The sequence below is a fragment of the Micromonospora sp. RTBAU3-60 genome, from assembly GCF_054963695.1.
This window is the reverse complement of the sequence record NZ_JBUEGB010000002.1, coordinates 1-113,209: the sequence shown is the minus strand read 5'-3', so window position 1 is coordinate 113,209 and position 113,209 is coordinate 1. Positions and strand designations below refer to the sequence as shown.

The following is a 113,209-nucleotide window of genomic DNA, read 5'->3' as shown; positions in this document are numbered from 1 at the left end:
CGTGTAGATCGGCGGATCGGTGAGCCGGCGGCCCTGTTCGTAGCCGCGCCGGAAGCCGTCGATGACGTCCCTCGTGCTCTGGTTGTCCGGGCCGAAGACCGCGATCCGGCTGGACTTGTCCAGCTGTTCCCGCAGGTACCGGCCGAGCGCCTCGCCGGGCTCGTCGAGCACGTACGAGGTACGCCAGATGTAGACCACGCTCTGCAGGCTGGCCGGGGACGCGTTGGAGCCGATCAGCGGGACCCGGGCCTGCTCGACGGCGTCCCGGATGCCGGACATGACCGCGGAGCTGACCACGCCGGTGAGCGCGACCACACCCTCCTTGAGCAGGCGGTCGACGGCGGCCTGGCCGCTCTTGGCGTTCTCACCCTCCTCCGCCTGCACCACGGTGACCGGGTGTCCGCCGAGCTGCTGGTCGTTGAGGCTGAGGTAGAGCTGGAAGCCGTTGGCGATCTCGTCACCGATGGCCTTGTTCGGGCCGCTTCCCGGCACGATGAGCCCGATCTTGATGGGGCTGCCCGGACTGCTCGTACCTTCGGTGTCGGAGCCGCAGCCCGCCGCCAGCCCGGTGGTACCCAGCGCGGCCAGCAGTTGAAGGGCCCGCCTGCGGTTCATCTGCGACACCGATTTCCTTCCCGAAGGGCTGCCGGGGGCGCACTTCCCCCCGGGCGTTCTACCTGCTTGGCGACTCTGCGTCAATGGCCGGAAGATCATCGTGCAGGGACCGCAACCTGCCGATCACCTGCGGCCACGCCGCCGAGTCCGGGTCGATGAGCCCGTAGTGCTCGCAGTCGGCCAGCTCAACCAGAGTGGCGTCGGTGCCGGCGGCCCGCGCCGCGGTCACCCAGGAGCGGCTCATCCCGACCGGGACCTGGCGGTCCAGCGTGCCGTGCATCACTACGGTCCGTGCGCGGATCGGCACCAATGCTGACGGATCGGCGCTCGCGTACCGGTCGGGTACGTCGGCCGGGCCGCCGCCGAGCAGCGCGGCCACCGCGCCGCCGTCCAGGTCCAGCCGGTACGCCTCGGCGAGGTCCGCCACCGGCGCCAGCGCGAGCACGCCGGCGACCGTCTCCGGGGCGTGCGCCGCCACGTACAGCGCGAGGTGCCCGCCCGCCGAGTGGCCGACCAGGATCGGTGGGGCGGGCGCCACCAGCCCGGGCAGCGCGGTGGCGGCCAGCGCGGGCAGCGCGGCCACCCCGGCCCGCACGTCGGTGAGGGTGTGCGGCCAGCCGCCGTCCGGCTGGCCGGTGCGCCGGTACTCGACCTGGGCGACCGGGTGGCCGAGCGCGGCTAGCGCGGCCGCCATCGGGCCGGTGTGGGTGCGGTCGTACTCGGCCCGCCAGAAGCCGCCGTGCACCACGACGACCAGCCGCCGGGCCGGGCCGTCGCCGACCGGCCGGCGCAGGTCGGCGAGCTGATCCGGGTGGTCGCCGTAGGCGATCGTGACGTCCGGCGGCGGGGCCGGCCGGGTCAGCACGGCGCGGGGATCTGCGGGCATGACGGCGACGGTAGCGCGTTCCCGGCCGGGTGGCTCCGGCCCGGTAGCCGAGCCCGGCGCGCGCCGACGGGCGCGGCTGGGTAAAGATGGGTTCCATGACCGAAGCGCGTTCCGCCGGAGACAACGACGAACAGGGCAACGACGGCATCCCCGGCACCGTGGTGGTGGTCGGGCCGGACGGTAGGCCGGTCGGCACCGTGCAGACCGACGAGGGGCAGGGCGAGGACCCGACCCGCCTGGTCGAGCAGCCGGCCAAGGTGATGCGGATCGGCAGCATGATCAAGCAGCTGCTGGAGGAGGTCAAGGCGGCCCCCCTCGACGACGCCAGCCGGCACCGGATGCGTGAGATCCACGAGCGGTCGATCGTCGAGCTGAAGGAGGGCCTCGCCCCCGAGCTGCGCGAGGAACTCGAGCGGATCTCCCTGCCCTTCACCGAGGACAAGGCGCCCAGCGAGAGCGAGCTGCGGATCGCCCACGCCCAGCTGGTCGGCTGGCTGGAAGGGCTGTTCCACGGCATCCAGGCGGCCCTGGTCGCCCAGCAGATGGCCGCCCGGGTGCAGCTGGAGCAGATGCGCTCCGGCCGGGCCGCGCTGCCCAGCGGCCCCGGCGGGGTGGCGCCCGGGATGCCGGGCATGCCGCCGACCAACGAGGGACACGCTCCCGGCCAGTACCTCTGACAGCCGGGGCGCGTCGCTCCCCGCGCCGCTACGACGGCTTCAGTTCGCCGCGTCTGACGCCGCGATCTGAAGCCGTCGCGCTCAGCCCACTCCGAAAACCTGCTCCAGATACGCGGCCACGCCGTCCGCCGAGTTCGGGCCGGTCACCTCGTCGGCGATCTCCAGCACGGCGGGGTGCGCGTTGGCGACCGCCACGGCCCGGCCGGCCCAGGTCAGCATCGGTACGTCGTTCGGCATGTCCCCGAAGGCCAGCACGTCCCGCTCGTCGATGCCGAGCCGGCTGGCGTACCAGGCCAGGCCCGCCGCCTTGGTCACCCCGGCGGCGGAGATCTCGACCAGCCCGCTGTACGAGGAGTGGGTCGCCTCGGCCAGCCCCTCCAGGGCCGCGGCCACCACCCGTACGAACACGTCCGGGTCCTGCTCTCCGGCTCGGGCGAGCAGCTTCACCGCCGGGGCGGCCAGCAGCTCCTCCGGCGACTCGACCGCCCGGATCGCCTCGACGTCGGCGTCCCAGCGCAACGGATAGTGCGCCTCGTGCCGCATCTGCCGGCTGTTCACGATCTCCACCGCGAGGCTCACCTCGGGCACCGCGGCACGCAGCCGACGGGCCACCTCGGCGAGCAGCTCGGGGGCGAGCGGGTCGGCCCGGAGCACCTCGTCGGCGACCGGGTCGTAGACCACCGCGCCGTTCGCGCAGATCGCCGGCAGCGGTTCGGCGAGCTGGTCGTACACGAGTTGGAGCCAGCGGATCGGACGACCGGTGACCAGCACGACCGGCGTGCCCGCCGCGGCGATCCGGGCCAGCACGGCCGCGGTGCGCGCGCTGAGCGTCCGGTCGTCGCGGAGCAGTGTGCCGTCGATGTCCGACGCGACCAGCCGAGGTAGCTCTCCCATCACCGGGAGAGTAGCCGGTCCAGGTAGACCGCGACGCCGTCGTCGTTGTTGCGCAGGGTGATCTCGTCGGCCGCCGCGCGGACCTCCGGGTGGGCGTTGGCGACCGCCACCCGTCCCCAGCCGGCCCACGCGAACATCGGCAGGTCGTTCGGCTGGTCCCCGAAGACCAGCACCTCGGCCGGATCGACGCCGAGCCGCTCGGCGACCACGCTCAGCCCGGTCGACTTGTCCACCCCGGGCGGGCAGATCTCGATGAAGCCGAGGCCGGCCTGGGTGAGCGTGGCCAGCTCCGGCGGGACGATCCGGCGGGCCGCCGCCAGCAACTCGTCCACGTGGTGGTCGGCGGTCCGGGCGAACGCCTTGATCACGTCGCAGGAGAGGCACTCCTCGCGGCTGCGCGCCTCGAACCGGTCCGGGTAGGGCCAGCTCGGGTGGTAGTCGCCCCAGAGCGGCGCGTCGTGCTCGTCGGACGCCTCCACCATGACGGTCAGCGGTCCGACCGCGCCCTCCAGGTCGGCGAGGATCCGGGCGAGCATGGCGCCGGAGAGCCGCTCGTCCCGCAGCACCAGCGGCCCCTCCGGGTCGCTCTGGTCGACCACCCGGCCGCCGCCGGCCATCACCAGGAAGTCGGCGGCGCGGATGTCGTTGCGGGTCAGCTCGGTCAGCCGCGGTCCGCGGCCGGTGGCGCCGACCACTGGGATCCCCGCGGCCCGCACCCGGTCGAGCACCCCGTGGGTGTACGCCGAGACGGTGTCGTCGCTCCGGACGAGCGTGCCGTCGAGGTCGGTGGCGATCAGCTTGGGCAGTCCCGGGCGGGTCATCGTTCCTCCTTCGCCCGCCGCCGTCGCGCCGGCCGTCCTGGTCCTCGGTGCCGCGGCCGCTGGACGGCGGGCAGCAACCGTATCTCGCGGAACGGGGCCCAACCAGGGCTTTTCGGCGAATCGGGCACCAACCCGCGACGGACGTCAGGTGTCCGGGCCCGGGCGCGCCCGGCCCGCCGGTCCCGTCGATCCGGCGGGGCGGTTCGGGACGACCGTGCCGGTTCCGGACGGGATCAGCGCGGCGGTTCGGGGCGGGCGAACGGGGTGGTGGGCTGGACCGTCAGGTCGGCCGGCGCGGGCAGTTCGTCGTCGCCCGACCGGCGCCGGCCCCATCCCGGGCGGTCGTGGTCCGCCGGTGGCGACCCGGTACCGGGGTCGGCCTCCCGGTCCGGCGCCGCGCCGACCGCCCGGGCGGACAGATACAGGGCGCCGGCGAACAGCACGGTGGCGATGAAGGCGGTGACCAGGCCGCGCCCGTAGTCGACCCGGACCCCGTCCTCGGGCGAGTAGAAGAAGGTGCGTTGGCCCGAGTCGTCGAGAGTCACGGCGGCGGCGGTCAACAGGGCGAGCACGGCCGCCGCGAGGCCCAGACCGGCGACCCGGGCGTTCTGCCGCACCGCACCGGTGCCGCGCAGCGCGAGCGCCGCCGCGGCGGCCAGGCCGAGCAGGCCGACCAGGTAGCCCACCCCGAGGCCGCCCACGTCGCCCACCCCGCCCGCCACCCGGATCGTGGTGTTCCCCTCGGGTCCGCCGTTCGGGATGGTCATCACCAGCCACTCGCCGATCAGCGAGGCGACCGCGGCCACCGCGCCGAGCCCGGCGAGCACCGGCGGCAGGCGGTGGTCCCGCGCCAGTCCGCTCAGGGACCGGCCGACCCGGGTGGGCGACTCGCTCTCGTCGCCGCCCCACTCCACGATGGTCGTGCCGTCGGACCGGTGGTCCTGCCTGGGGATGGGGAGATCCTGGGACATCGGCCACCCTTCCGCGCGCGGGCCTGCGTCGAATCATGACACAGCCGACACGCGCCGACGGGGTCCGCGAGTCGGGGTCCGGCTCGCCACTGGTCGGTGCGGGGCCGCCCGGTTTCGGTTAGCGTCGGTGGCATGCCTATCCGTACCGCTTCCGCACGTTGGCAGGGCAACCTCACCGAGGGCGCCGGCACGGTCCGCACCGGCAAGGGCGGCCTGACCGGCAACTACTCCTTCAAGTCGCGTTTCGAGGAGGGCGAGGGGACCAACCCCGAGGAGTTGATCGGCGCCGCGCACGCCGGCTGCTTCTCGATGGCCCTCTCCAAGCAGCTCGCCGACGCGGGCGCGACCGACACCTCGGTGGAGACCACCGCCAAGGTGCACTTCGACAAGACCGACGCGGGGATGACCGTGACCCGGATCGACCTGGAGACCGTCGGCCAGGTCCCGGGCATGGACGAGGCCCAGTTCACCAAGCTGGCCGAGGCGGCCAAGGAGAACTGCCCGATCTCCCGGCTGCTCTCCCCGGGCGCGCAGATCACCCTGAACGCCCGTCTGGCCTGACCGGTCGCGCCACACCGTCACGGAAGGAGTGCTGGCTAGCCACTCCTTCCGTGACCTCGTGCCGATCTTGGTTGGTCGAGGGGGCACCGGGGCGGGAAGAATGGGCGCGTGGCCGTGGAGATGAGCCGTGAGCGGTTCGAGGAGCTGGTCGGCGAGGCCCTCGACGAGGTGCCCGAGGAACTGCTCGGGCTGATGAGCAACGTCGTCATCCTGGTGGAGGACGAGCCACCTCCCGGCGAGGACCTGCTCGGACTCTACGAGGGGCACGCGCTGACCGAACGCGGCTGGGACTACTCGGGCGTCCTGCCGGACCGCATCCTCATCTACCGGAACCCGATCCTGCGCATCTGCGACACCGAGGACGACGTGGTGGACGAGGTCGCGGTGACCGTGGTGCACGAGATCGCCCACCACTTCGGCATCGACGACGAGCGGCTGCACGCCCTCGGCTGGGCCTGACCGGGCGCGCCGTCCGCCCCGCTCGGCCGATCCCCGACGTTGCGCGGTTCCCCTAACCTGCGGGAGCAGGCACATCCCGATGCAGGAGGAAACCCATGCGCAGCGCGCTGTTCTCCGCGGAGAACCTTGAGAAGGAGTCCCAGCAGCCGGGCATGCGGCTGCAGAACTCCAAGATGCTGAAGATCGAGCTGAACGGCGAGGCGATGGCCCGGGTCGGGTCCATGGTCGCGTACCAGGGGCAGGTGCAGTTCCAGGCGCTCGGCTCCGGCGGGATCGGCAAGTTCATCAAGCAGCGGCTCACCGGTGAGGGTGTGCCGCTGATGAAGCTCACCGGCCGGGGCGACGTCTTCCTCGCCGACCTCGCCAAGGACGTGCACATCATCGACCTGGAGCCCGGCGACGCCCTGTCGATCAACGGCTCCAGCGTGCTCGCCTTCGACTCCACGCTCAACTACGACATCAAGATGGTCGGCGGCATGGGCTTCGCCGCCGGCGGGCTGTTCAACTGCGTCTTCACCGGCCACGGCCGGATCGCCGTCACCACCGAGGGCACCCCGGTGGTGCTCAACGTGGACGCCCCGACCTACGTCGACCCGCAGGCCGCGGTCTGCTGGTCGGCCAACCTGCAGACCGGCTACCACCGGGCCGAGCAGCTCGGCCTCGGCACGCTGATCGGCCGGCGCACCGGTGAGGCGTTCACCATGAGCTTCGCCGGTCAGGGCTTCGTCGTGGTCCAGCCGTCCGAGGAGCGGCCGGTGCCGGGCAGCGGTGCCCAGCAGGAGCAGGGCGGCCTGCTCGGCGGGCTGCTGCAGTGACCGTCGGGTGTGCGGGACGCCCGTCCGGGCGTCCCGCGCCCCGTCAGCTCAGCTCGCCCGCGCGCAGCCGCGACAGCCAGGCCGCCGCGTCGGCGTAGTCGGCGTCGGAGAGACCGGCGGGAGCGGGGACCGGCCGGTCGGTCGCCGCCGGGCTCCAGCGGTGCCGGGGGTACGACCCGAGGAAGCGTACGCCCGCGCAGACCCGGCGCAGCCCCTGCAACGCCTCACCGAGCCGGACGTCGGCGACGTGCCCGGTGCAGTCGAGGAAGAAGACGTACCGGCCGAGCGCCTCGCCCGTCGGGCGGGATTCGATCCGGGTCAGGTTCACCCCGCGGACGGCCAACTCCATGAGCACCGAGAGCAGCGCACCGACCCGGTCGTGGGCGATGTAGACCGCCAGTGACGTGACGTCGTCGCCGGTGGGCGGCGGGGGCGGGCCCGGGCGGGACACCAGCGCGAACCGGGTCACCGCGTCCGGGTGGTCGGCGATCTTGTCGGCGAGCACGGTGAGCCGGTGCCGGGCCGCGCCGATCGGCGCGCAGATGGCCGCGTCGTACTCGCCGGCGGCCGCGCCCGCGGCGGCGGCACCGTTGGAGAGCACGTCGACCACGGTCGCGTCGGGCAGGTGGTCGCGCAGCCAGCCCCGGCACTGGGTGGACGCCTGCGGATGGGCCGCCACGCCGCGTACCTCGGCCAGCGAGGCACCCGGTCGGGCCGCGAGCACGAACTCCACCGGCAGGATCACCTCGCGGGTGATCACCAGCGGCTCGCCCTCGGCCAACTCGTCCAGCGTCACCCCGACCGCGCCGCCGATCGAGTTCTCCAGCGGCACCAGCGCCGCGTCCGCCTCCCCGGCCCGTACGGCGTCCAGCGCCTCGCCGACGCTGCGGGCCGGCGTGCGGCTGCCGCGCTCGGCGGCGGGCAGGGTACGCAGCGCCTGTTCGGCGAAGGTGCCCTCGGGACCCAGGTAGACGAAGCGGGTCGGCGGTGTTCCCGGCATGCCGACCAGCCTACGCACCCGAGGTGCCGTCGCAGGCCAGGGTGCGGATGCCGGGTGGTGCGACGGTGCGTACCTCGACGCCGCAGACGTCCGTCCCCGCGGTCACCAGCTCGAGGTCGGTGGGTTTGCCCCGGGTCACCACCTGCAGCTCCTCGTGTCCGGTCACCCGCAGCACCGTGTACTGCCAGTCCTCGGCGCAGAGCGGCCCGGTCCGGACCGTGACCCGGACGTCCCGGGGCAGCACCCGGGCCGGACCGCGCAGCAGCGACACCACCTGGTCGGCGGAGGGGCCGGACCGGCAGGGCGCGGCGGCCTGCTCGGTGGGGGTGGGGGCGAGGGTGGCCGGGGCGCTCGGCGTCCCGGTCGGCGGGGTCGGGGTGGGTACGCCGGTGGCGGTCGGGACGGGGCTGGTCGGGGCGGTCGACTGCCGCAGCTCCGGCGGGGTGCCGCAGGCACCGAGCAGCAGCGCGACCAGGACGGCCGGGATCGCCGGCAGGGCGAGCCGCGCCGCCGGGGCGGTCGGTCGGCGGCGGGCGACGGGGCGGGGTGGCAGGGTGGGCACGGTCCGATCCTCGGCACGACGGACGTCATTGCGGCCGGCTGGCCGAGCCCATCGTAGGAGCATCCCCCGTTCGGGTGAAGGTCACTCGTGGATCCGGTGCCCCGCCCGCTCCAGCGCGCCGGTCGCCTCGGCCAGCCGCACCGCGGGCACCAGCACGTGGTCGGTGTCGTAGGTGGAGAAGGCCACGACGCTCACCCGGGCCCGGGCGAGCGGGTCGACCAGCGCGGCGAGGGTGCCGGTGACCGGCGGCTCCTGCGGGCAGACCAGGCGTAGGCAGCGCCAGTCCGTCTCGACGTCCGCGTGATCGGGCACCCGCCCCGTCGGGCAGATCAGCGAGATCCCGTCGGCCGTCCAGCTCACCGTCACCACGTCGCCGGCACCCAGCTCGCCCCAGACCTGCGGCGGCAGGGTGGTGCCGGCCGGCAGGCGGCACACGGCGTACTCGCCCGGCAGGAGAGCGACATCGAGCATGTTGGCACCTTACGGCCTCGGCGGGGCCGGTCCCAGCATCGCCCGGTGCGGCGAAGGCCACACGTTTTCGCAGGTCAGACCGGAGAGAAGAAGGTCAACGAGCCGGCGACGGTGCCCTCGGCGAGCACCGGCGTGGAGATGGCGTCCACCGTGGTGCCGGCGTCGGCACCGGGGCCCTGGACCCGGAGCAGTCCCCGGGCGAGCCGACCGGAGTGCAAGGCGAGCAGCGGTGGGATCTTGTCGGTCTCCTGCTCGGTCAGCTCGCTCGGCTGGGCGCTGAAGTCGACCAGGCGCACGCCCTCCAGCAGCGGCCGTCCGATCACGTCCTCGGGCGCGCCCAGGCAGAGCAGGTCGCAGCCGGCCGACGAGATCGCCACCACGGTGGTGTCGGCGTCGACCAGCAGACACGGCTCGGCGGCCCCGGAGACCGTGGCGGACCACTGGCCGAAGTTGTCGAACTCCTGCTCGTTCGGTGTCCCCGCCGCGGGTACGAGCACTTCCGAGAGCGAGAGTTCGACGTGGGCCACCGCGCCTCCTATGTACACCGACGGTCTGTCCACGCTAGCCGGTCGTCACGACGACCGCCCGACCGCGCTGGATCCTCCGGCCGCCGGGGCCGCTCGCCGCGGCGGAGCCGTGGGACAGGTGCCGGTGGGAGAGGGCCCGGTGTCGGGCGGCCGGCGACGGCGCGGGCCGACGGAACCACCGGGGCAGGTCCGTGGGCCGCGTGGCGTCGCCGGAGACGTTACCGGCGGGCGGCCCGCTTGTCAGCGGCCGTTTGGCCCTCGTCGTACCACCGGTAGTCGGCAGCTGGACGGTACGTGCCGTTGAGCCAGGTGGACGGGTGCTGGGCGACCTGGGACAGCTTCTCGGCGGTGGCCGGGCTGATCCGGTTGCCGGCCGCCACGAGCAGCCGGTCCAACTCCCGGTGGGTGGCCATGAGGCAGTCCTTGGGCAGGCCGTAGACGCTGATCACCCCGGAACCGACGAAGGTCAGCACCGGGGTGACCGGGATGGGCAGGCCGACCGCCTCGGAGAGGGCCTTGCTGGCCCGCTTGGCGTCCCGGCGCGTCTCGGCCACATAGGGCGGACGCTTGCCGTTGATCTGCACCACGTCGCCGGCGACGAGCACCCGCGCCCGGCCGTGGTCTGCGATGGTGACCGCGAAGAGGCCGCTCGGCCCGATGGCGAGGAACCCGGCCCGCTCGTCCTGACCGCGGTCGAGCAGGACGTCCGCGACGTCCGTCCGGGGCCACTCGATGACGTGCCAGGCCGGGCCGAGGTGGTTGAGCTGGCCGAGGGCGCGGGCCCCGGCCGCTTCCAGCCGGCGGGCCCCCCGCTCGGCCCGGCGCCGGCGCGCCCACTCGAGCGGTGTCGGGCGGGCCGGCTCGAGCACCGGGGTGGCCTCGACCCGGGGTGGCGGCACCGCCACGGGTGGCAATGCCCGGGTGGGTACGGCTCGTCGAGCGGGAAAGACAGTCATCGCGACCTCCGGCAAAAGGTCCCTCGAAGTTACGTGCCCACTACCCTACGTTGCGGACCCGGGTGGTCGGCAAGTTGGAGCACCGGAATGAGTGCGGATGAATGCCATATTCATTCACAGTTCTTTTCCCGGATGGTGCGCAAGACCTGCCCTACGCTGCGAAGGTGACCCACTACGTGGACAGCGAGGTCGGTCGGCTCGGCACCCTGCTGCTGCACCGCCCCGGGCCGGAACTCGCCCGGCTCACGCCGCGCAACAACGACTCGTTGCTCTTCGACGCTATCCCATGGGTCGGCCGGGCGCAGGAGGAGCACGACGCCTTCGCGGCCGCCCTGCGCGCCCGGGGTGTGGAGGTGCTCTACCTGGCGACGCTGCTGGCCGAGACGCTCGCCCTGCCGGACGCCCGGGCGGAACTCACCGAACTGGTGCTGCGCTCACCCCGGCTGGGGGACACCCTGCGCGCGCGGGTCGCCGAGCATCTCGCGTACCTCGACCCGGCCGCCCTGGCCGACGTGTTCATCGCCGGGCTCGCCCACGAGGAGCTGCGGATCGGCCGGGATCGGCCCGGCGGTCTGGTCTGGACACTGATGGACCGGCACGACTTCGTCATCGACCCGTTGCCCAACCTGCTCTTCACCCGGGACTCCTCGGTCTGGATCGGGGACCGGGTCGGGGTGACCAGTCTGGCCATGCCGGCGCGGCGGCGGGAGAGCGGGCTGACCGACGCCATCTACCGGCACCATCCGCGCTTCGCCGGTACGCAGTTCGTCTACCACTCCGATCTGGAGCACCTGGAGGGCGGCGACGTACTGCTCCTCGCGCCGGGCGTGCTCGCCGTGGGGGTGGGCGAGCGGACCACCCCGGCCGGGGCGGAACGCCTGGCCCGGCAGGTCTTCGCCGCTGGGCTGGCGCACACCATCCTGGTGGTCCCGATCGCCCAGGAGCGGGCCACCATGCACCTGGACACCGTCTGCACGATGGTCGACGTGGACGCCGTGCTGATGTACCCGAACATCGCCAACTCGCTGTCGGCGTACACGGTCATCGCCGGGGCGGACGGCGACGAGCCGCGGGTCGACGGCCCGGCACCGTTCCTGCGCGCCGCCGCCGACGCGATGGACCTCGACCAGCTCCGGGTTATCGACACCGGCCTCGACCCGGTCACCGCCGAGCGGGAACAGTGGGACGACGGCAACAACACCCTCGCCCTCGCGCCCCGGCTCTGCGTGGGCTACGAGCGGAACGTGGAGACCAACGCCCAACTGGAACGGGCCGGCATCGAGGTGATCGCCATCGCCGGCTCCGAGCTGGGCTCCGGCCGGGGTGGGCCGCGCTGCATGTCCTGCCCGCTGGTCCGCGAGCCGCTGCGCCGCTGACGACGCGGGCCCCGGTCGACACCGGGCCCGGCTCGAAGGGTCAGGTCAGCGCAGGGTGAGCTGGCGGCCGAGGAGGCCCTGCCGGGCCCGGCGCCCGGCGGCGTCCAGCGGCTCCCGCTCCTCCAGCGCCTCGGCGTACCGCTTGGCGAGCTCGGTCACCGGCTCCTCCCACTCGGCGGCCGGCACGTCCTCGGGCAGGTCCCAGACCGGCACCAGGCGGCCGTGCGCCCGGAACATGCCGGCGAACCGGGTGCGCTCGCCGAGGGCCAGCGTGCCGGCCACGCTGAGCCGGGACAGCGCGTCCAGCGCGGCGTCCTCGTCGTCCGGCAGGACCCAGCGCACGTGCGCCTTCTCCGGCACCTGGCACCAGTACGCGGCCCGCGCCGCCGCCAGCTTCACCGTCGGGTAGACCGCCGCGTTGGCCCGTTCCAGGGACGCCTGCACGTTCGGGTCGTCGGCCGCCCCCGGGTCGAGCCAGAACTCGAACCCGTCGTGCATGGTGATCTCCAGCGGGCCGTCGACCAGGATGTCCTGGAGGCGGGGGCCCGGGCCGGGCAGCGGCGGCACCGTCACCTGGCCGCCCGGTTCGGTACGCAGCGCGCAGAGCAACGCGTCCGCTAGGTCCCGGGAGACGTCGCCGGACTGCTGGTGCCGCTGGAGACCGATGAAGACCCGCCCGTCCGGCTTGGTCATCGCCGGGGCGGCCATCGGCAGCACGGTGGCCAGGGTGACCGGCCGCTCGCCGAACTCCTCGACCAGCTCGGGGGTCAGCCGCAGCGGCGCGGAGGCGGCCGGAACCAGCTCGCGCAGGGCGATCCACTCCGGCTCGTCGACCAGCCCCTCGAACGGTCGGGGCACGAAGACGTCGCGCACCTTCTCCCGCTTCGGACTGGCTTCGACTGCCCGCTGGCTCTTTCGACGCTTGCTCACGCTGCCGCCTCGCTGCGCTCGGCGGCCGCGTGAGCCTCCACAGCGCTGTGCCCGATGATTCGCTCGCTGCGCTCGCTCATGGCGACACAGCCTAGATGCCGGACCGGAGCGGTGGGGCAGGACCCGCCCTGCCGGCCGCTCAACCGGCGGCGACCAGGTCGGACCGGGCCGACCGGATGGGGTCGAATTCGGCCCAGACGCACTGCCCGAGGCCGTCCCGCTCGACGCCCCAGCGGCTCGCCAGGCCGGTGACGATCTGCAGGCCACGCCCGTCGATCGCGTCCGGGGTGGCCGCCCGCATCAGCGGGCCGGAGGCGGAGCCGCCGTCGGTGACCCGGAGCTGCACGCGGTGACCGTCGACTGCCGGGCTCAGCCGCCAGGCCACCCGGACCACGCCGCCGGGCAGCGGGTCGGCGTGTCGGACGGCGTTGCCGACCAGTTCGGCGAGGACCGCGACCAGGTCCGCGAGCAGGACCGGCGACACCACGTCCGTCAGCTCGTCGGCCAGCCGGTGCCGGGCCAGGCGCGCGCCGGTGGCGTGATGGGGCACCACCACGCACCACGATCGTTCGGCCGAACCCCTCGACACCGTCGTTCCTTCCGCCCCCCGGCTGCGCCCAGGTCACCCCCGGGGCAGCCGCACCTCTGCGACCGTACCCCCACCGGCTCTCGGTCGGAGGGATACCCATCCATTCTGCTGTTCAACGATCTGGCGGACGAGATACAGCCCCAGTCCGGCTCCCGGGTAGCGCCGGCGGTCGCCGGACTCCCCCTGCCAGAACCGGTCGAACGCCCGCTCCACGTGCTCCGGCCGGATGCCGATGCCCCGGTCGGCGACCCGGAAGGCGACCATCCGCCCGCTCGCCTCGGCGGAGACCTCGATCGGGGTGTTCGGCAGCGAGTACTTCCCGGCGTTGGTGCTCAGCTCGGTGAGCACGGTGGCCAGGCTGTGCCGGTCACCGAGCGCCTTGGGCAGGTCGACCGGCAGATCGAGGACGACCCGGTGCCGGACGTCCGCCGGCAGGTCGGGCACCGCGGCCCGGAGCGCGTCGGCGAGGTCGAACGGCGCGGCCGGCTCCCCGCCGGGCCGGTTCTCGGTGGCGGCCGTGAGCAGCCGGTCGACCAGCCGGGCCAGCTCGTTGGCCCGCTGCCCGATGATCCGCGCGGCATGCCGCCGGTCGTCGTCGCCGAGCGACTCCCAGTGGTCGGTGAGGGTGTCCGCGTACCCCTTGATCACGGTGACCGGGGTGCGCAGCTCGTGGCTGGTCACCGCGACGAAGAGGTCCCGGTCGTGGTCGCGGCGCTGCTGGTCGGTGATGTCGCGGAAGGTGACCACCCGCAGCGTGCCCGGGCCGGGCAGTTCCCCGGAGGTGATCCGCAGCCAGCGGCCGTCCGGCATTCGGTGGTCGAGCACCTGCCCGGGCGGGGGCAGCGGGAACGGGAGCGGGCGGTTCAGCGCCTCGGCGGGCGGGCGGCCCGTCACCTGGGCGGCGGCCGGGTTCCAGAGCCGTACGTGCTGTTCGCGATCCACCACCGCCAGGCCGTCCGCGAGCGCCGCCACCACCGGGCCGTCGCCGTGCACCGGCAGGCCGGTCTGGTCGCCGTACATATGGGCGATGCAGGCGGCGATGTAGCCCAGGACGGCGTGGTGGGAGTCGTCGAGCGCGGCCTCCGCCGGGTAGAGGGCGTGCAGGCTGCCCACGGTGAGGCCGCCGATCTCGACCCGCGCCACGATCATCCGGTGCAGTCCCCGCCCGGCCACCTCGTCGGCGAGCGCGCTCGGGATGCGGTTGACGCGGACCTCGCGTACCGGGGGGCCGGAGAGGAGGCACACGGTGGCCGGGTCGGCGGCCGGCAACGGGCGGCCGATGAGCGACTCGGCGCTGCCGGTCGCGGCGATCACCCGGCCGCCGGCGGGGGCGAACTCCACGAACGCCAGGCTGGCCGCGCCGACGGCGGGCTGGACCACCCCGAGCAGCCGGGTGAGCACCGGCAGCCCGGACTGTCCCGAGTTGATCATCTTGAGCACGCTGTCGTGGCCGGCGATGAGGGCGGCGTAGTCAATTCGCTCCGGCATGTCCCGAGTGTGCCGCGCCGACCGGTCCCGGGGACACCCCTCGCCCGGGCGGGCGGGTCCGGCGGTGGGACGGCTCGACCCGGCTCAACGGCCCAGCCGGGCCAGCGCCCGGGCGGGCCGGTCGGTGATCACCCCGTCCACCCCGGCGGCCAGCACCAGGTCCAGGTCCTCCGGCTGGTTCACCGTCCAGACGTAGACCTGGTTGCCTGCGGCCCGCAGCGCGGGGACGAGCTGCGGCCGGGCCCGGACCAGGGCGATCCCCGGCCCGGCGATCCGGGTGCCGAACGGCAGCCGACCCAGCCGCATCCAGCGTGGCAGCACCTCCAGCAGCAGCACCGTGGGCAGGCCGGGCACGAGGTCACGGATCCGGCGTACGGCGAGCGGGGAGAAGGACATCACGGTGACCCGGACGGGGTCGTCCGGTCCCGGTTCGGTGAGGCCGTACCGGCGCAGCAGGGCGACCAGCCGGCGTTCCACGTCCCCGCCGTACCGGGAGGGGTGCTTGGTCTCGATCAGCAGCCGGACCGGCCGGCCGGCGGCCAGCACGGCGTCGAGCAGCCGTTCCAGGGTGAGCAGCCGGGTGTGCGACTCGTCGAGCGGTTCGTCCCCTTCGGCCGCCGTCGCGCCCGGATGCCAGGAACCGAAGTCCAGCAGCTCCAGCTCGGCGAGCGTACGCGCGCTGACCAGCCCGTGACCGTTGCTGGTCCGGTCCAGCCGGCGATCGTGTACGCAGACCAGGTGCCCGTCCCGGGTCAGCCGGACGTCGCACTCCAGCCCGTCGGCGCCCTCGTCGAGGGCGCGTAGATACGCGGCGAGGGTGTGCTCGGGCAGGTCGTATGAGGAGCCGCGGTGCGCGAAGATCAGGGGCGAGGTCATGCCGCCCGGCTCCTCAGACGACCTGGCCCGGCTGCCCGTCGTCGGTGACCACGGGGCGGCCCGCGGCGGCCCAGTCACCCATCCCGCCCTCGACGTTGCGCACCTGGTCCCAGCCGTTGCGCAGGAGGTACGCGACGACCTGCGCGGACCGCCCGCCGGAGCGGCAGATCACGGCCACCTCGCGGTCGTCCGGGACCTCGGCCAGCCGGCCGGGCAGCTCGGTCATCGGCAGGTGGTGGGCGGCGGGCGCATGGCCGGCGGCCCACTCGTCGTCCTCCCGGACGTCGAGCAGGTAGGTGTCGTCGGGCACGGCCGACGCGGGCACGCTGGGAACCTGAGGTCCGAACACGGCTACCTAGCCTAGACGGCTGTCCGGCTCAGAGCCGGTTGACCCAGCGGGGATTCGCCCCGGCCCATTCCGGCATGCGGGTGGCCCGCACCGCGTCGAAGAGGCCGTTGCCGCCGTTGTCCAGCACCACGTAGGAGACCTCGCCGATGGTCTGCGGGTACGACGGCACCTGCACCCCGTGCAACGCGTCCGGGGGGAGCGAGCGGAGCGCGAAGAGCAGATCCTCCAGCGCCACGCCGTTCGTGTCCACGGTCAGCGCGCCGCCGACCGCCCGGAGCACCCGGTCGAGCTTCACCGGGTCGTTGCGCAGGTGCGTCTCGCCGGCCTTGTCCAGCACCGCGCGGAGCATCTGCTGCTGGTGCCGCTGCCGGTCGTAGTCGCCGTCGGGCAGGTCGTAGCGCTGGCGGATGTAGTCCAGGGTCCGGGCGCCGTCCATCTGCTGGCAGCCGGGGGTGAACAGGGTGTGGGTGTGGACCGACCGGACCTCGGTGTCGACGCACATCCGGATGCCGCCGAGCAGGTCGATGACCTGCTTGAAGCCGGAGAAGTCGATCAGCGCGGCACCGTCGAAGCGCAGGCCGGTGAGCTGGGTCAGGGTGGCGGAGAGCAGTCGGGCCCCCGCCTCGCCGCCGCCACCGTGCTCGTACGCCGCGTTGACCTTGTCCTGGCCGCCGCCGTAGCCGGGCGCCGCCGGAATGGCGACCAGCAGGTCGCGCGGGATCGAGATCAGGTACGCCTGCCGCATCCCGGCCGGGACGTGCACGATCAGGATGCTGTCCGAGCGCTGGTCCTCGGGCTTGGCGCCGGGCCGGTGGTCGGAGCCGACCAGCAGGTAGTTGAGCCCGCGGGACAGGTCGGTACGCGGTTGCCGGGCCGCCGGGGCGAGCAGTTGCTCCTTTTCCACCGTACGGTCGTACCGGTTGGTGAGCCAGTGCAGCCCGGCCACGCCGAGCGTGGCGAGCAGGACCAGGGCGAGGCCGGCGCCGAGGAAGAACCGGGGCCAGCGGGCGGGTCGACCCCGCCCGCGCCTGGTCCGTGCTGGCCTGAACGTGACAGCCCCTCCCCGCAGCCCTGACGTGAGACCTGCTCATGTCAGGCTACGGGGCCGGGCACCCGGCGGTGGCCGCTTTCGCCGCAGCTACCGCCGGGTCACCCTCACTTCCGGGTGGAGAGGACCTCCGGGTTCATCGCCACGAAGTCGGCGAGCTTGTCCTCCTTGACCGCGGTGAACATCTGCCTGCTCGTTTCGTTGAGCATCTCCCGGCCGCTGGCCGCGGTAGCGAAGTTTCCGCCGTTGGTCCGCAGCGTGACCAGGTCGTTACCGCTGAGGCCCTTGAGGGTGAAGATGAAGTCCTCGATCTTCACGCCGCCGGTGTCCAGCATGAGCGACTCGCCGGCCGCCTTGATCAGCTGGTTCAGCTTGATCGGGTTGGTCAGCATGCCGCTCTCGCTGGCCTTCTTCGCCATCGCCTTGATCAGCTGCTGCTGGTTCTGCTGGCGGTCGTAGTCCCCGCGGGGCAGGCCGTAGCGCTGCCGGGCGAAGTCGAGGGCCTCCCAGCCCTTCATCTCCCGGCAGCCCTTCTTGTGCACCACCGGCGTCATCGGCTTGCCCAGCTTCTCGGCGTCGGAGTTCCACATCGGCTTGCCGTTGACGTACGACATGTGCTTGGAGGTGACCTCGTGGCTGACGCAGATCTTGACGGTGCCGAGCGCGTCGATGACCTTCTTGAAGCCGCCGAAGTTGATGATCGCCGCGCCGTCGAAGCTGATCCCGGTCATCTTCTTGATGGTCTTGGCCATCATCTGTGCGCCGCCCTCCCAGCCGCCGCCCTTCTGCGCGCCGAACTGGAAAGCTGCGTTGATCTTGTCGGTGCCATGCCCGGGGATCTCCGCCTCGGTGTCTCGGGGGATGGAGATCAGGTACGCCTGGTCGTGGCTGGCCGGGATGTGCAGGATGATGATGCTGTCCGACCGGACGTCGTCGGCCGCCCAGCTCGCCCGGGCGTCGACGCCGAGCAGCAGCATGTCGATCGGGCCGTCCAGGTTCTTGCCGCCCTCGGCCTTGGACTTGCCCGCCTCGCCGAGCAGGCTGCCCTGCTGGATGCTGCTAGTGGCCTGGCCGATCACCGCCTTGCTGCCGACGATCGCGACACCGCTGGTCATCATCAGCACGGCACCGAAGATCAGCGTGAGTCGGGCCCAGAGCGGGTCCTTGCGCTTGGTCCGCTTCTTCGAGTTGCGGGGACCGCGACCGCCCGGGCCGGGCTGGGTGGGGATGGTCGGCGGCACCCGGCCGGGTGCGCCGGGAGCCAGTGACGGAGGGCGACGGCTGGTCTGGACCGGCATGCGTGCTCCAGCTCGATGATCGGGGGCGGGACCACTGTACGTATCCGTACCCGTTCTCGCGACCTCCTCGGCGATCTCCGCCGGCACATCTCGGCGCTTGTCCAGGCCAGATGCCCGAACGGCTAATTGAGTGCAGCCGATCGGCGGTTGGCCCGCAGTGGGCGATTCCTCAACCGCCGATCGGCGTGGTGTGCCCGAGCGGGATCAGTTGCCGTTGGCGCCTGGCTTGTTGGCCTTCACCCACTCGGCCATGGTGTCCGAGGCGATGGCTTGGTACATCGCCAGCGCCTTCTCCCGGTCGGAGACCACCACCGACTGGCCGTCGATGGTCTGCCCGCCGCGGTTGGGGCTGGTGATGAAGGTCAGGTTCTCGCCCCGCAGGTTGCGGAACTCCATCGCCATGTCGGTCAACGAGAAGTCCTGGTCGACGGTGACTGCGGCGGTCACCGCCTTGAGGAAGTCGTTCAGCTTCTTCGGGTTGGTCAGGGTGCCGGTACTGGCTGCCTTGTCCATCAGCGCCTTGAGGAACTCCTGCTGGTGGCGCATCCGGGCGAAGTCGCCCTCGGGGAACTGCTTGCGCTGCCGCACCCAGTCGAGAGCCTCGGCGCCGTTCATGTGGTTCACGCCCTTGGTGAACTTCCGGTGCGGCTTGTGGATCGAGGTGATGGTCCGGTCCACCGTGAGGTCGACCCCGCCCAGGGCGTCGGTGACGTCCTTGAACCCGGCGAAGTCGATCGCCATGACGTGGTCGATCCGGACGTCGGTGAAGCACTCGACGGTCTTCACCGCGAGCGGCAGCCCGCCGAACGCGAACGCCGCGTTCACCTTGTTGCGCTGGCCCGAGTCGCAGGACGCCCCCGCGTTCTGCGGGATCGGCACGTAAAGGTCGCGGGGGATGGAGACCAGGTAGGCCGATTTGTGGTCGGCCGGGATGTGCATGAGGATCATGGTGTCCGCGCGCCACTCGCCGGCCTTGTCCATCGGGGCGTCCGGGTCCCGGGAGTCGGTGCCGACCATCAGGATGTTGAGCGCGCCGTCGACCTTCTTGGCCGGCCGCTCGCCGGTGATCGCCGAGAACGGATCGGTCCGGGCCAGGTCCTTGTCGAGGTTTCGGGCGTAGAGCCAGGCACCGGCGCCGCCGAGCAGCGCGAGCACCAGCACCGCGACGCCGGCCACCAGGCCGATGCGTCCCCAGCGCGGGCGGGGACCGGGCCGGCGCGGAGCACCAGGACCGCCCGGGCCGCCCGGCCCGGTGGGTCCACCGGGGCTGCCGGGCCCGCCGGAGCGTGGCTCCTCGTCGTACGACGGGTACCAGCGGGCGTCGGTCGCGCGGGCGCGCCCGGTGGCGCTCCGGCCGGGGCCGGGCACCTGGGCGCGGCCCGCGCTCCGACTGACGTACGGGAACGGGGCGTCGGCAGACGTGGTCGCTGACATGCCACCGAGGGTAGGCCCGTGGGACCAGTGCCACCCTCAGGCGCAGCCGGGTGTCAGCGTCCTCCCAGCCGGGGTCAGTACCCTAGCCGACCGCGAAAGTAGTCGATGGTGCGTCGAAGGCCGTCTTCGGGCGCCACGGTCGGTTCGTATCCCAACAGCTCACGGGCGAGGGTGAGATCGGGGCGCCGCATCTCCGGGTCGTCGGCGGCCCGAGTGATGTAGCTCACTTCAGAGCTGCTTCCGGTCAGCGACACGATCGTCTCCGCCAGCTGCCGCATCGACATCTCGTGCTCGGTGCCGCAGTTGATCGGGCCGGTCTCGGTCGAGTCGAGCAGCAGCAGGATGCCGCGCACCAGATCGTCCACGTAGCAGATCGACCGGGTCTGGTTGCCAGTGCCGTGCACGGTGATCGGCTCGCCCCGCAGCGCCTGGGAGATGAAGGTGGGGATGGCCCGCCCGTCGTCCGGCCGCATCCGCGGCCCGTACGTGTTGAAGATCCGGACGATCGCGGTGTCGGTGCCCCGGCTCCGGTGGTATGCCATGGTGGCCGCCTCCGAGAAGCGCTTCGCCTCGTCGTAGACGCTCCGAATGCCGATCGGGTTGACATTGCCCCAGTACGTCTCGCGCTGCGGGTGTTCCTTCGGGTCCCCGTACGCCTCGGACGTGGAGGCCATCAGGAACCGGGCGCCGTCGGCGGTGGCCCGCTCCAGCAGCTCCAGGGTGGCGACCGAGCCGACCCGCAGGATCTCCACCGGCAGCTTCTCGAAGTCGGTGGGGCTCGCCGGGGAGGCCATGTGCAGGATCGCGTCGAACCGCTCCGCCATGGCCGGGTGGTGGGTCGGCAGCCCCTCGGAGACGTCCGCCTCGATCAGCGTGAAGGTCGGCTTCTCCAGCAGGTGGCCGATGTTGTCCTTCGAGCCGGTGACGAAGTTGTCCAGCACCACGACCGTGCAACCGCGCTCGATGAGCCGGTCGACCAGGTGCGACGGCACGAAGCCGGCGCCGCCGGTGACGAGGATGCGGTGTCCGGGGCCGAAACGGGGAGCAACCTTCATACCGGCCAGCCTACTCAAGCGGATGGGCCGGAGCCGCCGACGGCTCCGGCCCATCCCGATGGCGTCGTCAGTGCGCGCCCGCTCCGGTGAGGGAACGCACCTCCAGCTCCGCGTACTTCTCCTCGTCGTGCTCTCGGGACACCAGGGTGCCGATCCAGCCGCAGAGGAAGCCGAACGGGATCGAGATGATGCCCGGGTTGGACAGCGGGAACCAGTGCCAGTCGTGATCCGGGAACATGGCCGTCGGCGCCCCGGACACCACCGGGGAGAAGAAGACCAGCACCACGGCGGCGAGCAGGCCGCCGTAGATCGCCCAGACCGCGCCGGAGGTGTTGAACCGCCGCCAGAACAGGCTGTAGAGGATCGCCGGCAGGTTGCCCGAGGCGGCCACCGCGAAGGCCAGCGCCACCAGGAAGGCCACGTTCAGGCTCTGCGCGAAGATCGACAGGACGATCGAGATCGCGCCGATCACCAGCGCGGAGATCCGGGCGACGTTCACCTCCTGCCGCTCGGACGCCTGGCCGTCCTTGATCACGTTGGCGTAGAAGTCGTGCGCCAGGCTGGACGACGAGGCCAGGGTGAGCCCGGCGACCACGGCCAGGATGGTGGCGAACGCGACCGCCGCGATGATCGCCAGCAGGGTCGCGCCGCCCAGGTCGCCGCCCAGGAACTTGATGCCCAGCGCCTCGGCCAGTTGCGGCGCCGCCGTGTTGCCGGCCTTGTCCTGTGCGGTGATCGCCTGGCTGCCGACCAGCGCCGCCGCGCCGAAGCCCAGCGCCAGGGTGAGCAGGTAGAAGGTGCCGATGATGCCGATCGCCCAGAGCACGCTCTTGCGGGCCGCCTTCGCGGTCGGCACCGTGTAGAAGCGGATCAGGATGTGCGGCAGGCCGGCGGTGCCGAGCACCAGCGCGATGCCGAGCGAGAGCAGGTCCATCTTGCTGTAGAAGGTCTTCAGCGCGTCGCCGCTCTCCACGCCGTAACGCAGCCCGGGCTCCAGGAATTTCTGTCCCTTGCCGGAAGCGTTCGCCGCATCGCCGAGCAGCGTGGAGAGGTTGAACTTGTAGTGCGCCAGCACGAGCAGGGTCATCACGATGGCGCCGCTCATGAGCAGGAACGCCTTGACGATCTGCACGTACGTGGTGCCCTTCATGCCGCCCACGGTGACGTAGATGATCATCAGGGCGCCGACCAGGATGATGGTGGCGACCTTCGCGGTGTCGGCGTCCATGCCGAGGAAGGTGGTGCCCGGCTTGATGCCGAGCAACAGCGCGACCAGCGCGCCCGCGCCGACCATCTGGGCCAGCAGGTAGAAGATCGACACCGTGATGGTGGAGACCGCCGCCGCCGTCCGCACCGGCCGCTGCCGCATCCGGAACGCCAACACGTCGGCCATCGTGTACCGGCCGGAGTTGCGCAGCAGTTCGGCGACGAGCAGCAGCGCCACCAGCCAGGCGACCAGGAAGCCGATCGAGTAGAGGAAGCCGTCGTAGCCGTAGAGCGCGATTAGGCCGGCGATGCCGAGGAAGGACGCGGCCGACATGTAGTCGCCGCCGATCGCCATGCCGTTCTGGAAGCCGGAGAATGAGCGGCCGCCGGCGTAGAAGTCGGTCGCGGTCTTCGTCTGCCGGCTGGCCCAGACGGTGATGGCCAGCGTGATCGCCACGAAGATCAGGAAGAGCGTGATGGTGAGGTTCCGGGCCGTGGTGCTGCCCGCCTCAGCCGCGAGGACCGTGCTCATGGGTCACCTCCCCGAGCTCGGCGCGGATCCGGTCGGCGACCGGGTCGATCCGCCGGTCGGCGAACCGCGCGTAGAGCCACGCGATGACGAACGTCGAGACGAACTGGAGCAGGCCGAAGACCAGGGCGACGTTGATGTTCCCGAAGAGCTTCGTGCCCATGAAGCCCCGCGCGTACGCGGAGAGGATGACGTAGAGCGCGTACCACAGGAAGAACGCGACGGTCATCGGGAAGACGAAGCCGCGCAGCGCGCGCCGCAACCCGGCGAACTCGTCCGACCGCTGTACGGCGAGATACCGCTCCGCCGCGGATTCGGCCGGTGCGGACGCGGGTGTGTCCGTGGACATCTGTGGATCACCACCTTCGCAGGCGTGGGGGAGTTTCGCGCACGGTAGAGAGCACGCTCCCAGCCCGGGAAGGCCCAGATCGACCCCGGTCACCCGCTGCGCCGAACGGTCGCCCCCCTGCGCCGAGTGACCCAGGTCACTCCGCTCACCGGCTGTCGCCTCATCGTGCCGCTAGATCGACTCCGGGCCCCCGCCTCGATCGACTCCGGGCCCCGCCTCGATCGGCTCCGCCTCGGCGATCCGGCGGTCTCCCGTCGCCCGGACCCCGCTACGTCGCCGATCCTGCGGCATCCCCGACCTCTGCGCCCCGCCAGGTCGCCGATCCGGTGGCCCGGCCTCCGCGCATCGCCTGGTCGCCGAGGTGGGGGTGTCCGGGCCGTCGGATCCCGCGAGGTCGCCGATCCGGGGCCCGGCCTTCGGACATCCGCCAGGTCGCCGAGGTGGGGGTGTCCCGGGCGTCGAATACGCCACGTCGCCGATCCTGCGGCATCCCCGACCTCTGCACCCCGCGAGGTCGCCGATCCGGCGGCCCGGGCCTTCGGGCATCCGCCAGGTCGCCGGTGTGGGGGTGTTCCGGGGGTCGAATACCGCCACGTCGCCGAGCCGGCGGCCGGTCAGCCCAGCTCGTGGTACCGGCCCCGGTAGTGGAGCAGCGGGGCGGTCTCCTCGGCCAGCTCGACCGTCTCGATGGTGGCCTCGACCAGCAGGCCCCAGCCGTACTCCCGGGCGGTGTCGAGCTGGCAGCCGGCCCACCCGCCCGCGTCCGCCGGCACCGGCCCGTACGGGGTGTCGAGCCAGGAGCCGATGGCGAAGAGCCCGCCGGGGGACGGGAAGAGCCCGGCGAAGCGGTCGGCGAGCTGCCGGTGCGGTGGGCCCAGCGGCGCGACCGCGAACCGACCCGCCGCCTCGACGGCGGCCCACAGGTCCGACTCAGGGTCGATCAGCCCGAGCAGCCGGTCCGGTTCACCCTCGGCGACCAGGGTGGACGAGACGGTCAGCCCGGCCGGCCCGGGCGCCGTCCAGAGGGTGACCGGGGCGGCCAGCCGACCCCGCAACCGGCGTACCGGGGAACGCTGCCCGCCCGGCGTCGCGAACGGGTCGGTGTGGTGGATCTCGGCACCCGGCTCAGGATTCACGTGAAACATTGTGCCGCCCCGGGCCTGGGCCCAGCCGAGGAAGCGGTCGTGCAGGTCGGCCGGGCGGTCGTGAGCGTTCAACCGGGCGAGCTGCTCGCCGGCCTCGGCCATCAGCCCGCTCAGGTAGACCAGCAGCGCCGTCCGGTTCACCCCCCACGCCTGGCGCTCCCTGATCGCCGCTCTCCCCACCGGCCGTCCGGACTGACGGCCCCAAGGTCACGCTCAATACAGGAAACAGTGGCCTCGATCGGCGAGCGAGACCACTACATCCTCGATAGAGCGCGATCTTGGGGCGGCGGAGGTGGCCCTCCGCGCCTATCGTGCGGGACATGTCGTTCGTGACGCCGCAGCAGCTCGCCGAGACCCGTACGGTCGGCGCCGACGCGGTCCTCCGGGGCGAGGTCGATCTGCGGGCCTACCCGTACCGGCACCTCGCCCTGATCGCGCGCCCGGCCTTCCTGGCGAGCGGGCTCACCCAGCTAATGGAGGCGGTCGAGCACCTGTCGGCGTACGGCTGGGAGCTGGTCAGCATCGCCCCGGTCACCAGCAACTACACCCTCTGCGCCGTCCTGCGCCGCACCCCGCCCGCCCAGTGAGCCGGCCGGGTCAGCGGCGGGGCGTGACCGCGGCCAGCAATTCCGGTTGGCGGCGGTCCAGCACGTCCCCAGCCAGGTAGGAGCCGAGCAGCGCGGCACCCACCCCGTAGGCCAGGCCGACGGGCAGGGCCAGCCAGAGCCAAAGGTCGCCGAGCAGCGCCGCGGCCACCACCATCGGCACCGCCGCGGCCGCCGAGGCGATCATGGACAGCAGGGTGAGGAGGCTCTTCGCCACCCCGGCACCGGTGTTCATGGCGAACGGGTTGCTCGTCTCCGGCAGTGCGTACGCGCCGAGCACGGAGACGAATCCGTTGATCGCGAGCCCGCTGCCGTACGCGGCGAACAGCGCGCCGGCCATCACGCCCAGCCAGCCGGGGTGCCGCAGCAGCGCGGCGAGGATGACCGCGACCGCCACGAGCAGCGGCACCACGTAGATCGCGAACGCGGTCATCCGGGCGCGCAGCTCCAGCCGCCCCGGCACGCCGGCCACCACGTTGGCCGCGTACGCGCTGCCGTCGAAGCCGAACTGGTTGGCCACGGTGACCGACGCGAGCACCCCGACGAAGACCAGCGAGAGGCTGACCAGCACCGGCGACGAGTTCGCGGTCACCTCGCGCAACGCCTCGCCGCCCTCCACCGCGAGCCGGGCGCCGCCCACGTTGACCATCACCGGCACGAAGATGCCGACCACCGCGATGGTGATCAGGTTGGCCCGCCGTCGGGCGTCCCGCCACCAGTAGCGGCACTCCCGGGCGACCAGTGCGCCGAAGCGGTCCCGCCGGCTCCAGCCGACCGCCCGCGGGAAGAGTTGGGCGACGGCCCCGCCGAGCGCGCCGCGCCGGTCCCGGGACGGCCCGGCGCTCACCGCGCCCACCATCGCGGACTCCAGCGAGCGGGACCACCAGAACAGCAGCGCGCCGACGGCCAGCGCGGTGATCAGGAGCTTCAACCCGGCCGCCCAGGCCCGCCCCTCGGCCACGTCGATCCCGGCGGTCCACGGCGCCCCGAACGGCGTCCAGCCGACGATCCGGGCCACGCCGGTCAGCTGGTCCCAGTCGGCCTGGCGGACGGCGGCGAGCACCGCGATCTGCAGCGGCCCGAGCAGGGCGGCCAGCACCGCGAGCAGGACGGCGGCCAGGTCGCGTACCCGGCGGGAGCGCAGCATGGTGGCGAACGCGCTGGTCACCGCGCGGGCGGCGGCCACGCAGAGCAGCAGGCCGGCGAGCACGCCGACCAGCCCGACCAGGGCGGCCAGCCAGCCGCCCAGCGCGCCGGCGGTGACCACCAGCCCGGCCACCGCGATCAGCGTCGCCAGCACCGGGACGCTGACCAGGGCGGCCGCGAACAGGCCGGTGACCAGGGCCCGCCGGGAGAGCGGGAGCAGCGCGAACCGGGCCGGGTCCAGGGTCTCGTCCACGCCGAAGAAGGCCAGCGGCAGCAGCAGCCAGCCGAGCACCAGCAGCCCGCCGCCGAAGGCCGCAATCATGAGCGCGTACCGGGACTCGCCGGCCAGGCCGGGCGCGGCCAGGAGGAAGAAGCCGCCGACGGCGAACCAGAGGCCGAACAGAAGGCCCACCACGAAGAGCGCGATCCGCCAACCCTGGCCGCGGAAGTTGTTGCCCAACACCCGCAGCTTGAGCCGGACGAAGTGCCGGGCGGAGACCTTCCGGACCGGCTCGGCGGGCGCGGTCACCGGGACAGCCACGACAGCTCCTCGCCGGTCGCGGTCCGGCCGCCGACCACCGCCACGAAGACCTCCTCCAGGTTTCGGTCACCGCGTACCTGGTCGAGCGTGCCGACCCGCTTGATCCGCCCGTCGGCGAGGATCGCCACGTGCGAGCAGAGCCGCTCGACGGTCTCCATGACGTGGCTGGAGAAGACCACCGTGCCGCCGCCGGCGACGTATCGGTGCAGGATGTCCCGGATCAGCGCCGCGGAGACCGGGTCGACCGCCTCGAACGGCTCGTCCAGCACCAGCAGCCGGGGGCCGTGCAGCAGCGCGCAGGCCAGGCCGATCTTCTTCTTCATGCCGGCCGAGTAGTCGACCACAAGGGTGCGGCCGGCGTCGTTGAGCGCCAGCACGTCCAGCAGCTCCGCCGCCCGCTGGTCGACCACCGCCGGGTCCATGCCGCGCAGCAGACCGTGGTACGCCAGCAGCTCGGCGCCGCTGAGCCGGTCGAAGAGGCGTACCCCGTCGGGCATCACGCCGAGCAGGCCCTTGGCGCGCACCGGGTCGGCCCAGACGTCGTACCCGAGCACCCGGGCCTGGCCGGCGTCGGGCCGCAGCAGGCCGACGGCCATCGACAGGGTGGTGGTCTTGCCGGCCCCGTTCGGGCCGAGCAGCCCGTAGAACGAGCCGGCCGGCACGTCCAGGTCGACCCCGGCGACCGCGACCTTGGTGTCGAACCGCTTGGCCAGGCCACGAAGGGACAACGCGGGGTGCTGATCGCTCATGAACCAGACCGTATCCGGCCCGGACCAGGCGCCGCTCCGGCCGGAGGATGATCCGGCGTCATCCCCCAGCCGTACCTGGCGTCCTTAGGTCGCCGTCCGGACCGGGCATGGGCCGGCGCCGGCCGCAGTGCGGCAGGTGATCGGCGCCGACACGCTCGACCAGCAGAGGTGCTCTCCGTTGATCTTGTTCATCGGCTGGAAGTAGGCGCTGTACGTGGTCACCTGGTGGTTAATGGGCGACAGCCGGGCCACGCCGCCCCGCCGGGTCACGCTCGCCCGGCCGTCGGCGTCGGTGGTGGCGTAGAACATTGCCTCGCTGTGTGCGTTGTTCGGGCCCACCACCATCACCGCCAGCTTCACGGTGACCCCGGCGACCGGCCTGCCGTCCCGGGTCAGCCGCGCGCTGACCGTGAGCGGGGCGGCCACGTCGTCGACCTCGACCGGCGACACCTGGAGCACGGTGTCGGCGCAGCCCTCGGCGCAGCCACCGAGCGGACCGACGAGGCCGCCGGCGAGCACCAGGGCCAGCAGCCCGGTGCCTCGCCGGCGTCCCGTGGTCGGCATGCCGGTCAGCACGCGCCGCCGTCGCCGGTGTTCTCCTGCTTGGGCGCGTGCTCGCCGTCGAACGGCCAGGCGGCGTACGCCAGCAGGTCGAAGATGTAGTCGTCCACGTCGTCTCCCGGGTCGAGCATGGTCACCACGCTCGGCCGGCCACCGGGCACAGTCACCCCGTTACGGGACTTTTCCGCCAGGCCGGGCCAGATCGCCAGGACAATCTCGGCCAGCGGGATACCCCAGGTGCTGACCTCGACCGTCACCTTGCTGGGCTGTTGCAGATCGTAGCGATGGTAGTAGACGCCGTCGTACAACCCGACCAGCTTGAGGTCCTGCTTGAAGAAGTCCGGTCCGACGATCTTGTCGATGCGGAGCAGCAGGTCGATGTCGAGGTCGAGGTGGACGCCGGCCATCGACATGGTCGCCTGACCGAACGTGCCGTCGAAGGCCAGGAACAGGTAGCCCAGCTCGCGGGGCAGCCCGAACGGCAGGTCGGTGCGGACGTTGCCGGGCCGCAGCGTCGCCGCCTGGATGTCGGTGAGGGTGAAGGTGATGTCGCTGATCCAGCTCTCCCGCACCTCGGCGTGTCCGGCGAACAACCCGCGGACCAGGCCGAAGCAGTTGAAGAACTCCAGGTCCATGTCCTTCCTCGGCACCAGAAGGTGCAGGTTGCCGACCATCTGCAGTTCGTCGGTCTGCGGTACCGAGGTGATGGTGACGACCTGGGTCTCCGGCGCGAGTTCCACGGTGGTCCGGTGGCCGAGGTTGGTGATGTGCAGTTCGAGATCGTCGGGCCCGGCCTCGAAGTCGTCGGTCTTCTTCACCAGATTCGCCTCGACCTCGACGTCGATGTCGAGGGTGTCCCGCCCGTCGTTCGCCGTGTAGTCCACCGTGGGCAGGTTGTCTCCCTCGGCGTTGCCGAATCCGCGGGCGCTGAATGTCATGTCGGTGGGCACGTCGCGCAGCTGCACCTGGCCGGTGGCCGGTTCGTTGCGGAAGGTGCCCGTGGCCTTGATGGACAGGTTGTCGATGACCGTCGAGTTCTTGACCCGCACCGAGGTGGGCGAGCCGACCTTGCCGCTCACCTCCAGGCCACCGGGGATCGGGTCCAGGTGGGCCAGCGCCCGGGTCGAGTCGAAGATCGGCACCTGGTCGGCCTGGGCATGCACGTCCAGGATGCCGGCCGAGGCGACGTCCGAGTCGTACTTGATGCTGAGCGTGTCGGTGAGGGCGATCGGGCCGAGGGTGAAGTTGATCCCGGACGGCAGGTCGGTCAGGGTCGCCTCGGCCCTGATCCGGGCCGGCGGCGACGGTACGAAGACCGAGTCGTCGACGTACAGGGTCAACTTGTTCGACCGGGGCTGGTAGCCGGCGAACGAGTAGCTCCGGGTGGTCGGGTCGACGGTCACCCGAGTGGGCAGCCCCGAGACGTTGATGATCCCGGTCAACCCGAAGCACTTCCCGTCCACGCAGAACGGGCCCTGGCTGGCGCAGCCCGGCCCGACGGCGCAGGCCCGGTCCACCACTGAGGCGCCGTTGGCGTAGCGCGGCGCCCCGAGCCCGTCCAGCGCGGCCACCTTGCCCAGCCAGAACTGCGTCTCCACGTCCAGCGTCGCGTCGGCGGCGTAGTTGATCACCCCGCCCGTGGAGCTGAAGGTGACGGTGCCCGGAATCGGACCGAGCCGGCCGAGGGCGCCCAGCCGGACGTCCTGCGCGCCGCCCGCGGCCAGCCGTACGTCGCCGTCCAGCGCGATGGTCTGCCGTTGCGCGTGGTAGCTGGCGGTGACCGACGAAGCGGAGTGGCCGAACTCGGCGTCCCGCAGCCCGGTGATCGACGCGCTGCCGTCGAGGTTGCCGTTGACCTCGTCGTAGTGGGTGGCCAGGTGCGACCCAGTGGGTGCCAGGGCGCCGGCATGGTTGGTCACCGCGAACGCCGCGCTGCCCAGCGCACTGCCCTCGGCGGCCCGGAAGGCGTACGTGCCGTTGCCCCAGTCCGCGTCGAACCGGGCCGGCACGCCGCGGACGTCGGCGAACGCCGACCAGGTCCGGCCCCCGTACGGCACGTGGGCCAGGAACGAGATCGCCGAGATCGGCGCCGACATGGTGGTCTCGGCGTGCCGGGCCGGCAGGTCGACCAGCGCGTCCACGGTGGCCGGCACCCCGGTCACCGAGGCGGTCAGGTAGCCCGTGCTGGCGTTGGTCACGGTGAGCCCGATCGAGTCAACCGCGGCGGAGTTGCGGACCGCCACCGTGGTCCGGTCACCGACCGTGCCGTTGACGTGCATCGTGGCCGGCAGCCGGCCGATGGTGGCCCGCCCGCGTACCACCGGGAAGGTCTGGTTGGTGGTGGTCACGTCGGCGTCGAAGCGCAGGCTGCCCAGCGGCGCCGAAGCGGCGTACCGGAAGTCGATCGAGCCGCCGGTGACGTCGACCGGGCCGACCGTCATGTCCAGCTCGGCCGGCAACCCGGACAGGCTGGCCAGGGCCCGCACGTCGGGCAGGGCGTCGACCAGCCCGGCCAGGCGCAGGTACGCCTGCAACGGTGCGGCCGGCGGTCGGTAGCCGGTGAACACCACCGTCCGCGCCCGGGTGTCCACGGCCAGGTTGCTCGGCAGTCCGGGTAGCCGGACCGTGCCGACGAGCCCGAGGCACCGGCCGAACACCGTGCAGAAGACGCTCTCGTCCTTGGCGCAGCCGTTGCCGGTGTCGCAGCCGTTGCCGACCAGGGCCACCCCGTTGTCGAACAGCGGTGCGCCCAGCCCCGCCAGCGCGGCCACCTTGCCCACCCGTACCCCGATCGTCAGCCCGAGGTGACCGGTCGCGGTGTAGCTGAGCCGGCCGTCGGCGAAGGTGGACCGGATGGTGTTCGGCAGGCCGTCGACCCGGGCCACCGCGGCGAGCTGCGTGTCGTCCACGCCGTTCGCGGCGAGCAGCACGTCCGCGTCCACGAACACCGGATCGCCGCCGGTGTCGGTGTCCAGCCGGAAGGTCTGTCCGCCGCCGTCCCGGGCGTACTCCACCCAGGACAGGTTGCGCACCGACACGCTGCCGTCCAGGTCGCCGGTGACCTGCCGGTAGTGCACGGCCAGGTGCAGCCCGGTCGGGGCGGTCTGGCCGGCGTGGTTGGTGACCGCGAGGCGGGCCCCGCCGAGCGGCCCGGACAGGCCCCGGAACCGGTAGGTGCCCTCGGCGAAGTCGGCGTCGAACCGGGCCGGCACGCCGGTCAGGTCGGCCATCGCCGTCCAGTCCCGGCCACCGGACGGCAACCGGACCACCGCCGCCAGGCTGGTCAGCGGGTCGGACTGGGTGCCGTCGAGGTGCCGGGCCGGCAGGTCCAGGAGGAAGTCCATGGTGGTGGCCAACCCGGCCGCGGCCGCCGACAGGTAGTGGTCCTGCTGCGGGCGCAACGTCTCCACGTGCGCCGGGCTGGCGAACACCGCCACCTTCTGCACCCGGCTGGTCGCCTCGTACCGCAGCCTGGGCCGGTCACCGAGATCGTAGGAGAGGTTGATCCGCTCGGGCAGCTCGGTGACGGTGGCGAACAGGGTCGGCCCGGCGGACGTGTTGGTGTACGCCGCGAACACCCGGTGGATCACCGAGCTGGTCTGGTACGCGACCGTACGCGCCGCGGTGTCCACATCCAGCGTCGCGGTGGCCGGCAGGTTGGAGAGTTCCAGCCGGGCCTTGTGCAGCCCGTCCAGGTCGCCTGCGGCGACGAAGGGCTGCCCGCCCGGATCGAACGTGGTGGCCAGCCGCAGATGCCCGTCGTAGTAGGCGTCGACCTGCTTCATGCCGGTGACCCGGGCGGAGACGCCGAGCGCGGCGCCGTCGGTGACCAGTGTCGCGTGGTCGCTGTCGTACGGCGCGAACGCGCCGAGGTTGCGCGAGATGGCCACGGTGCCGGAGCCGAGCGGCTGGGCGCTGTTGAACGCCACGTGGCTGGCGCCGGTGTCGGCGGTGAGGGTCACCTCGGTGGGCAGTCGGCGCAGCGAGCCGCGGCCGACCAGCCCGCCGGCCTTGTCGTACACCGCGACGTCCAGGGCGGCGAGCTGGCTGCTCGCCGTGTAGTCGAGATCGACCCCGGTGTCGGTGTTCGCCAACGCCGCGTCGAACGAGGTGGGGATCGCCTCGGCGGTGGCCTGGACCGCGTTGACCAGGCCCGCGGGTTGGTAGCCGAAGTCGGCGAAGAGCACCCGGTCGATGCCGGCGGACGCCCGGTAGGCGAGGGTGGCCTTCCCGCCCGGTGGCCGGGTCAGCTCGACGGACACGCTGGTGGGCAGCTCGTCGACGACGAGCTGGGTGAACTCGTCGACGCCGTCGCGGTTGCTGAGCACCTGGACGTCCAGCTGGGTGGCCTTGTCGCTGGTCGAGTCCACCAGCACGTGCTGGTCGGTGGTGTCGCTGCCCGGATCGATCTGGGCCCGCGCCGAGAAGATCGACGGTACGGGGGAGAACCGGGCACTCGCCACCGTCGGCTGGTACGGGTTGCCCGCGCTGTCGTCGGTCACCGAGGCCAGCCCGGCGGTCACCGCGAGCGCGTCGCCGGCACCGCCCTGGAGCAGCCGGGCCTGGATGTCGTACACGCCGCGCAGCAGGGTCACCGGGTTGAAGGTGAACAGCCCCAGCGTGCCGGTCGGCAGGGTGGTGCCGCGCCGCAGCCCGTCGAAGCCGACCGAGAGCCGGTGGTGGCCGGGGATGTCGTAGACGGCCCAGACGTGCGCCGGCAGCGGCTGGCCGGCCAGTTCGCTGGTGGGCAGTCGGAGCGCCAGCAGGGCGACGCCGACGTTGATCAGGTCGAGCAGGGCCTCCAGCTTGTCCGCCAGCTGCCTCTGGAGGTCCGCGATCAGGTCCTCCAACCGCAGCCGTTCGAGCAGCAGTTCGGGATGGAGGATGACCTGGAGCGGATCCTTGAGCAGTTCCAGGACGACGGCGAGGCGGTCCTGGGCGACGGTGAGGGCGGACTGCACCTCGAGGAGCTGGCGCACCGCGGCGACCACGTCGCCGGGCAGCGCCACCGGCAGCAGGTCGGCCAGTACGTCCGGGGTGCCGTCACCGGTCACGTCCACGATCGCGGGTACGGCGAGCGGCAGGGTGAGCGAGCAGGACACCGTCTTGGTGGCCGACTCCGAGCAGATCCGGTAGGTGATGCGCGGAATGCCGTCGGGCAGCTGTTCCAGCAGCGCCAGCGGGTCGACCGGCAGTGGCGGCGGGATGTTCCCGCTGGCGAGGGCCGCGATCAGCGCCTCCAGGGTGACCGGCTGCGCCGGGTCGACGAACTGCGCCGAGGAGACCTGGGGCTGGAGCTTGCGGGCGTCCAGGTCCGGGGTGCGGTCCGGGTGGAGCCGGCCGGCCCGGTCGAGCGTGGTGATGGCGTCCGCCGCGGTGGCGTCGACCAGTTCCTGTCCGGGATGCAGCGGCAGGGTGAGCGGCGCGGGCCGGACCGGCGGGTTCGGTACGACCGGGGCCCGGTCGATGGCGACCGTGCCGGCGGCCGGATCCACCGCAGGTAGCGGGGCGATCGGGGTCAGCGCGGCGGACGGCCCCCGGTCGACCTGCACCGAGCCGGGCGCGGGGTTCACCGGCGGCACCTGGTCGAGCTGCGGCATGATCGCCGTACGCGACTGCGCGTTCGGGGCCGACGCGGTGCCGTCCGGTGTTGTCGGATCGGGTTTCGCGCTTGCCGCGCCGGGATCCGGTGCCGCCCGAGTGGGTGCGGCCCGGACCGGATCCGGTACGGCGAGTTGGCCGGCCAACATGGCCAAGGTAGCGGCGGTGGTCAGGAACGTACGGCCGAACCGTGCGCGGCTGCGCATGACAACGCCTCCCCGTCTGGCGATAGATGCGCCGACCAGACTTACCCGATCATCGACATATGTCCACTAATAAATCAGGTATCGGACATCCTCGGATCAGCGACTGATCCACCTGGGCGGTGACCGGCTGCGTGCAACCGGTAGCGCCCGTGACGGGTGTCAGCCGCAAGGACCGCCACGGGGAGGGACATTGGATGCGAACGACGGGTTCGAGGAGTTCTACCGAACCACCAGACAGCGCGTCGTCACGGTGCTCTACGCACTCAGTGGCGACCTGACCGAAGCCCAGGATGCCGCCCAGGAGGCGTACGTGCGGGCCTGGCAGCGCTGGTCCCGGATCAGCGGCTACGACGACCCGGAGGCGTGGGTCCGTATGGTCGGCTACCGCCTCCTCGTCAACCGCTGGCGCAAGATCCGAAATGGCCTGGCCGCCTACCGCCGACACGGTCCACAACCCGCCGTCGGGCCGCCGTCGGAGAACACCGTCGCGCTGGTCACGGCGCTGCGGCGGCTGCCTGCGGAGCAGCGACAGGTCGTCGTCCTGCATCATCTGGCCGACCTGTCGGTCGCCGAGATCGCTGCGCAGACCGACACACCGAGCGGCACCGTGAAGGCCCGCCTCGCCCGTGGCCGCAAAGCGCTCGCCGCCCTGCTGGACATCACCCTTCCCGAGGAGGTCAGCAATGCCTGAGCCGCTCTTCTCGGACCTCTACCGGGACACCGAGCACCTGACCTGGGCGCCGGTCGAGCAGGTGCGCCGACGCGGGCGGCAGCGTACCCGCCGGACCCGGATCGCCGCCGGTCTCGCCGCAGCTGTCGCCGTCGCCGTGGTCGCCTCGGGGGCCGCGGCTCTGGCCGGCCGCCCGGACGCCGCGCCGCCCCTGCCGCCGGCGACCGGTGTCCCGACCACCCCGGCGCCCAGCCCCAGCACGGACCCGACGCCCTCCGCCGGCCCGGCCCCCACCCGCAGCACGCCGTCGAGCCCGCCGTCCGCCGGGGGGCCGCCCAGCCGGCCGCCCAGCCGCACCATCCCCGCCGGGGCCACGCTGCAACTGGCAGACCTGCCGCGCGGCTTCACGATGTCGCCGGGCAAGGGCGCCGGGGACTGGACGCTCGAATCGGCGACCAGCTACTGCGAGAACCGACTGCCGTCGTTGGCGGTCGGCGTGGTGGCCACCCGGTTCGTGCAGTTCGATTCACCCACCGACTGGCTGGTCGAACGGGTCACCCGGCACTCCGGGACCGGTGCCACCACCGCCATGCAGCGGGTCCGGCGGATCGCCGCGGACTGCGTACCGGCCCGGTCGGGTGACTCTCTGTCGATCATGGCGGAAGGGCTGGGCGGCGCCGACTCGGTGCTGGTGGGCGGCGAGATCGAGGGGATCCCGAGCCGCTGGCTCTTCGTCCGGCAGGGCGACCTGGTGGCGCAGCTCCGGCTCGACCACCAGGCCACTCCGGCCGAGGCCCGCCACTCCGCGAAGCTGACGGCGGACCGGCTCTGCGTCGGCACCGACACCTGCTGACCATCGCCCCGGAGGCGCTCAGAGCCGCAGCGCCTCCGGGGCGTGCAGGCGGAGCATGGTGGTGCCGACGTCGGCCGGCAGGCGGCGGCGAGTTGCCACCGACACCGCCACCATCACCGTGAACGCCAGCGGCACGGTCCACGCGGCCGGCTGGGTGGTCAACGTGGCCGGCCAGCCGGTCAGCGGCGGACCCAGCACGGTGAGCAGCACCGCGCCCATCGCGGCGCCGCCGCCGACCAGCACCCCGGCGGCAGCCCCCAGGTCGGTCAGCCCGCGCCACCAGATGCCCAGCACCAGCAACGGGCAGAAGCTCGACGCGGCCACCGCGAAGGCCAGCCCGACCACCTGGGAGACGTCCAGCCCGGACAGGTTGAGCGCGAGCACCGCCGGCACCCCGCCGGCCAGCACCGTGGCCAGCCGGAAGCCGCGTACCGAGCCGCGGCCCAGCACGTCGGTGGAGATCACCCCGGCCACGCTGGTGAGCAGCCCGGACGAGGTGGAGAGGAACGCGGCGAACGCCCCGGCGGCGACCAGCGCGGCGAGCAGTTGGCCGACCGTGCCGTCGCCGAGCGCCGCCCCGGGCAGCAGCACCACCACCGCGTCGGTCTGGCCGGTGACCAGCAGTTGCGGGGTGTAGATCCGGCCCAGCACGCCGTAGATGGTGGGCAGCAGATAGAAGACGCCGACCAGGGCGAGCACCACCAGGGTGGTCCGGCGGGCGGCCGCGCCGTCCGGGTTGGTGTAGAAGCGCACCAGCACGTGGGGCAGCCCCATGGTGCCGAGGAAGGTGGCCAGGATCAGCGAGTACGTCCCGAACAGCCCCCGGTCGTCGTCCCCGGCGGTGTCCGGCAGCAGCCAGTCGGCCGCGTCGGTGGCCGTACCGGAGACCTCCGGCACCGGGTCGCCGGCCGCGAAGTCGAGGCGGTCGCCGGGGCGTACCTCCCGGACGTCGCCATCGGGGAAGGTGAGGGTCGCCCGGTGCTCGACCACGACGGTGGTCGCCGCGCGGAACGCCGGCCCGTCGGGCGGGGTCACCGCCGGGCGGGCGTCGGCCTGCCACTGCAGGGCCAGGAAGATCGCGGGTACGGCCAGCGCGGTCAGCTTCAACCAGTACTGGAACGCCTGGACGAAGGTGATCGCCCGCATCCCGCCCAGCGCCACGTTCGCGGTGACCACCACGGCGACCAGCAGCGCACCCACCGGGTACGGCGAGCCGGCGACCGTGGCCAGGGTCAGCCCGGCACCCTGGAGCTGCGGCACCAGGTAGAGCCAGCCGATGAAGATCACGAAGACGGTGGCCAGTTTGCGCAGCCGCCGCGAGCCGAGCCGCACCTCGCAGAAGTCCGGCAGGGTGAACGCCCCCGAGCGGCGCAGCGGGGCGGCCACGAAGAGCAGCAGCGCCAGATAGCCGGCGGCGAAGCCGACCGGATACCAGAGCACGTCCACGCCGTACTTGAGGATCAGGCCGGCCACGCCCAGGAAGCTCGCCGCCGACAGATACTCGCCGCCGATCGCGGCGGCGTTCCAGGTCGGGCTGATCGCCCGGGAGGCGACCAGGAAGTCGGAGGTGGTCCGGGCCAGCCGCAGCCCGTAGAAGCCGATCCCGACCGTGACCAGGGTGACCGCCACGATCGCCGGGACGACGTACCCGTTGCCCATCTCAGCGCTCCGGCCGCTGGACCAGGTCGGTGAAGTCCTGCTCGTTCCGTTCCGCTAGCCGCACGTACGCCCAGCCGACCGCGATCAGGAACGGAAAGGCGGCCACCCCGAGCAGCAGCCACGGCAGGTTGACCCCGAGCACGCTGACCCGCCCGACCGAGGGCGCGATGGCGAACAGCCAGGGCAGGCCGCCCAGCCCGATCAGCACCAGCAGGCTGAGCCGCAGGGCCAGCGCGAGTTGGGCCCGGACCAGCCCCCGGACGAGCGCCTCACCGACCCGGGTCTGCTGGGTCAGTTCGGAGCGGGTGCGGTCCGCCCGGCTCGCCGAGCGGGATACCTCGGCCAGCACGATCCGGGTACGCGGGGACGGCTCGGCCGCGCGCGGGCTCGGCACCGGAGCGGCCGCCGACCGCCCCGGAGCGCCGCGCTCGTCCGCTCCGGTCATCCCCGGCAGTCTCGCCTGATCACCGGGAATGTCAAGGTTCCGCGACGCGTTCGCCGCACCGGCCTGTGGACAACCTGTGGAGAACGCTTCACTCCTGTGGACAACCCGGTGGATGACGGGAGGTTCGTTGTGGACGACGGACCAGGATGTCAGGGTGGGCGGATAGAAGGGAGGTGTGACGGTGACCAGCCCAGCTCGGCCCGGCCGAGGCGAGGCCTGGACGGTGGACGACCTCCAGGACCTCCCCGAGGACGGCCAGGACTACGAGATCTTCGACGGGAGCCTGCTCGTGTCCCCCCACGCGGACGTCTACCACGGAGCGGTCGCCAACCGCCTCCGCCGGCTGCTCGACCGGCAGGCGCCGGCGGGCCTGCTCGTCGGGCAGGACATCGGAGTCAGCGCGAAACGCTCGTCATACTTCGTGCCCGATCTCTTCGTGGCCCGGGAGGACGCCCTCGACCGGGGCGGCGCCGCGCTCCACCCTGCCGACGTGCTCCTCGTGGTCGAGGTGATCTCGCCGAACAACGCCGGCCGGGACCTGGTGCTCAAGCGCCACGAATACGCCGCGGCCGGCATCCCCCGCTACTGGCTGGTCGAGCCGCGGAAGCAGACGCTGACCGTGCTGGAGCACGTCGGCGGCGGCTACCGGGAGGCCGCCCAGGTCGGAGTGACCGACGTCTACCGCACCGAGGCGCCCTTCCCGCTCGCGTTCGCGGTGTCCGACATCTTCTGAGCGCTCTTCCGGAACCTTTCTCTTCGCCCGTGAGTGGAACAGGTGGAGAGGGGAGGTGACGGTGTCCGACGAGCTGATCTCCGAGCTGTACGCGGCCTGCTACCGCCGGCTGGTCGTCCAGCTGTACGCGGTGACCGGCGACCTGAACGAGGCGCAGGAGGCGGTGCAGGAGGCGTTCACCCGGGCGCTGGTCGCGCCACGGCGCTTCGCCGCGCTGGAGAACCCGGAGGCCTGGTTGCGCCGGGTGGCGGTGAACGTCGTACGCAGCCGGCACCGGCGCCGCCGGGTGCTGGACACGCTGCTGCGCCGCATCGGGCCGCCGCCCGAGGTCGCGGACCGGTCGCCCGAACACCTCGCGCTGCTCGCCGCGCTGCGTGACCTGCCCGAGGGGCAGCGACACGCGTTGGCCCTGCACTACCTGGTCGACCTGCCGGTGGACGAGGTCGCGGCGGCGCTCGGGGTCACGGCCGGCACGGTCAAGTCCCGACTCTCCCGCGGCCGGCAGGCCCTCGCCCGGCTGCTCGCCGACTCCGATTCCGACTCCGCCGAGATGAGCAGCATCGGGAGGATCAATGTCCGAGCGTGACTTTACCGGCTTCGACGTCGGCACGATTGCCGAGGCGGTACGCCAGCCGCCACTGGAAGATCTGCGGTCGGCCGCCCGGTCCCGGCGCCGACACCGGCCGGCCGGGCTGGCGGTGGCCGTGCTGGTCGCCCTGGCCGGCGTGGCGGGCGTGTCCCTGACGGCCCGTCCCGGCGGGACCGGCTGGGCAGGGCCGGACCAGCCCGCTCACCCGAACCGGGCCAGTGAGTTCGTCCTGACCACCGCCAATTCGGGGGTCAGCGTTGCAAACGTTGGTTGTGTGCTGTACTTCGCGCGCACCTACGATTACGGCCGGACCTGGTCCGCCTGGGACGCGGCCCACTACCGGGCCACCACCTGCCAGACCGACGTCTACGGAAACGAGCACGCGCAACTGGAGTACGCGGTGCTCAGCGACCGGGTTTACCTCGTCCGCGAGGGCGACCGGTCGAGCCTCTCCACAGACCGGGGTCGCACCTGGCAGGACGCGGACAAGGTGATCAAGCCAGTGGCGGCGTTGCCGGAGACGGCCTGGCCGGTCTTCTGCCAACAGGGCTGCGGCGCGCTGCGAGAGCTCCTGGCGGTGGACGCCGCCGGTACGGTCTACCGCCTCACCGGTGCGAAGCCGTCGGCGTACCCGCCGTTCAGCATCTATCCGAGCGTGGACGGGACGATCTGGGTGACGTACTGGCCGGGTGAGCCCAACCGGACGGTCGTCGCCCGCAGCGCCGACCGGGGCGCGACCTGGACCACCTGGCGGGCCGAGGCCGGGGCGAACGTCATTGCGGTGGCCGGGGTCGATCACCGGGAGGGGTATCTGCTGATCGAGCCGCCGCCCCCGGCCGGGTCCACGGTGCCGGTCGGCCCGTCCCGGCTGCTGCGGACCACCGACGGTGGACGGACCTGGACCGACACGGGCACCGACCTGCCAGCGGCGCAGTACAACCGGAACATCACCGTGGGCCGGGACGGATCGCTGCTGGTGACGGTGCCGGGAAACGTCTCGCCCAACGTCGAGTCGAAGCTGCTGGTGAGCCGCGACGACGGGCGGCAGTTCAGGGTGGCGGGCGAGTACGAGCGGCTGGATGGCGCGGTCGGGGTGGCGCCGGGGTACGCCTGGCTCTACGGCACGGACGACAGATCGGACGGGGGACCCGACCACGTGTGGGTCACCGACAAGGGGTCAGACTGGATTCGGTTCGGCCTGCCGCACTGAAGCGGTGCGTCGGCGTGGCCCAGGGTGGCCGCGCCGACGCACGGCACCGGCCGGCGTGCGGCGTGCGGCCAAGCTCGGTTGTTCCCGGTCAGCGGTTCCAGTCCTGTTTCGCCGCCCGGACCAGCTTGTCCTTCAACTCCCGGGTGTGCCGGCGGCTGACCGGCAGCTCCGTCCCGTCGATCACCACCACATAGCCGGAGTTGACCAGCCGCAGCTCCGCGATCAGCTTCAACTGCACCAGGTACGACCGGTGGATCCGCACGAAACCGGCGTCCGCCCAGCGCTCGGCCAGGGTGGCCAGCGACACCCGGACCAGGTGCGAACCGTCCGCGGTGTGCAGTCGGGCGTAGTCGCCCTGCGCCTCCACCCAGCGCACCGCCGAGCGGGGCAGCATCCGGGTCGTCCCGGCCAGCTCGATCGGGATGGTTGGGTCCTCCTCGGCACGGGCCAGGGCGGCCGGGTGCGACGGCACCACCCGGGAGCCGATCACCCGGCGCAGCGACTCGGCCAGCCGCTCGGCGCGTACCGGCTTGCGCACGTAGTCGGTGGCGCCCAGGTCGAAGGCGTCGACCGCGCCGTCGTCGTACGCGGTGACGAAGACGATCGCCGGGGGCCGGGCGAACCGCCGCAGCACCCGGGCCAGCTCCATCCCGTCCAGCCCGGGCATCCGGATGTCCAGAAAGACCACGTCCACGTCGGCGTCGCGGAGCACCCGCAGCGCCTCGGTCGCGTCCCCGGCCGTGTGCAGCCGGGCCACCCGGGGGTCGGCCCGCAGGTGGTACGCCAGCTCGTCCAGCGCCGGCGGCTCGTCGTCCACCGCGAGCACGCGGAGGAAACCGGAGGCGTTCACGAACCCGCCCGTACGCCGGGGTGGAACTTCGGCACCCGCATGCTCACCCTCGTACCCGAGCCCAGGCCGGTCTCGACGACCAGGCCGAACCGGTCCCCGAAGACCGACCGCAGCCGCTCGTCGACGTTCGACAGGCCCACGTGCTGCCCCGGGTCGTCGGTCGGGTCGCCGCCCGCGGCGGCCAGCTCGGCGATGCCGGCGGTGAGCGTGGTCGGATCCATCCCCACTCCGTCGTCCTCCACCGTGATGTGGCACTCGGCGCCCGCGTCGCGGGCCTCGATGCTCACCATGCCGGTGCCCGGCTTGCGGGACAACCCGTGCCGGACCGCGTTCTCCACGAGCGGCTGCAGGCAGAGGAACGGCAGGGTCACCGGCAGCACCTCCGGGGCGATCTGGAGGCGCACCTGGAGCCGCTCGCCGAACCGCGCCCGCTCGATGGTCAGATACCGGTCGATCGAGCGCAGCTCCTCGGCGAGCGTGGTGAACTCGCCGTGCGCCCGGAACGAGTAGCGGGTGAACTCGGCGAACTCCAGGATCAGCTCCCGGGCCCGCTCGGGGTCGGTCCGGACGAACGAGCCGATCGCGGCCAGCGCGTTGTAGATGAAGTGCGGGCTGATCTGGGCGCGCAGGGCGCGTACCTCGGCCCTGGCCAGCCGCTCCCGGGACGAGTCCAGCTCGGCCAGGGCGAGCTGGTCGCCGGCCCAGTGCGCGGTCTCCAGGGTCGCCTGCACCAGCCCCGGGGCCGGCTGCTCGTCGGCGATCGCCACCAGCGCCCCGACCACCCGGCCGTCCGCGCTCAGCGGTGCCACCACCGCGCCCCGCACCGGGCAGTCCACCAGGTCGCAGCGCAGCTCCGACTCCCGCAGCACGGTCGACCGCCCGACGGACGCCGCCCGCCGGGCCGCCGCGAGCAGTTGGTCGCCGTGGTGCGCGCCGCGCCCGTCGAGGGCGAGCAGGGCCTCCCGGTCCGTCAGCGCCAGCCCGGCCGCGCCGACCAGGGCCCGCAGATGGCGTACGGCCTTCGCCGCGCCCGCCGCGCTCAGGCCGGCCCGCAGCGGCTCGGCGGCCAGCCCGGCGGTGTGCAGCACCTCGTAGGTGGCTCGCTGGGTGGCGGTGGCGATGCCCCGCCGGGCGCGCAGCCGCAGCACCGCCCAGAGTGCCGCGGCGAGCGCGGTGACCAGCGAGACGACGCCGAAGACGGCGGAGAGGTTGCCACCCACGCAGCGATCCTGACCGGTGGCGACCCGGAGCGCTAGTAGGCGCCCTTGCGGGCCACCACCACTCCGATGGTCCGCCACAGGATGCTCAGGTCGTACGCCAGCGACCAGTTGTCGACGTAGTAGAGGTCGAGCCGGACCGCCTCGTCCCAGGAGAGGTCGGAGCGACCGGAGACCTGCCAGAGCCCGGTGATGCCCGGCCGGACCAGCAGCCGGCGGCGGACGTCACCGAGGAAGTCACCGTCGTCGGCCGGCAGCGGGCGCGGCCCGACCAGCGACATCTCGCCCCAGAGCACGTTGATCAGCTGGGGCAGCTCGTCCAGCGAGGAGGCGCGCAGGAAGCGGCCCACCGGGAACACCCGCGGGTCCTGCTTGATCTTGAACAGCATGCCGTCGGTCTCGTTCTGGTCGACCAGGCTGGCCAGCCGCTCCTCGGCGTCGGTGTACATGGTGCGGAACTTCCAGACCCGGAAGGTCCGCCCCTCGTGCCCGACCCGGGGCTGCCGGAAGAAGACCGGCCCCCGATCCGAGATCCGGATGGCGATCGCGATCGCCAGGAAGAGCGGGATCAGCAGCACCAGGCCCAGCCCGGCGGCCACCCGGTCCATCACGTTCTTGATCAGCAGCGCCGGACCCGACAGGGTCGGCTCCTCGACGTGCAGCAGCGGCAGGCCCTCGATCGGGCGGATGTGCACCCGGGGGCCGGCGATGTCGGTGAGCTGGGGCGCGACCACCAGGTCGACGCCGGAGCCCTCGAGCTGCCAGGCCAGGCGGCGCAGCTCCCCCGGCTCCGCGCTGGCCGAACCGCAGACGGCGATGGTGTCCCCGCCGACCTCCCGGACCAGGGCGAGCACGTCCCGGCCGGCGTAGACCGGCACCGGGGTCTCCAGGCCGCGCGCGGCGGCGTACCCGTCGGTGAGGTGGATGGCCACCGGCACCAGGCCGGCGCCGGGGTTGCGGGTGACCGTGGTGTAGACCTCCAGGCACTCCGGCAGCGTGCCGACCAGCACCATCCGGTGCCCTGCCTGACCCGCCCGGCGCCGGACGACGTGCAGCAGGAAGCGGGCGACGAAGCGCTCCAGCAGGATCAGCACCAACGCGCCGAGCAGGGCGAAACCGACCGTGTATCGCGAAAGGTCGGTCTTGGTGGCGAAGGCGAGGAACGAGACCGTCGCGGCGACCGCGACGCCGCCGCGGATCACCCGCTTAAACTCGTCCGGCCCCAGACCGAGGTGGCGCCGGTCGTACGCCCGGTTGCCCCACAGGATGATCAGCCAGCCGAGCGGCAGCAGCACGAACGCCACGGTGTAGAACCAGGTGGGGTCTTCCTTGGCGTTGTAGAACCCGGCCCGGGCCTGGCCGAAGGCCTCCTGGGCGATCCAGTCGGCCACCACCACGGCGAGGAAGTCGAGCAGCAGCAGGATCGCCGTGTAGGGGCGGTGCCAGCGGGACACCCGGCGACGAGCGCGGGCCCACGCCGACCGGGGTACGCCGTTGTGCGACGGCGGAGTCGGCGGCTGGATCTCGAAGCTGTCGACGTGCCGCACGCTCTTGCTCCGGCCTGTGTTGGTTACCGGGCGCTGGAGGCTTGTCGTCACCTCAACCCATGTCCTCCCGCATGACGCGCGCCCTCACTCGCCGTGAGGACCCGGGTCGCCCACCGTCCCAGTCTCCCACGCGGGCCCGGTCGGGACGGCCCCCGGAGGGGAGATGCCGTCCGTTGGTGCTCGTGGGGATCTGGCCGGCTCCGTATCGGTTGTGAAGCCGGGGACCGAGCCACTATACCGATGGATGGCGGCCCCGGTAGAGGTGCAAGTGGGAGCTTCGGCGATCCGCGGCCGATTCCTCTCTGTAATCGCCGCGTGCAATTACTCACCGTACGAGTCGGGACAACCTTCGGTCAGCGAGCGGCTTGCCACCGGTCTGGCAGGTCGGGCAGTACTGGAGGCTGGAGTCGGCGAACGAGACCTCGCGCACCGTGTCGCCACAGACCGGACAGGGCAGCCCGGTCCGGGCGTGCACCTTCAGGCCGGAGCGCTTCTCCCCCTTCAGCTCGGCGGCCCGCTGCCCCATCGAGCGCCGGACCGCGTCGCCGAGCACCGCGCGGGTGGCCCCGTGCAGCGCGGCCAACTGGTCGTCGGTGAGCCGGTCGGTGATCGCGAACGGGGACAGCTTCGCCGCGTGCAGGATCTCGTCCGAGTACGCGTTGCCGACCCCGGCCAGCACCGCCTGGTCGGTCAGCACCCCCTTGACCTGGCCCCGCCGGCTGCGCAACCGCTCGGCGAAGGTGGCCAGGTCGGCGTCGAGCGCGTCCGGGCCCAGCTTCGCCACCCCGGGCACCTGCGCCGGGTCGGTCACCAGGTACGCGGCCAGCTTCTTCTGGGTGCCGGCCTCGGTCAGGTCGAAGCCGGAGCCGTCGTCGAGGCGTACCCGGACGGCGACCGGACCCTTGCCGGGACGCAGCGGGGCGGTCGACGGGAAGGCCTCCCGATAGTGCAGCCAGCCCGCCCGGGCCAGGTGGACCACCAGGTGCAGCCCGCCGTCGAACCGGACGTCCAGGAACTTGCCGTGCCGGCCGGCGCCCACCACCGCCCGCCCCGACACCGCGCTCGGCGGCGGGTCGTACGTCTTCAGGGCACTGATCGCGGCGACCTCGACGCGCTCGACACGCCGGCCCACCGCCCGCTCGCGCAGGTAGCCGGCGAGCGCTTCCACCTCCGGTAGTTCGGGCACCGTACAACGGTAGCCTTCTTTCCCGTGAGAATCGTGGTGGCGCACAACCGGTACCGGGAAGCCCAGCCCTCCGGCGAGAACACGATCGTCGACGCGGAGATCGCGCAGCTCACCGCGGCCGGGGTGGAGGTGCTGCCCTTCCTGCGCAGCTCCGACGAGATCCCCACCATGTCGAAGCCGGCCAAGGCCCTGCTGCCGATCTCCCCGATCTGGGCGCCGAAGGCCCAGCAGGACCTGGACCGGCTGCTCGCCGAGCACCGCCCCGACGTGCTGCACCTGCACAACCCGTACCCGCTGCTCTCGCCCTGGGTGGTGCGGACCGCGCACAAGCGCGGCGTGCCGGTGGTGCAGACGGTGCACAACTACCGGCAGGTCTGCTCCTCCGGGCTCTACTTCCGGGACGGGGTGATCTGCCAGGACTGCCGGGGCCGGGCGCTGGGCGTGCCGGCGATCGTGCACCGCTGCTACCGGGGCTCGCGGGCGCAGAGCGCCCTGATGGCCACCACCCTCGCCGTGCACCGCCCGACCTGGCGGTCGGTGGACCGGTTCATCGCGCTCACCACCGCGGTCGCCGACCACCTCCGCGACTACGGCATCCCGGACGAGCGGATCGTGGTCAAGCCCAACGCCGTTCCCGACCCGGGCACCCCGGCGCCGCCCGGCGACGGCTTCCTCTTCATGGGGCGGCTCAGCCCGGAGAAGGGGCTGGACCTGCTGCTGGAGGCGTGGCGGCGGCACCCGGTGGGCGCGCTGGGCCCGCTGCGGATCGCGGGTGACGGCGAGCTGCGCCCGCTGGCCGAGGCGGCCGCCGCCGAGCGGCCCGACGTGCGCTACCTGGGCCAGCTCGACCGGGCCGGGGTACGCGCCGCGCTGGCCGACAGCGCCGTGGTGCTCGCCACCTCCACCTGGCACGACGTGCTGCCGACCGTGATCATCGAGGCGCTGGCCAGCGGCCGGCCGGTGCTCGGCACCGCGCTCGGCGGGATCCCGTACCTGGTCGGCGCGGACACCCCCCGGGAGCCGGCCGGCACCGGGCCGGCCGAGGTGGCCTCCGCCGTCGCCGGGGACGCCGGCGGCCCGGCCATCCCCGACGGCATCGAGCGGGGCGAGGCCGGCTGGGTGGTGGCCCCGGATCCGGCCGCCCTGGCCGCCGCCCTGCCCGTGGCGAGGGCCGGTGCGGCGCGGCTCGCCCCGGCCGCCCGCGCCCGTTACGAGCGCACCTTCCACCCGGACGTGGTCACCAAGCGCCTCATCGACATCTACGCCGACGTCTCCCGGGCCGCGGCGTCTCGCTGACCCTCCGACCGACCCGCTCCCCGCCTCGCCGAGCCGTCCACCGTGAAGATCGCGCCCGATCCTGGAAACAGGGCCCTCGGCGCGAGCGGGATGCGACAACTTCCAGGATCGAGCACGATCTTGGGCCGCGGGGCGCGTGCGCGGGTGGTGTCAGCGGAGGGAGGCGCGGGCGGAGAAGGCGATGCTGGCGAGCAGGAAGCCACCGTTGACGACCGTGAAGGCGACGACCAGCCACACGGTCAGCGCCGGGGCGACGGCCAGCACCAGGCCCGCCAGGAAGATCACCGCGCCGTAGTCCCGGACCAGCTTCACCAGGCGTACCGGGAGCGAGGACGAGGTGACCATGCTGGCGGCGTTCGGGCCGGCCTGCATCACCGAGGTGACCAGATTGACCATCCAGGTGCCGGCGAAGATCGCCACCAGCCAGGTCGGCGTGGCCGGGCGTTGTGCCACGGCGGTCGCCCCGAGGGCGGCGACCAGAGCGATCTGGGCGGCCACGTCGCACAGCACGTCGACCCGGGCGCCCGCCGAGCTGCCCTGCCCGGTGACCCGGGCGAGTTGCCCGTCCGCGCAGTCCAGCGCGTACGCGATCTGCCACCCGACCAGGGCGACCAGCCCGACCGCCCAGGCCGGGACGTCGCCGGCGGCCACCGGGCCGGCGAGCGCGACCACGGTGACCGAGGCGGCCAGGCCGAGCACCAGGTTGGTGAGGGTCAGCGCGGTGGGGCGCAGCCCGAGCCGCTGGGCGACCATCGCGAAGACCGCCCCGATCCACTGGCTGATCGACTCGCTGAACAGGCCGCCGCCCCGGTTGACCCGGTGGAAGTCGGCGACCGTGGGCCGGGACGGGTCAGCCAAGGTCATCGCGAAGTTCATCGGCGTAATCTCCCAGCCGCCGGCGGGTCTCGTCGGGCGACATCGCAAGGTGTTCGAGGATGGTGTAGCGGTCCGGCCGAGTGGCTGGCGCATACTGCACCGCCTCGACGAACTGGGCGTCCGTCAGCCCCACGTCGGCGGGGAGCCGGGGCAGCCCGTGCCGCACCAGGCAGGACGACATCTCGGCAAACCGGCGCTCGTCGCCGCGCAGGAAGGTGCAGAAGAGCGCGCCGAGCCCGGCCAGCTCGCCGTGCGAGGCGGTGCCCGGGAAGAGCGCGTCGATGGCGTGCATGATCTCGTGGCAGCCGCCGCTGCAGGGACGGCTGGTGCCCTCGATCGCCATCGCCAGGCCGCTGGAGATCAGTGCCTCGGCGAGCACCGTGACGAAGGCGTCGTCGCTCATGTCGCCCGGGTGGTTGAGCACCGCCTCGGCGCCCGCTCGGGAGAGCGAGGCGGCCAGCCCGTCGAACGGCTCACCGCGTACCTCGCGGGCCAGCTCCCAGTCGGCCAGCGCGCTGATGTTGCTCACCACGTCGCCGACACCGGCCCGGTTGTGTCGCTCCGGGCCGGCTTCCACGAAGTCCAGGTCCACGATCACCGCGATCGGGATGTGCACCCCGTACGAGCCCTTGATCCCGTCGGTGATCAGGCTGGCGACCGGGGAGGCGATCCCGTCGTTGGCGAGGCTCGTCGCCACCGAGACCATCGGCAGGCCCCGGCGGGTCGCCGCGTACTTCGCCACGTCGATGGTCTTGCCGCCGCCGATGCCGACCACCGCGTCGTACGACCGGGCCCGGAGCTTGCCGCCGAGGTCGTCGGCGGCGTCCAGGCTGCCCCCGGCGACGGTGAACACATCGGCCGACCGCAGCGACGGGCGGACCAGGTCGGCGACCTTCTCCCCCTGTCCCGGCCCGACCACGACCGCGACGTCACCGCCGGCGGAGATCCGTCCGTCGGCGAGGATCGTGCCGAGGTCCGCCACCGCCCCCCGCCGCACGTCGATGTGCAGCGGAGTCAGCACGCTGCGGGCTAGTAGCGGCACGCGATCTCCCGCGCCCGAGCCAGGTCGGCGTGGTTGTCGACCTCGACCCAGGAGACGTCGCCGATCGGCGCCGCCCGCACCTCGCCGCCCCGGTCGGCGAACTCCTGGTAGCCGTCCTCGTAGTAGAGGTTCGGGTCGCGCCGCCAGGTCGCCTCTAGGGCGTCGGCGAGCGCGTCGGCCACCTGCGGCTCGATCAGGGTCGCGCCGATGTACTCCCCGTACGCCTCACCCGGGTCCATCAGCTTGGTGATCCGGGTGAGCTGGCCGGCCACGTCGAAGGTGGCCTTCATCTCCTCCTCGGCCAGCGGCTTGAGCGTGTCGACGGCCAGCAGGACGGCCGGCCCGCGCTCGGCCAGCAGGGTCTTCTCCACGCTCACCGGGTGCACGGTGTCGCCGTTGACCAGCAGCACGCCCCGGGAGAAGTGCTCCTGGGCCAGCCAGAGCGAGTACGCGTTGTTCCACTCCTCGGCCTTGTCGTTGTGCACGAGGGTGATCTTGACGCCGTACTTCTCCTCCAGCGCCGCCTGCCGCTGCCGCACCGCGTCCGCCGCGTAGCCGACCACGATCACGATCTCGGTCAGGCCCACCTCGGCGAGGTTGCGCAGCGCGATGTCGAGGATGGTGATCTCCCCGTCCACCGGCACCAGCGCCTTCGGCAGGGTGTCGGTGTACGGGCGCAGCCGACGCCCCGCACCGGCCGCGAGCACCATCCCGATCATGCCGAAGCCCTCCCCACGACTGACACACGGTCATCGTGGAGGATAGCGTCACCGCTCGGCAGCGCTCCGGCCAACCGGTGTTGGCCGGTCGTTCAGCGAGCAAGTGCCGCGTGAGCTGGTATTATGCGCGGCCGGTCACCGGCCGATCGCGTGCAGCGCCGCGAAGGCCTCCTCGGCGATCCGCCGGATCAGCCCGTCGTTGACCCCGCGGTGCTCGTCGAGCACGCCGAGGTCCCGCTCCGCCAGCCAGCGGAACTCGGTGTGCTTCCCCACCTCCAGCTGGGGCCGGTCCAGGTCGCCGTCCACTCGGACCAGGAAGTCGGTCTCCACCCGCGCCAACCCGTCGTCGGCGGTGTAGCGGTATTCGCCGACCAGGCCGAGCACCTGCGAGACCCGCCAGCCGGTCTCCTCGGTGACCTCGCGGTGGAGCGCGTCCGCCACCTCCTCGCCCGGTTCGAGGTGGCCGCCGACGATGTCCCAGCAGTTGGGGAAGAGGCGCCGCTCGGGCGACCGGCGCTGGAAGAAGAGGCGACCGTCGTCGTCCACGATCAGCGCGCCGGCGCAGCGGAGGGGCTCGGTGGGCATGCCACGACAGTAGCGATCGGGACCGCCCGGGGGCGATGGTGGCCTTGTCCCGGTACGCATCGATGGTCCACCATGTCCGTACCGAGGCCACCGTCCCATAGGGGTGATGCGTGATGCAGGTTCGGGAAGCGATGTCCAGTGAGGTTCTCGTGGTCGGCCCGGAGCACACGCTCCGCCAGGCGGCCCGGATGATGTCGGCCCGCCGTGTCGGGTCGGCGGTCGTGATCGACCCGGACTCCGAAGGGGTCGGGATCATGACCGAACGCGACGTGCTCAACGCGATCGGCGCCGGGCTCGACCCGGACGTCGAACGTACCGGAGCCCACCTGACCTGGGACGTCGTCTACGCCGGCCCGGACTGGACGGTGGAGGAGGCGGCGGTGGCCATGGCCCGCGGCGGCTTCCGGCACCTGGTGGTGCTCGACGGCCGGGAGGTGGCCGGGGTGATCTCCGTCCGCGACCTGATGCGGGTCTGGGCGCGGGAGCACGCCGCCGCGACGGTCTGAGCCGACGACGGAGACGACGATGGCCCGGCCGAAACGGCCGGGCCATCGTCCTGTGGTGCCTCAGGTCACGGGCCGACGAAGACGGCGGTGGCCCGCCAGTCCACCTTGTCCACACCCGGACCGCTGCGCACGGTGGCCGAGCCGGTCGGCGCGCCGCCCGACCAGGCCATCGAGGAGAGGTTGCCAGTGCCCCGGGAGACCACGTAGAGCGTGTCGCCGTCCAGGAACATGCCACCCGCGTCACCGAAGGCCGTCGTGCCCGCGACGGCGGTCCGCTCCGCCCCGACGGTGCCGGTGTCCGGCGAGAACCCGCGCCAGAACAGGGTGCTCTGGCCGGCCAGGGTGTAGTAGAGCCGGCCACCGGTGTAGAACATGCCGGTCAGGTTCGCCATGTCCGCGGAGAAGTCCGACGCCATGCCGGCGTACGTCTGCCCCTCAGGGGCGGAGCCGGTCGTCAGCGTGTCCCACGTCGCGTCGTGGTACGGGTCCAGCTTCTTCGGGGTGCCGAAGGTGCTGCCGTCGAACGACCGGCGGTACAGGTCACCGTTCACCCCGTAGAAGAGGTCGCCGCCGACCCAGAACGCGCCCTTGACCGTCGACCACTTGGTGCCGTCGGAGTTCGCGACCGAGGTGGCCGAGCCGACCGCGGTCGCCCCGTCGTACGACCGCTTGGTCACGGTGTCCAGGGCGGCCCCGGACGGCACCGGCGGCAGCTGGACGATCTCGATGCCCTGGATGAGCGGGTTCTCCACCGAGCGGCCGAAGTCGATGTCCACGTTGCCGTCGCTGGTGAGCGTGAACGCCCGCATGATGCCCCGGTTGGTGCCGCCGGCGGCGGCGACCGGGTCGAAGTTGTTCAGCTTGAGCACACCGTCGACGCTCACGTTGAACTTCCGCGCGCCGACCGTCCCGGTCTTGGCGTACCGGTTGGCCAGGTAGAGCCGGACCTGGATGGGGGTGCCCGCCGGGACCGGGAAGTCCCACTGCATGTCCGGGGCGGTCGCCAGGTCCCAGCGCTCGGTGTTGAACAGGGCAATCGGCGTACCGGCGGGCACGGTCGCGTCGACCGTCGCGTTGGTGGCGTAGTTGGTGACGTTGCTGCCGTCGTTGTGATACTGGCTCGGCGCGGCCACGCTGTCGGTGGCCCAGGCCGGCCCGCTGGCGGCGGCCAGCTCCGGGCCGCCCGCGTTGACCCGGTAGAGCACGTCCGACGCGGCGGGCGTCGGGGCGGTCTTGACGATCTCGATGCCCTGGACCAGCGGGTTCTCCACCACCCGGCCGAAGTCGATGTCCACGACACCGTCGCTGACCACGGAGAACGACCGCATGGTGCCGCGGTCGGTGCCGCCGGCGGCGACGACCGGGTCGATGTTGTTCAGCTTGAGCACGCCGTCGATGCTGACGTTGAACTTCCGCGCGCCGATCGCCGAGGTGCCGGCGTACCGGTTGGCGAAGTAGAGCCGGACGTCGACCCGGGTGCCGGCCGCGACCGGGATGTCCCACTGCATGTCCGGGGCGGTCGACGCGTCCCAGCGCTCGCTGTTGAACAGCGTCGCCGGGGTGCCCGCCGGCACGGTCGAGTCGAACGTGGCGTTGGTCACGTACGTCTTGGTGTTGCTGCCCGCGTTGTGCAGCGGGCTGGGCGCGGTGGCGGTGTCGCCGGCCCAGTCCGGGCCGCCGTCGGTCGCGGGGATCGCCGGGCCACCGGCGTTGATCCGGTGAAGCACCTCGGTCTGCGCCGCACGGCCGGCCTGGTAGATGTCACCGGGCAGGCCCTTGGTGCTGGTCGAGTGTGGAGCGCTGCCACCGTCCAGCGGGAAGAACGCGAGCTTCGCGCGCTTGTACTTGAAGTCGGGACCGATCCAGTCCTGGTCGCTGCCGATCCAGAGGCCCTCCGAGGTCACCAGCATCTCGGTGACGCCGTAGCCGCGCGGGTGGCGGCCCGGGTTCCAGGACAGCGGCAGGCCGCTGATTGGGTCCAGGGCGGCGATGCTGGCCCGGCCCACCGCGCCCGGCGCCGCCTTGTCGCGGCCCAGCGAGTTGTTGAGCCAGCGGAAGTGACCGCCGACGTAGACGGCCTTCTCGCTGACGCCGACCGAGAGGAAGGTGTCGCCGCCGCTGTAGTTGACCCAGGTGGGCTGCTGGCCGTTGCCGGTGGCGGAGGTCTCCCAGCGGGCGGCCGCGTCGCAGAGCGTGCCGGGGTACGCCGCGCCGGTGGTCACCACCACGAAGTACTTGCCGTCCGGGGAGAACGCCACGTCCCGGACGTACGAGTCGAACGACGTGTAGCGGCAGGCCGCCGAGTAGCGGTCGGTGTTCCAGTCGGCGATGGTCGCGGAGGTGTCGCCCAGGTTGATCCGGACGATCTGGTCGTGGACGACCCCGTTGGCCTTCTTGAAGTTGCCGATGACGACCAGCTGCTTGCCGTCCGGCGAGACCGTCAGCTTCTCGGTGCCGACGCCCGCCTTGGCGCCGCCGTTGGTGCTGGTCCAGTTGTGGTTCTCGGTCAGCGCCACGGTGAGGTAGTCGTCGACCGCGCCCGTCGTGGCGTTCAGCGAGGCCAGCCCGTTGCGGGTGACCCCGGTGGTGCTGGTGAAGATGCCGCCGACCAGGAGCCGGTCGCCGACGAGCGCGATGTCCTTGACCGTGCCGTTGAACACCGGGTTCTTGAAGCCGGTGACCACACTGCCGTCCGCGACGTTGAGCAGGACCAGCTTGCGGTAGTTGCTGCCGTTCACCTTGTTGAACGTGCCGGCCAGGTAGACGGTGCCCGGAGTCGGTCCGGCGATGATCGCGGTGACGTCCGCCGGGTCGTCGGCGGTCGCGCCCTCCAGCACCGGCGCGAAGGAGTTGTCGATCTTGCCGGTGGCCTTGTCGAAGGCGAGCACGTACTTGCGGGTGACCTCGGTGGTCTGCTGGCCGCGGTCCTGCGCCTTGGTGAACGAACCACCCACGATGACCTTGTCGCCCGCGTCGTAGATGGCGACCACGTTGCCGTCGTTGATGTTCGGCGTCTTGTCGGTCGGCACCTCGCCGACCATCGTGCTGTGGTCCGGCGCGGGAGCCGCGAGCGCGGGGGCGGTGAGCCCGGGGGCGGGGGTGAACAGGGTGGCGATGCCGAGGGCGGCGGCGCCGAGTGCGGACACCGAGCGGTGTCTCAGTATCGAGGAAGCCACAGGCAACTCCGGGTGAAGGTCGGAGGCGCTGCGGTCAGGGCCGGGAACCGACGCGGGGTGGGGCGTACGTTCGGCCGACCGCAGGCGTGAGAGCAATACCTTCTCTCATCCGGCCTCGGTACGTCCACCCGGGACCACCCTTTTTGACCAAGGAAGTGCCGGAGCTCGCACGAAAAGACGAGGGACGATCACCGGGCCGGCGCCGACGGCGGCCCGGACGAGACGGTCAGGTCGGGCGGCGGCGGGCTGAAGTACGGGTCGGTCGCCAGCTCGCGGAACACCGCCGCGCTCTCCGGGTCGTTGCCGAACGTGCTGTCGTACAGCGGCTTCGTGGTCTGCTTGGCCGCGAAGTAGAGCGCCGCCTTGATCTGCGGGTGCTTCTTGAGGTAGGGCCGGACCTCGCGCAGCCAGTCGGCTCGCTGGCCGGGCCGACCCTCCTGGGTGAGGCCGAACTCGCCGATCACCACCGGCCGAGGGTGCTTCTGGGCGAAGGCCATGAAGTGGTCCATCCGGTCGGCGAAACTGTTCCACTCCGGGCTGGGGTAGACGTCGGCGCAGAGCCAGTCCACCTGGTCGTCGCCGGGGTAGTAGGCGGCGGCGTCCCGGTCGGCCTCGGCGAAGCCGTCCGCGTGCGGGCACCACACCCAGGCCGCGTTGGCGACGCCGACCTCCGTGAAGATGGCCCGGACGTGCTTCCAGGCGGCGACGTAGTCCTCCGGGGAGTGCATGCTGGCGGCCAGGTTCGGCCGGTCCATCTCCCACCGGTAGCGGAGCAGCACCGGCACGCCGAACGCCTTGACGTCCTCGGCGCGCTGGCGAATCAGCGAGTCGTAGATGCCGCTGACCGTGGACCGGGTGTCCGTGCCGCCCCAGGAGATCATCTGGAGCTTCCCCTGGGCCTGGAAGGCCCGCTCGGTGGCGCCCGGGAAGGCCTCGTTCCACTCGTGGAACATGTGCGCCATGGTCAGCTTGCCGCCGGCCGCCTGGTTGAACTCGTCGAGCGCGGTCGTGCGTCCGGTCGCGTTGTGGAACTGCGGCTTGACCCACGCGCCGAGCCAGGCGCCCCGCTTCGGCAGCTCCGGCCCGCGCCCGGTGGTCCGCACCGGAGCGGTGCGGGGCTCCACCGAGGGGGGCGGTGCCGCCACCGTCGTCGGCCGGTCCGATCGGTCGGCCGGCCCGGCGTCACAGGCCGTCACCGTGGGCCAGACAAGGGCCAGGGCGAACATGACTGCCGTCGTGCGTCGTAACCGTCGTACCAACGCAACCTCTCCCCGGGGTGGTCGCCGGCCCCACGGTCGGCGGCCCCGGCGGCCCGCGTCAGCGGGACGGCGCGCCGGGGCGGGCGGACAACCCCTGGCACTCTACCGATGCGACCGCTGTCACGGGGTGTAGCCGAGTTGGCTGAGCAGCGGCTCGGCCTGGCCGAGGACGTCGGCGAGGTCCTGCTCGCTCAGCCGCTTGCGCCAGCGGCCGACCGAGTCCGGGCGGGCCTTCCCGAAGCGCGCGTGCAACGCCTGCCGGCCCTCCGGGTCCGTCACCTCCAGGAAGTCGGCCACCACCTCGGCCGCCTCCGCGGGACGGCTGACGATGTCCTCGTAGCGCAGGTGGCGGACCCGCTCGGCGGGCAGCTCGGCGAGCTGGGCCAGGGCGCTGCCGGTGAACCGGCGCCACATCCAGGCCGAGCGGCCCAGGTCGGAGACCTGGGTGAACTCCTCGTGCCGCTCCGGTTCCACCCAGAACCGCGGTGCCGCACCCCACGCCGTACCGCCCCGGCCGCTCTTTCCGCTGCCCGTCGAGGCCGCGTTCAGCCACGGCTGCTCGGCGTGCGAGACCGCGACGTCCCGGCCGTCCCGGTAGACGTGCAGGAAGACCGCGTCCGGGAAGACCTCGGTCAGGAACGGCACGATGAAGCAGTTCTCCGGGTCCTTCTCGGCGAACCGGAGGCCGCCGTGGCCGGACGCGGCGAGCAGCGCCCCGTAGTAGCCGCGGAAGTAGCGGGCCGCCCGCTGCGGGGTCCAGCTGCCCTCGTACACGCAGCGGGCCACCGCCTTGGTCAGCCGCGGCTCGAAGTGGTAGGAGACCTCCGGCAGCGCCCCGACGCAGCTGCCCAGGAAGGTGGTGCCGGAGCGGGGCGCGCCCAGAATGAAGATCGGCCGGTCCACCCGGAGGCTGAGCTTGCGGTTGCCGGCCTCCACCGGCCGTTCCAGCTCCCGGCGCTCCTTGCGGTCCGCGAGCAGACCGACGGCGGCGAGCTTCGCGGCCTTGACGGCGGACAGGCCGGTGTGCGGGGCGAGGGGCGTGCTGCTGGTCATCGGTGTCCCATCGGTACGCAGGGGCAGGTCAGGACTGGGCGGCCGGGGTCGCGCCGGTGCTCTTCCGGCCGCGCCGCAGCGCGCGGAGCGCGTCGAGGTGCAGGGCGGCCCGCCAGCGCCAGGCGCCGGCCAGGTACGCCGCCGCGCCGACCACCGTCAACCCGGCGAGCACCGGCGCCGGGGCGCCGAGCAGGCTGGCCGCCCCGAGCGGCAGGCCGAAGCAGCCGACGGCCAGGGCCATCGCGGCCCGGGTGCCGCGCCCGAACGGGTGCAGCCGCAGCGACCACCAGAGCTGGCCCAGCGGCACCAGGTTGGTGACCAGGATGGACGCGGTCCAGGCCAGGGCGGCGCCGAGGATGCCGTACACCGGGATGAGCGCGACGTTGGCCACCACGTTGAGCACCGTGCCGGCCATCGCGTTGTAGAAGGTCCACGCCGTGCGCCCGGCCATGTTGAGCACCATGTCCACCATGCCGCAGCCGGTCGCCACCAGCATGGTCAGCGCGAGCAGCAGCACCACCGGGCGGCCGGCCCCGTAGCCGGAGCCGAACAGCGCCAGCATGGGCCCGGCGAACGCGGCGAAGACGAGGTAGGCCGGCCAGGCGAGCAGCACCAGCCAGCCGGTGGCCGCCTGGTAGAGCTGCCGTGCCTCGGCCCGGTCGTCCCGGGCGAACGCGGCGGCCAGCCGGTGCTGGACCGAGCTGGACAGGGCGACGCTGGAGAGCTGGCCGAGGGCGAGGAAGCGGGTCGCCGCGGTGTAGACCGCCGCGTCGGCCGGCCCCCGCAGCGCGCTGAGCAGCACGATGTCCAGCCGCTGCACGACGATCGCGGCCAGGCTGCTCAGCGCGCGCGGCCCGGTGAACCGCCAGAACGGGCCGGCCAGCTCGCCCACCGGCACCGGACGGGCGACGCGCCGTCCGGCGCGGCGGACCAGCCGGCCCAGCCAGACCACCGCCACCGCGGCGGCGAGCAGGTACGGCACCGCCCAGGCCAGCGGCAGCGCGGACGTGGCGGAGAGACCGAGCCAGGCGGCCACCGCCACCGCCACGACCTGCACCAGCGTGCGGCCGAGCCGTTCCACGGTGAGCAGGGGCCGCATCTGGCCGAAGCCCCGGCAGGCGGCGAGGGCGTAGTCGTTGAGCGCGGCCAGCGGCACGAAGGCCAGCAGGATGCGCAGCGCGGTCACCGCGTCCGGACCGGCCTCCGGCATGGTGGCCGCGGCGAGCGCCGGGGCGGCCAGCCAGCCGGCCACGCCGAGCAGCGCCCCGACGGCCAGCACCGGCAGCAGGCCGGCCAGCACCGTGCCGCGGATCCGCTCACGCTGGTCGAGGGCCCGGTACCGGCTGACGAAGTAGACCGTCCCCACGTCGGTGCCGAGCCGGGCGGCCGACGCAGCGATCATGAACGCGCTGGTGGCGGCGAAGAACATGCCCGCCTCGCGGACCGACCAGCCCCGGGTGATGACGATGTTCAGGCCGAAGCCGGCGACCGCGGCGAGGCCGACCCCGACCAGGTTGGCGAAGCCCTGGCGGGCGGCGCCGCCCAGACCGGCGCCCGCACCGGGTCCGCCGGCCGGTGCGGTCCGCGTCGCGGTGGCGCCGCCGTCCGTCCGGGTCACCGCCGCCACGACGGCACGCGTCCCCACCAGGTGGCCAGCCGCTCGTCGTACGGGGCGAAGTGCGCCTCCAGCCGGGCCCGCAGCTCCGGCGACATCGGCGACCGCGAACGCGAGTTGTGCTTGCCGAAGGAGATGTCCGCCCAGCGGGGCAGGCCGAGGAAGTCGCAGACCGCGTCGAAGGCCGGGCGCGGGTCGGCGAAGAAGTCGTCGCTGTCGATGACGTGCAGCCGCTCCCGGCCGACCAGCGCCTCGAGCCGCTCCAGCTGCTCGATGTACCGCCCCCGGGCCAGGTACGCGTTGTGCTGGAGGTGGTGGCTGGCGTACTTCGGGTCGGCGGTCATCCGCTCCCGCTCGCCGGCCGTCCGCTCCTCCTCCAGCGCCAGCGCCCGCTCGAACGACGACTCGGTCTCGTAGCCCCGGGCCAGCTCGTGCGAGTGCGCCGAGTAGGCCCGCTCCACCGGGTCCCGGAGCAGCACCAGCAGCTTCACCGACGGCAGGTCCTTGGCGATCCGCTGCCCGGCCAGCGGGTGGAACATGTAGTACGGGCTCGACTCGCCGGTGATCCCGCGTACGCCGAGCTGCTCCCGGACCGCCTCCGCCTTCGCGGTGGTGGGGAAGTGGCCGAGGTACCAGCCCATGCCCCGGTGGTAGTCCATGTCGAAGTAGTGCACGCCCTTGTGGTAGGCCGGCGGCAGCACCCCGGGGTGCTGCGAGAGCGTCTTGAACAGCGAGGTGGTGCCGCAGCGCTGCGCCCCCACGATCAGGAATCCGGGCACCATCCGCGAACCGGCGGTCAACCGACCGACCGTCCGGCTCACCGACTTCACCGCACGGAGCGCCTGCTCCCTGGCCAGCGTCACGTCCCCACTCCTCACTCTCACCAGGCCCGACGGGCCAGGTGCTCCTCCACGGCGGGCAGCAGCCAGGCGTCGACGTGCCCCAGTCGCGCGCCCGCCTCCGCCTGCCGGTCCCGCAGATAGCGCGCCGCCAGCTCCACCAGGTAGAGCACGGCGACCAGGTCGGCGTGCCGGCCGTCCTGGTCGAACGGCGCCAGCGTCCGGTCCGCGCCGGCGAGCAGCGCCCGCGCGGCCTCCGTCGGATCCAGCCCGTCGTGACCGATGGCGGTCTGCACCGCCCGGTGCAGCGCGTCGTAGCCGCACGGCACGTCCGCCTCGAACCGCTCCCAGTCCCAGACCAGCACCCGGCCGTCGGCGAGCACCGCGCTGTTGCCGCCGTTCCAGTCACCGTGCCAGGCGCCGAAGGCCACCGTCGGGTCGGCGTCCGCCACCGTCTTCAGCACCGCGCGCAGCCGCTCGGCCTCCGGGCGCGCGCCGAGCGCGTCCACCGCGTCGGACAGCCGGGCCGCATGGTCACTGCCGGCCCAGGACCGCCGGCGTACGCCCAGGCAGCCGGCGACCGTGACCATGGCCGCCCGCTCGGCCGCCTCGGCGGCGGCCGGGGTGGCCCGGGGCAGCCGCACCGGCAGCGCCTCCTGCACCAGCAGCGCGTGCCCGTGCCAGTCGCCGTGATGCCGTACGCCGGCCACGGTGACCGGCCCGAGCGGCAGGTCGGCCAGCCGGCGCAGCGCGGCGGCCTCCACGTCGACCAGGGCGCGGGTCAGCGGGTCGACGCCGAGCTTGGCGTACCCGAGGGCCCGGCCGTCCGGGGCGAGCAGTTGCAGCACCGGCTTGCGGTTGGCCCGGGCGGGCCCGATGTGCATGCTGACCAGCGCCGGGGTGCCGAGCACCTCGGCCAGGTACGCGTCCAGCCCGGCACCCGTCACCGTCAGCCGGTCGCGGAACACCAGCGGCCCCAGCCCGAGCCGGAACGCGGTGGCCAACCCCTGCCGGACCAGCCGGGCCTTGCGGCCGACCGCCTCGGTGGAGTGCCGCACGGCGCTCGCCGCCGCTCGGCCGGAGCCGGTCGGCACCAGCAGCCGCGGCCGGGCCGCCGAGGGCACCACGACCCAGCCGGAGCCCCCCTTGCGCAGGGCGGGTTCGGCCGGCTCGGGCCAGATCAGCCCGGCCAGCTCACCCAGGTACGCGGCGCGGCCGTCGCCGTCCGGAGGTACGCGGAACACCATCAGCGGTCACCGGCAGCTTCCAGTCGGGCCCGCAGCCCGGCCACGGTGCCCTGGTGCGGTGCCGACGCGAGGGCCCGGCGGAGCCGGTCGTTGCGGGCGAGCAGGGCGACCGAGATCAGGCCGTAGGCGAGGGTGGCTTCCAGCGCACCGTAGGTGAACTGGAAGAAGAGCATGAGGATCAGCACCAGACTGCCGGCGACCCCGATCGCGCTGTGGTCGCGCCGGTAGCGCCAGAGGCAGTAGAGGAAGAAGCCGTTGTAGCAGAGCGCGCCGACGTAGCCCTGGCCGACCAGCAGCGCCCAGAGCTGGCCGTTGCTGCCCAACTCCCGGTTGCCGCACTGCTTGCAGTCGTCGGACTTGCCGATGGCGATGGACCGGTTGCTGCCGATCAGCGCCCGGTTGCCGCCGTAGCCGAGGACCGGCGAGTGGTTGGCCGCGGTGATCGCGCCCTCGGACAGGGTGGTGCGGATGTCGTCGCTGTGCCCGTTCTGCAGCCGCTCGTCGAAGGTGCGGCCGAGCGGGGTGGCGATGATCAGCACCCCGATCAGCCCGACCGCCAGGGCGAGCCCGCCGAGCACCGCCATCCGGCCGCGCAGGGCGAGCCGGACGGCCACGTACACCGCGGCGATGCCGAGGCCGATCCAGAGGCCCCGGTTGAGCGAGTAGATGATCGGGAAGATCGCGGCGAGGGCGATCGCGACGCCGAGCACCCGGCGCAGCGGCCGGCCCAGCACCACCCAGCCGACGATCAGCCAGATCAGCAGGATCGCCGTGTTCTCGCCCCACGAGTTGGTGTACGTGAACGGCGCCGACGGACGCGGTGAGCTGGCCTCGCCGGCGATCACCTGCTGGACCTGGGCGAACTTGACGTTCATCAGCGAGGCGACGTAGGACTGGTTGGCGATCGAGTGGGGCAGGATGAACCGCAGCGGCGCGACGAAGCCGAGGTTGGGGAAGAGCGAGCCGAGCCAGCCGCCGATCACCACGACGACTCCCATGAACCCGAAGAGCCGGACCACCCGCCGCCGGGACAGCTCCCGCTCGCTCAGGTTCAGCACGTAGAGCATGACCACGGTCATGGCGACGAAGTTCGCCAGCCGGATGCCCCAGCCGATGTAGCGACCGGCGCCGCCACCGGGCGGGAGTGTGTTCGGCGCGGTGAGGCCGAGCACCAGCACGGAGAGCAGTAGCCAGAGCAGCAGCACCAGCCAGATGCCGAAGCCGGGCGGCACCCGGATCGGACCCCGGCGGCGCAGCTGCACGACCATCGGCACGGCGAAGATGATGAAGACGAAGCTGGACACCCCGAGCGCCCACCACAGCGGGTAGAGCACGAAGAGCGCGATCAGCGGCCACGCCACCGGCAGCCGCAACGACGAGCCCTTCGGCCGCACCGGGGCCGGCGCGAGTCGCGTGCCGCCGGGCGCGGGGACGTCCCCGTCGACCGGGGCCGACCCGCGGGCGGGGCGGTGCGGGGTGACCGTACTCATCTCACGGTGACCTTGGCGGTGGTCGGCGCGTAGATCACCCAGGCGTTGCCGGGCTGCGGGTGCATCAGGTCACCGCCGCCGTCGGCGATGGTGCAGACCATCTCCAGGCCGGGCTTGCGCCACCGGCCCTTCGCGCTGGACGGCCCGGAGACCGCGACGACTGCGCCCTCGCCGAACACGTTAGCCGCGGGGAGCGACCGGGGTGACGGGTGCCGGACGTCCAGCGTCCGGTATTCCATGGTCAGCACGATCACCGAGGCGGCGGTCACGCTCACCTTGCCCACCTTGCTCACCCAGAGGGACTTCTGCTGGTCGTACCGCCAGACCATGGGTGGGCCGCCGGAGACGGTGACGGTCAGCTCGGCGGCCGGGACGAGGTCCCGCGAGGCCAGCGCGGCGCCGTCGACCGCGTGGTCGAGGGCGGGCGTGGGCGGCTGGCCGCCCTTCGGCGCGGCCTTCCACAGGGCGCCGGTGGAGGTGTGGTCAGCGTCGAAGACCTTGGCGCCGTCGCCGCCCGGGGTGACCCCGGCCAGGCCGGACTTCTCGAACTGGCTGAGGAAACCGGTGGGGCCGCCGGTGTATCCGACGAACGGGCGCAGCACGCCGATCGACCGGATGTCGACCGGACGGATCTCGGTGACCGGGCCGATGCGGGAGGCGTCCCGGGACTGGAACACGGCCGTCAGGTGCAGCGTGTCGGACTCGGCGAACTCCGCGTAGACCAGATCGGCCGCGTCCAGCCCGGCCGGGGTGGTCGACGGGGTGACCCGCAGCGGCACGGAGACCGCCTGCCGGGTGGCCACCGCCGCGGCGGTCACCGGCAGGCCGGTCAGCGGCGCGGCCGGCAGGCTCGGGGTCGGGCTCGGCGCGGGCGTCCCGGCCGTACCCGGGTCGACCACGTCGACGCTGCCGGCGGGGGGCTGCGGCTCACTGCAGGCGGCGCCGAGGCCGACCACGAGGGCCGGGGCGAGGGTGGCGCGGAGCATCTGCCGGCGGTTCACCCCAGGTCCTCGCCGCGCTCGAGCGCGTACCCGCGGCCCGGCCCGTCGGTGGTCGGGCTGTCGCCCCGTGACCGGTACGTGCCGGAGTTGCCGTTGACCGGCACCGGCTTGCTCGCCGCCGACGGCTTCGCCGTACCCGCGGCGGAACCCGGGTCGGTGGGCCGCATCCGGGGCAGCACCATGGTCGACTCGGCGGAGGGGCCGGGGGTCGGCCGGGGCTTGGGCCGGTTGGCCGGGGCGGCCGGGCGGCTGGTCCCGCCGCTCGGCACGGGCAGGCGCGGCGCCAGCACCGCGCCGATCACCGGGGCGTTGACCTGCTCGAACTGCTGGAGTGCGGCGGTGATCTCACCGCTGCGGGTACGTCCGCTCTCGGCCACCACGATCACCGCGTCGACGTACCGGCCCAGGGCCTGGGCCTCCACCGCGACGGTGGGCTGGGCGGTCTCGATGAGCACGTGATCGAAGCGCGCGGACAGCTCGCCGAGGATCTCCAGCAGGCCGGCGACCGGCAGCTCGGTCTCGGCGTCGAGGTCGCCGGGGACCAGCACCCGGAGCTGGCCGAGGCCGGGCACCGGGGCCAGCGCCTTGAGCGCCGGCACGTCCCGGCGGAGCACCGAGGCCAGGTTGTGCCGCCCCTCGGCGACCCCGGTGATGCTGCTCAGCGCCGAGTTCGGCTTGGTGGTGACCAGCGCGACCTGCTGGCCGGTCCGGGCGTACGCGGCGGCCAGGTTGGCGGCGACGAACCCGGCGGCGGTGCCGGCCGAGCCGTCGCAGAGCAGGAGCTGACGCCCCCGGCCGCCGCCGCGCGGCTCGGGCACCGCGGACAGCAGCACGTTGCGCAGCCGACCCAGCTCGCGGGAGATCTGGTGGCCGGCGGGCAGCATCGTCAGCGAGGAGGCACGCGCCGGCAGCTCCAGCAGCAGCGGCAGGCCGACCCGGTCGGAGATGTCCCGGCCGCGGCGCACCCGGGTGTCGAGCCGGTCCAGCACCAGCGCCAGCACGATGCCGAGCAGCAGGCCGGCGCCCATGCCGCTGGCCAGGTTGAGGGTCCGGTTGGGCGAGCTGGGGCTCTGCGGCAGCCGGGCGTCCGAGATGATCTCGCCCGGGTCGGTGTCGGCGGAGAGCAGCGGGCTCAGCCGGTTGTTCAGGTTGGCGAGCTGGTTGGTCAGCACGCTCCGGTCGGCCTCGGCCCGCTGCCGCTCGACCGAGTTGCTCGGCGCTGCCGCGATCCGCCCGGCGACCGCGCTGAGCTGCTTGTTGACGTCCCCGATCTGCTGCTTCAAGGCGGCGGTCTCGTTCTCCACCGTCTTCTGGGCGGTGGCCTTGCGCAGGTCCAGGTACGCCTGGGCGAAGGCGTGCGAGCCGGCCTGGGCCTGGGCGGGGCTGTCGGCCTCGTAGGCCACCTGGAGGACCTGGCTGTTCGGCGGGACGTTGACCGCCACCGACTGGACGAGCTCGTCGGCCGGGGTGCTGCTCTTCATCAGACCCTTGGCCCGCTCGGCGACGACCAGCGAGCGGACCACCTGCGCCTCGGTGTCGAGGTTGACCTTGGCGTTGGGGTTGCTCTCCCCGCCGGTGCTCAGCGGGCGCACCAGCAGGGAGGTGCTCGACGTGTACCGGGCGTGCTGCAGCTGGCTCACCGCCAGCCCGCCCGCCGTGCCGAGCAGCGCGGCGAGGAGCAGGATCCACCAGCGGCGGCGCAGCCAGCCCAGGTAGGCCATCAGGGCAAGACCGTCGGAATCGCTCTCGGCCAGGTGGGGTGAGGGCATCAGAGTCTGTCGCTCCCTTTCGACCGAGCCGGGCAGTCCACGGCACAGCTGGACGTGACCGTGGCCTTGAGTGTCCCCGATCCGGACGATGAGGAAAAGTCTGCGCCCGTTCCGGTAAGCCTGCCCAGGTGTACGTAGCCCGCGTAGACATGGTCGGTCATCCCTGACCATTCGGGCAGTTCCCCCCGACCTGCCCCCGGGATTCGGTGTCGGTGACGGCTCCTCGTCCGGTGCGGTGACGGAATCCTGACACACCCTCGCCGCCTCCGGTGGCCCGGCCCGTGGCGCCGGTGTCACCTCGGCTGACCTGGCCGGTCCCGGCCTGAGCGGCTCCCAGCGGTGGGATTCCCGGACTGGCCCGACCGGCGGGTGGAGATCCGTCCAATGGCCCCTTCAGTTGTCCACCTCCGCGCCGATAGGTTGTCATGACGCGTCCGAGGGCCCTTCGCGGAAATCCGGACGTGTTCGCGGCGTACGGGGAGGAAAGCTTTGGTGAGCGGGTCAACCGAGGGCTCGGGACAGGTCCTGCTGGTCGGCTCCAGTGGCGGGCATCTCGCCCAGCTCCTGGCGTTGGAGCCCTGGTACCGGGACCGGCACCGGGCGTGGGTCACCTTCGACACCCCGGACGCCCGTTCCCTGCTCGACGGCGAGGACGTGGTCTGGGCACACCACCCCACCACCCGGAACGTGAAGAACCTGGTCCGCAACGCCTTCCTCGCGCTGGCGGTGATGCGCCGGCGGCGGGTCGACGCGGTGGTCACCACCGGCGCCGGGGTCGCCCTGCCGTTCGTGGTCGCGGCCCGGCTGCGCCGGATCCCGACGATCTACATCGAGGTGTACGACCGGATCGACAGCGCGACGCTGACCGCCCGGCTCTGCCGTCCGTTCCTCTCCGCCATGCTGGTCCAGTGGGAGGAACAGCGCCGCATGTACCCGGAGGCGACCGTCGTGGGGAATCTCCTGTGAGCGCGAGGAGTGAGCCGGTTTTGCGAGCCCCGCAGTCGCGAACGAAGGTGGTGCTGTGAGCGCGCACATCCCCCGGCCGCGCGACGGCCGCGACTCGGCGCCGTACGTGCTGGCCGTGGTCGGCACCGACGTGCACCGGTTCGACCGGCTGGTGGACTGGCTGGAGCGGTGGCACGCCGACCGGGGCCTGGTCCGGGTCGTCCTCCAGTACGGCCACAGCCGCACTCCGCGCCTGCCCGAGGCGACCCCGTTCCTCGGCCACGAGGAACTCCAGCGGGCCATGGCCGAGGCCACCCTGGTGGTGAGCCACGGCGGGCCGGCCACCATCACCGAGGCCCGGCGCACCGGGCACCTGCCGATCGTGGTGCCCCGGGACCCGACCCACGACGAGCACGTCGACAACCACCAGCAGCTCTTCGCCCGGCGGCTCGGCGCGGCCGGGATGGTCCGGCTCTGCGAGACCGAGGCCGAGCTGGTCGCCGCCCTCGACGAGGGCCTGGCCGACCCGGCCCGCTTCACGCTGGCCGCCGACCCGGACCGGCCCGACCCGCGGGCCGAGGCGGTGGCACGGGTGGGCCGGGTGATCGACGACCTGGTGGCCCGCCGGGTCCGCCAGCGCGCCGGTGGGTGGCGGCGGTGACCGCCGCGGCGGACAGCCCGCGCGTCCTCTTCGTCGGCGGCCTCGGCCGCAGCGGCTCCACCCTGCTGGAGCTGCTCCTCGCCCAGAGCTCGGACGTCTGCGCGGTCGGCGAGGTGGTCCACCTCTGGGAGCGGGCGCTCGGTGCCGACGAGCGGTGCGGGTGCGGCGAACGCTTCACCGCCTGTCCGTTCTGGCGGCAGGTGGGCGAGCACGCCTTCGGCGGCTGGTCCGCGGTCGACCGGGACGAGGTGCTGGCCCTCAAGGACCGGGTCGACCGCACCCGGCACATCCCCTGGCTGGCGAAGAGCTCTCTGTCGCTGGAACAGCTCGCCGACGTCCGGGAGTACGCCTCCCACTACACCCGCATCTACCGGGCGGCGCTCGCCGTCACCGGGGCGCGGGTGGTGGTCGACTCCAGCAAGCACGCCTCGCTCGCCTTCGCGCTGCGCTGGGCGGAGGGGCTCGACCTGCGGGTGCTGCACCTGGTGCGGGACAGCCGGGCAGTGGCCTACTCCTGGGGCAAACAGGTACGCCGACCCGAGGTGGTCGACGGCGAGGACTTCATGCCCACCTTCTCCCCGCTGGCGGTGAGCAAGCTGTGGACCGCGCAGAACGCCGCGTTCCACCTGCTCGCCGCCCGGGCCGAGGTGCTCCGGCTGCGCTACGAGGACTTCACCGCCGACCCGGCGGGCACGGTCCGCCGGCTCCGCGAGTTCGCCGGGCTGCCGGACGACCCGGCGGCCCTGCGTATCCTGGCCGGCACCGACGCGGCGCAGGGCGATGCGGAGCCCGTCGCGCCGTTCCGGGCGCACAGCATCGCCGGTAACCCGCTGCGGTTCAGCGACGGTCCGCTGACCGTGCGGCGGGACGAGGCCTGGCGCACCCGCCTGCCGCGCCGCAGCCGGGCCGTGGTCAGCCTGGCCACGCTGCCCTTCCGAGTCCGCTACGGCTACCTGGGCCAGCGGGGATCCGATTCCGTGGAGGCGTCCTCTTGAGTGGTCCGAGCATTTCCGTCGTCGTACCGACGCGGGACCGTCCGGAGCTGCTGCGCGCGGCGCTCGACGCGATCCTCAGTCAGGCGCACCCGGGCCTGATCGAGGCCATCGTGGTCTACGACCAGTCCGAGCCGGACCGGTCCCTGGAGCTGGACCGGGGCGACCGGCGGGTCCGGGTCATCAGCAACACCCGTACGCCGGGGCTGGCCGGGGCGCGCAACACCGGCATCGAGGCGGCCAGCGGCGACCTCGTCGCGTTCTGCGACGACGACGACGAGTGGCTGCCCGGCAAGCTGGCCGCGCAGCTCGGCGCGCTCGACCTGCACCCGGACGGCGCGCTGGTCAGCTGCGGCATCCGGGTCAGCTACGACGACCGCACGGTGGACCGCGCGCTGGACCGGTCGCGGGTGTCCCTGGAGGCGCTGCTCCGCGACCGGCTCACCGAGCTGCACCCGTCCACGTTCCTGATCCGGCGGGCCGCGCTGCTCGACGGGATCGGGCTGGTCGACGAGCAGATTCCGGGCAGCTACGCGGAGGACTACGAGTTCCTGCTCCGGGCCGCCCGGTACGCCCCGCTGGTCAACGTGGACAGCCCGTACGTGCTGGTGCGCTGGCACAAGCGGTCCTACTTCGCGCAGCGCTGGGAGACCATCTCGACGGCGTTGCAGTGGCTGCTGCGGCGTTATCCGGAGTTCGCCACCGTGCCGCACGGCGAGGCCCGGGTGGCCGGCCAGATCGCCTTCGCGCAGGCCGCCATGGGCAACCGGCGGGACGCGGTGCGCTGGGCGCGGCGCACGCTGGCCCGCAACCCGCGGGAGCCGCGCGCCTACCTGGCCTTGGCGGTGGCGAGCCGGGCCGTGCACGCCGACCGGGTGCTGCGTACCCTGCACAAGCGCGGCCGGGGCATCTGACGCGTACCCGAAACGGGCGGGCGACCAACCGGTCGCCCGCCCGTTTCCGATGCTGTCCTCAGGCCACGCAGAAGGACTTCCACGCCTGGATGCTCGGCTGGTCGAGCAGGCGGAAGTCGCCCTGGCTGACCACCTGGTTGTAGTACGCCACGAACTCGGGCCGCTGCCCGTTGAGATAGGTGGTCATCGCCCGGATCCACGCCGCCCGTCCCGAGCCGGAGTCGCCGGGGACCAGGTCGCTGCCGGTCTCCGCGACCCCCCAGGGCTTGCCCAGCGCCTTGGACTTGCTGATCATCGCGCCGTAGATCTCCTGCGGCGGGGCGTACCGCTTCCACTTGACGCCCCAGTTGTAGCAGTCCCAGCCGAGCGTCTCGATCACGTCACCGCCGGGGTAGAAGGCGTCGAAGCTCCGCCCGGACTTCGGGTCGAGCGTCCAGCACATCAGGATGAGCGTGTTGATCAGCTTGGGGTTGCCCGCCTGGTCGGCCAGGCCGGCGACCCGCTTCCAGGCCGACCGGTACGCGGCCGGCGTGAAGGCGCCGCGCTCGACGTCGTCCTCCGGCTCGTGGAAGTACGACCAGTAGACGTTGTGCTCGCGCGGGATCGAGGCGAACCAGGAGGCCAGCCGGGTGTCGTACTTGCCGGAGTTGATCTCCTGGGGGGAGGCCTTGAAGGAGACGACCACGGTCCGGTCGATCACGTCGGCCCGGCTGCCCTTCCAGGCCGGCGGGAGCCCGGGGAAGAAGATCCGAGCCATTCGCAGCCGGCCGAAGGTCCGGTCGGTGCGGGCCAGCGCGCTGCCGAAGCTCTCCCCGTTCTGCACGCCGATCGAGGCGCCGGGCAGGGTCAGCCGGGTGCCGGTGAAGCCCGGGGTCGATCCGGTGGAGGCCGACGGCGACGCGGAGGGACGGCCGCCGAGCCCTTCGGCGGCGCTCGGCTCGGCGGTGCCGGGCGTGCCGGTCGGGGCGGCGGTGGGCGCCGGCCGGCCGGGCTGCGCCACGCCCTGGCGGTCCGTCGAATCCGGACGCAGCGTCGCGACGGCCACCCCGCCGCTCGCCACCGCCAGCACCACCGCCGCCGCGACGGCCACCCGCCAGCGCCGCCGGGAACCGCCGGGCGGCGTGGGCGTGGGCCCGACCGAGGGCGGCCCCGGCCGGTCGGGGCCACCGCCGGCGGGCGGCACGGCCCGTGGGTCCTCGGACCAGCCGGACTCGTGGGGCGCCGGATCGGCCGGCGCGGCCCAGTCGGGAGCCGCCGTGCCGGACCAGTCCGCTTCCTGCGCGGGAGCCCCGGTGGTGGACCAGTCGGCTTCCTGCGCGGGAGCCGCCGCGTCGGGCCACTCCGCTTCCCGGGCGGGAGCCCCGGTGGTGGACCAGGCGCCGGTCGGTTGTTCGGCCCACTGCTGGTCGCGGTGGTGGTCGGTGGGGCCGGGCCGGGCCTCCGTGGCGGAGTCCGGCCACGGCAGCGCGGGCCGGGCCTCGGCCGGCGGCATCGGCGCCGCGGCTTCCGGCGCCGCGCCCGGCGGCCAGGGCAGGGCCGGCGCGCCCTGCTGGCGTGGGATGTCCTGGCCCGGCCACAGGCCGGTCGGCTGCCCGAAGGCGTTCTGCTGGTCTCGCTCGGCCGGCATGACCCTCCCTGGCTGGCGGCCCGTCTCGGGGCGCAGGTCGGACGCGTTTTACCGCCCGAGACTATCGCCCGGTCACCTGGGCCGTGCGTACCGCGACACTCAGCCGAACGCCTCGGCGGTTCTGCCGGTGACGGCCGAAGCGGGCATCTCGACCCCGGTGCGGGCGATCGCGGCGAGCAGCCGGTCGGCCAGTTCCGGGCGGCAGACCACCAGGTCGGGCAGGCGCGGATCGGGCCGGTTGTAGCGCAGCGGCGAGCCGTCGACGCGGGACGCGTGCATCCCGGCGCCGAGGGCGACCGCGACCGGTGCGGCACTGTCCCATTCGTACTGGCCGCCCGCGTGGACGTACGCGTCGACCTCGCCGGTCACCACCGCGCACACCTTCACGCCCGCGGAACCCATCGGCACCGCCCGGGCACCGAGCAGCTCGACCAGCTCGCCGACGAAGGCCGGGGGACGGCTGCGGCTCACCGCGATCCGGATCGGCCCGTCTGCAGCCGGCGGGGTCTGGCTGCCGGTGCCGAGGATGAGCTGTCCGCCGTCCGGCCTGGTCCGGGCCGGCATGCCCACCGCGCCGGCGACCAGCCCGCCGTCCGGCCCGGCCGACCGCCGCCAGAGCGCCACGTGCACCGCCCAGTCGGTCCGGCCGGCCTCCGAGAACTCCCGGGTGCCGTCGAGCGGGTCGATGATCCAGACCCGTTCCGCGTCGAGGCGGGCCGCGCGCTCCCCGGCCGACCAGGCCCGGCGGGCGTCGACCTGCTCCTCGGAGAGGACCGCGTCCGTCGGGCGCCAGCGCCGCAGCGCGGTGGTCATCAGCTCGTGGGACGTGCGGTCGCCGGCGTCCTTCAGCGCCGCCGGGTCGGCGAAGCCGCGCCGGTCCCGCAGCGCGGTCAGCGCCGCGCCCGCCCGCCCGGCCAACCATTCCGCGAAGGCCTGGTCGTCGAGCTGACCGGTTCCGTCCTGGGCCACGCGCCTCACCACCTCGTCCTGGGCCGACAGCGACCTGCAACCTTCGGCGGTCCGGCCCGCCGACACCAGCGGAGCGTCCGATGTACGACAGCTAGCGAGCCCGATTCGGATCTTCGATGCCGCCGATGGACGGATCGACCGCCCGCATGTTGAACTTCGCGTGTATGCCGGTCGGAGCGGCCGGACCAGGCCCTAGGCTCGTGCGCATGACCGCCGAGCAGCTGATCTCCTTCGCCCGTGGCGCCCCCTCGCTGGACATCGTCGATGTCGAGGGGCTCAAGGCCGCCGCCGTCCGCGCGTTCGACGCCGATCCCGCCGGGATCACGGCGTACGGCACCTCCGTCGGCTACCCGCCCCTGCGGAAGTGGATCGCGGAGAAGCACGGCGTCGAGGCCGACCAGGTGCTGATCACCAACGGCTCCCTCCAGGCCGACGCCTTCCTCTTCGACCACCTGGTCCGTCGCGGCGACGCGGTGGTGGTCGAGCGCCCCACGTACGACCGGACGCTGCTCAACCTCCAGCAGATGGGCGGCGAGATCCACGGCGTGTCGATCCAGCCGGACGGTCTGGACACCGCCGAGCTGCGCAAGCTGCTCGAATCCGGGGTGCGACCCCGACTGGCCCACGTCATTCCGAACTACCAGAACCCGGCGGGCGTGACCCTGTCCCTGGAGAAGCGCCGGGAGCTGCTGGACCTGGCCGCCGAGTACGGCTTCACGATCTTCGAGGACGACCCGTACGCGGACATCCGGTTCCGGGGCGAGCCGCTGCCGTCGATGCTGTCGATGGACACCCGCGGCGTGGTGGTGCACGCCTCCAGCTTCACCAAGACGGTCTGTCCGGGGGTTCGGGTCGGCTACCTGGTCGGCCCGCCGGAGCTGATCGCCGCGATCGCGAAGAGGGCGACCAACCTCTACATCTCGCCCGGCATGGTCTCCGAGGCGATCGTGCACCAGTTCTGCGTCTCCGGGGAGATCGAGCGGTCGATCCAGACGGTGCGGACCGCCCTCGGGGAGCGGGCCCGGGTGCTCGCGGAGTCGCTGCGCCGGCACCTGCCCGAGGCCCGGTTCGTCGAGCCGGACGGCGGCTACTTCCTCTGGGTGGAGCTGCCGGAGGACGTCGAGGTCGACCGGCTGGCGCCGGCCGCCGCGGAGCGCGGGGTGGCGGTGGTCAAGGGTAGTGACTTCCTGCTCGACGGCGGCCGGCACGCGCTGCGGCTGGCGTTCTCCGCGGTGACCGCGGACCGGATCGACGAGGGCGTCCGGCGGCTGGCCGAGGCGGTCGCCGCCGTCCGGGCCTGATTTTCTGTCGGGTTTCCGACAATAAGGCCCTGCTGGCCGGCTCAGCACTCCCGCTGGACCGGCCGGCGGCCCACAATTCTGCGAGCGCCGTTCGCCTGTCCATGACGGGTCCGTTGCCCGGGGAGCCGCACTCGGCCCCCGTCCGGGCCGCCGGCGCGCGCAGCACAACTCCCGCCCCCAAAAGGTGCCGGGTGGGCCGTGTCGCCCCTCACCCCCCTGACGCGGCCGGCCCGCCCGGCGCCACCCACCGGCCTCCCGCGGCAACCCGGCCCGTGACGCCGGTCGCAGCCGCGCCGCCGTCGCCGGCCGCCCGGACTGCGATTCGCCCCGATCGGCGTAACCTGCAAGCCGCAGCACCGTCGGAAGGGGGCGAGATGACGGACCGGGTGGCACGCGAGCGCACCGCCGGGCAGAACGGCGGGCGGATGATCAGACCACGGGCCTGGGCGGCGCCGGTACGCGCCATGTCCCGCATCCTCAACGCCGACGGCTCCCCCCGGGCGCCGGAGCCGGCCGACACCGGCCGCAGCGGGATCGTGGACTGCGGCCTCTACGTCGACGGGAAGCGCCAGTCCGGCGAGTGGCGCTACGCCGACGCGCTGGACGCGGCCCGCAAGGAGCGCAACGCCTTCGTCTGGCTCGGCCTGCACGAGCCGGAACTGGACGAGATGACCGCGATCGCCGCCACCTTCGGCTTGCACGAGCTCGCCGTGGAGGACGCGGTCAAGGCCGAGCAGCGGCCCAAGCTGGAGCGCTTCGGCGAGGTGACCTTCCTGGTGCTGCGCACCGCCCGCTACTGCGAGCACGCGGAGCTGACGGAGAACTCCGAGGTGGTGGAGACCGGCCAGGTGATGCTCTTCATCGGGCCGAACTTCGTGATCAGCGTCCGGCACGGCGACGCCTGCCGGCTCGCCCCGGTCCGCGCCGACCTGGAGGAGAAGCGGGACCTGCTGCGGCACGGACCGTGGGCCGTCGCGTACGCGGTCACCGACCGGGTGGTGGATCTCTACCTGGAGGTCGCCGACCGGCTGGAGGACGACCTCGACGTGCTGGAGGCGGACGTCTTCGACCGGCAGGGCAGCGGGCGGATCCAGCGGATCTACCAGATGAAGCGGGAGCTGGTGGAGTTCAAGCGGGCGGTGGCGCCGTTGCAGCGTCCGCTGCTCACCCTCACCTCCCAGGTCAACCGGGAGGTGCCGGAGGAGATCCGGCGCTACTTCCGGGACGTGCAGGACCACCTCAGCCGCACCGTCGAGCAGGTCACCTCGTACGACGACCTGCTCAACTCGATCCTGCAGGCGCGGCTGGCCCAGGTCACCGTCGACCAGAACAACGACATGCGAAAGATCGCGGCCTGGGCCGCCATCGCCGCGGTGTGGACCGCGATCGCCGGCATCTACGGCATGAACTTCCACAACATGCCGGAGCTGGACTGGACGTACGGCTATCCGGGCGTGTGGGCGCTGATGCTGCTGTCGTCGTTCACCCTCTACCGCTGGTTCCGCCGCAACGGCTGGCTGTAGCCGTCCCGTACCCGGACACCCGGAAGCGCCGGCCGCGCGGCCGGCGCTTCCGTCACCGGATCAGCGGCGACCGCTGGACTTGGCGGTGGTGTTCTTCCCGCCGTTCACCGCCTTGCTGACGTCGACGGCCGGGCGGCCGGAGGTGTCCCGGGCGCCCTCGGCCACCGAGGGGACCTTGTCGGTCGGCTGGATGACCGGCTGGCTGCTGGACGTGGCGGTGGACGCGCTGCCGCTGCTGGCCACCGCAGAGCTGCCGGCACCGGTCGGGCCGGCCTGGGTCACCTTCGCGGTCGGATCGGGGGTCTCCACCACGATGGTGTCGACGTCCTCGCGCATCGGCTCCAGGCTGCCGGTGGGGTCGTACTCGGCCCACTCCTGCTGCTCGCGGCGGCGGCGCATGGCCATCGCGCCGGCCAGGCCGGCGACGGCGCCGGCGGCGAACAGGCCGGTCATCATGCCCCGCGACCTCTTCCGCTTCCTGGCGGCCTTGACGTTCTTCGCCTTGGCCTTCCGGGTCACCGCGGCTTTCCGGGCGGCGGCCTTCCGGCCGGTCACCGCCTTCTTGCCCGCGGCCTCGGCCTGCGCGTTGCGCACCGCCAGGACCAGCGGCGCGAGCGCGGCCGCCGTCGAGGCGAGCCCGTCCGACGCCCGGTCCCGGACCATGATCGCGGTGGGCGCGGCGGCAGCCCGGGCCGCCTGGACCCGCGGGCCGACACCCTTCGCCGCATGCGCCGCGGCCTGCCTCAGGTGACCGATGCCCTGGTTCAGCTCCGCCTTCGCGAGCTGCCCCTGGGTCCTACGCCGCCCGATTCCAAACACGGTCCCACCTCCTGGGAGTTGTTCCTCCGTCATCCTCCACCTTCGGATGCCTCCGCAGGGCCAGATCGGGCACATGGGAGGATCCGCATGGAACTGACCAACAAGTGAGGAGTACCCGTGGCCGAGGCTGTCTACGCCACCTTGCACACCAACGCTGGCCCGATCCGGCTGGAGCTCTTCCCGAACCACGCGCCGAAGACCGTCCGCAACTTCGTCGAGCTGGCCGAGGGCACGAAGGAATACATCGACCCGCGGACCGGCCAGCCGGGCAGCGGGCCGTACTACAACGGCACCATCTCGCACCGCGTGATCAGCGGGTTCATGATCCAGATGGGCGACCCGACCGGCACCGGTCGCGGCGGACCGGGCTACAAGTTCGCCGACGAGTTCCACCCGGAGCTGCGCTTCGACCGGCCGTACCTGCTGGCGATGGCGAACGCCGGGCCGGGGACCAACGGCTCGCAGTTCTTCATCACGGTCTCCCCGACGCCGCACCTGAACAACCGGCACACCATCTTCGGTCAGGTCGCCGACGAGCAGTCGGCGAAGGTCGTGGACTCGATCGCGAACACGCCGACCGGCCCGAGCGACCGGCCGCTGCAGGACGTGGTCATCGAGCGCGTCGAGATCGAGCAGAAGCCGGCCTGAGCTCCGTCCAGGTACCTTTGCTCGCATGACTGAGCGCTCGGGGCAGGCAGGTGACGCGACCCAGGGGCCGGTGCCGACCACTCCGGTCTGCTACCGCCACCCCGATCGGGCGACGTACGTCCGGTGCACCCGCTGTGACCGGCCGATCTGCCCGGAGTGCATGCGGGACGCCTCCGTGGGGCACCAGTGCCCGGAGTGCGTCAGCGAGGGACGCCGTAGCGTGCGGCCGGCGCGTACCGCCTTCGGTGGCGGTGCCGCCGGCCGCCAGGGCTACGTGACGAAGACCCTGATCGCGCTGAACGTGCTGGTCATGGTCCTGTCCATCGCCTCGGCCCGAGGCGGGGACGCGGCCTTCGGCGGCTCCGGCTTCGGCGGTCTGATGGGCGGCTCCACCCCGCTGACCGACTGGGGCGCCGTGCTCGGCCAGGCGATCCTCCCCGACGGCTCCGTCGGCGGGGTCGCCCAGGGGCAGTGGTATCGCCTGGTAACCGCGATGTTCCTGCACTACGGCCTGGTGCACCTGCTGCTCAACATGTGGGCGCTCTGGGTGCTCGGCCGGTCCCTGGAGGCGGTGCTCGGCCGGGTGCGCTTCCTCGCGCTCTATCTGATCGCCGGGCTCGGCGGCAACGTCGCGGTCTACCTGTTCAGCCCGGTCAACCAGCCGTCGGTAGGCGCGTCGACCGCCATCTTCGGCCTGTTCGCCGCGCTTTTCGTGATCATGCGACGGCTGGGCCGGGACACCTCGGCCATCGTGCCGATCCTGGTGATCAACCTGATCTTCACGTTCACCGTGCCGGGCATCTCGATCGCCGGCCACCTGGGTGGCCTGGTCACCGGGGCGGTGATGGCGCTGGTCCTGGCGTACGCGCCGCGGACGCGGCGGACCGCGTTCCAGGCGGCGGGCGGCGCGATCCTGCTGGTCGCGCTCCTCGGGTTGATCCTGGTCCGCACCGCGATGCTCACCGGCTGAGCGGGCGCCGGCCGCTCGAACCGGCCGGGTCAGTGCGGCGCGGCGGCGCGGGCGGCCCGCAGCGCCTCGGCGACCTCCTCCGGCGGCGCGTCCAGGTCGTACCGGCCGAACAGGTGCAACGACTCGCCCGCGTCGATCTCCAGCGTCTCCGCGGTCAGCCCCCGCCGGGTACGCCGCTCCACCCGGATCGCCTCCACGGCCGGCCAGGGCAGCCGCCGCCGGCCGGCGAAGCCCCGGATCACCGTGACGCCCTCCGCGTCCAAGGCCAGCCGGACCGGCGCGACCACATCGCGTAGCCCCCAGCCGGCCAGCACGGCGGCGGCCAGCCCGGCGAGCACGAGCTGGACCCGATCGCCGTCGGCGAAGAGCAGGCCCAGGGCGACCAGGACGAGCGCCCCGACCAGCTTGGCCGCCGGCAGGACCGCCGGCACCCGCCACTGCCGGGTCGAGGGCGACTGTGGAATCACCGCCTCAGCATGCCAGCCGACCCGGCCCGGGCGCGACGGACGGGCAACCGGGGGGAGGACGCCCGGCCGGGCGAGGACGTAGGATCGAGGCAGCCCAAGTTACCGGGGAGTAAACATGAGTGACGCGGTCATCGTCGGTGCGGTACGGACCCCGGTCGGGCGACGCAAGGGCAGCCTCGCCGGCGTGCACCCGGTCGATCTCTCGGCGCACGTGCTGCGCGCCCTCGCCGAGCGGACCGGCATCGACCCGGCCCAGGTGGACGACGTGGTCTGGGGCTGCGTGTCCCAGGTCGGCGAGCAGTCGTGGAACGTCGCCCGCAATGCCGTCCTCGCCGCCGGCTGGCCCGAGTCGGTCCCCGGGACCACCCTCGACCGGCAGTGCGGGTCGAGCCAGCAGGCGCTGCACTTCGCCGCCGCCACCGTCCTCTCCGGCCAGGCCGACCTGGTGGTCGCCGGTGGCGTCGAGTCGATGACCCGGGTGCCGATGGGCTCCAGCGTGGCCGGCGGGATGCCGTTCAGCGCGGCGATCCTGGAGCGCTACCGCGGCGTCGACGGTGTCGCCGCGGACAGCCCGCTGCCGTTCAACCAGGGCGTCGGGGCCGAGCTGATCGCCGAGCGGTGGCGCTTCTCGCGCAGCCAGCTCGACGAGTTCGCGCTGGCCAGCCACGAGAAGGCGGCCGCCGCGCAGGACGCCGGGGCATTCGACCCCGAGCTGGCGCCGGTGGCCCTCGCCGACGGCGGCAAGTTCACCGCCGACGAGGGCATCCGCCGGGACACCTCGCTGGCCAAGCTCGGTGAGCTGGCCACCCCGTTCAAGGCCGACGGCGTGGTCACCGCCGGCTCCGCCTCGCAGATCTCCGACGGGGCCGCGGCGCTCGCGGTCACCACCAGCGAGTGGGCCAGCCGGCACGGGCTGCGCCCGCTGGCCCGCGTACACACCGCCGTGGTCGCCGCCGACGACCCGGTCACCATGCTCACCGCCCCCATCCCGGCCACCGCCAAGGCGCTGCGCCGCGCGGGGCTGGGCATCGAGGAGATCGGCGTGTACGAGGTGAACGAGGCGTTCGCCCCGGTGCCGCTGGCCTGGCTGGCGGAGACCGAGGCGGACCCGGAGCGGCTCAACCCGCGCGGCGGGGCGATCGCCCTCGGCCACCCGCTCGGCGCGTCCGGCGCCCGGATCATGATCACCATGCTCCAGCACATGCGGGACAACGGGATCCGCTACGGCCTGCAGACCATGTGCGAGGGCGGCGGGATGGCCAACGCGACCATCGTCGAGCTGCTCTGACAGTCCGTCCGGCGGCATCGACCGGCACCTCGCCGGCAGCGGCCGTCGGGCCGGGCCGGATGTCGGACAGCGAGTGCGATTTGCAACTGTGGAAGTTCCAGAAATCGGGAGTGACCCATATCACCCCTGGTCACATGCTCGTTGCATCTTGCATGGACGTGTTCTCGCGAACGTTCCTTCCGGCCGCCGCCGAGACCGGCCTGGCGACCCAGACGGTCAGCCGGCACATGCCGATCTTCCGCCGGTGCGTGGGCTCCGGCGACGCCACCATCCTGGTGACCCGATGCAGCCGCCCCGACCACCCGGTCGGCGGCGAGTACCTGATGCTCCTCACCCACCGCCGCCTGGTGGTGACCCAGCAGACCCGGGTGCTGCACCGCCTGCGCCTGCACCTCAACACCGAACTGCGCGAGCTGAGCAACGTGACCTGGAGCCCCGACCCCCGGTCGCACAGCGTCGAGCTGGCCGCGACCGCGATCGACGGGGTGCGCGAGCGGTTCCTCATCCGTACCCATCACCCGAAGCAGGTGTGGCAGGTCGACGCCCTGCTCAACCACGCCTTCCGGACCCGGCTCCGGACGTCGGCGGAGCGACTGGTCGCCACCATCGGCGAGCCGCCGGTCGGCACCCGGCCAACCGTGTTCCGCCCGGCGCCGGTGCGCTGACCGGGTCCTTACCGAACCCGAACAATCCCTGACGTCCCGGTCGGGCACCGGTCGGTAATCATTGGCCGGTGACCGCCGACACCGCGCAGCGCGGGCTCGTCCTCGTGGTGGAGGACGAGCCGGCCATCGCCGACCTGGTCCGGCTCTATCTGGCGCGGGACGGGTTCGGCGTACACCTGGAGCGGGACGGCGCGGCCGGGCTGGCCGCCGCGCGGCGGCTGCGCCCGGTGGCCTGCGTGCTCGACATCGCGCTGCCCGGCATGGCCGGGACCGAGATCTGCCGGCGGCTACGCGAGGCCGGCGACTGGACGCCGGTCATCTTCCTCACCGCCCGCGACGACGAGGTCGACCGGATCGTCGGCCTGGAACTGGGCGCGGACGACTACGTGACGAAGCCGTTCAGCCCGCGCGAACTGGTCGCCCGGGTCCGGGCGGTGCTGCGCCGGGCCGCCGGGCCGCCCGCCGGGGCCGAACAGCCCCGGGTGGTGGGCCCGGTCACCCTGGACCCGGCCCGCCGGACCGTCACCGCGGCCGGCGTCCCGGTCCAGCTCACCTCCACCGAGTTCGACCTGCTCGCGCACCTGATGGCCCGGCCCGGCCGGGTCTTCACCCGGGAGGAACTGCTGGCCGGCGTCTGGGGGTACGCCGCGCACGCCGGCACCCGGACGGTGGACGTGCACGTGGCGCAGGTGCGCGCCAAGCTCGGCTCCGCCAGCGTGATCCGCACCCACCGCGGCGTCGGGTACGCGGCCGATGCCTGAGCACGCCCACCAGCCCACCGTCGCGCTGCCGGTGCTCGGACCCCGCCCGGCCCCGCCCCGGCGCCGCCTCGCGCACACCCTGACCGCTCGCGCGGTGCTGGTCACCTGCGCGGTGGCGCTGGTGTCGGTGCTGGTCACCGCGCTGGTCGCGGTCCCGCTGGCGGTACGCGGGGTGGAGCGGCGCGACCAGGAGGCGCTGGCCGCCCAGGCCCGGCTCGCGGCCGGTGTGCTCCGGGTCAGCGCGGCTCGGCAGCGGGACGCCGCCGGGGAGCGGCTGATCCGCCAGCTCCGCCAGGAGGACATCGACGTGTACCTCATCCGGGCCGGCCAGGCGGACCGACCCGGCCTGCCCCGGCAGGTGGTGACCCGGGTGTCGTCCGGGCGGGACGTCTCCGGCCGGCGGCTGGTCAACGGGAAGCGGGCGCTGGTCGAGGGACGGGCGCTGCCCGGCGGTGACGGGCTGGTGCTGACCCGGGCCACCACCAGCGGACCCTGGCGGCAGGTGCTGCGCGGCCTCTGGCTGCCGCTGCTCGCCGGGCTCGCCGCCGGGGTGGTCGCCGGGCTGCTGCTCGCCCGCCGGCTGGCCCGGCCGATTCGCACCGCCGCCCGGGCCGCGACGCGGCTGCGCGGCGGGGACCGGGCGGTCCGCGTACCGGTGGAGCCGCCGGACGAGGTGGCCGACCTGGCGTACGCGCTGAACGGGCTGGCCGCCGCGCTGGCCACCAGCGAGGGGCGGCAGCGGGAGTTCCTGCTCTCCGTCTCGCACGAGCTGCGCACCCCGCTTACCGCGATCCGCGGCTACGCCGAGGCGTTGGCCGACGGGGTGATCGACGCGGACGCGGTGCCGGCGACCGGGCGCACCATGCTCGGCGAGGCCGAGCACCTGGACCGGCTGGTCGCCGACCTGCTGGCGTTGGCCCGCCTGGAGGCCGCCGACTTCCCGTTGGAACCGGGCCCGGTCGACCTGAGCAGGCTGGCCGCCGACGCGGAACGGACCTGGTCCGACCGGTGCGCGGCGGTCGGGGTGGGGTTCCGGGTGGAGACGCCGGGCGGGCCGGTGCCCGCGTACACCGATCCGGGGCGGATCCGGCAGGTCGTGGACGGGCTGCTGGAGAACGCGCTGCGGGTCGTACCGCCGGGGGCGCCGATCGTGCTCGCGGTCCGGCCGGCTGGCGCGGACCCGGCCGCCGGCGGCGTCGTCGAGGTCCGCGACGGCGGACCCGGCTTCACCGACGACGACCTGGCCGTGGCGTTCGAGCGCGGCGCGCTGCACCAGCGGTACCGGGGGGTGCGCAAGGTGGGCAGCGGCCTGGGTCTGGCGCTCGCCGCCGGGCTGGTCCGCCGCCTGGGCGGCGACATCGCCGCCGGGCACGCACCGGAGGGCGGCGCGGCCTTCACCGTCCGGCTGCCCGGTGATCCTTACCTGACCCGAACATCCGCCTGACGGTCCGCTCGTCCGCCCGGGCGAAACTGACCGCAACCACGGACGAGAGAGGACAACCGATGGCACGTCAGGGAATCGTCACCGGCGTCACCGCGCTGCTCGCGGCGGCCGCGCTCGGCCTCACCGGCTGCGGCCCGGCCCAGGTCGCGGAGGGCGCGGCGAAGGAGACCGCGGTCGAGGTGGCCGCCGCCATGGGGGCGGACGGCCAGGCGCTGGCCGCGCTCGGCTTCGACGCCGCCGACCTGGACGTCGACCCGGTCGCCGCCCCGGCGCCGTCGGCCTCCGCCTCGGCCGGTGAGCAGGCCGGTCCCCAGGACAAGCGGGGCGAGCGGGGGGAGGAGTGGCGGAAGCGGCACCGGGCCCGGGTGCTGCTGCGGAAGAACACGCTGCACGGCGAGGTCGTGGTGCAGACCAAAGACGGGGGTACGCGGACCGTCGCGGTCCAGCGCGGCCAGGTGACCGCCATCGACGGCCAGCAGATGACCGTCCGGTCCACCGACGGCTTCACGATGACCTGGACCTTCGGCGACAAGCTGCGGGTCGTCGAGCGGCGCACCACCGTGCAGCCGAGCGACATCAAGGTCGGCACGACGATCGGCGTGGCCGGCGCCAAGGACGGCGACAACGGGGTGGCCCGGCTGATCGTGGTCCCGGTCAAGCAGTGAGCCGGGGTGTCCGGGCCGGCGCGTCGACCGCGCCGGCCCGGACGCCGTTTCTCAGTAGACCCGGGAGCCGATGAAGTCGGCGTGGCCGTAGCCGACCGGGTTGGTGTACGACCGGGACTCGAAGGACCACTGCTGGCGGGTGCTGGTGGAGCAGGTGGCCAGCCGCAGCCGGGGGGTCCCCAGCAACGGGTTGTCGAGGCCGACGCAGAGGTCGGTCGCGCCGGCCGGCTTGAGCTGGTTGCCGGCGAAGACGAACTTCTGGTTGGGCCCGCCGTGGCAGTCGTAGATGTTGACCGTGGTGCCGGCGGTCAGCGAGCCGCCCGTCACGTCCAGGCAGCGGTCGTGGGAGAGTTCGGAGTGCAGCGACTGCCGCACCGGGTCGTACCAGAAGCCCTGGTTGCGCCCGCCGTGGCAGGCGTACGACTGCTGGACGGTGCCGTTGCGCGAGTCGTACCCCTTGCCGTCCACGCAGGTGCCGGTGGCGGCGTTGCGCAGTTGCTTGAACGCCAGCAGCCCGTCGACCAGCACGCCCTGCCCGGTGCTGGCCGGGTCCACGCAGGTGGCCTGCTGCTGTCCGGAGTTCCAGAACTGGGTGATGCACCGGGCGAACATGCCGTGCCCCCGGTAGTTGGGGTGGAACGACTGCCGGGCCGCGTTCTCGTCCCAGATCCCGACTTCGATGTAGAGGCCGCGGACCGAGGTGTTGTCGGTGCACACCTCGTGACCGTGGAAGAGCCGGCTGGCGTCCAGGTAGCGGGTGCCGGTGTTGGCGGCGGCCGCGCGCAGCGCCGACTCGAACAGCGGCACGGCCTTGTTCCGGGCGAACGCCATGTCGGCCAGGTAGAGCAGGCAGCCGCCGGCGTACCAGCCGGGGAAGTCGGGATTGTCCTCGACGTCCGGGCTGCCCGGGCTCGGGTACGACATCAGCACCAGCTCGTAGTCGGAGCGCAGGTAGCCGGCGGAGGTCATGGTCTGGCGGATGGAGGTGAGGGCATCCTCGACCGCACGCCGGCTGCCGTCGGTGCGGACGGTCCACTGGTCGGTGTACGTCGGCCAGCACGGCCCCTGGAAGAAGACCCGGCGGATCGCGCAGTCGGTGGCGACCGGCCCGAACTGGATGGTGCCGTCGCCGTTCGCGCCGACGACCCCCCAGATCAGCTTGACGTGCGTGTTGCGCGCCTTGATCGCCAGGTAGTCGCCCTGGTTCAGCTCGTTGTGCTGGGTCGGGCCGCCGGCCATCAGGTGCCACGGGGTGGCGCCCGAGCAGGCCAGGTTGTAGCGCTCGTCGGCCGGGATGCCGGTGCGGAAGACGGCCTGGTCGTACGAGCGGTCGCACCAGTTGCCGTTCTCGTGGGTGCCGGGGACGTAGTTGCCCACCCCTTCCCCGGAGATCTCGCTGTCGCCCATGGTGACCAGGGCGGTCCGCCGCTGGTCCAGCGGCCGGAGGTCGGGGGATCCGTAGAGGGCGGTGGCTTCGGCGGCCCGGACGGTCTCCAGGGCGGCGGGGAGCGGCTGGACGGCGGGCCGGTCGACGGCGGCCGCGGGGGTCGCCGGTCCGACCAGCAGCGGTAGGGCGAGAGCGGCGGCGGACACGACGGCCAGGGTCCGCCGTCGGGTCGTCCGGCCGCGCCTGGCGGGGGTACCAAGCATCGACGCACTCCTTTCGGCTCAACCGTTCGACGTCGATTGAGTTACCAGACGGTAACCGAATGGAGACGAGATTGTGAATGTGTCTCGGAAACGTTGTGGACGCGTGCGGAAGCGGACCATTCCGACAGATCGGATCGGCCGTACGGTCGGCAGCGCACCGGCCGGGGGTTCAGGGTCGTCGAATTCCCTGCCATGCTCTGGTGACCTCGGCGACCAGCCAGGTTACGCTAGGCCCGACTTGCCATCGCCACCGTGGAGAACCCGTGAAGCTGTCGATCCTCATGCCGGTCTACAACGAGGAAGAACGCATCGCGGATGCCCTCAAGCAGGCGCTGGCGGTGGACTACCCGTGCGAGATCGAACTCGTGGTCGTCGACGACGGCAGCCGCGACGGCACCGCCGAGGTGCTCGGCCGGGTGGACGACGCCCGGTTGCGGGTGATCACCCACCAGCGCAACGCCGGCAAGGGCGCGGCGATCAAGACCGCCGTCGACAACGCCGAGGGCGACTACCTGGTCATTCTCGACGCCGATCTCGAGTACGACCCGCAGGACATCCCGCGGCTCCTCGAGCCGGTGCTCGACGGCCGGGCGACCGTCGTCTACGGCAATCGGACCTTCGGCAGCCACAGCGCCTACAGCTTCTGGTACGTGATGGGCAACAAGGGCGTCACCATGGCGGCCAACGTGCTCTTCAACTCCTACATCGGCGACCTGGAGACCTGCTTCAAGCTGATGCCGCTGGAGCTCTACCGCTCGCTGCACATCCGCTCCCGCGGCTTCGGGATGGAGGCCGAGGTCACCGGCAAGCTGCTCCGCCAGCGCATCCGCCCGTACGAGGTGCCGATCAGCTACCGCGCGCGGGGCCGCGAGGAGGGCAAGAAGATCACCTGGAAGGACGGCGTCGAGGCGATCTGGATCCTGGCCCGCGAGCGCGCCCGGCGCCGCCCGGTCGGCCCCGCCGCGTCCTGACCCTCGCCACACCGACGACACGGGACCCCGCCGCTCCGGCACCGGCCGGAGTTGCGGGGTCCCGTCGTTCTCGTCGCCGGATCCGCGCCCGCGTGCTCGCTCAGGCGGGGACCGGCGACAGGAACGCGTCGACCGACCGGCGCAGACCGGCCGCGTCCAGGCCGTGCCAGCGGTCGTGGTCCTCGGGGGTGCCGTAGCGGCGCAACTCCGACCGGCCCACCCCGAGGGCGAGCAGCCGGTGCGGCCGGTCGGCCAGCGCCGCGCCGACCACCCGGGCCGAGGTGCCCGCCAGGTACGGCTCGACCAGGATCACCTCGGCGCCGGCGAGGGCCCGCAGCCCCGCCGTGTCGAAGGGGCGCGGCCGATGGGTGTACGCCACGGTGACCGGCAGGCCGGCGACCGCCGCGAGGGCCTGGTCCAGCACCGGCCCGACCGCCACCAGCAGCGGCGCGCCCGGCCCGGCGTCGCGGACCACCCGCAGGTCGCCCGCGTCGGGGTACGCCCGCGCGTTGCTCTGGGTGGACAGCCGCACGTACGCCGAGTCCTGCCCGCACACCGCGTCGCGCAGCAGCCCCGGCACCTCGTCCCGGTGGCCGGGCACGTGCACCGTCCAGTCGTGCAGGGTGTCGATCAGCGCGACGTCCGCCGGACTCAGGTGGGTACGGCCCGCCGCCGCCCGGTCGTACGACGCGCCGACGCTGACCAGCACCGCCCCGACCCCCTGGTGGTCGAGGTCCAGCTTGATCTGCTCGTACGCCCGCTCCACCAGGAACGGCGCGTAACTGTGCACGATCGGCCGCTGTCCGGTCAGGGCGAGCCCGCCCGCCACGCCCACCATGAACTGCTCCCGGATGCCGACGTTGATGACCCGGTCCGGGTGACGCGCGGCGGCCGGCGCGAACGCCGCGGCGGAGATGTCGGCCAGGACGATGGCGGTCCGGGGGTCGTCCAGGAAGGCGGTGGCCGTGGCCACGAAGGTGTCGCGCATGCTCACTCCCCGTCGGTGACGACCGCGACGACGACGTGCGGCCGGTGGTTGTCGTGCCCGGTGAGGGCGGTGTGCAGGGCCTCGTGGTCCCGGCCGGCCACGGTCGCGGCGGTCCACCCGTTCACGGTGAACCGGCTCGCCGCGCCGCCCGGCCAGCCGTGGCTCGCCGACCGGTTGTCGAGCACGATCGCGGTCAGGTTGGCCAGCCCGGTCGCCCCGGCGTACGCGATCGCCTCGTGGTTGGAGCCCTCGTCCAGCTCGGCGTCGCCGAGCAGCACGTACACCCGGGGGTCGAACCGGCCCTGGGCCCGCAGCCCGAGCGCGGTGCCCACGCCCAGGCCGAGCCCGTGCCCGAGCGACCCCGAGCCGATCTCCACGCCGGGGACCAGCAGCCGGTCCGGGTGGTCGCCGAGGCGGCTGTCCGGCCCGCCCTGGTCGTCCAGCCACGCCACCGGGACGAAGCCCTTCGCGGCGAGCAGCGCGTAGTAGCCGGCGACCGCGTGCCCCTTGGAGAGGAGGAAGCGGTCCCGGTCCGGGTCGTCGACGGTCTCCGGGGTGATCCGGAGCACCCGGTCGTAGAGCACCTGGAGCACGTCCAGCGTCGAGTACACGTTCGCGCCGAACTCGCGCCCGGCGCGTACCCGGTCGAGCAGCGCCCGCAGCACGGCGGGGTCGGTGGCGGTGGTCGTCGTCATGCGGCTAGCCTCGGAGTTGAAGCGCACTTCAACTCAAGGCTCTGTGATGCACGAAGCACTCACCATCGGACAGCTCTCCGCCCGCAGCGGGGTGGCCCCCTCCGCGCTGCGCTACTACGAGCGGCTCGGGCTGATCCGGTCCGAGCGGACGGGCGGCAACCAGCGCCGGTACGCCCGCACCGAGCTGCGCCGGGTGGCGTTCATCCGGATCTCGCAGCAGGTGGGCGTCTCGCTGGAGGAGATCCGCGAGGCGCTCGACTCGCTGCCGTCGTCGCGCACGCCCACCCCGGACGACTGGGCCGCCCTCTCCCGCAGCTGGCGGGACCGGCTGGACGAGAAGATCCGGCTGCTCGGCAAGCTCCGCGACGACCTAGACGGCTGCATCGGCTGCGGCTGCCTGTCGCTGCAGCGGTGCACCCTCTACAACCCCGACGACTCGCTGGCCGCCGAGGGCCCGGGGGCCCGGCTCATGCTGCCCCGCCCCGACCCGGACCCGGCGCCGGCCTGACCGGTCACCGGACCAGCAGCACCTTGCCCAGGTGGTCGCTCGTCTCCATCAGCCGGTGCGCGTCGGCGGCGTCGGCCAGCTTCGCCCGGGCGTGCACCACCGGCCGGATCTTCCCGGACTCGACCAGCGGCCACACCTGCTCGCGTACCCCCCGGACGATCTCCGCCTTCTCGTCCAACGGGCGGGAACGCAGCGCCGTCGCGTGGACCGAGCCGCGCTTGGCCAGCAGCATTCCCAGGTCCAGTTCGCCCTTGCGGCCGCCCTGCATGCCGATCACCAGCAGCCGGCCGCCGGTGGCCAGCGCCGCCACGTTCCGCGGCAGATACGCGGCGCCCATGATGTCCAGGATCACGTCCGCGCCCCGGTCGTCGGTGACCCGGCGGACCTCCTCGACGAAGTCCTGCTCGCGGTAGTCGATCGTGTGTGCGGCGCCCAGCTCGCGCAGCCGCTCGTGCTTCCCCGCCCGGGCGGTCGCCACCACCGTCGCGCCGAGCGCCCCGCCGAGCTGGATGGCGAACGTGCCGATCCCGCTGCCCCCGCCGTGCACCAGCAGGGTCTCGCCCGCGGCCAGCCGGGCGAGCTGGACCACGTTCGACCAGACCGTGCACGCCACCTCGGGCAGCGCGGCCGCGTCGACCACGTCGACGCCGCGCGGCACGGGCAGCAACTGCCCAACCGGCACGGCCACCCGCTCGGCGTACCCGCCGCCGGCCAGCAGCGCGCAGACCTGGTCGCCCACCTGCCAGCCGGACACGCCGGGACCGAGCGCGGCGACCACCCCGGAGCACTCCAATCCCGGGTACGCCGGCGCGCCCGGCGGCGGTGGGTAGTGCCCCTGCCGTTGCAGCAGGTCGGCCCGGTTCACCGCGCTCGCCGACACCTCGACGACCACCTCGCCCGGGCCGGGCTCCGGGTCGGGCACCACCGACCAGACGAGTGCCTCGGGTCCGCCGGGTTTCGGGATCGTGATCGCGTGCATGGCCCCAGTCTTACCCGATCCGCCCGTCGGTCCACGCCCGAGCCAGGATCTCGTCCACCGTCTGCTCCGGCGTCTGCGCCGAGGTGTCCAGCCAGAGCCCGATCCGGGGCGTCTCGGCGCGGAACGCGGCATCGAAGTCGGCCACCGGCCAGTCCCCGTACCCCTGCTTGGGCCGGTCCCGCTCGCGGGCGGCGACCACCTCGGCGCGGGGCGCGAGCACCACGACCGCGAGCGGCCGGTGCCGGATCCGTTCGACCATGGCCGGCAGTTCGGTGCCGATCACGATGTCCTGGAGGACGACGGTGAAGCCCCCCGCGGCGTACCGGTCCGCCACCGTGGCGGCCAGGTCGTAGCGGAGCCGGAGCTGCCGCCACGCCTCGTCCGACAGCTGCGCGGTCATCTCGGCGCGCCCGTTCACCACCATCCGCCGGAACACGTCACCGCGCAGGTGCACGGAGCGGGCCAGCCGCCGGGCCAGCAGCTCGGCCACAGTGGACTTGCCCGCCGCCATGATTCCGGTGATCAGCACCACCGCTGGGGTCTCCCACACGGCGGACATCATTTCAGCGGGGGTGGGATGGAGGCTCGCCCATTTCCGGCCCGTGGCAGACTAGGCACGGTCGCGTACCCCCGCGGGGGACGTGCCCGGGAGGGTTCGCCTAGTGGCCGATGGCGCTGGTCTTGAAAACCGGTAAGGGCAGCGATGTCCTTCGTGGGTTCGAATCCCACACCCTCCGCCGGAACCGCCAAAACACCCCCTGACCAGCGCAAACGCCGGCCAGGGGGCGTCCTGGCATTTGGTCGGTCTCCTCGGGCCGCCGCGGGAAACCTCACCAATGGCGCTCAGTGGGCCGCCACGGCCGACACTTCATCGCGCTGCTCCCGTGCGGTGGGCGACGCGGACCGCTGACGCGCAGCGACGACCACAGCGGCGGCCGTCACGAGGGTGAACACCGCCACCCCTGCGAAGGCGATCAGTGTCTGCCGATCGAGGTGGGTCACCGGGATTCCTCGCTTCGCCTGCCAGGTGAGCGCCGCGAAGACACCGGTGTAGCCGAGGCCGGCGACGCCGACCAGCCGGGCCCGAACCCGTTCGTCGCGGAGCCAGCCATGACTGGTCGCGAGTGCACCCAGGATCGCGGTGATGAGCAGCAGCACCTGGATGGCGTGCAGGCCGACGAAGTGCGGTACGCGAAGGTCGCCGCCGGTCGTACTCCAGTTGGTGAGGAACATTCCGTGGCCGTCGGGGTCGCCGATGCCGTGGCCGCCGTTCATGGACACCGGGTGGCCGTTGGCGTCGGTCAGCGTGCGGGCTGTTGCGCCCGAGGAGTTGCCGAGCCAGAGGGCCACGACCATGCTGGCGATGGCAAGTCCGAGTCCGGCGCGCAGGGCGCGGGCCATGGCGCGGTCGCCGGTGCGTTGGATCAGGACCAGGACCGCGATGATCAGAGTGATCAGCAGGAGCGGCCCGACGCCGATGGAGAACACCGTCCGCACGGTTTGAGCGACCGGCTCGGCGTTGTTGTTGAAATGGCTGAAGGTGCCGTGTGTCGCAGCGTAGACGACGGCACCGACGTCCAGCAGACTGGCGACCGCGAACACGGTGCCGAGCCACCAACCGAAACGTCTGCCTTTGCTCAGCTTGCTGAGCAGCCACGCCAGCGTCAGGCCGTAGACGCCCATGGCGAAGCCGAACTTCATCGGTTTCACCCAGACCGATTCGCCCATGAGCAGGCGATCGTCGACGAACAGACCGACGGCGGAGACCAACGTCAGGGTGAACATGAGCGTCGCGTTCGCCACCAGCGGGCGATGCCAGCCGCGTAGTGCGTTGAGACATGTGGTAAGGGCGGTCATGGGACGCTCCATACGAGGATCAGCCGGTCGTAGCTCTCTGAACGGGCCGGCCTTGGACGATGCTGACGTGTCCACCAGCCTCGGCGAATTCGTCCCGCCCAACCATCCGACAGGCCCCCGGACGCGTCCGCCGGTCAACCCCCGGTCGGGCCGGGGGTTAACCCCCGGCCTGCCACTTCTGCGTCTTGCCAGCAGGCAAGACGCCGGGAGGACAGGCTGGGAGGCGCACATCGCGGGGCTGGCCGGTGTGGCCCGGGTCCGCCGCGTCCCCGCGCACTGCGGGCGCTGGCGGGGTATGAAGGGGCGGAGGAATTCGCGCACTTGGAAGGATCCTCCCGATGACCCTGGAACGACCGATCGCCCCTGACCCGTACGAGCTGCTGCCGACGGTGCCGTCGTTCACGCTGACCAGTGACGACGTGCGCAACGGCGAGCCGATGGACGCGCGGTACGCGCACGGCAGCACCGGCGGCGAGAACGTCTCCCCGCAACTGTCCTGGTCGGGTTTCCCGGACAACACCAGGAGCTTCGTGGTGACCTGCTTCGACCCGGACGCCCCGACCGGCAGCGGTTTCTGGCACTGGGTGCTGGTGGACGTGCCCGCCTCGGTGACCGCGCTGCCCAGCGGGGTGAAGGAGAGCGACCTCGGCGGTGCCTTCAGCATCCGCAACGACTACGGCGACACCGGCTACGGCGGCGCCGCCCCGCCGCCCGGCGACCGCCCGCACCGCTACGTCTTCGCGGTGCACGCGGTGGACGTGGAGCGCCTCGACGTGGGCCCGGCCGCCAGCCCGGCCTACGTCGGCTTCAACCTCGCGTTCCACACGCTGGCCCGGGCGGTGATCCGCCCGACGTACCAGATCGCGGAGTGACCGGCCGCGAGCCGTGACGGACAACGGGGCCTCCGCGTCGGCGGAGGCCCCGTTTCCGGTGCGAGCTCAGCCCGGGACGCGGGCGACCGCGAAGACGGACTGGCCGAACGGCGGGCGCAGCCGCTGCTCCGCCGCCTTGGTGGCGGGGAGGACCAGGCTGTCGTAGATCTTCACCATCGGGCCTTCCTTGGGCATCAGCCGGAAGACCTTGGTGGCCATGAAGTAGCCGATCAGGCCGAGCGCGTTGGCGTAGTGGATCTTCTCCACGGTGAGGCCGGCCTCGGTCATCGCCGCCGCGAGCGATTTCCTGGTGTAGCGCCGGACGTGGCCGGTCGCGATGTCCGCCGGGCTCATCGCGAACTGGAACGCCGGCACGATGATGATCACCGCGCCGCCGGGCCGGACCAGGTCCCGCATGCTGCGCAGCGCGCCCACGTGGTCCTCGATGTGCTCCAGCACGTTGTACGACACGGCCGCGCTGTAGTCGCCGCGGTCGGAGTGCGGCAGCAGCATCTGCCGGACCTCGATGGTGGGGTGCTCGGCCAGCCGCTCCTTGAGCCGGACCAGCCGGTCCGGGTCCGCCTCGGTGGCGGTGAGCCGAGGCAGGTGCTCGGACCACTCCAGCGCGTAGTCGCCCAGCCCGCTGCCGATCTCGATGGGATTGTCACCGAGGTAGGGCACGGCCAGCTCGACGAACCACCTCCGGTGGTTGACCGCTGTCGCCAGGCCTTCGAGCACCTCGGACTGGACGCGTTGATCCCCAGTGATATCTGCCATGCGTCGATTCCTCACGATATGACTGACCCGCGCCTGGACCGACAGAGTCAACCATCCCGATGGATGGTGCGGGAATCGGGGTACCGGGGGTGGCCGAATTGCGGTCGGGGGTGGGCACGTGATCGGCGGTCGGCGAACTCGGCACATAGTACGCCAGTACCCAGAAACATGCACGGCAGCGCCATTCCCTGACTACGCTCTGAATTGTCATGACTACTCCTGAATCGGACGCCGCCCGCGAGGGTGCCGGCGAGGACGGGCCCGACGAGGGTGGCGGGCCGGCGCGGGGAAGGTGGGTCGATGCCGCCGCCGTGCTCAGTTTCGCGCTGCTCGCCTTCTGGGTGACCGCCCGGTTCTGGGTGAATCCGGCCCACGGGGTGCGGGACAACCGCACCGATCAGGCGCAGTTCGAGTGGATGATGGCGCACGGGGCGCGGGTGCTGACCGATTTTGTCTACCCGTTCGCCTCCGACCGGATGAATGTGCCGGACGGCGTCAATTTGATGGCAAATACGTCAGTACTATCCGTTTCATTACCAATAACGCCGATCACCCTGCTGTTCGGGCCGCGCACGGCATTTCTGGTCTTCCTCACCGTCGGAATGTTCGCCACCGGTGTGGCCTGGTATTTCCTCCTGTCCCGGGTGCTCGTCGGGGCCCGGGGAGCGGCCTGGCTCGGGGCCGGCTTCTGCGCCTTCGCGCCGGCGATGGTCTCGCACGCCAACGCCCATCCCAACATCGTCAGCCAGTTCGTGGTGCCACTGATCATCTGGCGGACGCTGCGCCTGGCTGACCCGGGCCGCTGGCTGCGCAACGGCGTGCTGCTCGGCCTGGTGATCGTCTGGCAGGCCTTCCTCAACCTGGAGATCCTGCTGATGACCGCGATCGGGCTCGGCGTGGTGGTGGTCGCGCTCGCCGTCGGCCGGCCACCCCTGCGGCGGTCGGCCCGGACCTTCGGCGCCGGGCTCGGGGTGGCCGCCGTCGTCGCCGGGGTGCTGCTGGCGTACCCGCTCTACGTGCAGCTCTTCGGGCCCGGGGCGTACCAGGGGTTGTCCCGGTTGATCCGGGGTTACCGCACCGACCTCGCCTCGTTCGTCGCCTGGTCCCGGGAGTCGGTGGCCGGGGACGCCCGCACCAGCGCCCGGCTGGTGAAGAACGCCACCGAGGAGAACGCCTTCTTCGGCTGGCCGCTCGTCGTGCTGGTGGTCGCGCTGGTCTGGTGGCTGCGGCGCAACGCCGTGGTGCTCGGCCTGGCCGCGGCGGGGCTGATCTTCGCCGTCTTCTCCCTCGGCCGGCAGATCCGCTTCGACGGGCGGGACACCGGGATCCCCGGGCCGTGGGCCGTGCTGGAGAGGCTGCCCGTGCTGCACTCGGTGGTGCCCACCCGCTGGTCGGTGGCGCTCACCCCGATCGTCGGGATCCTGCTCGCGCTCGGCGCCGACCACACCCGGCGGCTGGCCCGGCGCCACCCAGCCGCCCGCCGGCAGATCCGGTTCGCCACGGCCACGGTGCTGACCATGGCGCTGCTGCCGATCCTGCCCACCCCGCTTCCCTCGGTACGCCTCGACCCGACACCCGACTTCGTCACCTCCGGCGCCTGGCGGCCCTACGTGGCCGGCGGGCACAGCATCGTCACGCTGCCGCTGCCGGACACCGACTACGCCGACCCGCTGCGCTGGTCCGCCGAGACCCGGCTGGGCATGCCGCTGGCCCGGGGCTACTTCCTCTATCCGGACACCCGTCCCGGCGCCGGCCGGGTCGCCCTGTTCACCGCCCCGCCCCGCCCCACCAGCACCTTCTTCACCACGATCCGGCGTACCAACGGGGTGCCGCCGATCAGCCCGCAGGACCGGCTGGCGGCGCTCGACGACCTGCGCTACTGGCGGGCCGGAGCGGTGGTCCTCGACCCCCGGCTGCGGCAGGCCGACGCGTTGGGCCGGGGGATGACGGCGCTGACCGGGATCGAGCCGGTGTTCACCGGCGGGGTGTGGCTCTGGGACGTCCGCCCGCTGGTCGGCTGACCCTCCCCGCGCTCGGGCAGCACCGGGCGCGGTGCCGTCAGGAGGGGCGGACGCAGCAGCCCTGGCAGATCTTCGGCCGGGGCAGGGTGAAGGCCAGGCAGCAGGTACGCCGCTGGACGGTCGGCTCGCCGCCCGGGCCGGGCACCAACTCGACCAGGTCGCTCAGGTCGAGCGCGTCGAGCAGCGCCCCGATGGTCTCGGTCGAGGAGCCGGGCAGCGCGTCCGAGGCGCGCAGGACGCCGTGCGCGATGCCGGAGGCGACCGAGCCGAGCAGCGTACGGGTGCCGATCCGGACCTCGGCCTGGATGGCCGCGATCAGCGGGGCGAAATGGGCGTCGAGCAGCGTGTCGCGGAGCGCGTCGAGCAGCGCGGCCTCGTCGGCGACCACCTGCACGCCGGGAGCCCCGGCCAGCGCCAGCGGGTCGCCGGGCAGCACGGCGACCGTGGTCGAGCCGCGCAGGCCCAGCGTGAACAGCTGGTGCTGGTCCTCGAAGTGGATCAGCACGTCGGCCGGGTGCGCCAGCGGCACCCGCCGGGCCGAGGCCCAGCCGAGCACCACCGGCAACGCGGTCCAGTAGCTGTACGACTTCCACGCCAGCGCGGCGCAGGCGTGCGGGGTGCCGCCCCAACGCCGGGCCGCCGCCCGCAGGAACGCCGGCAGCAGGGTGCCGTCGACCAGCCGGGTGGCCGGGGTCCAGCGGGCCTCGTCGCCGGTGACCAGCAGGCCGGGCGCGAGCCCGGGCAGTTGATCGGTGCCGAACATGGCGCGCAGGGTCGCGGTCACCGGGGCGAGCGGCGTGGCGATGTCCCGCCTCGGCATCACCGCTGTCACTGATCCGCCCCCGTCTGGTCGCGCACCGGCCGGCTCGTCGGCCCGAACTAAGGCTAGCCTAACCACAGCTGCCGGTCCGGGGAAAGTCGCGTCGAGGGAGAGAAGGAGAGGTCCCGGTCACTCCACCGGCCCGCGGCGCGTGCCGCGTTGTACCCGTCAGGGTCGGTGGGAAACGCCGCCCGGTGGCGGTGGGGCCGCGCAAGCATCGACGGGCGCCGTTGGATTGTCAAGGCGAGTGTCGAATACGAGGCAGTTTCCGTACACGTTCGGCCACCCAACGTGAAAATGGACTTCCCGCGTACGAGGAAGCCGATGACGACCTCCCCGATCGAGCGTGCCGCCGACTCGTTCGCGGCCGAACTCGCCCGGCACCGCACCGGCCGAGGGCTGTCCAAGAAGCAGTTGGCCACCCTGATGGGCTTCGACCCGTCCTACGTCAGCCACGTCGAGGGGCGCCGGCACCGGCCCACCGAGGACTTCGCCCGCCGGGCCGAGGCCGTCCTGGAGGCCAGCGGCGCGATCTGGCAGCGTTTCCGGGAGTACGACGAGCTGCGGCACGGCCGTTCCGGCGGGTCGCACCGGGACCCGCCCGTCCCCGGCCAGTGGCTGCCGCCCGGCACCGGCCTGGTCGTCGAGCGGGAGACCGCCACCCTCACCCACACCGGCGAGGGCTACCACTGCGCGATCCGGCGTGAGCTCTACAACGCGGGCACCGAACCGGTCACCCGCTACCTGATCCGGGTTGCCGTCGACCGCTACCCCAACGACCCGGGCCGCTCCAACCGGCACCACCGGGAGCACCCGCTCACGTTCGCCGAGCTGCAACTCAAGGCCTACCGGGACGACGGCAGCGCGCGGGAGCCGATGCACTGGCGGGCGAAGCACGACCGGGACGCGTTCAAGGAGATCTGGCTGCTCTTCGAGAACGACGAGGGTCGCCTCCCGCTCTACCCCGGCGACCGGGTCACCATCGAGTACGCCTACCGGGTCGGCCGGGACAAGTGGGGCCCCTGGTTCCAGCGCGCCGTCCGCCTGCCCACCCGGCACCTCGCCGTCCGGCTCGACCTCCCCGCCGACCTCGACCCGAAGGTGTGGGGGGTGGAGACCTCCCTCTCCGCCGAGGAGGGGCCATTGCGTACCCCGATCCAGCGGTCTCACGACGGTGGCCGCGCTCTTTTCGACTGGGCCACCGACGACCCGCCGCTGAACGCCCGCTACCGGCTGCAGTGGCGGTTTCGCAGCGAACCCCCGGACGCCGAGCCCGACGGTCCCCCCGGCCGGGTACGCGCCAGCGACCGGATGCGCGCCACCGGCATCGTGCAGCGCGGCGACGACCTGCTCCGGCAGCCGGCCCGCCAGTTCGACCTGCCCCGCGAGGAACGGGACGCCCGGGACGTCGTCGACCGGCTCTCCGCCGTCCTGGTCCGCCTCGACGAGCTGCACCCGTTCAGCAAGGGCGTCGGCATCGCCGCCCCGCAGCTCGGGCTCGGCCTGGCCGCCGCGCTGGTCCGCCCCGCCGACCGGACGGCCGACCCGGTCGTCCTGCTCAACCCGCGGGTGGTGGACGCCGCGTCCGAGACCGACGAGCAGTACGAGGGCTGCCTCTCCTTCTTCGACCACCGCGGGCTGGTGCCCCGGCCGCTGCGGATCGACGTGGAACACGCCCAGTGGGACGGCAGCCGCGTCATCACGTCCTTCGAGTACGCCATGGCCCGGCTGGTCGCCCACGAGATCGACCATCTGGAGGGGCACCTCTACGTCGACCGGATGGCCCCCGGCGTGCCGCTGGTGCCGGTCGAGGAATATCGGGAGACCGGCAACCCCTGGCGCTACTGACCGCCGCGAGATTCCGGTACGCGGGCCGGTTGCCGGCCCGGCCCGCGTACCGGTGACCGGGGGACCGGGTCGCGTGCCCCAGGGGGCAGGGGCACGCGACCCGGATCGGGGGGAGAAACGCCTACAGGTTGCCGAAGGTGTCGTACCGGATGTGGTCCGGCGGGACGTCGTCCGCGGCGAGCGCGCGCAGGGTGGCCCGGACCATCGGCGCCGAGCCGGAGACGTAGCAGTCGTGGGCCGTCCACGGGCCGTACCGGGTGACCACGTCGGAGATGTCGCCCAGCTCGCCGTCGAAGTCCAGGTCGGCGCTGCACGCCGGGGTCACCGACAGCCACGGGTGCGCGGCGACCAACTCCTCCAGGCCCGGCAGGCCGTACAGCTCCTCCGGCCGGCGGGCCCCGTAGAAGATGTGCACCCAGCGGGTCCGGTTGACCTCGGTCAGCTCCTCCACCAGCGCCTTGATCGGGGCCAGTCCCACCCCGCCGGCCACGCAGAGGACGTCCCGGGTGGACGACCGGTCCACGGTCATCGACCCCATCGGGGCGGCCACCCGCAGCAGGTCCCCCGGTCTGGTCCGGCGGACCAGCGCGCCGGACACCCAGCCCGCCGCGCCGGCCGGCGTCCGCACGTGGAACTCCAGCACGTTGTCCTCGTTCGGGGCGTTGGCCACCGAGTACGTCCGCCACACCCGCGGGTGGTACCGGGGCGCCTCGACGCTGACGTACTGGCCGGCCTGCCAGCGCAGCGGGTGCTGGAGGGCACGGACGGTCAGCACGGCGGTGTCCGGACCGTACCGCTCGTGGGTGAGCACCTCCGCGTGCCAGAACGGCGGGTTCTCGTCCGCCGCCGCCCCGGCCAGCATCTTCTCGCAGATGCTGGCGTACGCCTCCCGCCACGCCTGGTCGTACTCCAGGTTCCAGCCGTCCCCGGCGGTGCTGCGCAGCGCGTCCAGCAGGGCGACCCCCATGGTCTCGTAGTGCGCGGACTCGACGTGGTACTTCCGGTGGTCCCGGCCCAGCGCCCGCAGGTACTCGTCGAAGCTCTCCGGGTCCCCCATCGTCTGCGTGGCGGTGACGATCGCCTCCAGGATCCGGTCGCCCTGTCCGTTCATCTGCACCGGGAAGAGCTTGCGCAGCTCCGGGTCGAGCAGGAACAGCCGGGCGTAGAAGTGACCGCTCAGCCGTTCCCGGTCCGCCTCGACCAGGGTCCAGCTCTCCTTCAGCAGCCGCGCGAAGTTCTCCACGGGGGACGCTCCTTCTTCTGACGGCGGATGGGGCCCGCATAGAATCTCCACGGAGCGTGCTCAGCGGTCGCACAGAATGTGCGATCGGCTCGCCTGGGTTGCGAGGGGATGACGTCTTTCTCGTGCCCGCACGGCCTTCGGTGCCATCGGTCAGGACGGGTGCGGTTGTGGTCCTGCCCGCACGGCCCTCGCTGCGCTCGGTGCGATCGGTCATGACAGGTGCCAACGGTCCCTGGTGTGCGGCACAGTGGTCCGGTGACCGTTGACGAGCTGGCCCGGCCGGTGTCCCGCCGGACCCTGGGCACCGAGACGCTGCTGGTCCTCGGCCTCTCCCTCGGGCAGTCCGCGGTGTACGCGCTGGTCTCGCTGGTCGCCAAGCTGACCGCCACGGGCGGGCTCGCGAAGCAGACCGCCGCACTGAACACGTCCGCGTCGGCCCGGCCCTACCTCGACCTGACGTACCAGCTCCTCGGCATCCTCTTCGCGCTGCTACCGGTGCTGCTCGCCGTACACCTGCTGGCCCGTGACCCCGGCGACCCCGCCCGGACGCTCGGGGTGGACCTGACCCGACCTGGCGCGGACCTGGCCCGGGGCGCGGGCCTGGCCGCGCTCATCGGCCTGCCCGGGCTGGCGCTGTTCTGGGCGGCGGCGCAGCTCGGCATCAACGCCACCCTGGTCCCGGCCGCCCTGCCGCACCTCTGGTGGGCGGTGCCGGTGCTGATCCTCGCCGCGGTGCAGAACGCCGTGCTGGAGGAGGTGATCGTGGTCGGCTACCTGGTCACCCGGCTACGACAGCTCGGCTGGCAGCTCGGCGCGGTCATCGCGGCCAGCGCCCTGCTGCGCGGTTCCTACCATCTCTACCAGGGCTTCGGCGCGTTCCTCGGCAACGCCGTGATGGGCGTGGTGTTCAGCCTCTTCTTCCTGCGCACCCGGCGGGTGGCCCCGCTGATCGTCGCGCACACCCTGCTCGACGTGGTCGCCTTCGTCGGCTACGCACTGCTCCCGAAGTCCTGGTTCGGCTGGCTCTGACCGCCCCCGTCCCGGGCCGCGCCCCGGCCCCGGCCGCCGCCCAGCCCCCGGCTGCGCCCCGGCCCCCGGCCCGTCTTGGCCGCGAGTTGCGGCATGTTGCGGTGTTCGCGGCAGGGAACGGCCCGACATGCCGCACGTCGCGGGCGCCCTACGGGCGCGGCCGTCAGCGTGGTCGTGCCGGCCGGTAGAGGGTGACGGCCCGGGCGGCCAGCCGCTCGGCGGCGGCCGAGCCACCCCCCGCCGCGGCGAGCAGCGCCGCACCCGGCAGCAGCCGCGACGCCAGCCGCAGGGCCAGCCACCCGCCTGCCTGCGCGGCCAGCGGAGTGGCCAGCCGCCAGGCCGCCTCGGCGGCCCGCGGCCACGGGCCCTCCGCCGGCGCCTCCGCCGCTCCCATCGCGTCCAGCGCCGCACGGGCGGTGCCGGCGTCCGGGTGCACCTGGGTCAGCACCAGCAGTTCGGCCACCCGGTCCGAGTGCCCGGGGTCCCGGCCGTAGACCGCCGCCAGGTGCAGCACCAGGTTGGCCTGGGTCCAGAGCACTGCCGCCAGCTCTGCCACCGGCGCGAGCAGGCCGGCACCCGCCGCGAGCGCCCCACCCGTACCGGCCAGCCGGACGAACCGCCGGGTCACCAACCGGGCCAGCCCGTCGGCGTCCGCGTCCGGGTACCTCCCCCGGGTCCGCTCGACCCAGTCGCCAGCTCGGGGCCCGAGGGCCTCCACCGCGGTGCGGGCCAGCAGCTCCGGCGCGAAGCCGGGATGGTCGAGCAGTTGCCCGCCCACCGCCCGCCAGCTCTCCCCAGGGGTACGCCCCGGCACGCCCTCGGCCGGCTCGCCGAGCGGCGCCGGGGTGGTCTTCGGCGTCTCCGGCAGTGCGGTCGTCACCGGGGCGGCGCCGGCCGCCTTCCTCGCCGGGCCGGTCTTCTTAGCTGGGGTGGCCTTCTTTGCTGGGGTGGCCTTCTTCGCCGGAGTGGTCTTCGCCGTGGCCCCCTCTGCCCGGGTGGCATTGACTGGGGCGGTCTGCGCGGCCTTCGTTGGCCGTCCGGTCGCTGCCGCCGGATGCTCTTCCGTTGGTCCCCGCTGCCCCGGGCCGTTCCCTGGATCAGCCGGTGCGGCCGGGGCTCTGTCGGCTGCCCCAGGGTCGGTGACGCCGGCCACAGCGGCTGCGGTGGCCGGAGCGACCCGCTGGGTCGGGGAGGTGGCCGGCGGGCCAGCGGCAGTCGCCTTGTCCGCTTCGGGGGCCGCGCCGTCGGCGCCGCTCGCCACGCCGGTCGCCCCTGGCACGCCCGGCTGAGCGGCTGTGGTGCTGGCCACGCTGACCGGCCCGGTCGGTTCGGTCCGGCCGGCCTGGGCTGTCGGCTCAGCCCCGGTGTCAGCGGCGCGCTTCCGGCCGGCCGGGGTCGCCTTCTTCGCCGTGGCCGCCTTCCTGGTCGTGCTGGCTTTCCTCGCCGGCGTGGTCGTCTCCGCCGCCGCCTTCTTCGCTGCCGTGGTTGCCCTTCTGGCCGGGGTGCGGCGGGTCTGCTCCGGGGTCTCCCCGTCCGCCGAGGCGACGTCGCCCCGGTTCGTTGCGGCCGTCCCGCCGTCGGCCGGGTCTGCCGTCCCGCCGTCGCCCTGGGTCGTTGCCGCCGTCCCGCGGTCGGCCGGGTCTGCTGTCCCGCGGTCGGCCGGGATCGTCCCGCGCCGCCGCGCCGCGCCGTCCCGTGTACCTGAGGCCGGGCTCGGGTCGGCCTCGCCAGTCGGCGGGCCGGCCTCGGCGGACGGGCGGGGGCGGGGTGCCGGGGACGGCGGGTCCTGCCTCCGGTCGGGGCCGCCGGTGCGCGGCGCGGCGGCGGCCGGGTCCGGCGGCTGGAAGAGCACGGTGGGGGTGGCCTTGGCCCGCCGCGCCCGGGGCGGCGCACCGGCACCGGCCTCGGTCCCATCGGCTGGCGGTTCGGGGGTCGGCGGCGGGGTGAAGGTCGGTTTCGCAGAGCGGCTTCGCCGGGCGTCGGCGGCGGGCTCGCGACGGGGCGGAACGCTGGGCTGCTGCTCCTGCATATCGATGGAGCCTAGTCCGGGGCGTGACGTCGCACACGGGGGAAAAGCAGCGGATGGGCCCTTCCGGGTAGTCGCTTTGCTCCGGGCGGGTGTGGGCCTGTATCCTCGGGCGCGGTGGTCTCCGGGCCACCGGGGAGACTTCGCCTAGTCTGGTCTATGGCGCCGCACTGCTAATGCGGTTGGGGTTTTAAAGCCCCTCCCGGGTTCGAATCCCGGAGTCTCCGCGCGAAAGCCGGGTGTGTAGACTGGCTGAGCACCGAGCGCCCGTAGCTCAACGGATAGAGCATCTGACTACGGATCAGAAGGTTAGGGGTTCGAGTCCCTTCGGGCGCGCAATACAGGGAGAAGCCCCCGACCAGCCGAAATGGCGAGGTCGGGGGCTTTCTCGTATCCGTCCGGGCCGGTTTCGGGCGGCTGTGGGAGCCACGCTGGGCGCCGGCCCGGCCCCGGCCTGCTGGCGATCTCCGGCCGGCATCGGCGGTGCCGGCCGGCCACGCTGCGGGACAGATCCAAGAGCGTGCCTCCGGCGGGGATCTCCGGCCCTGGGGATGGAGGCGCAGGAGCTAGGGCTGGCGGTGCCCAAAGACGATCCCCGCTGGGAAACCTTCAACCGAAGTGAGAGTCATCTGTGCCGTAACTGTGAATCCGGCATCGCGGAGCCAGGCCGCCACTTGGGCAGGCTGGCGACGGTGGACGTACAACTTCATCGGGTGGCCGCCGTAGCCCTGCGTCTTGAGCCGCGACTCGTCCCCGACGTGGAAGCCGAGCAGCAGCGGGCCACCGGGACGCAACACCCGCCGAAACTGCGCGAAGACCGAGCCGACCTCTTCGTTGGGGACATGGATCAGCGAGTACCAGGCGATGAGGCCGGCGACTGAGGCGTCGGCGAGATCGAGGTCTGTCATGGAGCCCACCTCGAACCTCAGCCTGGGGTAATCACGACGAGCCACATCGATCATGCCTGGCGAAAGATCAATCCCAAAGGCATCAACGCCGAGCCCACACAAGAGAGCGGTGATGTGCCCCGGTCCGCAGCCCACGTCGGCGACTGGCCCGCCGCCGCCGGCGGCCTGAACAAGGTCGGCGAACAGAGCCAGAATCGCTCGTTCGTAGGGCAGGTCAGCTAGCAGGCCGGGCACGCGCTCTGCGTAACTGGCAGCGACTGTGTCGTAGGAGATGCGGGTGTCAGCCAACCAGGTTTCGACTGTCATGACCAAACACGCTAAATCAGCGAACAGACGGGCCATCCACCGCTGACAGTGTGGGAGCCACCGGGGCGGACTGAACCGGACGTGACGGCGCAGCCCGGAATGCGCCGCGACGGCCACAGCATCTGCCGTCCCGGCCCAGCCCGCCCGGCCCGGCTCGGGCGTTCAGGCGTTGAGGTACGCCAGGACCGCGCGGACCCGGCGATGAGCGTCGTCGGCCGGCGGCAGGTCGAGCTTGGCGAAGATGTTCGTGATGTGCTTCTCCACCGACACGGGCGCCAGGACCAGCGCCGCGCAGATCGCGGAGTTCGACAGGCCCTGTGCCATCAGGTGCAGCACCTCCCGCTCGCGCGGGGTGAGCCCCTCAATGCCGTGCTTGCGGCTACTCCGGGTGAACAACTGCCGGACCACCTCGGGGTCCAGCACCGTCCCGCCCTCGGCGACCCGCTCGACAGCATCGAGGAAGTCGTCCAGGGCGGTGACCCGGTCCTTGAGCAGGTAACCGACCCCACCCCGCCCGTCGGCGAGCAGGTCCGTGGCGTAGGCCCGCTCGACGTACTGCGACACGATGAGGACCTTGGCGTCCCGGTCGGCGGAGCGCAGCCGCAGCGCCGCCCGGAGACCCTCGTCACGGAAGCCGGGTGGCAGCCGGACGTCGACGATCGACAGGTCCGGCCGGTGCTGTTCGACTGCGGCGACGAGCGGGTCAGCGGAGTCGACCGCCGCCACGACGGTGTGGCCGGTATCGGTGAGCAGGCGGATCATGCCTTCCCGGAGCAGGAGGAGGTCTTCGGCGATCACGATGCGCATGGCAGCTCCGCGTGCAGGACGGTTGGCCCGCCGGGCGGGCTGGACAGGGTGAGGGCGCCGTCGAGGGCCTCGACGCGGCGACGCAACCCGTCGATGCCGGCGCCGTGCGGGTCCGCGCCGCCGCGGCCGTTGTCGGTCACCGCGACATTGACGGTGCCCCCGGTACGCCGGACGTCGACGACGCCGGACGTCGCACCGGAGTGCTTCGCGGCGTTGGTGAGGCCCTCGGCAACGACGAAGTACGCCGCCGACTCCACCGCGGCCGGATACCGCTGGTCCGCGTCGCCGCGCAGCTCGACGGTGAACGGACTGTCGCCGGCGAGGGCGGCGAGCGCGGCGTGCAGGCCGCGATCGGTGAGGATCGGTGGGTGGATGCCGCGGACGAGGCGGCGCAGCTCGGCGAGGGCGTCGTCGAGCTGGCGGCGGGCGAGCGCGACGTCGGGTTCGGCGTCGCCGTTCGTACGCAGCTTTCGCGCGGCCAGGGCGAGCGTCATCCCGGCGGCGACGATGCGGGCCTGCGCGCCGTCGTGCAGGTCGCGTTCGATGCGGCGCAGCTCGGCGGCCTGGGCATCGACGACCCGCCGGCGGGTCTGCGCCAGGTGCTCGGCCTGCTCCACCAGCCGGCGATGTTCGCCGGGAGCCAGCAGTGCACGGGACAGCCGGGCCGGGCCGGCGGCGAGCGTGCGGATCAGCCACGCCGCCAGCGGGAGGAGCAGCAGGCCGAGCACGGTGAGTCCGATGCGGCCCGGGGTGGTGGTCATGAGCGGCCGCATCGGGAACGGCGCGCGCGGGTTCGGTACCGCCCACGCCCATGCCGGCGCGACGATCGCGGCCAGGTCGACGACCGCGACGACGACGCCGGCGACGCCGGTGACGAGCCCGATCGGCAGCAGCAGGACCAGCCAAGCGACATCCCGCCAGGTCGCCGGCTGGGCGGCGACGGCGACGACCCGGCGCTTGATGGTGTCGCCGGTGACCGGCACGTACGGCGCGGGGATGGGCGCGCCGAGCACCCAGCTGGCCCGCCGCCGTTCGACCCCGGCGAAGGTGCGGGTGACCCGGGCGGCGCCGAGGAACGCGGGCCCGCCGAGGTGGGTGACGGACAGCAGGGTGACGACCAGGGTGGCGGCGAGACTCCAGGCGAAGCCGGCGGCGCCCGCGAGCGGGCCGGTGGCCAGGTAGGCCAGTGCCGCACCGGTTCTCATGATCGTCTTGCCCATCGCCGCCGATGTTAGCGGTGGCACCCGGCACTCCCTCCGTCGTGAGCGGACCGCGGTGCGGCGGCACCCGTCCGGGTGCCACCGCAGTAGCGCACGGTCAGAGCTGGGTCGCGAGGCTGCGTCGGCGCACCATCAGCCGCGTGGGCAGGACACCGGCGAGCAGCCCGAGGGCGGCAACGCCGCCGACCATCACCGCGTACGTGCCGGGCTCGACGAACCACCGCAGCACCCCGTCCTGGGCGGCGCTGAACGCGCCCACCACGATCCCGGTCACCGCCGAGCCGAGCAGCAGCCCGACGATGACGGTCACGAGGGCCTCGCCGCCGGCGAGCCGGTGCAGCTGCCGGGCCGTCGCGCCGACGAGACGCAGGTCTGCGTACTCGCGGCGGCGTGCCGCCGTGGCGATCGCGAACGTGTTGACCACGGCGATCGCGGTGAACCCGAGCGAGATCACGACCATCAGCTCCCACGCGCCCTGCTGGTTCGACGCGTCACCGGCCGGTGCGGCGTCGAGCGTCGGCACGAGCCGCAGCGCCGGGAACTCGGCGTGGATGCGCTCGGCCGTGCCCGGGGCGTACCGCAGGCCGACCGTGCGGACCAGGCCCCGCGGGTCGTGCGCCGCCACCAACCCGGCCGGGAGCACGAGCTCGCCGAAGCCGCGCGCCCGTCCGTACACCATGGAGAGCCGCAGCTGGACCTGTTTCCCGTCGGGCAACCAGAGCGGAACCGGGTCACCGATCCGCCAGCCGTACTGCCGGACGAGCGCCGCGCTGGCGGCGAACCCGTCGGCGGTGAGCGCCCCCGCGCGGACGTCGAGGTCGAGCGCGGTGTCCGGGCCGCCGACGAGGAGACCCTGAGCGGGATAGTCCTCCGGCTTGCCGCCCTGCGCGACGATCACCCGGGTCGGTAACTGCGCCGCCACGCCGGTCACGCCCGGCACGTCGGCCAGGCGGCGCGCCGTGTCCAGCGGCAGGCCGCCGTCGCCGGTCACCTGCGCGGTCGCGGGCGCCTCGCGGGCCACCTGCTCCTGCCCCGTGAGCCGGCTGAGCAGGGCGCTGTTGAGCAGCATCACGGTGTTGATCGCGAACATGAGCACGAGCGGGACGGCGACCGCGGCGACCCGGCGGTGCTCGGTCCGGGCGATGAGCCCGCCGAGGCCGAACGGGCGAGCGACGACCGCGGCCAGCAGCCGCACGAGGAACGGCCCGACGGCGGCGACCGCACACAGCAGCAGGGCGGAGGACACGAAGCTCATCCCCATGCCGAGCGGGCCGTCCAGCGGCACGAACGTGAGCACCCCGACCGCGCCGGCCGCCGTGACCAGCGCGACGAGCGTCCGCACGAAGATCCCGCCGGCCGGTGCGGTGGCCGTCTCCACGAGCGCCTGCGTCGGCGCGATGCGTACCGCCCGCCGCCCGGCGATGCGGGCCGCGACGAACGTGACCAGGACGCCGGCCACCGCCGCGAGCAACAGCACCGGCACGTTGACTCGCACCGCGAACTGCGCCGGAACCGCGCCGAGGGTCGTGAACCGCGCGGCGACGACCTCGGCGAAGAGCACGCCGAGCGGTGCCGCCGGCAGCGCGGCGAACCCCGCGAGCACCGCGCTCTCCACGCCCAGCAGCCGCCGCAGCTGTCCGGGCGTGGCGCCGATCGCGCGCAGCAGTGCCAGCTCGCGCAGCCGCTGTCGCACGCTCAGCGTCACGGTGCCGGTGAGCACGAACACGGCCGCGAACGCGGTGATGCCGATGACGAACCCGAAGATCGAGATCGGGCCGATGTAGTCGGGCAGCGCGCCGGGCAGGTCGGCCCGCACCCGGTCGTCCCCGGCGAGGACCTGTGCTTCGCCCGCGACGGCGTGAACCCTGGCGCGCAGCGCCGCCACGTCGGTGCCCGGCGCGCCGAAGACGCCGACGGCGGTCGGCCCGGCGAGACCGGACACCGCGGCGACGTCGCCGTCGGCGAGAAACAGTGCGCCCTGTGCCGGCAGGCCGTCCCGGCCGGCCGGCGCGGCGATGCCGCTCACCCGCAGCGTCCGCGCCCCGGTCCGGGTGGTGACCTGCAGCTCGTCACCGATGCGGACGCCACCGCGGGCGGCCACGTCGGCGTCGAGCACGACCTCGCCGGTGCCGGGCTGGCGGCCGGTCCTCATCGTGTACGGGGTGAGCGTCGCCGACACCCAGCCGTGGCCGATGACGGGCGCGTCGTCAGCGCCCCGCAGTGCTCGGCCGTCTCGGGCCGTGACCTGGACGGGGAACGCGGCGTCGGCGACCACCCCGGTGACACCGGGCACCGCGGCGATCCGGCCGGCGAGGTCCGCCGGCAGCGTGCCGGCACCGGTCAGCCGCTCGCTCTTCACCTTCCGCTTGACCTTGCTCTTGCCCTCCTTCTTCTGCTTGGTCGTCACCGTCTCGAGGCTGATCTCCCGGTCACCCGCCACGGCGAGGGTCGTGGCGGCGAACCGGTCCGCCGGCGGCTCGGCGATGAGGACGGAGTACAGCAGCAGGCCGCCGCCGGCGAGCAACGCAACGGCGAGGACCGTGGCGAGGAACGTGCCGACGTACGCGCCGCGGTGCCGGCGCAGGGTGGCGATCGCGAGCCGGATCAACGGTTGCTCCCCACGCTCGCCACGGCACGGCCGTTGGTGACCACTGTCATCTGTGCGGCGACCTGCTCCGCCGACGGGTCGGCCAGCTCGGTGGTGATCCGGCCGTCAGCGAGGAAGACGACCCGGTCGGCCCGGGCGGCCGCCGCCGGGTCGTGCGTGACCATCACGATCGTGGTGCGAAGATCGGCCACCGCCTCGCGCAGCAGGTCGAGCACCTCACGGCCGGTGGCCAGGTCAAGGGCGCCGGTGGGCTCGTCGGCGAAGATGACCTCCGGCCGGGCGGCGAGCGCGCGGGCCAACGCGACCCGCTGCCGCTGTCCGCCGGACAGCTGCGCCGGGCGGAACTGTTCGCGTCCGGCAAGACCGACGCGCCGCATGACCTCCCGCGCCCACGCCCGGTCCGGTCGCACCCCGGCCAGCCGCTGCGGGAGCAGGACGTTGTGCCACAGCGACAGCGAGTCGAGCAGGTTGTACGACTGGAAGACGAACCCGACCAGGCGCCGGCGGGCCTGGGTCAGCTGCGGCTCGCGTAGCTGAGCGATCTCCTGGCCGGCCAGCAGCACCCGTCCCGAGTCCGGTCGGTCCAGCCCGGCCGCGCACTGCAGAAGGGTGGACTTGCCCGAGCCGGACGGGCCCATCACCGCGTTGAACGTACCGGCGGCGAACCCCACCGACACCCCGTCGAGCGCGCGGACCCCGGCGCCACCCGAATACGTCTTCGTCACGTCGAACAGCTCGACGGCCATCGTGCTTCCCATGCCGATCAGCGTCGTGGATCGCGGCTGAGCAGGGCACACGGTCGACCATGCTCTTCGGTGGTAGGGCAGGCCCTACCACCGGCGCGATCCGGAGCGCCCCCGCATTCGACATCCGACCTGCCGCGATGCGCCGTGCCTGGTCAGGGGCCAGACCGTTCCGGTTAGTGCCGGGTTCATGGGGCGCTCACCGCGACCGCCTACCGTCCGGCGTCGTTGATCGCGACACTGCCAAGGAGTTGGGCGTGCAAGTCACACGGAAACTCGGCATCACACTGGCCTCGGTCGCTGCGCTGATCTTGTCGGCGGGGCTCGCCAGCGCGGCGGGCGCGGCCGGTGGCGAACTTGAGCGGATCACCCCGCCGGTCGATGCGAATCACCCGCCCCAGGATCGCCTGGTGCTCGCCGTGATCGGGGACTACGGCGGCTGCGGTGTCGACCGGACCTGCGCCGAGGAGTACCAGGTTGCGGACATGGTCCACTCCTGGAACCCGGCGGCCATCCTCACCACCGGCGACAACACCTATCAGCAGGGCCTGCCCGAGGAGGTCGTCAAGGCCCAGGCGCCGTACAAGGTGGACATCGACGCCGGCAAGATGTTTCCGATCATGGGGAACCACGACTACGGCAACGGCTGCTCGCCGGAGAGCGTCCAGCCGAGCCTGGACTACTTCAAGGTTCCGGCCGCCTACGTCGCCGGCTTCGGCAACGGGCTGCTCGACTTCGTCAACCCCGACGCCAACTGCCAGACGGCCACGGGCAGCACGAAGCCGCCGATCTATGACGCGTACCGCACCACGCTCACGAACAGCGCGGCCGCCTGGAAGGTCGTCGGCGGCCACCAGCCGATCTACTCCTCCGGCAAGGCCGGCAACAACCTGGACCGCGCCTGGCTGATGACGCCCGGTGTGGATCTGATCCTCGCCGGGCACGATCACCACGCGGAGCACATCGAGACGGCCGACGGCTACCACATCGCCATCTCCGGCAACGGTGGTGCCGGCCTGACCCCGCTGTTCAGCGTCGCGCCGGGCAGCAAGTTCCGCGACGCCGCGCACTTCGGGGCGATGCGGCTGACGGTGACCCCGGACTCGCTGAAGGCGGAGTATCTGTCCCTGCCGGGCACCGTCGACTACTACTTCCTGCTGAAGAAGGACGCGCAGGGCCGGGCGTACCTGGCCGAGCGGTCGGACTGGACCGACCCCAACCCGGACCCGGGCGGAAACCCGATCCCGAACAGGTACACGGTCTCGTTCGACGTCGCGGCGGACAAGGCCGACGGGCTGACCTACCAGAACTATGAGGACGGCCCGTACGTGACCACCGAGGTCGACGGCCGCCGGGCGTTGGAGCTGCAGAAGAATCCCTTCGGCGGCGCCAACCAGTTGTACATGTTCGTCGACGATGCGGCGATCTCCGGCGGGCCGTACCAGGTCAAGGCCACGATCAGCTACCGCTCCGCGGTCACCGGCTCCTTCGCCCTCCAGTACGACTCGCAGCAGAGCGGCTCGGCCTACCAGCGCTCGACCGCCGTGACGATCGACGCCGGCCAGGTCAACCAGTGGCAGACGGCCACCATCGACATTCCCGACGTCCGGTTCAGCAATCGGCAGAACGGTGGCGCGGATCTGCGGCTGAACGCGATGGCCAACCTTCCGCTCGCCATCTCGGGCGTACGCATCGACGTCGTCCCGCCGACTCCTTCGGCGACCCGGGTATCGATGGACTTCTCCGGCGAGCCCGACGGGCTGACCTGGATTCCGTACGAGAGCGGCCCCGCGCACGAGATCGTCGTCGACGGTCGGCCTGCCCTGCAGGTCGACAAGAATACGTTCAACTCCGGCAACAACCTCTACCTCGCCGTCGACGACCGCTACCTCACCGGCGGCCCGTACGACGCCACCGCCACCATCGAGTACCGCTCGCCGGTCGCCGGCTCGTTCGTCCTCCAGTACGACTCCGCGGCCACCGGGTCGGCCTACCAGAGCGCGCCCCGGGTGAGCATCACTGCCGCGATGGTCAACACCTGGCAGACCGTGACGCTCGACCTGCCACAGGTGATGTTCCGGAATCGGCAGAACGGCAATGCCGACATGCGGATCGTGGGCGCGAACAATCTGCCCCTCATCATCGGCTCGATGAGCGTGCAACTCGCCGACAACCAGGCGCAGCTGCTGAAGGCGGCGCAGGACGCGGTCGCCGCGGCCGAGGCCGACCCGTCGGCGGAGACGATCACCGCCGCCGAGACGGCCATCGGGAAGGTCACCGACGGTGCCCAGGTCGCGGCGCTGAACCAGCGGCTGGCGGTCGTGAAGCTCCTCGTCCAGGCCCGCGACCTGCTCGACGGGATCGCCGCAACCGAGCTGGCCGACGCCGAACGGATCGACGGCGCCGTCACCGACCTCGCTGCGGCGGCGGCGATCGTGGATCAGGTGCCGGCCGACCGGCAGGGCGACCTGCCGGAGCGGGTTGGTGCGGCGAAGCGCCGGATCGCCGACGCTCTCGCCCGGTTCTTCGCGAAGCCCGTTGAGGGCAAGCCGGGACCGGTCAAGCGGCCCTGGCTGGACCTGGTCATCTCCGACACCTACGACCGGTTCGGCGAGACCGACCTGCACGACCGGGTGATGTCGATCGTGCGGAGCCACGCCACCGGCCAGCAGGTCACCGTCGCCATCGACGAGTTCCTCGCCGCCAGGTAAGCGGCAGAGTTCCGCATCGGTTCGGGGCGCGTTGTCGCTGTCCCGAACCACCCGAAGTCCCAGCCTCCCCGGGCCCGCGGTTCGCGGGCCCGGGGAGGCTTCACGCCCTGGTCGGTGGCGCGTGTAGCGGCGGTTGGTCAGCGACGCTCAGTTCCGGCGGCTCCGGGGGGTCGCACCTGCTGCCCGCCTCCGCCCCGCACGGACGGCAGCGACGTTCTCTTCCCTCAGCAGGCCGTCCCGGCAGACCCGTCCCCATCCGGCCGGTGGTCAGGGGCCGAGCCCTTTGGTCTTGAGCCGCCGGCTTGGCCGGCGTCCGCAGCCACGCCAGCCCGGGCCGGGCCGGCCGGCTCCACCTGTCCGGGCCGGCCGTCGTCGGCCTTGGGGTCGATGGACACGATCTGCTCGCCGGGGGTATCGGTGTCCAGGCATTCGTCGGCCGGAGCGCTCTCCTGCTGGTCGTCGTCGGCGCAGGCCTCAGGCGATTCGTCACCGGTCGGTTGCCCGTTCCCGTCGTCGTCCGCGCTGGGCTCGTCGTCCGTGCTGGGCTCGTCGTCCGTGCTGGGCTCGTCGTCCGGTGCGGACCCGTCGCTCGGCTCATCCTCGGTGGTCGGGTCGTCGGTGGTGCTGTCGGTGGTGGGGTCGTCGGTGGTCGGGTCGTCGGTCGTGCTGTCCGTGGTCGGGTCGTCGGTGGTCGTGGTTTCGTCGTCGGTTGCCTTCTCGTCGTCGATCGTCCGGTCGTCGTTGGATTCGTCTCCGGTGACCGGCGCATCCTCGGTCTCTTCATCGGCGCAGTGGGGAGCCTTCTTGTCCGGCTGCGCGTCATCGGTACGACAGGACGCCGGCCGGGGTGCCTTTCCGTCGCATCCGGGACTTGCCGCCGCGAGTCCGGCGGTGATGCTGATGCCACCCGCGATCAGTGCCATGGCGAACAGCAACGGGAGCCACTTGTGCGGGGACCTTCTCATCGCAGCCCCACAGCGGTGCTGTCGCCGATGACGACGAGGACCGGCTGGTCCGTCGATTGCGAGTCAGAAGGCGAGTTGGTCGGCTCTGGTCGGTGCCGGCTGTCCTCCTTCTTGTCCCGGTCGGTCGGCGAATTGGCCCGGGCAAGAGACGGACGGACAGCGCGGCTCTTCATGTACGCCCGGTAGTAGTTGTTGAGGGCCACCTTCTTGACCATGCCGGCGCCGCTCGACGCATGGATCATCTTGTTGTTGCCGGCGTAGATGCCGACATGGTCGATCTCCCCGCCGTCCCAGTTGAAGAAGATCAGGTCACCCGGTCGCAGTTCCTTCGTCGACACGGTCAGGTGTCGGTCCTTGCCATAGTCGTACTGCCCCTGGGCGGTGGTCCGTGACCATGAAAAGCCCGCCTTTCGATAGGCCCAGTACGTGAGGCCGGAGCAGTCGAAACCGGACGGCTTGTGCCCACCCCACACGTACCGGTCTCCCACGCGCTCGGCGGCGAAACAAACCGCTCGTTCGCCGAGGCTGCCGTCGCAAGAGCTGTTGGCGGCGCTCGCCAGACTGGAAACGCCGCCGATCGTCCCGGCGATCAACAGAAATGCGACGAACAGCTTTACGGCTGACGAGAATCCGGCCCGATTCAGGAGATCGGCCACCGGGGTACGGCTGCGGCGCGCAGCACCGGCATCGGCCGTGAGAATTGTTTCCACGCTTTCCTCCACAAGAGACTGCCAACTGGCCCGATCCAGTGCACCGAATCACTGATCGTCCCGCCACCGATCCGGTTGTCCGGGACAGCCCCGGGCAGCAGATGCCGCCGCCGCGGAACTCGTACGGCGACTCGTACCAGGGCGAACGTCCTGTCCTGGTTCGCCCCGGACAGCCGGTCTCGGGCCGGGACGACGTGCGGAGGATCGCCTTTCCGGATATCCGTCCTGGTCATTCCCGTACGCCCGATCGGCTGGTCGGACACGTCGCTTTCGGCTGGGCTGTAGGGGCTGTCGCGCGGTGATGTCCGCAATGGATTCGGGCGCCATCGGCGACGAAACAGCCGATTGCAGTGAGGAGAAATCGACATGAGAGGCTCATCGCCGCTCGCGCTCTATCGAAGCCGGTTCGGCGCGCTCGCACTCGCGTTCGTCGTCATCGCCGGCCTGCTGATCGCCGGCGTTCAGTTGGCCAGCGCCGCCCCCGCAGGGAAATGGCACCTGGTGTCCATCTCCGGATACCCGCAGCAACGGTCGACCTGGTGTGGCCCGGCGGCCGGCCAGACGCTTCTTTCGGCGTTCGGTGTCAGCGTCAGGCAGAGCGCGCTGGCCAAGGAGATGGACGCGGGGGACACGTTCGGCACCTGGCCGTGGGACATGGACGGCCCGATCAACGCCCAGCTCAAGAAGAATGGGCAGCAGACGCGGTACAGCTACCGTGCCGGGGCCGGTACGTGGGAGCTCTACCGGTGGGCGAAGAAGGGGGTGGACCAGAACGCACCCTCGATCATCCTCGTGAAGTCGCAGAACATCTGGTACCCGGGCGCCTCATTCGGTACGGGCCACTATCTGGTGATCTACGGTTACAACGACAACCTCGTCGTCAACGTGCGTAAGGCCGACGGGACGAGCCAGCGCAAGGCCTACGGGAAGGTCTACAAGGTCTACGACCCGTGGGACGGGGGCTTCCACACTCTGGCGGCCAAGGACTGGGGCACCGACGGAAAGAACGTCGGCTATCCAGGCGGAAAGGTGATCGTCCCGAGCAACGTGTGAATCGGCGACAAGAGAAATGCGGGAGGGTGCTGAGCGCCCTCCCGCATTTCGTGTGTCCCTTGCCGGCTCCGCGTCCCGGCCGCCTTCCCGAGGCACCGCCGAGGAGTGGCCGGTACGCCGGTCAGCGTCGTTGGACGGTGAAGGTCTGCGCGAGACTGCCGGTACAAGGGGTCTGGATCAGTTGAGCCCCCACGTCCCGGTGCTCGCCGTAGACGCCGATGCAGTAGTCCTTGCCGGGTACGGAGCGCACCCGGTAGCCGCCGGCCGGACCGGTGAGCGGCTCGAAGGTGAAGGTCTGGTCGGCCCGCCCTGAGCTGCAGTCGTCGCCGGTCAGCAGAACGCCGTCGCCACGCCCGCCGTAGTCGATCGTCGCGCACCCGATCCCGTACTGGGGATGGTCGAGCTTGATCCGATAGACGTTGCCGGACACCCGTTCGAGGATGATCGGGGGTGCCGCCGAGGCGCAGGAGTGCTGGCCCAGCACGATCCGGCCGGACGGTTTGTAGAGCTCCGGCCCTTCGCCCACGCACAGCCCGGTGTGCGCCACGCGCAGCCGCACCGGCCCCACCGCCGGCCCGGCGGCTGGTCCGCCGGTCGCTGCCTTCGTCGGCGACGGGCCGCCCGTGCTCGGCCTGGGTCGTGGCGCGGCCGACCGGGACGGGCTCGCGGAGGGGGACGCGGCGACCGAGGGTACGGCCGCGGGCAGGGTCTCGGCCTCGTCGACCGGCAACTCCGCCGTGCTGCCCGAGTCGGCCGCCGTTTCGGGCGAGTCGCGGAGGGCCCGGGCGATCACCGCGACCGCGATGGTGGCCATGACCAGGACGAGTACGCCGGACAGGACGCGGCTCGCCCAACCTGTCCGGTACATGATCGGCGGGATCAGCCAGCGGAACCCGGCGGGCCGGGGCACGTCCTCCGCAGGGTCGTGCCGGTGCATGCCGACCCACCGCTCGTCCGTCCGCTCCGCGGCCACGTTCGCCAACCGGCCGGCGGACGCGGGGAGGGCCGGCTCCTGACCCCCCGAACGTGGTTCCGTCCGCCCACTGGTGGCCGGTTGGGCGGCCTGCGGCTCCGGTCTGGTGTCGCCAGCCGCCGACAACCCCGACGCCTCCGACAGCGGCACCGACTCCAGCACCGCTTCCAGGACGGGCAGCCGTTCTGCATCCGGCCGAGGGTCCGGGCGTTCCGCCGTCTCATCGGGAACACGCTGTTCTGGAACGGCCGTATCGGGTGCCGGCCCGAGCGGGAGATCAGCTTGCCGACCGGCGGCCGGTTCCGGCTCCGAGTTGCCCACTGACGCCGCCGGAACAGCCTCCCGCGCCGCTTCGGCGGCGAGTCGTTTCCGCGTGGCCAGCCACGACGCGGCTGTGGCCTGGTCGAGACCGCAGGCCCGGACGAAGGCGGTCACCAGCGCCTCTCGAGGCAGGCTGTTCCGCCCCAGCACCGAGGCGACCGTGCTGTGTGGCAGAACCTCCCCGACCGCCTCGGCCTGGCGCTGCAGCTGGCGGAAGGTAAGGCCGGACCACTCCTTCAACGCCCGCATCGCGGCGACGAACTCGGCTGGGGAGGCCGCGGAAAAGGGATCCGGGGCCGACGCGCCTCCGGGATGGACCTCCTCGGCGCCGTTGCTCTCTTTCGGCGTCTGTCCGTCGTCCAAGGCGTGGTCCTCCATCAGTCCACTACGGACGGCTGCGGGCTCGGTCCGCGAGAGTACACCTGAATGACACTGCGCGTGGTGCAGGTGGCTCTCCGCCCTGGTCAGGGAGGTGCGTGCCGGGCCGGAGCGGTCCCGGACCGCACCGACCACCGCACCGGAACGGTGGACAGGTGGTCGGGACTGGCCCGTACGCGGTTACGGCTAGTGATGACGACTGGTACGCGGTTGCCTGAGTGACGTCGCCGAACGGCAGGCGCCCCGGGCGGTGGCGAGGTTTCCTCTCTTCTGAACGCAAGGAGCACCATGATCGACATCATCAAGCGTCGGATGCTTCCGCTACTGATTGCGCTGCTGGTCGTCGGTGGCGGGGTCGCCGCGGTCGCCGGCATCAGCCAGGCGAACTCCAGGAGCGACGGTCCCTCGATGGGAATGCCGTACTTCCTGTATGAGAAGGGCGCCGGACTGATGGGCCCGTGTGGGAAGCACGGCTTCGTCCGGACCGCCGGAACGGTGAGCCTGCCCAACCGCCACTATGAGACCAAGCTGCTGACCAAGCGGTTCGACGGCAGCGTCACGGAGCGGGAGTTCTACGACTACCGTGGCTTCTCCTCCGCGTACCGGTTCCTGTACTGCAAGAACAGCAAGTTCATGTACCGCTACTACGGAAAGACCCAGGTCCACCGTGAATACGTGTGCACCAACCACGTCAACGAGGGCGGTTGGCTCCGGATCGGCTGCGGCTTCACGTCCGGCTGGAAGGCCGGCTGGCGGAGCAAGCGGTAACTGACCCCACGTCTACGGGGAGGTCCGGCCGGGCCCACTCGTGGCAGAGGCCCGGCGTGGTCGCCGTCGACCGCGCCGGGCCCGCGAACTTGCCCGAAGTCGCTCGCCAGGTGTGGCCCGCCGCTGTTTGACTTCATCGGATGATCGGTGGCGAGCAGTTGCGTACGTGTCTGGCGGAGGCCTGGGGCTTGACCGAGGCGACGGTGGCGGCGCACCACGGTGGCATGAACTCGGCGACGTGGTTCGTCACCGCCGGGGACGAGCGGTGGGTGGCCAAGGCGGTCGTGCCCGCTGCACGTCGTTCCTTCCGGGGCGGTCTCACAGTCGCCGGTCACGTCGACGCGGCGGGAATCCCGGCGGGCGCCCCCGTGCCGACCAGGGACGGAGATGCCGTCGCGGATCTTGACGGGGTGCCGCTCGCGCTGCTGCGCTGGGTCGACGGGGCGGCGCTGTCCGGGCGTACCCCGGACGACCGGCGGCTGATCGGCCGGACCCTCGGCCGGGTGCACGAGGTGCTGCGGCAGGTGTCCGTCGGTGACGCCGACCGGTTCCACTGGCTGGATGTCCAGGCCGCGCACCTGGGGGTCCGGCCGTGGGTACGGTCGGCGGTGGCGACCGCCGTGGCGGCGTACGAGGCACTGGGTCCGTCGACGCTCTCCTGGGGACTCTTGCACACCGATCCGGCGCCGGAGGCCTTCCGACTGGACCCTCGGACCGGGGCCTGCGGCCTGATCGACTGGAGCGTGGCGATCAACGGCCCGCTGCTCTACGACCTCGCCTCCGCGGTGATGTACGTCGGCGGTCCGCAGCAGGCCGACTGCCTGGTCGAGGCGTACCTGGCGGGTGGGAGCGTCAGCCGGGCCGAGGTCGAGCACGGGTTGCCGACCCTGCTGCGGCTCCGCTGGGCGGTGCAGGCCGACTACTTTGCCCGCCGGCTGACCGCCGGCGACCTGACCGGGATCGCGAGCAACGACGAGAACGAGAAGGGCTTGGCGGACGCGCGCCGGTGGCTGGGCGTGCTCAGCCGACAGCGCTAGCGCGTGTTTCATAAGGCGCGGAGCCACTGG

The 113,209-nt window shown here is 72.7% G+C and carries 103 protein-coding genes and 3 tRNA genes (1 of these 106 cut by a window edge); 39 read left to right on the top strand and 67 right to left on the bottom strand.

Features of this window, described 5'->3' with window-relative positions:
* Together ACY34I_RS02695 and ACY34I_RS02690 are read right to left on the bottom strand one after the other, a co-directional pair.
* Positions 1–624 carry the 5' portion of an ABC transporter substrate-binding protein gene (locus tag ACY34I_RS02695; protein WP_462752112.1) on the bottom strand. It extends 597 nt beyond the left edge of the window, so the window shows 624 of its 1,221 coding nt (coding positions 1–624); the start codon lies at positions 622–624; its stop codon lies beyond the left edge, outside the window.
* A 49-nt stretch (positions 625–673) separates the two neighbouring features.
* Positions 674–1,501: an alpha/beta hydrolase family protein gene (locus ACY34I_RS02690; protein ID WP_462752110.1), complete on the bottom strand. Its 828-nt coding sequence runs from the start codon at positions 1,499–1,501 to the stop codon at positions 674–676.
* A gap of 86 nt (positions 1,502–1,587) precedes the next feature.
* Here ACY34I_RS02690 and ACY34I_RS02685 point away from each other — a divergent pair, with 86 nt between their 5' ends.
* Entirely contained in the window at positions 1,588–2,178 is a 591-nt protein-coding gene (locus ACY34I_RS02685; RefSeq protein ID WP_462752108.1) for a bacterial proteasome activator family protein, read from the top strand.
* 81 nt (positions 2,179–2,259) lie between these two features.
* Here ACY34I_RS02685 and ACY34I_RS02680 read toward each other — a convergent pair whose 3' ends face one another.
* The 3 genes from ACY34I_RS02680 to ACY34I_RS02670 form a co-directional block, all read right to left on the bottom strand.
* Positions 2,260–3,072 carry an HAD family hydrolase gene (locus tag ACY34I_RS02680; RefSeq protein ID WP_462752106.1) on the bottom strand — a complete coding sequence of 271 codons (813 nt, stop codon included), beginning with the start codon at positions 3,070–3,072 and terminating at the stop codon, positions 2,260–2,262.
* A complete protein-coding gene (locus ACY34I_RS02675; protein ID WP_462752104.1) occupies positions 3,072–3,893 on the bottom strand; it encodes an HAD family hydrolase in 822 nt (273 codons plus the stop codon). The genes ACY34I_RS02680 and ACY34I_RS02675 overlap by 1 nt, the downstream gene beginning before the upstream one ends.
* A 233-nt stretch (positions 3,894–4,126) precedes the next feature.
* Positions 4,127–4,864, bottom strand: coding sequence for a hypothetical protein (locus tag ACY34I_RS02670; RefSeq protein ID WP_462752102.1), 738 nt, complete (start codon positions 4,862–4,864; stop codon positions 4,127–4,129).
* Between the two features lie 132 nt (positions 4,865–4,996).
* On the opposite strand from ACY34I_RS02670, the gene ACY34I_RS02665 reads away from it, so the two are divergent.
* From ACY34I_RS02665 to ACY34I_RS02655, 3 genes are all read left to right on the top strand, one after another.
* Positions 4,997–5,425 carry an OsmC family protein gene (locus ACY34I_RS02665; protein ID WP_148797965.1) on the top strand — a complete coding sequence of 143 codons (429 nt, stop codon included), beginning with the start codon at positions 4,997–4,999 and terminating at the stop codon, positions 5,423–5,425.
* A gap of 114 nt (positions 5,426–5,539) precedes the next feature.
* Positions 5,540–5,884, top strand: coding sequence for a metallopeptidase family protein (locus tag ACY34I_RS02660; RefSeq protein WP_187413551.1), 345 nt, complete (start codon positions 5,540–5,542; stop codon positions 5,882–5,884).
* A 95-nt stretch (positions 5,885–5,979) separates the two neighbouring features.
* Entirely contained in the window at positions 5,980–6,699 is a 720-nt protein-coding gene (locus ACY34I_RS02655; protein ID WP_462752100.1) for an AIM24 family protein, read from the top strand.
* A 43-nt stretch (positions 6,700–6,742) separates the two neighbouring features.
* Here the strand turns inward: ACY34I_RS02655 and pheA are convergent, their stop codons facing one another.
* From pheA to ACY34I_RS02630, 5 genes are all read right to left on the bottom strand, one after another.
* Positions 6,743–7,699, bottom strand: a complete 957-nt coding sequence (gene pheA, locus ACY34I_RS02650) for a prephenate dehydratase (protein WP_462752098.1) — start codon at positions 7,697–7,699, stop codon at positions 6,743–6,745.
* 10 nt (positions 7,700–7,709) lie between these two features.
* Positions 7,710–8,261: a hypothetical protein gene (locus ACY34I_RS02645; protein ID WP_462752096.1), complete on the bottom strand. Its 552-nt coding sequence runs from the start codon at positions 8,259–8,261 to the stop codon at positions 7,710–7,712.
* An 81-nt stretch (positions 8,262–8,342) separates the two neighbouring features.
* Positions 8,343–8,732 (bottom strand): ACT domain-containing protein, encoded by a 390-nt coding sequence (locus tag ACY34I_RS02640; RefSeq protein WP_462752094.1) that lies wholly within the window; start codon positions 8,730–8,732, stop codon positions 8,343–8,345.
* Between the two features lie 74 nt (positions 8,733–8,806).
* Positions 8,807–9,259, bottom strand: coding sequence for a PAS domain-containing protein (locus ACY34I_RS02635; RefSeq protein ID WP_462752092.1), 453 nt, complete (start codon positions 9,257–9,259; stop codon positions 8,807–8,809).
* Positions 9,260–9,477: 218 nt separating this feature from the next.
* Positions 9,478–10,215 carry a hypothetical protein gene (locus ACY34I_RS02630; RefSeq protein WP_462752090.1) on the bottom strand — a complete coding sequence of 246 codons (738 nt, stop codon included), beginning with the start codon at positions 10,213–10,215 and terminating at the stop codon, positions 9,478–9,480.
* A 164-nt stretch (positions 10,216–10,379) separates the two neighbouring features.
* Here ACY34I_RS02630 and ACY34I_RS02625 point away from each other — a divergent pair, with 164 nt between their 5' ends.
* Positions 10,380–11,591: an arginine deiminase gene (locus ACY34I_RS02625; protein ID WP_462752088.1), complete on the top strand. Its 1,212-nt coding sequence runs from the start codon at positions 10,380–10,382 to the stop codon at positions 11,589–11,591.
* Positions 11,592–11,636: 45 nt separating this feature from the next.
* Here ACY34I_RS02625 and ACY34I_RS02620 read toward each other — a convergent pair whose 3' ends face one another.
* The 12 genes from ACY34I_RS02620 to ACY34I_RS02565 all read right to left on the bottom strand — a co-directional run bounded on the left by ACY34I_RS02620 (position 11,637) and on the right by ACY34I_RS02565 (position 23,989).
* Positions 11,637–12,521, bottom strand: a complete 885-nt coding sequence (locus tag ACY34I_RS02620; RefSeq protein ID WP_462752086.1) for a DUF5926 family protein — start codon at positions 12,519–12,521, stop codon at positions 11,637–11,639.
* A gap of 139 nt (positions 12,522–12,660) precedes the next feature.
* A complete protein-coding gene (locus ACY34I_RS02615) occupies positions 12,661–13,077 on the bottom strand; it encodes an ATP-binding protein (protein WP_462752084.1) in 417 nt (138 codons plus the stop codon).
* A 66-nt stretch (positions 13,078–13,143) separates the two neighbouring features.
* On the bottom strand, positions 13,144–14,598 hold the full coding sequence (locus ACY34I_RS02610) for a sensor histidine kinase (RefSeq protein WP_462752082.1): 1,455 nt from the start codon (positions 14,596–14,598) through the stop codon (positions 13,144–13,146).
* A gap of 84 nt (positions 14,599–14,682) precedes the next feature.
* Complete coding sequence (locus ACY34I_RS02605; RefSeq protein WP_462752080.1) at positions 14,683–15,474, bottom strand: glycerophosphodiester phosphodiesterase; 792 nt, start codon at positions 15,472–15,474, stop codon at positions 14,683–14,685.
* Between the two features lie 13 nt (positions 15,475–15,487).
* Complete coding sequence (locus ACY34I_RS02600) at positions 15,488–15,823, bottom strand: rhodanese-like domain-containing protein (RefSeq protein ID WP_148797954.1); 336 nt, start codon at positions 15,821–15,823, stop codon at positions 15,488–15,490.
* A gap of 28 nt (positions 15,824–15,851) precedes the next feature.
* Entirely contained in the window at positions 15,852–16,769 is a 918-nt protein-coding gene (locus tag ACY34I_RS02595; protein WP_462752078.1) for an LCP family protein, read from the bottom strand.
* A gap of 209 nt (positions 16,770–16,978) precedes the next feature.
* Positions 16,979–18,169, bottom strand: coding sequence for an LCP family protein (locus ACY34I_RS02590; protein WP_462752076.1), 1,191 nt, complete (start codon positions 18,167–18,169; stop codon positions 16,979–16,981).
* 204 nt (positions 18,170–18,373) lie between these two features.
* A complete protein-coding gene (locus ACY34I_RS02585) occupies positions 18,374–19,603 on the bottom strand; it encodes an LCP family protein (protein WP_462752074.1) in 1,230 nt (409 codons plus the stop codon).
* A 74-nt stretch (positions 19,604–19,677) separates the two neighbouring features.
* A complete protein-coding gene (locus tag ACY34I_RS02580) occupies positions 19,678–20,658 on the bottom strand; it encodes an NAD-dependent epimerase/dehydratase family protein (protein ID WP_148797951.1) in 981 nt (326 codons plus the stop codon).
* A gap of 67 nt (positions 20,659–20,725) precedes the next feature.
* Complete coding sequence (locus ACY34I_RS02575; protein ID WP_462752072.1) at positions 20,726–22,396, bottom strand: solute symporter family protein; 1,671 nt, start codon at positions 22,394–22,396, stop codon at positions 20,726–20,728.
* Positions 22,374–22,742, bottom strand: a complete 369-nt coding sequence (locus ACY34I_RS02570) for a DUF485 domain-containing protein (protein ID WP_148797949.1) — start codon at positions 22,740–22,742, stop codon at positions 22,374–22,376. The genes ACY34I_RS02575 and ACY34I_RS02570 overlap by 23 nt, the downstream gene beginning before the upstream one ends.
* A gap of 614 nt (positions 22,743–23,356) precedes the next feature.
* Positions 23,357–23,989 (bottom strand): flavin reductase family protein, encoded by a 633-nt coding sequence (locus ACY34I_RS02565; protein WP_462752524.1) that lies wholly within the window; start codon positions 23,987–23,989, stop codon positions 23,357–23,359.
* 218 nt (positions 23,990–24,207) lie between these two features.
* Between ACY34I_RS02565 and ACY34I_RS02560 the strand changes: the two genes are divergently transcribed.
* Positions 24,208–24,474: a hypothetical protein gene (locus tag ACY34I_RS02560; RefSeq protein ID WP_462752070.1), complete on the top strand. Its 267-nt coding sequence runs from the start codon at positions 24,208–24,210 to the stop codon at positions 24,472–24,474.
* A 10-nt stretch (positions 24,475–24,484) separates the two neighbouring features.
* Here the strand turns inward: ACY34I_RS02560 and ACY34I_RS02555 are convergent, their stop codons facing one another.
* The 4 genes from ACY34I_RS02555 to ACY34I_RS02540 all read right to left on the bottom strand — a co-directional run bounded on the left by ACY34I_RS02555 (position 24,485) and on the right by ACY34I_RS02540 (position 33,296).
* Complete coding sequence (locus tag ACY34I_RS02555) at positions 24,485–26,179, bottom strand: ABC transporter permease (RefSeq protein ID WP_462752068.1); 1,695 nt, start codon at positions 26,177–26,179, stop codon at positions 24,485–24,487.
* Entirely contained in the window at positions 26,164–26,928 is a 765-nt protein-coding gene (locus ACY34I_RS02550) for an ABC transporter ATP-binding protein (RefSeq protein WP_462752066.1), read from the bottom strand. Before ACY34I_RS02550 ends, ACY34I_RS02555 begins: the two co-directional genes overlap by 16 nt.
* 84 nt (positions 26,929–27,012) lie before the next feature.
* On the bottom strand, positions 27,013–27,492 hold the full coding sequence (locus tag ACY34I_RS02545) for a transthyretin-like family protein (RefSeq protein WP_462752064.1): 480 nt from the start codon (positions 27,490–27,492) through the stop codon (positions 27,013–27,015).
* Between the two features lie 5 nt (positions 27,493–27,497).
* Positions 27,498–33,296 carry a hypothetical protein gene (locus tag ACY34I_RS02540; RefSeq protein ID WP_462752062.1) on the bottom strand — a complete coding sequence of 1,933 codons (5,799 nt, stop codon included), beginning with the start codon at positions 33,294–33,296 and terminating at the stop codon, positions 27,498–27,500.
* Between the two features lie 190 nt (positions 33,297–33,486).
* Between ACY34I_RS02540 and ACY34I_RS02535 the strand changes: the two genes are divergently transcribed.
* Positions 33,487–33,987 (top strand): SigE family RNA polymerase sigma factor, encoded by a 501-nt coding sequence (locus ACY34I_RS02535; protein WP_148797943.1) that lies wholly within the window; start codon positions 33,487–33,489, stop codon positions 33,985–33,987.
* Positions 33,980–34,819 (top strand): hypothetical protein, encoded by an 840-nt coding sequence (locus ACY34I_RS02530; RefSeq protein WP_462752059.1) that lies wholly within the window; start codon positions 33,980–33,982, stop codon positions 34,817–34,819. Before ACY34I_RS02535 ends, ACY34I_RS02530 begins: the two co-directional genes overlap by 8 nt.
* 18 nt (positions 34,820–34,837) lie before the next feature.
* On the opposite strand, the gene ACY34I_RS02525 is transcribed toward ACY34I_RS02530, so the two are convergent.
* Positions 34,838–36,478 (bottom strand): sodium/solute symporter, encoded by a 1,641-nt coding sequence (locus ACY34I_RS02525; protein WP_462752057.1) that lies wholly within the window; start codon positions 36,476–36,478, stop codon positions 34,838–34,840.
* 1 nt (position 36,479) lies between these two features.
* Entirely contained in the window at positions 36,480–36,923 is a 444-nt protein-coding gene (locus ACY34I_RS02520; RefSeq protein ID WP_462752055.1) for a hypothetical protein, read from the bottom strand.
* 181 nt (positions 36,924–37,104) lie between these two features.
* Here ACY34I_RS02520 and ACY34I_RS02515 point away from each other — a divergent pair, with 181 nt between their 5' ends.
* The 3 genes from ACY34I_RS02515 to ACY34I_RS02505 all read left to right on the top strand — a co-directional run bounded on the left by ACY34I_RS02515 (position 37,105) and on the right by ACY34I_RS02505 (position 39,455).
* The gene (locus ACY34I_RS02515; protein ID WP_462752053.1) at positions 37,105–37,656 is read left to right on the top strand and encodes a Uma2 family endonuclease; all 552 of its coding nucleotides are present in this window, start codon (positions 37,105–37,107) and stop codon (positions 37,654–37,656) included.
* Between the two features lie 61 nt (positions 37,657–37,717).
* Positions 37,718–38,242, top strand: a complete 525-nt coding sequence (locus ACY34I_RS02510; protein ID WP_462752051.1) for a sigma-70 family RNA polymerase sigma factor — start codon at positions 37,718–37,720, stop codon at positions 38,240–38,242.
* Positions 38,229–39,455 carry a WD40/YVTN/BNR-like repeat-containing protein gene (locus ACY34I_RS02505; protein WP_462752049.1) on the top strand — a complete coding sequence of 409 codons (1,227 nt, stop codon included), beginning with the start codon at positions 38,229–38,231 and terminating at the stop codon, positions 39,453–39,455. Before ACY34I_RS02510 ends, ACY34I_RS02505 begins: the two co-directional genes overlap by 14 nt.
* Before the next feature lie 88 nt (positions 39,456–39,543).
* Here ACY34I_RS02505 and ACY34I_RS02500 read toward each other — a convergent pair whose 3' ends face one another.
* The 4 genes from ACY34I_RS02500 to ACY34I_RS02485 form a co-directional block, all read right to left on the bottom strand.
* Positions 39,544–40,305 carry a LytR/AlgR family response regulator transcription factor gene (locus ACY34I_RS02500; RefSeq protein ID WP_462752047.1) on the bottom strand — a complete coding sequence of 254 codons (762 nt, stop codon included), beginning with the start codon at positions 40,303–40,305 and terminating at the stop codon, positions 39,544–39,546.
* The gene (locus ACY34I_RS02495) at positions 40,302–41,525 is read right to left on the bottom strand and encodes a sensor histidine kinase (protein WP_462752045.1); all 1,224 of its coding nucleotides are present in this window, start codon (positions 41,523–41,525) and stop codon (positions 40,302–40,304) included. Before ACY34I_RS02495 ends, ACY34I_RS02500 begins: the two co-directional genes overlap by 4 nt.
* A 32-nt stretch (positions 41,526–41,557) precedes the next feature.
* Entirely contained in the window at positions 41,558–43,069 is a 1,512-nt protein-coding gene (locus tag ACY34I_RS02490; protein WP_148797936.1) for a sugar transferase, read from the bottom strand.
* 325 nt (positions 43,070–43,394) lie between these two features.
* A complete protein-coding gene (locus ACY34I_RS02485) occupies positions 43,395–44,255 on the bottom strand; it encodes an Fpg/Nei family DNA glycosylase (RefSeq protein WP_462752042.1) in 861 nt (286 codons plus the stop codon).
* A 24-nt stretch (positions 44,256–44,279) separates the two neighbouring features.
* On the opposite strand from ACY34I_RS02485, the gene ACY34I_RS02480 reads away from it, so the two are divergent.
* A complete protein-coding gene (locus tag ACY34I_RS02480; RefSeq protein ID WP_462752040.1) occupies positions 44,280–45,551 on the top strand; it encodes a glycosyltransferase family 4 protein in 1,272 nt (423 codons plus the stop codon).
* Between the two features lie 150 nt (positions 45,552–45,701).
* Here ACY34I_RS02480 and ACY34I_RS02475 read toward each other — a convergent pair whose 3' ends face one another.
* The 4 genes from ACY34I_RS02475 to ACY34I_RS02460 form a co-directional block, all read right to left on the bottom strand.
* A complete protein-coding gene (locus tag ACY34I_RS02475; RefSeq protein WP_462752038.1) occupies positions 45,702–46,427 on the bottom strand; it encodes a CDP-alcohol phosphatidyltransferase family protein in 726 nt (241 codons plus the stop codon).
* Complete coding sequence (locus ACY34I_RS02470) at positions 46,402–47,469, bottom strand: iron-containing alcohol dehydrogenase family protein (RefSeq protein WP_462752036.1); 1,068 nt, start codon at positions 47,467–47,469, stop codon at positions 46,402–46,404. Before ACY34I_RS02470 ends, ACY34I_RS02475 begins: the two co-directional genes overlap by 26 nt.
* The gene (locus ACY34I_RS02465; RefSeq protein ID WP_462752034.1) at positions 47,457–48,188 is read right to left on the bottom strand and encodes a phosphocholine cytidylyltransferase family protein; all 732 of its coding nucleotides are present in this window, start codon (positions 48,186–48,188) and stop codon (positions 47,457–47,459) included. The genes ACY34I_RS02470 and ACY34I_RS02465 overlap by 13 nt, the downstream gene beginning before the upstream one ends.
* A 135-nt stretch (positions 48,189–48,323) precedes the next feature.
* Positions 48,324–48,773 carry an NUDIX domain-containing protein gene (locus tag ACY34I_RS02460; protein WP_462752032.1) on the bottom strand — a complete coding sequence of 150 codons (450 nt, stop codon included), beginning with the start codon at positions 48,771–48,773 and terminating at the stop codon, positions 48,324–48,326.
* A 113-nt stretch (positions 48,774–48,886) separates the two neighbouring features.
* Between ACY34I_RS02460 and ACY34I_RS02455 the strand changes: the two genes are divergently transcribed.
* Complete coding sequence (locus tag ACY34I_RS02455; RefSeq protein WP_148797929.1) at positions 48,887–49,279, top strand: CBS domain-containing protein; 393 nt, start codon at positions 48,887–48,889, stop codon at positions 49,277–49,279.
* Positions 49,280–49,344: 65 nt separating this feature from the next.
* Here ACY34I_RS02455 and ACY34I_RS02450 read toward each other — a convergent pair whose 3' ends face one another.
* From ACY34I_RS02450 to ACY34I_RS02410, 9 genes are all read right to left on the bottom strand, one after another.
* Positions 49,345–52,455, bottom strand: a complete 3,111-nt coding sequence (locus tag ACY34I_RS02450; RefSeq protein WP_462752029.1) for a malectin domain-containing carbohydrate-binding protein — start codon at positions 52,453–52,455, stop codon at positions 49,345–49,347.
* 188 nt (positions 52,456–52,643) lie between these two features.
* Complete coding sequence (locus tag ACY34I_RS02445) at positions 52,644–53,681, bottom strand: glycoside hydrolase family 26 protein (protein WP_462752027.1); 1,038 nt, start codon at positions 53,679–53,681, stop codon at positions 52,644–52,646.
* 153 nt (positions 53,682–53,834) lie between these two features.
* Positions 53,835–54,767, bottom strand: a complete 933-nt coding sequence (locus ACY34I_RS02440; protein WP_462752025.1) for a sulfotransferase family protein — start codon at positions 54,765–54,767, stop codon at positions 53,835–53,837.
* Between the two features lie 28 nt (positions 54,768–54,795).
* A complete protein-coding gene (locus ACY34I_RS02435) occupies positions 54,796–56,385 on the bottom strand; it encodes a lipopolysaccharide biosynthesis protein (RefSeq protein ID WP_462752023.1) in 1,590 nt (529 codons plus the stop codon).
* A complete protein-coding gene (locus ACY34I_RS02430) occupies positions 56,382–57,245 on the bottom strand; it encodes a sulfotransferase family protein (RefSeq protein WP_462752021.1) in 864 nt (287 codons plus the stop codon). The genes ACY34I_RS02435 and ACY34I_RS02430 overlap by 4 nt, the downstream gene beginning before the upstream one ends.
* A 17-nt stretch (positions 57,246–57,262) precedes the next feature.
* Positions 57,263–58,468, bottom strand: coding sequence for a hypothetical protein (locus ACY34I_RS02425; protein WP_462752019.1), 1,206 nt, complete (start codon positions 58,466–58,468; stop codon positions 57,263–57,265).
* Positions 58,468–59,958, bottom strand: a complete 1,491-nt coding sequence (locus ACY34I_RS02420) for an O-antigen ligase family protein (protein ID WP_462752017.1) — start codon at positions 59,956–59,958, stop codon at positions 58,468–58,470. Before ACY34I_RS02420 ends, ACY34I_RS02425 begins: the two co-directional genes overlap by 1 nt.
* Positions 59,955–60,959 carry a DUF3048 domain-containing protein gene (locus tag ACY34I_RS02415; RefSeq protein WP_462752015.1) on the bottom strand — a complete coding sequence of 335 codons (1,005 nt, stop codon included), beginning with the start codon at positions 60,957–60,959 and terminating at the stop codon, positions 59,955–59,957. Before ACY34I_RS02415 ends, ACY34I_RS02420 begins: the two co-directional genes overlap by 4 nt.
* Positions 60,956–62,728 carry a Wzz/FepE/Etk N-terminal domain-containing protein gene (locus tag ACY34I_RS02410; protein ID WP_462752013.1) on the bottom strand — a complete coding sequence of 591 codons (1,773 nt, stop codon included), beginning with the start codon at positions 62,726–62,728 and terminating at the stop codon, positions 60,956–60,958. The genes ACY34I_RS02415 and ACY34I_RS02410 overlap by 4 nt, the downstream gene beginning before the upstream one ends.
* A gap of 489 nt (positions 62,729–63,217) precedes the next feature.
* Between ACY34I_RS02410 and ACY34I_RS02405 the strand changes: the two genes are divergently transcribed.
* The 4 genes from ACY34I_RS02405 to ACY34I_RS02390 are packed head-to-tail and all read left to right on the top strand — an operon-like array spanning position 63,218 to position 66,240.
* Complete coding sequence (locus ACY34I_RS02405; RefSeq protein ID WP_148797920.1) at positions 63,218–63,694, top strand: glycosyltransferase family 28 protein; 477 nt, start codon at positions 63,218–63,220, stop codon at positions 63,692–63,694.
* Positions 63,695–63,749: 55 nt separating this feature from the next.
* The gene (locus ACY34I_RS02400; protein ID WP_462752011.1) at positions 63,750–64,334 is read left to right on the top strand and encodes a glycosyltransferase; all 585 of its coding nucleotides are present in this window, start codon (positions 63,750–63,752) and stop codon (positions 64,332–64,334) included.
* Positions 64,331–65,329: a sulfotransferase family protein gene (locus tag ACY34I_RS02395; RefSeq protein ID WP_462752009.1), complete on the top strand. Its 999-nt coding sequence runs from the start codon at positions 64,331–64,333 to the stop codon at positions 65,327–65,329. The genes ACY34I_RS02400 and ACY34I_RS02395 overlap by 4 nt, the downstream gene beginning before the upstream one ends.
* Entirely contained in the window at positions 65,326–66,240 is a 915-nt protein-coding gene (locus tag ACY34I_RS02390) for a glycosyltransferase family 2 protein (protein WP_462752007.1), read from the top strand. Before ACY34I_RS02395 ends, ACY34I_RS02390 begins: the two co-directional genes overlap by 4 nt.
* Positions 66,241–66,298: 58 nt before the next feature.
* Here the strand turns inward: ACY34I_RS02390 and ACY34I_RS02385 are convergent, their stop codons facing one another.
* Both ACY34I_RS02385 and ACY34I_RS02380 read right to left on the bottom strand, forming a co-directional pair.
* Complete coding sequence (locus tag ACY34I_RS02385; protein WP_462752005.1) at positions 66,299–67,867, bottom strand: glycoside hydrolase family 26 protein; 1,569 nt, start codon at positions 67,865–67,867, stop codon at positions 66,299–66,301.
* A gap of 99 nt (positions 67,868–67,966) precedes the next feature.
* Positions 67,967–68,836: a 3'(2'),5'-bisphosphate nucleotidase CysQ gene (locus tag ACY34I_RS02380; protein ID WP_462752003.1), complete on the bottom strand. Its 870-nt coding sequence runs from the start codon at positions 68,834–68,836 to the stop codon at positions 67,967–67,969.
* A 206-nt stretch (positions 68,837–69,042) separates the two neighbouring features.
* Here ACY34I_RS02380 and ACY34I_RS02375 point away from each other — a divergent pair, with 206 nt between their 5' ends.
* The gene (locus ACY34I_RS02375) at positions 69,043–70,137 is read left to right on the top strand and encodes an aminotransferase-like domain-containing protein (protein ID WP_462752001.1); all 1,095 of its coding nucleotides are present in this window, start codon (positions 69,043–69,045) and stop codon (positions 70,135–70,137) included.
* Positions 70,138–70,511: 374 nt separating this feature from the next.
* Positions 70,512–71,660 carry a magnesium/cobalt transporter CorA gene (gene corA / locus ACY34I_RS02370; RefSeq protein ID WP_148797913.1) on the top strand — a complete coding sequence of 383 codons (1,149 nt, stop codon included), beginning with the start codon at positions 70,512–70,514 and terminating at the stop codon, positions 71,658–71,660.
* 60 nt (positions 71,661–71,720) lie between these two features.
* On the opposite strand, the gene ACY34I_RS02365 is transcribed toward corA, so the two are convergent.
* Positions 71,721–72,512, bottom strand: a complete 792-nt coding sequence (locus ACY34I_RS02365) for a hypothetical protein (protein WP_462751998.1) — start codon at positions 72,510–72,512, stop codon at positions 71,721–71,723.
* An 84-nt stretch (positions 72,513–72,596) separates the two neighbouring features.
* On the opposite strand from ACY34I_RS02365, the gene ACY34I_RS02360 reads away from it, so the two are divergent.
* Positions 72,597–73,127 carry a peptidylprolyl isomerase gene (locus ACY34I_RS02360; protein ID WP_148797911.1) on the top strand — a complete coding sequence of 177 codons (531 nt, stop codon included), beginning with the start codon at positions 72,597–72,599 and terminating at the stop codon, positions 73,125–73,127.
* A 25-nt stretch (positions 73,128–73,152) separates the two neighbouring features.
* Positions 73,153–74,097, top strand: coding sequence for a rhomboid family intramembrane serine protease (locus ACY34I_RS02355; protein WP_148797910.1), 945 nt, complete (start codon positions 73,153–73,155; stop codon positions 74,095–74,097).
* A 29-nt stretch (positions 74,098–74,126) separates the two neighbouring features.
* On the opposite strand, the gene ACY34I_RS02350 is transcribed toward ACY34I_RS02355, so the two are convergent.
* Positions 74,127–74,564, bottom strand: coding sequence for a PH domain-containing protein (locus tag ACY34I_RS02350; RefSeq protein ID WP_462751995.1), 438 nt, complete (start codon positions 74,562–74,564; stop codon positions 74,127–74,129).
* Positions 74,565–74,679: 115 nt separating this feature from the next.
* Between ACY34I_RS02350 and ACY34I_RS02345 the strand changes: the two genes are divergently transcribed.
* The 5 genes from ACY34I_RS02345 (at position 74,680) to ACY34I_RS02325 (ending at position 79,387) form a co-directional block, all read left to right on the top strand.
* Positions 74,680–75,852, top strand: coding sequence for a thiolase family protein (locus tag ACY34I_RS02345; protein ID WP_148797909.1), 1,173 nt, complete (start codon positions 74,680–74,682; stop codon positions 75,850–75,852).
* A 152-nt stretch (positions 75,853–76,004) separates the two neighbouring features.
* Positions 76,005–76,517: a hypothetical protein gene (locus ACY34I_RS02340; protein ID WP_148797908.1), complete on the top strand. Its 513-nt coding sequence runs from the start codon at positions 76,005–76,007 to the stop codon at positions 76,515–76,517.
* 68 nt (positions 76,518–76,585) lie between these two features.
* Positions 76,586–77,278: a response regulator gene (locus ACY34I_RS02335; RefSeq protein ID WP_462751993.1), complete on the top strand. Its 693-nt coding sequence runs from the start codon at positions 76,586–76,588 to the stop codon at positions 77,276–77,278.
* The gene (locus ACY34I_RS02330) at positions 77,271–78,722 is read left to right on the top strand and encodes a sensor histidine kinase (protein ID WP_462751991.1); all 1,452 of its coding nucleotides are present in this window, start codon (positions 77,271–77,273) and stop codon (positions 78,720–78,722) included. The genes ACY34I_RS02335 and ACY34I_RS02330 overlap by 8 nt, the downstream gene beginning before the upstream one ends.
* Positions 78,723–78,781: 59 nt before the next feature.
* Positions 78,782–79,387, top strand: coding sequence for a hypothetical protein (locus ACY34I_RS02325; protein ID WP_462751989.1), 606 nt, complete (start codon positions 78,782–78,784; stop codon positions 79,385–79,387).
* A gap of 51 nt (positions 79,388–79,438) precedes the next feature.
* On the opposite strand, the gene ACY34I_RS02320 is transcribed toward ACY34I_RS02325, so the two are convergent.
* A complete protein-coding gene (locus ACY34I_RS02320; protein ID WP_462751987.1) occupies positions 79,439–81,037 on the bottom strand; it encodes a ricin-type beta-trefoil lectin domain protein in 1,599 nt (532 codons plus the stop codon).
* Positions 81,038–81,300: 263 nt separating this feature from the next.
* Between ACY34I_RS02320 and ACY34I_RS02315 the strand changes: the two genes are divergently transcribed.
* On the top strand, positions 81,301–82,008 hold the full coding sequence (locus ACY34I_RS02315; protein WP_264998485.1) for a glycosyltransferase family 2 protein: 708 nt from the start codon (positions 81,301–81,303) through the stop codon (positions 82,006–82,008).
* 100 nt (positions 82,009–82,108) lie between these two features.
* Here the strand turns inward: ACY34I_RS02315 and ACY34I_RS02310 are convergent, their stop codons facing one another.
* Positions 82,109–82,996 carry a transketolase family protein gene (locus ACY34I_RS02310; protein WP_462751984.1) on the bottom strand — a complete coding sequence of 296 codons (888 nt, stop codon included), beginning with the start codon at positions 82,994–82,996 and terminating at the stop codon, positions 82,109–82,111.
* A gap of 2 nt (positions 82,997–82,998) precedes the next feature.
* On the bottom strand, positions 82,999–83,691 hold the full coding sequence (locus ACY34I_RS02305; RefSeq protein ID WP_462751982.1) for a transketolase: 693 nt from the start codon (positions 83,689–83,691) through the stop codon (positions 82,999–83,001).
* A gap of 46 nt (positions 83,692–83,737) precedes the next feature.
* Between ACY34I_RS02305 and soxR the strand changes: the two genes are divergently transcribed.
* Entirely contained in the window at positions 83,738–84,199 is a 462-nt protein-coding gene (gene soxR / locus ACY34I_RS02300) for a redox-sensitive transcriptional activator SoxR (RefSeq protein WP_148801131.1), read from the top strand.
* A gap of 4 nt (positions 84,200–84,203) precedes the next feature.
* On the opposite strand, the gene ACY34I_RS02295 is transcribed toward soxR, so the two are convergent.
* Together ACY34I_RS02295 and ACY34I_RS02290 are read right to left on the bottom strand one after the other, a co-directional pair.
* Entirely contained in the window at positions 84,204–85,178 is a 975-nt protein-coding gene (locus ACY34I_RS02295; protein ID WP_462751980.1) for an NAD(P)H-quinone oxidoreductase, read from the bottom strand.
* Between the two features lie 10 nt (positions 85,179–85,188).
* Entirely contained in the window at positions 85,189–85,728 is a 540-nt protein-coding gene (locus tag ACY34I_RS02290) for an AAA family ATPase (RefSeq protein WP_462751978.1), read from the bottom strand.
* Positions 85,729–85,826: 98 nt separating this feature from the next.
* Between ACY34I_RS02290 and ACY34I_RS02285 the strand changes: the two genes are divergently transcribed.
* A tRNA-Ser gene (locus ACY34I_RS02285) sits at positions 85,827–85,915 on the top strand.
* 106 nt (positions 85,916–86,021) lie between these two features.
* Here ACY34I_RS02285 and ACY34I_RS02280 read toward each other — a convergent pair.
* Positions 86,022–87,035 carry a hypothetical protein gene (locus ACY34I_RS02280; RefSeq protein WP_462752522.1) on the bottom strand — a complete coding sequence of 338 codons (1,014 nt, stop codon included), beginning with the start codon at positions 87,033–87,035 and terminating at the stop codon, positions 86,022–86,024.
* Between the two features lie 338 nt (positions 87,036–87,373).
* Between ACY34I_RS02280 and ACY34I_RS02275 the strand changes: the two genes are divergently transcribed.
* Complete coding sequence (locus ACY34I_RS02275) at positions 87,374–87,907, top strand: YbhB/YbcL family Raf kinase inhibitor-like protein (protein ID WP_462751976.1); 534 nt, start codon at positions 87,374–87,376, stop codon at positions 87,905–87,907.
* A gap of 66 nt (positions 87,908–87,973) precedes the next feature.
* Here ACY34I_RS02275 and ACY34I_RS02270 read toward each other — a convergent pair whose 3' ends face one another.
* Positions 87,974–88,684: a class I SAM-dependent methyltransferase gene (locus tag ACY34I_RS02270; protein WP_462751974.1), complete on the bottom strand. Its 711-nt coding sequence runs from the start codon at positions 88,682–88,684 to the stop codon at positions 87,974–87,976.
* Between the two features lie 209 nt (positions 88,685–88,893).
* On the opposite strand from ACY34I_RS02270, the gene ACY34I_RS02265 reads away from it, so the two are divergent.
* The gene (locus ACY34I_RS02265) at positions 88,894–90,705 is read left to right on the top strand and encodes a hypothetical protein (protein ID WP_462751972.1); all 1,812 of its coding nucleotides are present in this window, start codon (positions 88,894–88,896) and stop codon (positions 90,703–90,705) included.
* A 37-nt stretch (positions 90,706–90,742) separates the two neighbouring features.
* Here the strand turns inward: ACY34I_RS02265 and ACY34I_RS02260 are convergent, their stop codons facing one another.
* Positions 90,743–91,525 carry an IucA/IucC family C-terminal-domain containing protein gene (locus ACY34I_RS02260; RefSeq protein ID WP_462752520.1) on the bottom strand — a complete coding sequence of 261 codons (783 nt, stop codon included), beginning with the start codon at positions 91,523–91,525 and terminating at the stop codon, positions 90,743–90,745.
* 324 nt (positions 91,526–91,849) lie between these two features.
* Between ACY34I_RS02260 and ACY34I_RS02255 the strand changes: the two genes are divergently transcribed.
* Positions 91,850–93,373, top strand: a complete 1,524-nt coding sequence (locus tag ACY34I_RS02255; RefSeq protein WP_462751970.1) for a peptide deformylase — start codon at positions 91,850–91,852, stop codon at positions 93,371–93,373.
* A 121-nt stretch (positions 93,374–93,494) separates the two neighbouring features.
* On the opposite strand, the gene ACY34I_RS02250 is transcribed toward ACY34I_RS02255, so the two are convergent.
* Positions 93,495–94,616 (bottom strand): globin domain-containing protein, encoded by a 1,122-nt coding sequence (locus ACY34I_RS02250; RefSeq protein WP_462751968.1) that lies wholly within the window; start codon positions 94,614–94,616, stop codon positions 93,495–93,497.
* 255 nt (positions 94,617–94,871) lie between these two features.
* On the opposite strand from ACY34I_RS02250, the gene ACY34I_RS02245 reads away from it, so the two are divergent.
* Positions 94,872–95,645, top strand: coding sequence for a CPBP family intramembrane glutamic endopeptidase (locus tag ACY34I_RS02245; protein ID WP_462751966.1), 774 nt, complete (start codon positions 94,872–94,874; stop codon positions 95,643–95,645).
* Between the two features lie 163 nt (positions 95,646–95,808).
* On the opposite strand, the gene ACY34I_RS02240 is transcribed toward ACY34I_RS02245, so the two are convergent.
* Positions 95,809–97,674, bottom strand: a complete 1,866-nt coding sequence (locus ACY34I_RS02240) for a hypothetical protein (protein WP_462751964.1) — start codon at positions 97,672–97,674, stop codon at positions 95,809–95,811.
* Between the two features lie 133 nt (positions 97,675–97,807).
* Between ACY34I_RS02240 and ACY34I_RS02235 the strand changes: the two genes are divergently transcribed.
* A tRNA-Ser gene (locus tag ACY34I_RS02235) sits at positions 97,808–97,898 on the top strand.
* 36 nt (positions 97,899–97,934) lie between these two features.
* Positions 97,935–98,007 (top strand) — tRNA-Arg (locus ACY34I_RS02230).
* A 230-nt stretch (positions 98,008–98,237) separates the two neighbouring features.
* On the opposite strand, the gene ACY34I_RS02225 is transcribed toward ACY34I_RS02230, so the two are convergent.
* The 5 genes from ACY34I_RS02225 to ACY34I_RS02205 all read right to left on the bottom strand — a co-directional run bounded on the left by ACY34I_RS02225 (position 98,238) and on the right by ACY34I_RS02205 (position 104,278).
* Complete coding sequence (locus tag ACY34I_RS02225; RefSeq protein WP_462751962.1) at positions 98,238–98,885, bottom strand: class I SAM-dependent methyltransferase; 648 nt, start codon at positions 98,883–98,885, stop codon at positions 98,238–98,240.
* A 162-nt stretch (positions 98,886–99,047) separates the two neighbouring features.
* Entirely contained in the window at positions 99,048–99,692 is a 645-nt protein-coding gene (locus tag ACY34I_RS02220; RefSeq protein WP_462751960.1) for a response regulator transcription factor, read from the bottom strand.
* Positions 99,680–100,912 carry a sensor histidine kinase gene (locus ACY34I_RS02215; protein WP_462751958.1) on the bottom strand — a complete coding sequence of 411 codons (1,233 nt, stop codon included), beginning with the start codon at positions 100,910–100,912 and terminating at the stop codon, positions 99,680–99,682. Before ACY34I_RS02215 ends, ACY34I_RS02220 begins: the two co-directional genes overlap by 13 nt.
* 97 nt (positions 100,913–101,009) lie before the next feature.
* Positions 101,010–103,520 (bottom strand): ABC transporter permease, encoded by a 2,511-nt coding sequence (locus tag ACY34I_RS02210; RefSeq protein WP_462751956.1) that lies wholly within the window; start codon positions 103,518–103,520, stop codon positions 101,010–101,012.
* A complete protein-coding gene (locus ACY34I_RS02205; protein ID WP_462751954.1) occupies positions 103,517–104,278 on the bottom strand; it encodes an ABC transporter ATP-binding protein in 762 nt (253 codons plus the stop codon). The genes ACY34I_RS02210 and ACY34I_RS02205 overlap by 4 nt, the downstream gene beginning before the upstream one ends.
* Positions 104,279–104,520: 242 nt before the next feature.
* Here ACY34I_RS02205 and ACY34I_RS02200 point away from each other — a divergent pair, with 242 nt between their 5' ends.
* Entirely contained in the window at positions 104,521–106,974 is a 2,454-nt protein-coding gene (locus ACY34I_RS02200; RefSeq protein ID WP_462751952.1) for a metallophosphoesterase, read from the top strand.
* 224 nt (positions 106,975–107,198) lie between these two features.
* Here the strand turns inward: ACY34I_RS02200 and ACY34I_RS02195 are convergent, their stop codons facing one another.
* Complete coding sequence (locus ACY34I_RS02195) at positions 107,199–107,939, bottom strand: hypothetical protein (RefSeq protein ID WP_462751950.1); 741 nt, start codon at positions 107,937–107,939, stop codon at positions 107,199–107,201.
* Positions 107,936–108,649 carry a C40 family peptidase gene (locus ACY34I_RS02190; protein ID WP_462751948.1) on the bottom strand — a complete coding sequence of 238 codons (714 nt, stop codon included), beginning with the start codon at positions 108,647–108,649 and terminating at the stop codon, positions 107,936–107,938. Before ACY34I_RS02190 ends, ACY34I_RS02195 begins: the two co-directional genes overlap by 4 nt.
* A 366-nt stretch (positions 108,650–109,015) precedes the next feature.
* Here ACY34I_RS02190 and ACY34I_RS02185 point away from each other — a divergent pair, with 366 nt between their 5' ends.
* A complete protein-coding gene (locus ACY34I_RS02185; RefSeq protein WP_462751946.1) occupies positions 109,016–109,702 on the top strand; it encodes a C39 family peptidase in 687 nt (228 codons plus the stop codon).
* Between the two features lie 121 nt (positions 109,703–109,823).
* Here ACY34I_RS02185 and ACY34I_RS02180 read toward each other — a convergent pair whose 3' ends face one another.
* Complete coding sequence (locus ACY34I_RS02180; protein WP_462751944.1) at positions 109,824–111,359, bottom strand: hypothetical protein; 1,536 nt, start codon at positions 111,357–111,359, stop codon at positions 109,824–109,826.
* Between the two features lie 303 nt (positions 111,360–111,662).
* On the opposite strand from ACY34I_RS02180, the gene ACY34I_RS02175 reads away from it, so the two are divergent.
* Positions 111,663–112,142, top strand: coding sequence for a hypothetical protein (locus tag ACY34I_RS02175; RefSeq protein WP_148801153.1), 480 nt, complete (start codon positions 111,663–111,665; stop codon positions 112,140–112,142).
* 140 nt (positions 112,143–112,282) lie between these two features.
* On the top strand, positions 112,283–113,179 hold the full coding sequence (locus ACY34I_RS02170) for a phosphotransferase enzyme family protein (protein ID WP_462751941.1): 897 nt from the start codon (positions 112,283–112,285) through the stop codon (positions 113,177–113,179).
* Positions 113,180–113,209: the final 30 nt, after the last annotated feature.

Excerpts from the sequence above, each read along its gene's own strand:
- ACY34I_RS02310 (WP_462751984.1), bottom strand. The coding sequence starts at position 82,996 with ATGCGCGACACCTTCGTGGCCACGGCCACCGCCTTCCTGGACGACCCC.
- ACY34I_RS02175 (WP_148801153.1), top strand. The coding sequence starts at position 111,663 with ATGATCGACATCATCAAGCGTCGGATGCTTCCGCTACTGATTGCGCTG.
- ACY34I_RS02580 (WP_148797951.1), bottom strand. The coding sequence starts at position 20,658 with ATGAAGGTTGCTCCCCGTTTCGGCCCCGGACACCGCATCCTCGTCACC.
- ACY34I_RS02420 (WP_462752017.1), bottom strand. The coding sequence starts at position 59,958 with ATGAGTACGGTCACCCCGCACCGCCCCGCCCGCGGGTCGGCCCCGGTC.
- ACY34I_RS02170 (WP_462751941.1), top strand. The coding sequence starts at position 112,283 with ATGATCGGTGGCGAGCAGTTGCGTACGTGTCTGGCGGAGGCCTGGGGC.
- ACY34I_RS02610 (WP_462752082.1), bottom strand. The coding sequence starts at position 14,598 with ATGCCGGAGCGAATTGACTACGCCGCCCTCATCGCCGGCCACGACAGC.
- ACY34I_RS02270 (WP_462751974.1), bottom strand. The coding sequence starts at position 88,684 with ATGGCAGATATCACTGGGGATCAACGCGTCCAGTCCGAGGTGCTCGAA.
- ACY34I_RS02225 (WP_462751962.1), bottom strand. The coding sequence starts at position 98,885 with ATGACAGTCGAAACCTGGTTGGCTGACACCCGCATCTCCTACGACACA.
- corA (WP_148797913.1), top strand. The coding sequence starts at position 70,512 with ATGACGGACCGGGTGGCACGCGAGCGCACCGCCGGGCAGAACGGCGGG.
- ACY34I_RS02365 (WP_462751998.1), bottom strand. The coding sequence starts at position 72,512 with ATGACGGAGGAACAACTCCCAGGAGGTGGGACCGTGTTTGGAATCGGG.
- ACY34I_RS02445 (WP_462752027.1), bottom strand. The coding sequence starts at position 53,681 with ATGTTCGCCCTGGCCCTTGTCTGGCCCACGGTGACGGCCTGTGACGCC.
- ACY34I_RS02275 (WP_462751976.1), top strand. The coding sequence starts at position 87,374 with ATGACCCTGGAACGACCGATCGCCCCTGACCCGTACGAGCTGCTGCCG.
- ACY34I_RS02320 (WP_462751987.1), bottom strand. The coding sequence starts at position 81,037 with ATGCTTGGTACCCCCGCCAGGCGCGGCCGGACGACCCGACGGCGGACC.
- ACY34I_RS02575 (WP_462752072.1), bottom strand. The coding sequence starts at position 22,396 with ATGAGCACGGTCCTCGCGGCTGAGGCGGGCAGCACCACGGCCCGGAAC.
- ACY34I_RS02280 (WP_462752522.1), bottom strand. The coding sequence starts at position 87,035 with ATGACCGCCCTTACCACATGTCTCAACGCACTACGCGGCTGGCATCGC.
- ACY34I_RS02585 (WP_462752074.1), bottom strand. The coding sequence starts at position 19,603 with ATGTCAGCGACCACGTCTGCCGACGCCCCGTTCCCGTACGTCAGTCGG.
- ACY34I_RS02605 (WP_462752080.1), bottom strand. The coding sequence starts at position 15,474 with ATGACCTCGCCCCTGATCTTCGCGCACCGCGGCTCCTCATACGACCTG.
- ACY34I_RS02590 (WP_462752076.1), bottom strand. The coding sequence starts at position 18,169 with ATGCCGGTCCAGACCAGCCGTCGCCCTCCGTCACTGGCTCCCGGCGCA.
- ACY34I_RS02330 (WP_462751991.1), top strand. The coding sequence starts at position 77,271 with ATGCCTGAGCACGCCCACCAGCCCACCGTCGCGCTGCCGGTGCTCGGA.
- ACY34I_RS02460 (WP_462752032.1), bottom strand. The coding sequence starts at position 48,773 with ATGCCCACCGAGCCCCTCCGCTGCGCCGGCGCGCTGATCGTGGACGAC.
- ACY34I_RS02530 (WP_462752059.1), top strand. The coding sequence starts at position 33,980 with ATGCCTGAGCCGCTCTTCTCGGACCTCTACCGGGACACCGAGCACCTG.
- pheA (WP_462752098.1), bottom strand. The coding sequence starts at position 7,699 with ATGCCGGGAACACCGCCGACCCGCTTCGTCTACCTGGGTCCCGAGGGC.
- ACY34I_RS02680 (WP_462752106.1), bottom strand. The coding sequence starts at position 3,072 with ATGGGAGAGCTACCTCGGCTGGTCGCGTCGGACATCGACGGCACACTG.
- ACY34I_RS02665 (WP_148797965.1), top strand. The coding sequence starts at position 4,997 with ATGCCTATCCGTACCGCTTCCGCACGTTGGCAGGGCAACCTCACCGAG.
- ACY34I_RS02545 (WP_462752064.1), bottom strand. The coding sequence starts at position 27,492 with ATGCCGACCACGGGACGCCGGCGAGGCACCGGGCTGCTGGCCCTGGTG.
- ACY34I_RS02385 (WP_462752005.1), bottom strand. The coding sequence starts at position 67,867 with ATGCCGGCCGAGCGAGACCAGCAGAACGCCTTCGGGCAGCCGACCGGC.
- ACY34I_RS02675 (WP_462752104.1), bottom strand. The coding sequence starts at position 3,893 with ATGACCCGCCCGGGACTGCCCAAGCTGATCGCCACCGACCTCGACGGC.
- ACY34I_RS02465 (WP_462752034.1), bottom strand. The coding sequence starts at position 48,188 with ATGATCGGGATGGTGCTCGCGGCCGGTGCGGGGCGTCGGCTGCGCCCG.
- ACY34I_RS02440 (WP_462752025.1), bottom strand. The coding sequence starts at position 54,767 with ATGACCAGCAGCACGCCCCTCGCCCCGCACACCGGCCTGTCCGCCGTC.
- ACY34I_RS02550 (WP_462752066.1), bottom strand. The coding sequence starts at position 26,928 with ATGAGCGATCAGCACCCCGCGTTGTCCCTTCGTGGCCTGGCCAAGCGG.
- ACY34I_RS02345 (WP_148797909.1), top strand. The coding sequence starts at position 74,680 with ATGAGTGACGCGGTCATCGTCGGTGCGGTACGGACCCCGGTCGGGCGA.
- ACY34I_RS02455 (WP_148797929.1), top strand. The coding sequence starts at position 48,887 with ATGCAGGTTCGGGAAGCGATGTCCAGTGAGGTTCTCGTGGTCGGCCCG.
- ACY34I_RS02630 (WP_462752090.1), bottom strand. The coding sequence starts at position 10,215 with ATGACTGTCTTTCCCGCTCGACGAGCCGTACCCACCCGGGCATTGCCA.
- ACY34I_RS02295 (WP_462751980.1), bottom strand. The coding sequence starts at position 85,178 with ATGCACGCGATCACGATCCCGAAACCCGGCGGACCCGAGGCACTCGTC.
- ACY34I_RS02540 (WP_462752062.1), bottom strand. The coding sequence starts at position 33,296 with ATGCGCAGCCGCGCACGGTTCGGCCGTACGTTCCTGACCACCGCCGCT.
- ACY34I_RS02655 (WP_462752100.1), top strand. The coding sequence starts at position 5,980 with ATGCGCAGCGCGCTGTTCTCCGCGGAGAACCTTGAGAAGGAGTCCCAG.
- ACY34I_RS02205 (WP_462751954.1), bottom strand. The coding sequence starts at position 104,278 with ATGGGAAGCACGATGGCCGTCGAGCTGTTCGACGTGACGAAGACGTAT.
- ACY34I_RS02305 (WP_462751982.1), bottom strand. The coding sequence starts at position 83,691 with ATGACGACGACCACCGCCACCGACCCCGCCGTGCTGCGGGCGCTGCTC.
- ACY34I_RS02520 (WP_462752055.1), bottom strand. The coding sequence starts at position 36,923 with ATGACCGGAGCGGACGAGCGCGGCGCTCCGGGGCGGTCGGCGGCCGCT.
- ACY34I_RS02565 (WP_462752524.1), bottom strand. The coding sequence starts at position 23,989 with ATGGCCGAGGCCGGCGAGCAGCTCGCCCGGTTGAACGCTCACGACCGC.
- ACY34I_RS02260 (WP_462752520.1), bottom strand. The coding sequence starts at position 91,525 with ATGCCGAGGCGGGACATCGCCACGCCGCTCGCCCCGGTGACCGCGACC.
- ACY34I_RS02355 (WP_148797910.1), top strand. The coding sequence starts at position 73,153 with ATGACTGAGCGCTCGGGGCAGGCAGGTGACGCGACCCAGGGGCCGGTG.
- ACY34I_RS02220 (WP_462751960.1), bottom strand. The coding sequence starts at position 99,692 with ATGCGCATCGTGATCGCCGAAGACCTCCTCCTGCTCCGGGAAGGCATG.
- ACY34I_RS02475 (WP_462752038.1), bottom strand. The coding sequence starts at position 46,427 with ATGAACTTCGCGATGACCTTGGCTGACCCGTCCCGGCCCACGGTCGCC.
- ACY34I_RS02375 (WP_462752001.1), top strand. The coding sequence starts at position 69,043 with ATGACCGCCGAGCAGCTGATCTCCTTCGCCCGTGGCGCCCCCTCGCTG.
- ACY34I_RS02195 (WP_462751950.1), bottom strand. The coding sequence starts at position 107,939 with ATGAGAAGGTCCCCGCACAAGTGGCTCCCGTTGCTGTTCGCCATGGCA.
- ACY34I_RS02340 (WP_148797908.1), top strand. The coding sequence starts at position 76,005 with ATGGACGTGTTCTCGCGAACGTTCCTTCCGGCCGCCGCCGAGACCGGC.
- ACY34I_RS02425 (WP_462752019.1), bottom strand. The coding sequence starts at position 58,468 with ATGGTGTTCCGCGTACCTCCGGACGGCGACGGCCGCGCCGCGTACCTG.
- ACY34I_RS02570 (WP_148797949.1), bottom strand. The coding sequence starts at position 22,742 with ATGTCCACGGACACACCCGCGTCCGCACCGGCCGAATCCGCGGCGGAG.
- ACY34I_RS02560 (WP_462752070.1), top strand. The coding sequence starts at position 24,208 with ATGTCGTTCGTGACGCCGCAGCAGCTCGCCGAGACCCGTACGGTCGGC.
- ACY34I_RS02505 (WP_462752049.1), top strand. The coding sequence starts at position 38,229 with ATGTCCGAGCGTGACTTTACCGGCTTCGACGTCGGCACGATTGCCGAG.
- ACY34I_RS02255 (WP_462751970.1), top strand. The coding sequence starts at position 91,850 with ATGACGACCTCCCCGATCGAGCGTGCCGCCGACTCGTTCGCGGCCGAA.
- ACY34I_RS02325 (WP_462751989.1), top strand. The coding sequence starts at position 78,782 with ATGGCACGTCAGGGAATCGTCACCGGCGTCACCGCGCTGCTCGCGGCG.
- ACY34I_RS02240 (WP_462751964.1), bottom strand. The coding sequence starts at position 97,674 with ATGCAGGAGCAGCAGCCCAGCGTTCCGCCCCGTCGCGAGCCCGCCGCC.
- ACY34I_RS02685 (WP_462752108.1), top strand. The coding sequence starts at position 1,588 with ATGGGTTCCATGACCGAAGCGCGTTCCGCCGGAGACAACGACGAACAG.
- ACY34I_RS02640 (WP_462752094.1), bottom strand. The coding sequence starts at position 8,732 with ATGCTCGATGTCGCTCTCCTGCCGGGCGAGTACGCCGTGTGCCGCCTG.
- ACY34I_RS02215 (WP_462751958.1), bottom strand. The coding sequence starts at position 100,912 with ATGGGCAAGACGATCATGAGAACCGGTGCGGCACTGGCCTACCTGGCC.
- ACY34I_RS02670 (WP_462752102.1), bottom strand. The coding sequence starts at position 4,864 with ATGTCCCAGGATCTCCCCATCCCCAGGCAGGACCACCGGTCCGACGGC.
- ACY34I_RS02525 (WP_462752057.1), bottom strand. The coding sequence starts at position 36,478 with ATGGGCAACGGGTACGTCGTCCCGGCGATCGTGGCGGTCACCCTGGTC.
- ACY34I_RS02690 (WP_462752110.1), bottom strand. The coding sequence starts at position 1,501 with ATGCCCGCAGATCCCCGCGCCGTGCTGACCCGGCCGGCCCCGCCGCCG.
- ACY34I_RS02185 (WP_462751946.1), top strand. The coding sequence starts at position 109,016 with ATGAGAGGCTCATCGCCGCTCGCGCTCTATCGAAGCCGGTTCGGCGCG.
- ACY34I_RS02410 (WP_462752013.1), bottom strand. The coding sequence starts at position 62,728 with ATGCCCTCACCCCACCTGGCCGAGAGCGATTCCGACGGTCTTGCCCTG.
- soxR (WP_148801131.1), top strand. The coding sequence starts at position 83,738 with ATGCACGAAGCACTCACCATCGGACAGCTCTCCGCCCGCAGCGGGGTG.
- ACY34I_RS02265 (WP_462751972.1), top strand. The coding sequence starts at position 88,894 with ATGACTACTCCTGAATCGGACGCCGCCCGCGAGGGTGCCGGCGAGGAC.